Source organism: Streptomyces sp. NPDC047017 (genome assembly GCF_040644175.1).
GTDB lineage: Bacteria > Actinomycetota > Actinomycetes > Streptomycetales > Streptomycetaceae > Streptomyces.
This window is the reverse complement of sequence record NZ_JBEYVW010000002.1, coordinates 113658-229000: the sequence shown is the minus strand read 5'-3', so window position 1 is coordinate 229000 and position 115343 is coordinate 113658. Positions and strand designations below refer to the sequence as shown.

Below are 115343 nucleotides of genomic sequence, written 5' to 3'. Positions count from 1 at the left end.
AGCCATGCGGGCGCAGAGTGGTTGGCCGCTGTCGTCGAGCAGATGGAGTCCTTCCCCGACCTCCTCGAACGGCTGCCCGTGGTCGTCAACAACACCGTGACGAGTCGCGGAGACCGGCTCATCGTGCCGTTTCAATCCGACGCCCAAGACGATCGGACTCACGCGGTGGAGGCGTCCCTGGCCTTGACCGAGCCCGTGCGCGCGGTCCTCGTCGCGACGCGGGCACCGATCCGGTTCGGTGCACTTGCGGACAAGCTCCGGGCGGAGTTCCCCATGGCTGGGCCGGAGAAGGTACGCCGGCTGCTGGTGGAGCTGATCCAGCGGCGCGTGCTGATCACGAGCCTGCACGCACCGAGTACCGAGACCGACGCCCTCGGGCATCTGCTCAACCAGCTCGACGTGATCGAGGCCGATACCCTCCCCACGGTCGGGGAGACGGTGCGCGAGCTGAGGGCGATCAAGACCGGCCTGCAGGAGTGCACTTCGCGCGGCGAGCGGGACAGCGTCGCAGCGCGGATGAGGGTCCTCATGCCGGGCCTGCGCCGCCACCCTGTTGCGCTCGACCTGCGCTTGGACGCGCAGCTCGTACTGCCGGATGCGGTCGCCCGCGAGATCGAGCGCGCCGCGCTGATCCTGACCCGAGTCAGTGCCCGCCCGTACGGCACCGCGGCGTGGTGCGCGTACCACCAGCGGTTCTACGAGCGGTACGGCATCGGCACGATGGTGCCGCTCCAGGAAGTCGTCGCGGACAGCGGCGTCGGCTACCCCGACGGCTACCCGGGCACCGCGCCTGGCGCGCGCCGGCCGCGCCTCTCCGCTCGGGATGACGCCCTTGTACGGCTGGTGCAGACCGCCGCGCTCGACGGCCGCGACGAGGTGGTCGTCACCGACGAGTTGATCGACGCCCTGGACGTAGGGCCCGACGTACCTCGGGTGCCGCCGCACCTGGAGGTGGGGGTGCGGGTTCACGCCGCAAGCGTGCGCGAACTGCAGGGCGGGCGGTTCCTGCTGGAGGTCGTGAGCGTGTCTCGCGGCGTCGGCGTCTCCTCAGGCCGATTCCTCAGCGTCCTGGCCCCCGCCAACCGGGAGGTCCTGGCCGCCGAGCTGACTGACCCTTCAACTGCTGACAACAACACCCTGCCCGCGCAGCTCTCCTTTCCGCCGCTCCTGCCCGAGAGCACGCACGTCACGCGTGCCCCGCGAATCCTGCCCACCGTGATCAGCCTCCAGGAACACCGAGCCCCCTCCGAGGATGTCCTCACACCTGCGGACCTGGCGGTGGGGTGCGACGGCCGCCGCATGTACCTGGCCGCCCCCGAGCGCGGCCAGCGCATCGAGGCCGTCGGGATGCACGCGCTGAACCTCCACACGCACACTCCGCCGCTGGTGCGATTCCTGACCGAGCTGTCCCGCGCGCAATGCGCGCAGGTCACCGTGTTCGACTGGGGTGCCGCAGCGGCGATGCCGTTCCTGCCACGCCTGCGGTACGGGCGCACAGTGCTCGCCCCGGCCCGCTGGCGGCTGGAGGCGTCCGAGCTGCATAGCCGCGTATGCCCTCGGGCGGAATGGGACGCCGCCCTCACCGAATGGCGGGACCGTCGGCGGCTACCTCAGCGGGTCTACCTCGTGGAGGACGACCGGCTCCTCTTCCTCGACCTCGACCAGGCCGGCCACCGCATGCTGCTGCGCCACCACCTCGACCGAGAGGGCCGGGCCGTGCTCGTCGAGGCCGCGGAACCGGAGGCGTACGGCTGGTGCGACGGTCGCGCCCACGAGGTAGTGGTGCCGCTCAAGGCGACCCGCCCGCCGGCGTGGCCCGCATTGCCCGCCCCCACCCCGGCCCGCGCCCTCTCCACAGCCCAGATGCAGACGCCGGCCACTTCGTCCGTGCTCCTGGCCACCCTGTACGGAGACGCTCGCCGCCAGGACACCGTGCTCACCCGCCACCTGCCCGATCTTCTCGAACGGCTCGGCGACCCGCCTTGGTGGTTCATCCGCTTCCGCGACCCCGAGCAGCACCTGCGCCTGCGCATCGCGCTCCCCGCCCCAGAGGCATTCGCCGAGACGGCCCGCACAGTCAGCGTGTGGGCCGACGAACTGCGCGGCGCCGGTCTGCTGGCGGACCTGCGTTACCCCACCTCGTACCGGGAGATGGGCCGCTGGGGCTCCGGCGCCGCATGGGACGCGGCCGAGGACGTGTTCCGGGCGGACTCGCGCGCCATCCTGGCCCAAATCTCCCAGCCACGGCGCCCGCACGAGCGCACGCTGGTGGCCGCCCACACCGTCGCTATCGCCTCCGCGTTCCTCGGCAGCACCCAAGCCGGAATGCGCTGGCTGATCGACCACATCCCGCCCACGGCTCCCGTGCCCGTACCGCGCCCGCAGTTCACCGACGCCGTACGTCTGGCCGACCCGGGCGACGACGGGGCGGCACTGCGCGGCGCCCCGGGAGGAGCGGCCATCGTGTCGGCGTGGGCCGATCGCGACGCGGCGCTGGCCGCCTACCGGCGGCACCTGCCAGGCCCCCAGACGCAGGGCATCGCCCTCGATGACGTCCTGGCCTCGCTGCTGCACGTCCACTTCGTACGGCACATCGCGGTGAACTTCCCCGAAGAAGAGGTCTGCCTCTACCTCGCCCGCGCTGCCGCCCTGGCCTGGACCGCCCGCACCACCGGGAGGACACCGTGACCGCACAGGCCGCGCAAGACCTGGCCGACGCCGTCGCCGAACAGCTTGCCGACCCCAGCACGCTCCTCGGGCCGGCGGCACGTCGGCAGCACCTTGCCCACGGCCTCCCCGGCATCGCTCTCCTGCACATCGAGCGGGCTGCGGCCGGCCTCGGACCGTGGCAGCGCGCCCACGACTGGCTCGCCGCCGCCTCCAGAGAACCGCTCACCAGCGGCCCCGACAGCCACCCCTTCTACGGGGCGCCCGCCTTCGCGCACGCCCTGGCCTGCGCCGCCGACCACCTCCCGGGCGGCTACCAGCGCGCTCTCGACACTCTCGACCGGCAGATGACGGCCGATGTGCATCGCCGCCTCGTCGCCGCTCACCACCGCATGGACGCCGGACGCCTCCCAACGCTCGCCGAGTTCGACACCATCCGAGGTCTGACCGGCTACGGCGCCTACCTCCTGCGCCGCAACCCCGGCGCCCCCGCCCTGCTCGCCGTCCTCGACTACTGCGTACGCCTCACCCAACCGATCACCCATGACGGAGAGACGCTGCCGGGCTGGTGGACGGACACAGGGCCCTCGGGCCGCCCGGACGACCGTTTCCCAGGCGGACACGGCAACAGCGGCATGGCGCACGGCATCGGCGGCGTACTCGCGCTGCTGGCCCTCGCCGCCCGGCACGGCACCTTCGTCGACGGCCACGACGAAGCACTGGGTCGGATCCTGGCATGGCTGGACCACTGGCAAGAGGACACTGGCCGAGGGCCGGCCTGGCCTTACTGGGTCACCCGGGGCGAGCTGCGCACCGGACGCCTCGCCCCGTCCGCGCCACGGCGGCCGTCATGGTGCTACGGCACCGCCGGTCTCGTCCGAGCGCAGCAACTCGCCGCGCTCGCTCTCGGCGACACCCGCCGCCAGGCGGATGCCGAGACCGCGCTCGTGGCCGCCCTCACCGACCCCTCCCAACTCAAGGCCACGACGGACAACGCCCTATGCCACGGCTTCGCCGGCCTCGCCCACGTCACCGCCCGTGCAGCCGACGACGCCCATCCCTCGACCGTCGGACAGCTCCGCGCCACGATCCCGGCACTCCTGGCCGCAGTCCACCCGCCAGGCACCGACCCCGCACACGCCGCCACGACGCTCATGCAGGACGAGGAGCGCGGCCCCGGCCTCCTCGACGGCGCAGCCGGCATCGCCCTGGCCCTCCTCGCGCCAAGCACCGCAGCACTGCCCCGATCCGCCTGGGACGCCTGCCTGCTCATCGCCTGATCCCATCGAACGAAGGACACCGCATGCCCCCGGACCGCTGGCAGCAACACAACATCACCTTCGCTGACCGCGAGAGCGCCCAGCGGGCCATCGCCGAACGCATCGCTCCTGTCCTCCTCGCGGCCGAAGAGGGCGGGCAGCTCACCGGCTGGTGGTTCATGAACAAGCAGCCCTGGCCCCTGCGGTACCGCGCTCACGAGCCTTCACCTGCCGTCGAAGCGCTGCTGAATGACCTCGTCCAGGACGGTACGGCCGTGTCCTGGCTGCCCTGCATCTACGAGCCCGAGACCGATACCTTCGGTGGGACCGAGGCCATGGATGTCGCTCACGAGCTGTTCCACCAGGACAGCCGCCACCTGCTCACCTACCAGCCTGGCCCGGACAACCTTGGGCGCCGGGAAACCGCCGTGCTGCTGACGAGCGCGATGATGCGGGCGGCCAGCTTGGAATGGTTCGAGCAGGGCGATGTGTGGGCGAAGGTCGCCGCGCTCCGACCGGCGACTGGCCATCTGTCCTCCGAGCGGGCCGCCGAACTGGCGCCCGCGATGCGGAAGCTGATGACCGTCGACACCCACGACCTGTGTCGTCCGAGCGGCCCGCTGGCCGGGCATGACGGGTGGGTGGCTGCCTTCGAGCGGGCGGGTGCCGCGCTGGCTTCCCTCGCCAATCGTGGTGCCCTCACGCGCGGTCTGCGCGCCGTCATTGCCCACCACGTGATCTTCCACTCCAACCGCGCCGGTCTCCCACGGGGTGACCAGAGCGCTGTGTCCAACATCGCACGAGAGGTAGTCATGGGAACGAGTGACAACACCGCGCTGACCGGCACATCAGCAGCTGACGCCGATAGCGTCAGCGCGGTGAACACCGACACGATCGCCACACCCACGGCGGACGCCGAGCGTCTCCGCAACGCCCTGGTCGACCAGCTTCGGGCGGACGGGCACGCCCGCACGCCCGCCGTCGAGACCGCCTTGCGCACGGTTCCCCGCCACGTGTTCGTGCCCGATGCGTCGCTCGAAGACGCCTACGCCAACGCCCCGGTGCACATCAAGTACGACACTGACGGCACATCGATCTCCTGCGCCTCCCAGCCGGGCGTCGTCGCCCTCATGCTGGACCAGCTCGACGCCCAGCCCGGTGAGCGCATCCTCGAACTCGGCGCCGGCACTGGCTACAACGCCGCTCTGCTCGCCCACCTGGTCGGGGAGAGCGGACACGTGACCACCCTCGACGTCGACGACGACCTCGTCGAGGGTGCACGCGCGCACCTCGACGCTGCCGGGATCATCAACGCCAAAGCGGTGACCCGCGACGGGGCCCTCGGCTATGCCGAAGGAGCGCCGTACGACCGGATCATCGCCACTGTCGGCGCGCACGGCGTACCGCACGCCTGGTTGGAGCAGCTGGCGCCTGGCGGACGGCTCCTTATCCCTCAGCGCCTCAAGGGCACCGTGTCCCGCTCCATCGCTTACGAACACCGCGACGGCCGATGGGTGTCCCTCAGCAGCGAGATGAACACCTTCATGCCGCTCCGTCGCGGCATCGCCGACGACGACCGCCGCGTCGTCCCGCTCAGCACGGACGGCACCGTACGACTCCAGGCCCCCGCTGGTCAGAATGTCGACGCCGAGGCCCTGGCCGGTGTCCTGGACCAGCCGCGCACCGAGGAGTGGACCGGCATGACGGTCCGCGCCATGGAGTCGCCCGAGTGGATGGAACTGTTCGTCACCTGCTCCCTTCCCTCCGGCCTGATCCGGATGCTGTTCCCCCAGAGCGCCAAGGGCACTCTGCTGTCCGAGGACCCCTACCCGTCCTCGACCGCGGCCGTCGGTAAGGGCGCCGTCACCTACCTGGCCCGGCGCCTGTCAGAGAAGAAGACCCCCAAGGGCGGCAAGCTCTGGGAGTTCGGCGTCATCGGCCACGGCCCCGGCAGCGACGAGCTGGCCGCGAAGGTCGCCGACGCCATCCGCACCTGGGACCGGGACTACCGCGACCGTGAGGCGACGTTCGAGATCCAGCCCCTCGACGCCCCCGCCATCGAGCAGCGCCCCGGCCTCTTCGCCCTCGACACACCGCTGAACCGCATCGTCGTCGACTGGCAGTGACGCCCCACGCGTAGCGGACGGTGCCCGCGGGTCACGGCTGGCGGGCACCGTCGTCTCAGCAGTTCTCACTCTCGCCCGGGGGACTCATGGACCCGCACGGACCCATAGCCCAGCGCTTCCCGCTCGTCGCTCGATTCCGACCCCCTTGCCTGCCCTTGCCCGTGCGCGTGCGCGGTCTCGTCGACCTTGCCGACACGGCGGTGAAGAAGAGCGACCAAGGGCTGGCATCGGCCGTCTACAACCAGGCCGCGCTCATCGCCTCCGATCTCGACCTCCCCGACCTCGCCCGCGAGATGTGCCACCAGCACGCCGCCGCCTACCTCCACGCCTGCCCCCTGTCCGGCATGAGCGCAATCCGGGGACTGGAACCGGTCGTCAACCTCGCCCGCCTCCAGATCCGCGCCGGCCACGCAGACGAGGGACGACAGCGACTGCTTGACCTGTATACGGCGGTCGAGGCAGGCACCGCCGCCCAGTTCGAGGATGTCGCCGTACCGGCGGACCTCACCGCGACCGACAAGGACCAACACGAGGTCCGCGCGTGGCTGTGGCGTGTGCTCCTCGCCGACGGCACACGCACCCTCACCACCACAGGGCGTTGGGCCGAGGCCAAGGCACACATCGAAGCTCACCGCGGCGTAGGCAAACGGATGCTGGACGGGCGTCAAGTCGCCGTACTCGCTGCTCTCGTTGCGGGTGACACTGCGTGGGCCTCTGTCCTCCTTGACGACACGACGCCCGGTGAGCCGTGGGAGCAAGCCGTCACGGCCTGCCTGACGGTCCTGTGCCGACGCGGCGCCGGGCAGCCGGTCGACGGCCATCTGGCGGACCTGGTGACGGCCTACTCCGGGCGCGAGACCAAACCCGGGATGACCGTCTTCGACATCCGGCTCGGACTTACCATCCTGGACTCGATCGGTTCCGCCGAGGCGCCTGCCGCGCACCGCATCGTCGAGGATCTCCACCGCAGGACGACGGACGCCCAAGACGGCTACGCGGCCCGCGAGAACCTGGCACACACTCTGTTCACCGCGATTGCCACAGACCGGCAAACGCAAGACTGCCGCATTCTGGTGCGCGCCTGCGCCCTCGGGGCAGAGGCCATCCCGAACGAGCTGCAAGGAGAACTGGCGGCGGCTTTGCGCGCCAGCGACAGCGTGATCCGGGCGAGTCTCGCCCGGCCATTCGATCTGGGACGTACGTCCCCGATGGAGAGATCCTGACGATAGCGCGGACCTGGGAGCTCGTCGTGCGGCTGCGGGGCGCAGGCGTGCTCCCACATTGCCCGTGCGGTCGTGATCAGCGCCGCCGTGCTTGTGGCGGCTGCGGGACCGGGGTGGCTGCTGCCGTGTGGTCTGGAGCGTCGGGTCGCTGTGTCGCGCTGCCGACTCGTGCTGTGCTGCGGGCCTGGGCTGCGCGGGCTCGTGCGCTGGGTGCCGGCCTTGCGCTGAGGCGTTGGATGCGCCAGGTCAGGACTCGTGCGGGGCGGCGCGCGTCGTCCAGGGCGCGCTGGTCGGCGACCTGTTGGAGGAGCCGCTGCGGGTCGTGTCCGGCTGCTTCTGCCTCGGCGAGGGCGGCGGTGAGAGCCGCGAAAGCGGGGTCTTCGATGACCTGCTCCGCGTGCTCCGGCACAACCTGGCGTAGGCGGCGGATCTGCCGCTCCACGGCCTGCTGGGGCGGCTGGCGCTGCGCGAGAGCGGCCAGCGGTTCGGCAGCTGCTTGGTCGTAGGCGGCCTGGAGGTGGAGCAGGGTCTGCTGGGCGGCGGCGACTTGCTGGTCGTGGTGGCGCAGCTGGTGCCAGCGGGCGGCGGCGATGACGACGAGGATCGCGGCGTCCAGGAACATCGCCAGGATGGCGCCGTCCTTGGGAGCGGGCTCGCGGACCATCGCCCGCACGGCGCCGCGCAGAGCGCGGGCGTGGTGATGTTCGGCCCGGATGCGGGAGCGAGCGGCACGCTCGAACGCGGTTGCTGCCTCACGAAGTTGGGGCCGCAGTGCCTGGGGTGCGAGGAAAGGCAGGGCGTCGAGGGCTTCGCCGAAGGCGGCGAGGTGGGCTTGGGAGGCTTCGTCGTCGGCCTGGTCGAGGTGGTGGGGGATGCGCTCGGCGGCGGCGGTTGCCTGGTGCCAGGGGTTGGGCCTGCGCCGGCCCGGCTGCCCAGCGGGCTGCGGGTCGATATTTTCCAAGCGCGCTCGGATCTTGGGGAAGGACAGGTCGGGGGCGAGTTCGGAGCCGGAGAACCAGACGGGCTCCTTGCCAGCGGTGGTGGTGTCTTCGGCGGCGACCTTGTAGCCGCGCACATCGCCGGAGGGGAAGTACACGACTTCGACGAGCACGCCGTCGATGTGGCTGAGCAGGTGGACGAACTCCTCCATGCTGGAGGCGGCGGCTACGGTGGTGCGCACGGTGGTGCGCAGCCGTTCGCGGGCGGTCTTGTCCTGGCCGGTGCGGAGGGCCTTCTCCTGCTCGGCGCGGGTGGGTCGCTTGGCGGCGGTGCGGTCGCCGCGGACGACTTCGAGCAGGCCGTATTCCTTCTCGATGGCGGCGAGTTCGCGGTCGGCGGTGTGGTAGTCGTTCCAGTGGCGTGCGGTGCGCAGGTCGGCCCGGACCTTGGTGGCGGCGATGTGGATGTGGTCGGGGGCGTGGCGGACGGCGACCCAACGGCAGCCGTCCGGGTTGCCGTTGGGCGCGATGCCGGTGGCCGCCACAACGCGGCGGGCGATGTCGGCCCACTCCTCGTCGCTGAGGGTGCGGTCTTCGGGGGCGGCGCGGATGGAGCAGTGCCATACGTGCTGCTCGGGGGCGCGGCCGAGCCGCCCGGCCTGCTTGACGTGCAAGTTGAGGTCGGCCACGAGGAGCCTCCTGGTGGCGTCGAAGTCGTCACTGCGGCCGGGGTCGGGGGCGAAGCCGTCCCAGGAGGCGACCAGGCGCGGGTCGGTGTGGTCCTTGGCCTTCTTCGTGTCGAACAGGTACCGGATCAATCCGGCGGTGTCTTTGCCGCTGCTGATCTTCGCGATCACCGGGCCGCCTTGTTGGCGACGGCCTGGTTCGCGGCTGCGGCGATGTGGCGGACGGTGGTGCCGACCGCGGTCAGGGTCCGTTCGGCCTGGGCCAGGACAGCGGTATCGCCAGGGTGTGGATGGCCGCCGGAGTTGAGCTTTTTGGCGATCTGGTTGATGTTGTGGCCGATCTTGGCGACCTCGCTGCGCAGCGCGGTCAGCTCGTCGATGTAGTCGTCGAGCGGGGTGCGCTGGCCGGGCAGGGACAGGTCGCCGTGGACGTGGGCCATGACGACGGCGCCGACGTAGTGGGCGCCGGCGATGTTCAGCAACCGGGCCATGCGCAGGATGTCGTCCTTCTCGTCGACGCTGTAGCGGGCGTCGACACGCTCCTTGCGCTGTCCGTTCGGGTCGGGCTTGCGGCGTCGGGCGACGCGGTGCAGCGCGGCGGCTTCGGCGGCACGCGGCAGCGCAACGGCGGCGGTGTCGACGGGCTGTCCCCCCACCTCGGGCGCCCCCTGGTGCCCGAGTGCCTCCGCCACCCCCGGGGCGGAGGCATCCCCGCTGCGGCCGTACTTGGACGGTCCAGCGGGATACCTTGCTGCGCGTGTGACGGGAGTGGTGGCCATCTGTTCCTGGGGCATGGGGTGTTCGGGGTGCGGGTCGCGCATCGGAGTGCTCCGGTGGTGAGGGGGCGGTAGGTGTGTCACGTGCGTCGCATCCGTCCCATGCCTGGTCAGCACAGGTACGGACACTCGGGCAGGTACGGAGAAGTCCGTCCCGGCGAGTACATCCGTCCCCGCGCTGACCTGCGCGGGGACGGATGCGACGCAGTGATACGGACCCAGGGGGAGGCGGGTCAGCGGGCGCGGTTGGGGCCGGCGAGGCCGCCGGGCGGGCCGATGGGCAGCTGGCCCGCCGGGGCGGCGGGCGGCTTGCCCTGGGCCGGGGGCGCGGGCGTGGCGTCGTGCGCGGGGGCGGGCGCGGTCTCGGTGAGGTCGGGGCAGTGCCGGGCCCAGCTGTCGAGGAACCGGTTACGGGCGTAGCCCTTGGCCTGCCTGCCCTTGTCGAACCGGTAGTTGGCCGGGCGGATGTCGAAGTCCCGCAGCAGTCTGCCCAGGTGGTAGACGCTGAGTCCCTTGGTGCCGTGTTCCGCCCAGGGGGCGTCGGGGTCCTGGAGCAGGGTGGTGACCAGATCCAGGGATGACAGGGCCTCGGGGTTGCCGTGTGCCTGGAAGATGCGGTGGATGTCGCGCAGCAGCCGCGTCTTCAGGTTGGTCTGCTCGTCCTGGACGGCTTCGTAGCGGGTCATCGCCACGCAGGCCGCACGGGCATGGGCGGGCCAGTGGCCGCCTGCCAGGTCGGCGATGATGACCAGCGGTTCCCAGGTGTCCGCCGCCCGGTCCTCCACCGGCATGGTCGGCGCCATGCGGCCGGCCGTGGCGCCCAGCGGTTCCAGCCAGGCGGCCAGCTTGTCCCGCAGCGCGTTCAGTTCCGGTGTGGCGTAGCGCGAGCGGAACGGGGTCACCTTCTCGCCCGGCTTGCGCTTTTGCATGCGGAGCACGACCGCCCGGTCCGTGATCGTGTCGGGCAGGTCGCCGATCGAGGCCAGCGCGGCCATGGCGAAGGTCGGATACGGGGTCGGCTTATGCTCAGGACCGGAGATCCGCCAGGCGGGCCGGTTGCGCTGGTGTCCGGCGTTCAGCAAGCCGCGCAGTTCCTCGTTCTCGCCCGCCTTGCTGAATATGGTGTCGGCCTCGTCCACCAGGATCGTGCGCGGGTTCTTGCCGATGACGCGGAAGAGCACCGCCGTGGACATGTTGACCGTCATGATCGGCTGGTGCACGGTCTCGTGGAGCACGTCCAGCACCCGGGACTTGCCGCAGCCCTTCGTCGGGCCGACGACCGCCAGACGCGGCGCGTGCTGCAGAACGGTCTGGATGTGCGTGGCCGCCACCCACAGCGTGACCGCTGTCAGCGCCTCGTCACTGGGCAGCACGACGTACTTGCCGATCGCCGCCCGCAGCTCATCCAGCAGGTCCGCACCCTCACCGGAACCCTGTTCCCCGGGGTCTGCCGGTCCCCGAGGAGGCCGGGGACTGACCTCCTGGTCCGGTCCCCGTGCGTCGACGGGATCGCTTTCCTCCTGCGTGGCGGTTCCCGCCACGGGGTTGTCGGTCCCCGGCGACTGGCGGGGACCGTGCTCACGGTCCCCATTGCGGTCCCCTGGTGCAACTGCAGCCTCTTGGGGACCGGTCCCCATTTCCACGCCGCTGGCCTGCGAGTTTGCACCGGATTTCGATACGGGGACCGGGACGTGTGGGGACCGAGCACCGGGCAGGTCGCGGGGACAGTCCCCAACAGCAGCACCAGCAGACGGCTGGGGACGGTCCCCGTGTGCTTCCGCATCCGCCGGGTGTTCGACGGTCCCCGGCGCGGGGGACGGTGTGTCCGCCTGATCCCGGCGGCGCCAGGGGATGCCTTTGCCGGGGACGGCGGCAGTGGGCCAGTCGGTGGGGGAGGTGTTCGTGGTGCTGGGGGACGTAGAGTCCTCCATAGGCGTTCCTCTCCGGTGAGAGGCAGGATGGGCAAGATCCCGCCCCACACCAGCTCGTTCGTTCAGGGATGGGCAATCGGCAGGGGAGTCTTCGGCCCTCGGCGTTGGCGCGCCGGGGGCCGCTTCGTTGTCCGCGCTGGGCGCGAGGTCAGGCCGTGAGCTCGTACGACGTCTGGGCGTCCAGCCACGCGTCCACCTCCCGCCAGCGGTAGCGCAGGTGACGGCCGACCTTGTGGACGCTGGGGCCGATGCCCCGGTACTTCCACTGGTAGAGGGTCTTCACCGGCACCCCGAGATAGGCGGCCACGTCGGTGGGAGTGGCGAGCTGGTCACGCTCGGCGCCGGCAAGGCGCGGGGAATGGTTCGGCAATGAGGTCTCCATATCGGAATCAGGGTTCTGGATGGCAGGCGTGGACAACACAGCCACGCCATCCGTTGAAGCGTCCGGGCTGGATTCTGAACCCCCGGCTACTTCTCTCGGCGTCGCCGGGGAAGACCAGAACAGTAAGGGCGGATCCCCGGTTGCCGAAATCGCTCCCGCGGAATCGGAAATTTTCTGTGGAGAAGCGACCGTCTGAGGTGCCGGAATTCGATACCTCGGCAGCTCAGAGGTGTCGTCCTACGGTCAGAAGTGACGCGGCCAGCTCGCCGGGCACTGCATCCGATAGCCGCTCAAATCGCCCATAGTTTTGGCGCGAAGGGAAGGTAGCACAACCTCCCTGCTGAAACGGATCGTGATGTATCGGAATTCGGGGTGACGAACACCACTTCGCCCTCGCGTGTCTTTTGGAGAGTTTAAGAACTAACTCTTGCCATGACGGTCGGGCGCGAGTTACAGCTATCTGTCATGCCCAACCGACCTGTCGAAATAGGCCACGCCGGCCTTCACGCCGCCCGCGCCATTGAGCACCTACGCCTCGTGCGCGGCCTGACCCAGCACCAGCTCGCCGCCCGCTGCACCGCGCTGGGCCACCCGATGGCCAACACCGCCCTTAGCCGCACCGAACGCGCCCGCCGCCGCTGCGACATAGACGACCTCGTCGCCCTCGCCACCGCGCTCGGCGTTTCTCCCACGACCCTGCTCCTGCCGCTCCCGTCCGTGTCCGGTGATGACCGGAGGGGGTGCTAGTTGGCGCGGGTCTGGATTGAGGACCGCATAGGGCATGCGGCGTACGTGCGCGCCGTGGCGGAAGCCAAGAGTGCGGGGCGTACGCCACCGGGGCGCTACCGCGTGCGCTGGTACGACCCCGACGGCAAGCCGAAGATGAAGACCTTCGCCCGCAAGGTCGACGCCGAGGCGGAGCGCACCAGGATGGAGTCGCGTCTCAACGACGGCTCCTACCGCGATCCCGCAGCCGCGCGGGTGAAGTTCGCAGAGGTGGCGGAGTCCTGGCTGGCGGCGCAGCTCCACCTTAAGCGCTCAACCCGGGCTCGCTACCGCGGCGTTCTCGACGTCCACGTGATCCCCAAGTGGGGCACCACCCAGTTGGACCGCATCCACTTCGAGGACATCGCGGAGTGGCTCGCGGATCTGCTGTCCGGTGAGGCGACCGGCGGCAGGAAGCTCAGCCCCCGGTCGGTCCGCAAGGCGTACGTCGTCCTCAGCCGCGTTCTCGGCTACGCGGTCAAGGCTCGTCGTCTGGCGGCCAACCCTGCTGTCGGCGTGCCCCTGCCGAAGGCGATGCCCGCTGACCACGTGTACCTCGACGACATGCAGGTCGACGCGCTGGCCAACGCGTCAGGCGCCTACCGGGTGTTCATCCTGCTGCTGGCCTACACCGGCCTGCGCTGGGGCGAGGCGTCCGCGCTGAAGGTGGGCCGCGTCGACCTGGACGCCTGCCGGGCCCACATCGTAGAGGCGTACGCCGAGGACAATGGCAAGCTCTACCTCGATACCCCCAAGAACCACGAGCGCCGGTCGGTACCGATCCCGCGGTTCCTGGCCGAGGAGTTGAACCCGCACGTCCGGGGGCGGGGAGATGAGCAGTTGCTCTTCACAGCCCCGCAGGGTGGACCGCTACGGGCACGCAACTTCCGTCAGCGGTTCTTCGCGCCGGCGGTCGTGAAGGCCGGGCTCGGGCATCTCAAGGTCACCCCGCACAAGCTGAGGCACACGGCAGCCTCGCTCGCCATCGCCAGCGGTGCGGACGTCAACGTCGTACAGACGATGCTGGGCCACAAGTCCGCGACGCTGACCCTGGACACGTACGGGCACCTCTTCCCGGACCGTCTGGACGAGGTCTCGAAGAAGATGCACAAGCGCCGCTCCAAGCAACTCGCCAAGGCGAAGGCCAAGCTGGAGAAGGCGGAGCGGAAGGCCCGTGAGGCCGCCGAGGCAGTGGCCACCCTGGAGGATGATGCCGCGTGATGTGTGCCTGATCCGTGCCGGGGAGCTGTAACCGGGGCGCCGCCCCACCGTGCTGATGCGGTGGGGCGGCGCCTTGCGTTTCCGCCGATCAGGTCAGCCGCGCGGCCGGTGGCTTTCCTGCCGGGCCCGGTCGATCGCGGCAGCGGCTGCATCTCCGGCCAGTCGCTCGATCTCCTCGGGAGCCTTCCGCTCGTCGAGGACGAAGAGCCGGTCACCGACGAGACGGGTGGTCGTCTTCCAGCCGAGACGCCGTCCAGCCTCCCTAGCGGCACGCTGGACGTCCTTGAGCTCGCCCATCTCCGCAAGATCGTCAGCGCCAAGGATCAGCTGCCCGTAGTACCCCTCGTACTCGGGCTTCAGCGCGGCCCGCATCAGCGACTCAAGCCGGTCGACCAGCTTCTCGTACCGTCGCCGGGCCAGCTCGTCCTTCGCGGGCATCTCGCACAGCTCCCCACCTCCGCCCGCAGCCGCATGTGTGCCATATGTGTGCCGCGAGTACGAAGGCCCTCCCGCCCGACGGACGGAAGGGCCTCTGACCAGGTGTTTCCCTGTGCCCCCGGCAGGATTCGAACCTGCGACACCCGCTTTAGGAGAGCGGTGCTCTATCCCCTGAGCTACGAAGGCAAGGCGGCTGAGATCCGGCTCCCGGAGTCCGGCGTTCGCCCGGTGTGCCACCTGGGTGGTGGTGCACCGCGGTCAGTCTAGCGGGTGTGGCGGGGCGGTGAGGGGAGTCGGGGTGGGCGGTTGCAATCGTCTGGTTGACGATAAGTCGGGGGGTGTGCCAGGCTGGCGCGGCGTCGGGGGCGTGGGTGTTCGGTGTTCGGCTTGCGGGAGGGCTCATGGGGCGCGTAGGGGGAGGGCGTCCGCTGCTGGATGCTCGGGGGATCGATCGGGCTGCCGGGGTGTTGCTCGGGGCGGGCGTGGGGGACGCGCTGGGGGTGCCGTACGAGTTCGAGGCGACCCTCGGGGGCGACCGGGTGCCGCGGATGGTTGGTGGTGGGCTCGGGCCTTATGAGCCCGGCGAGTATTCCGATGACACGCAGATGCACGTGTGTGTCGCCGAGGTGGCCGCCACCGGGGTCGATCTGCGGAGTCCTGGGGCTCTGGACGCCGTCGCCGTCAATTTCCGGCGGTGGCTGGACGAGGGGGCCAGTGATGTGGGGGCGCAGACTCGGGCCGTGCTGGGCGCCGCCCGGTGGGCCTCGGGAGGCGCCGGAGGTGCGTTGCGCGCGGCCGCCCGTGCGTATGCCGGGCGGCATCCCCTCAGCGCCGGGAACGGGTCGCTGATGCGTACCGGGATCGTCGCCCTCGCCCACCTCGGCGATCCGGCCGCGATGGCCGAGGCGGCCGTCGCCGTCAGTGCGCTCACCCATCCGGACCCCGACTGCGCCGACGCCTGCGTGCTGTGGTGTTCCGGGGTCCGTACCGCCGTGCTGGAGGGGCACTTCGGCGGTGTACGGGCCGGGATCGAGCTGCTTCCCGTCGAGCGCCGGGCCCTGTGGGCCGAGCGGCTGGACGAAGCGGAGGCCCGACCTCCGCACCACTTCTCGCCCAACGGCTGGGTCGTCACCGCTCTTCAAGCCGCCTGGTCGGCCATCAGCCGTACCCCTGTACCGGAGTTGGACCCCGCCGAGGGGCGTTATCCCGCCCAGCAGCTGCGGCTCGCCCTGGAGGCCGCGGTCCGGGCCGGGAACGACACCGATACCGTCGCCGCGATCGCGGGCGCCCTCCTCGGAGCCCGCTGGGGCTGCTCCGGTGTCCCGCTGGAGTGGCAGCGGGCCGTGCACGGCCGGCCCGGTCTCACCGGGGCGGACCTCGTGCGGCTGGCCGTGCGTACGGTCCGGGGCGGGCAGGACGATCGCGACGGGTGGCCCTCCGGCGCCCGTGTGCCCGTGCCGGCCGGGGCGCCGCCCGGGTTCGCCGTTCCCCATCCGCGCGACCCCGGTCTGCTCCTGGGCAACCTCGCCCTCCTCCACAGCGGTGAGGGTGCGGAAGACGTCGACGCCGTCGTGTCCTTGTGTCGTATGGGGACCGAGGTCGTCCTGCCCGCGGCCGGTGCCGATTCCGCGGTCGGGGCCGGGGCCGGGGCCGGGGCCGGGGTCGAGCATGTTCGGGTCTGGCTGGTCGATCGGGACGGGGACAACGCCAATCTCCACTACGTCCTCGACCAGGCCGCCCGGGAAGTGCTGCGGCTGCGCCGCGCGGGCAAGCGGGTGCTGCTGCACTGCGCCTTCGGGCAGAGTCGTACCCCGGCCGTCGCCGCCGTCTACGGTCATCTGGCCACCGGCGTCGACGGCGAGACCGCCTTGTCCGAGCTGCGGGAGGCGCTCGGGCCGCAGGGGTGGCGGCTGTCCGCGCACGTCGAACTGCGCGATGCGGTGCTGACGTTGACCGGTGGGGCCGCCGATTCGGGGCGAACCGTGCGCACCGTGCGCACCGCGTGTGCGGTACGTGCGGTGCGTACGGCAGCGGGGATGCCTCGGTCGGCCGTAAGCGGTGGCCCGGCGGAGCCGGCGCGGGGTGAGGTGCTGGGGGAGAAGGGGTTCCCCTCCCGGGTGCGCGGGCTGCTGCTCGGGCTGGCCGTGGGGGACACGCTGGGGGCGGCACGGGGGGCGCTGCCGGACGGTGTGGCGTTGCGGGCCGGGGTCAGTACCCAGCTGGCCTGCTTCACCGCCGAAGGCACCATCCGCGCCCTGGTGCGGGGCGACCACAAGGGCATCTGCCATCCGCCGTCCGTGCTGTGGCACGCCTACTGCCGGTGGGCCGCCTTGCAGGGCATCGAGGTGGAGCGGCTGCGGCGGCGCTGGGTGCCGTACGGCGACCGGGCGTGGCCCGACGGCTGGCTCGCCCGGGTGCCGGTGCTGGCCCAGCGGCGCGGGTCGGCGCCGGCGACCGTGGCCGCGCTGTCCAAGGCCGAGCAGGGCACCGTGGAACAGCCGGTCACCGCCAGCCGTGGCTGTCACGCCCTCACCCGTACGCTCCCCGCCGCCGTCGTCCTCGCCGGCGGGAAGCCGGGGAGCGCGGTGCCGGCGGCCCGCGAGATCGCCGCGCTCACCCACGGCGACCCGGCCGCCCAGGCCGCCGCCGCCCACGCGGCCGTGCTGCTGGGGTACTGCCTGACCGCGGGCGAACGGGTCGGTGTGCGGCGGGTGTTGTGGGGCGGCGTCCAGGCGCTCGCCGACGCCGACGCCGAAGCCGATGCTGGCGCTGGCGCCGATCTGACCGACGCGGTACGTGCGCAGCTCCCCGCCGCGCTCCGGCAGGGCGAGGAGCATCCCGCCGACGCCGCCCGCCTCTCCCGTCTCGCACCGGACCCCACCGCGCCCGCCGCGCTGCTCGGCGGCCTGTACGTCGCCGCGTCCTTTCCCGAACGGGGCCAGGTGGAGGCCGCGCTGCGGTTCGCCGCCGGGGCGCCGGACGGGGACTCGGTGGCCTGTGTGGCCGGGGCGCTGCTCGGGGCGGCGCACGGCGCGGAGGCGCTGCCGGCGGATCTGGTGAGCCGGCACGAACTGGCCTGGGTGCTCGACGTGCTGGCCCGCGACCTCGTCGCCCAGCTCACCGACCGGCCCGGCGGCACCGAGTACACGCCCGGCTGGGACGAGCACTGGCGGAACCGTTACCCCGGCTGGTGAGCCGAGAGGGGGCACGTGGGTCGCCGCGCCGGTCAGGTGAGGGCGATCCGGGTGAAGCGGGCCGCCACCCGGAGGTCCGCCTCGATCGCCGCGGCGGTCCGGCGCAGGGCGGGGAGGAGTTCGCTCACGCACTCCTCGCGGGTGTGGCGGGCCGCGTGCGTCGCCACGTTCACCGCGGCGACCGCCCGGCCCGCCCGGTCGTGGACCGGCACCGCGATCGCCCGCAGGCCCTCCTCCAACTCCTCGTCGGCCAGCGCGTATCCGTCGGCCGTCGCGCCCGTGAGCGCCCGGCCCAGGGCCGTCACCCCGGCCGGCAGGCGGGTGCCCACCGTGAAGTCGACGCTCATGACGCGGTACGTGGCGGCGCGCGCCGTGTACTGGATCTCGTCACCGGACGGCGTGAGCACGGCCAGGGACGCCGACTCCTGGACCCGGGCCGCCAGGTCCTCCAGGTGGGGCTGGGCGATCCGGGGGAGCGAGGTGCGGGACAGGGGCGGGAAGCCCAGGGAGAGGACCCGGGGGGTGAGGGTGAAGGCGCGGGCGTCCGGCGCCTGCTCCACCAGGCCCAAATGCTCGTACGTGATCAGTGCCCTGCGGACCGTCGCCCGGGACAGCCCCGTGGCCTTCGCCGCCTCCGTGAGGGTCAGGGCCGGGCGGTCGGCGCCGAAGGCGGTCAGTACGGTCAGGCCGCGCGCCAGGGACTCGATGAACTCCCGGCCCAGTTCCCGCTTGGACGCGGCCGTCCAGGAGGCCAGATCGGTGGGGGACGGGGACGGGGACGGGTGCTGGGACTGGGGCGGGGGTGTGCGGCGGGCCCGGCTCAGGTCGTCCTCCATCGCCGTGACCGTCTCGCGCAGGCGCGGGAGCAGGGCCGTGCGCAGGCTCCGCGCGGAGTGGCGGCTGGTGTGGCTGACCACGCTCGCCACGCAGACGATCCGGCCGTCGGCCGCGTCCCGTACCGGTACGGAGACGGCGACCAGGCCCGGTTCGATCAACTGGTCGTCCACGGACCAGCCTTCCCGGGCCGCCCGGGCGGTGCGCTCCTCGAAGTCGTCCGGCGGCAGCGGCAGCAGCAGCGGTAGCGACGGTAGCGGCGGGTGCGACGCGTGCGACAGGGGCGACGCATGGGGCCGGTCGGGCCGGTCGGGCCGGTCGGGCCGGCCGGGCCGGTCGGGCCGGTCGGGCCGGTGGGGTCGCAGTGGCGGGATCGCCGGGAAGCCCGTGTGCTCCGGGTCGGCGGCACGGCGTTCGCGCCAGCGCCGCCAGTCCTCGTCCGTCCACTCGGTGGCGAACAGCGGCCCCGGGGCGGTGCGTTCGGCCGGGAGCAGGTCACCGATGCGGAAGCTCAGGGACATCGCGCGGCGCCGGGTCGCCTGGTGGATGAACCGGATGCCGTCCCGGTCGCCGACCGCCAGCGACACCGACTCGTCGAGCGCGTCGGCCAGTTCGTCGGCGCGCGCGTCGAGGAGGGCGGGCAGGCCGAGGGCGGCCAGATAGGCGTTGCCCAGTTCCATCAGACGGGGCGTGAGGACGACGTCGCGGCCGTCGAGGCGTACGTATCCCGTCCGGGCGAGGGTCGCGGTGATGCGGTCCACCGTGGACCGGGCGAGCCCCGTGGCCCGCTCCAGCGCGCTCGGGCTCAGCGTGCCGCCCGCCTCCGTCAGCCGCCACAGCACCGCGATGCCCCGCATCAACGGGGTGACCGCCTCGGCGGGGACCTGATGTGCGGACGTCGCGGACGTCGCGGGCCTCGGGGGTGTCGGAGGCGTCGGGGGCATCGGCGGGGCTCTCCCGTACGGGAAGGTGGAAGGTGGTCGTGGCGGGCCTGCCTACGGTAGTCACTCGCGTCCCGTCGCCGCCGGGGCCCCTCGGTGCGGTGCCGTGCGGCGCCCCCTCAGCAGCGCCGCGTCCTCTCAGCCGCGTACCCCGTCAGTCCCGCGTACTCCGTCAGTCCCGTACCCCGTCAGTCCCGCGTACTCCGTCAGTCCCGTACCCCGTCAGTCCCGTACGCCCTCAGCACCGCGCCCCCTCACTGCCGCGTCACCCGCACCCGGTAGTTCCCGTCCAGGTCCGCCGCCGCCACGTCGATGCGGATCTTTGTCTTCGGGTCCTTGAAGGTCTCGCCGGGGGCGAAGGGGGCGTCGGAGAGTTCGGCCTGGACGTTGGGGCTGCGGGTGCAGCCACCGGAGTGGGGGTGGGCGTCGTAGACGGTGATGGGGCCGTTGCCCGTGTCCACGTCCGCGTCGACCCTGTAGATGAGGATGCCGGGACGGCACACGGCCTCGTCGTTGCCCGCGCGGGTGCGCAGTTCGAGGGCGTAACCGGTGCTGCCGCCGAGGGGGACGAAGAGCAGCTTCGGGCCGCCCGCGCGCTCCAGCGGGGTCAGCGTGTACTCGGTCGAGCCGTGTCTGCTCGCGCAGCTCACCTGGCCGGCGTCCAGCCAGCCCAGCTTCCACTTGTGCCAGCCCAGCAGGTCGTTGTCGGCGCCCCAGTCCTCGCTCATGATGTCCCAGTGGCCGACCGCGCCGCCGCCTTCCTGGGTGTAGAGGTCGGGCAGGCCGAAGACGTGGCCGTTCTCGTGCGGGAGGACCCGGTAGCCGGTGCGGTCGTAGGAGCCGGAGCCGTCGTCCTGGCGGGAGTAGACGAACGAGGCGTTCGCGACGGGGACGCCGTCGGCGACGGGGGCGTCGGGGTTGCCGGCGAAGGTCACGGACAGGACCGTGTCCAGGGCGGAGGGCCCGGCGTTCGGCGTCATCAGCACGTTGAGCAGGTCGTAGTCCCGGAAGTTCACCGTCGGGTCGGCCGCCGCCACGATGTCCTGGACGAGCTGCCGGTAGCCGGGGTCGAAGGGCGCGCCGCGCTCGATGCCGTACGCCTTGAAGGTCTTCGGCATGCGCAGCCAGTGCGGTATCGGGGTCTCGGGACGGTAGTCGAGGCGGCCGTAGGAGGCGGTGCGGAACCACTCCTGGGTCTGCGGGAAGAACTCGTGGAAGCGGTCCATCGCCGTGCCCTCGCCGGGCGCGTCCGAGAAGTCGATCATCAAGGTCAGGGCGTGCACGGTGCCGGTGGAGCGGGCGTAACCGGTCGCGGTGGGGACGCCCTCCGTCATCTGCACGGACTGGGCGCCGCTGATCATGCAGGGGGCGAGCGCGGGGGTGCGGGCCGGGGAGAACGCTCCGGCCCCGGTCGCCGAGGCGCCCGCCGTGAGGTGCGCGGCGCCCGCGGTGCTGGCCACGAGGGTCAGTACGGTGACGGACGCGAAGGCGGCCGCGCGGCGCTTGCGTATCCGCAGGGTCCGCAGATTCCGCCGCATGCCGCGTATCCGAGACGCCCGAGGCAGCCGGGGTGTCCGAGGTGCCCGGGGTGCCCGAGGTGTCCGGCGTATCCCGTGTATCTGGGGTATCCGGCATATTCGGCATATTCGGCATATCCGGTCCATCTGGCGGCGGGGCGGCTGCTGCGGCTGCTGCTGCATGCGTGGACCCTTCGCTCCAGGCAGCCCGCCACCGGTTCGCGCCCGCGGTCACCGGTCTCCGACTGCACCCTTTCGATCACCCTGGGTCGCGGGGGTGCGGTACGCGCGCTGGGGCGGTCCGGTCGTGGGACGCGCGGCCCCATCGGGGTGACGGGCCGGCGGCGAGGCGGCGGCGAGGCGGCGGCGAGGCTCACGTCGGTCGACGGCGGGGCGGCCAGGCCGCGACGGTCGGCCCTGTGACCCAGGTCACCGGAAAACTCCCCGGTGCGGGAAATAACCGGGGACCCTTTCCCCGTTTGAACCTGTGTCCGCGCGAAACGGGGAGACCCTCCCCGGATCGCGTCCCGCGCTCACGACCGAAGGAGACCGCCGTGCCGGCCGCGACGACCGCGAACCCCGCAGCGCGCAAGGTGACCAGGCCGCGCGCCGACGCCCTGCGCAACCGCGAGCGGATCGTCACCGCCGCCCGCGAGATGTTCACCGAGCACGGACCCGAGGTCCCGCTCGACGAGATCGCCCGCCGGGCCGGCGTCGGCAACGCCACGCTGTACCGCAACTTCCCGGAGCGCGACGCCCTCGTCCGCGAGGTCGTCTGCTCCGTGATGGACCGCACCGCCGAGGCGGCCGAGCAGGCGCTCGCGGAGACCGGCGACGCCTTCGAGGCGCTGTCCCGCTTCGTGCACGCGGCCGCCGACGAGCGGATCAGCGCGCTGTGCCCGATGGTCGCCGGCACCTTCGACCAGCACCACCCCGATCTGGTGGCCGCGCGCCAGCGGGTCGAACACCTCGTCGAGGAGGTCATGGACCGCGCCAAGGCGGCCGGGCAGCTGCGCACCGACGTGGGTGTCGGCGACCTGATGATCGCCGCGGCCCAGCTCAGCCGTCCGCCGGCCGGTACCGGCTGTCTCAGCCACGACCGCTTCGTCCACCGCCATCTCCAGCTGTTCCTGGACGGGCTGCGGGCCCCGGCCCGCTCCGTCCTGCCGGGTACGGCCACGACCATGGAGGATCTCCGCCAGCCCTGACCTGATCGCCAGTCCTTACCCGATCGCCAGTCCTTATCCGATCACCCGTCCTGACCTGATCGCCCGTCCTGACCTGATGGAGGGGCCCGCCGGTCCGGCCGCTTCCCTCCCTCTCCATCGCCTCACCCGTCACTGATCCAACGGCCGCCCACGGCACCAGGGCGGAGCCGTCACCTCTCGCTGCCCTTTTTCCGTCACGAAGTCCCGAAGTGGGTACCTCCATGTCCAAAACAGCCGCACCGGCCTCCGGCGTCCTGCCCGGGACCGCCGCTGCCGACGCCAACGCCAACCGCTGGAAAGCGCTGGTCTTCATCGCGCTCGCCCAGCTGATGGTCGTCCTCGACGCGACCATCGTGAACATCGCCCTGCCCTCCGCCCAGACGGACCTGGGCATCTCCGACGGCAACCGCCAGTGGGTCGTCACGGCCTACGCCCTCGCCTTCGGCGGACTCCTCCTCTTCGGCGGCCGGATCGCCGACCTGTGGGGCCGCAAGCGCGCCTTCGTGCTCGGCCTGACCGGCTTCGCCGCGGCCTCCGCGCTCGGCGGCGCGGCCACGACCGGCGCGATGATGTTCGGCGCCCGCGCGCTCCAGGGCGCCTTTGGCGCGCTGCTCGCGCCCGCCGCGCTCTCCCTGCTCGCGGTGATGTTCACCGACGCCAAGGAGCGCGCCAAGGCGTTCGGCATCTACGGCGCGATCGCGGGCGGCGGCGGCGCCGTCGGCCTGATCCTGGGCGGTTTCCTCACCGAGTACCTGAACTGGCGCTGGACGTTCTTCGTGAACATCCCGTTCGCCGTGGTCGCCGCGGCCGGCGCCTACTTCGTCATCCGCGAGCCGGCCGGCGCCCGCAACCGCTCGCCGCTGGACATCCCCGGCGTGGTCCTGTCCACCCTCGGCCTGGTCGCCCTGGTGTACGGCTTCACCCGCGCCGAGTCCGCCGGCTGGGGCGACGCCCTGACCGTCTCGATGTTCGTCGCCTCCGCCGTCCTGCTGGTCACGTTCGTGCTGGTGGAGTCGAAGGTCCGGGCCCCGCTGCTGCCGCTGCGCGTGGTCACCGAGCGCAACCGCGGCGGTGTCTACCTCTCGCTGGGCCTGGCCATCATCGGCATGTTCGGCCTGTTCCTCTTCCTGACCTACTACCTGCAGATCGTGAAGGGCTACTCGCCGGTCAAGACCGGTTTCGCCTTCCTCCCGATGATCGCGGGCATGATCACCGGCTCCACCCAGATCGGCACCCGGCTGATGACCCGCGTCCCGGCCCGCCTGCTGATGGGTCCGGGCTTCCTGGCCGCCGCCGCCGGCATGCTGCTGCTGACCCAGCTGGAGGTCGGCACCTCCTACGCCGCCCTGCTGCTGCCCGCGATGCTGCTGCTCGGCCTCGGCATGGGCACGGCGTTCATGCCGGCCATGTCCCTGGCCACCCAGGGCGTCCAGCCCCGGGACGCCGGTGTCGCCTCCGCGATGGTCAACACCTCGCAGCAGGTGGGCGGCGCCATCGGTACGGCCCTGCTGAACACGATCGCCTCCTCCGCGACGGCGTCCTACATCAAGGACCACATCGCCGCCGCCGGCGCCGCGAAGCCCCAGCAGCAGCTGGTCCAGGTCCAGGGCCTGGTGCACGGGTACACCAACGCCATCTGGTTCGCCGTCGGCATCCTGGCGCTGGCCGCCGTGATCGCGCTGACCTTCGTCAACGCCGGGCGGCCGGGCAGCACCACGGTGACCGGGTCCGCCACCGGCGTGGGCGAGGGCGGGAGCGAGAGCGAGAGCATCGAGGACGCGGTGCCGGTACCGGTCATCGCGCACTGACGCGTACGGCGGTAGAGGTGCGGTACGACACGTACAGGCGCGTACAGCCACGTACAAGCGCGTACAGCCACGTACAGCCCGTACTCAGCTAGCTCGGCCGCCCGGCCGCTCAGCGCAGCCAGGGCAGGTCCGCGCCCGCCTCGTCCGGCTGGAGTCCCTCGGCGACGATCTGCATGATCTCGCCGAGGGACTTCTGCTGTTCCGGGCTGAGCCGGTCGAACAGGGCCTGGCGCACGGCGGCCACATGGCCCGGCGCGGTGCGGCGCAGCACCTCGTGGCCCTCGTCGGTGAGGACCGTGAACTGGCCCCGCTTGTCCGAGGGGCAGTCCTCCCGGCGTACCCAGCCGTTCTTCTCCAGGCGGGCGACGGCGTGCGAGAGGCGGGACCGGGTGATCTTGGCGTTCATCGCCAGCTCGGTCATGCGCAGCCGGCGGCGCGGGGCCTCGGCGAGCTGGACGAGGAGCCCGTAGTAGATGTGCGGCATGCCCGCGTCGCGCTGCAACTGCCGGTCGAGGTGGTCCTCCAGGAGGGTGGTGGCCTGGAGGTAGGCGCGCCAGACGCGCTGTTCCCCGGCGGTGAGCCAGCGCGGGTCGTCGGTGTGCGGGTGCGTGTCGGGGGCGGAGGAGGGTGCCGTGTTCATGGGTCCACTGTACGAGGCCACTTATTGAAGGTTGAACAAAAGCGGGCGTAGGCTGGAGGGTGAAGGACGCTTTAAAGTTCAAGTTGTTCGACTCCCGGCTTCGAGTACGGAGAGTCCGAGCCCAGGAAGGGGAGCCGGTCATGTCCGCCACCGCCCAGGAACACGTACCCGCCACCGCCACCGCCCAGGAACACGTACCCGCCACCGCCACCGCCCGCGCCCGCATGCCCGCCCTCTACCTCAGCCACGGCGCCCCGCCGCTCGCCGACGACCCCCTGTGGCCCGGCCAGCTCGCCGCCTGGGCCGCCGGCCTGCCCCGCCCCACGGCGATCCTCGTCGTCTCCGCCCACTGGGAGGAGGCCCCGCTGGCCCTCGGGGCGGTCCGGACGGTCCCGCTGGTCTACGACTTCTGGGGCTTCCCCGAGCACTACTACCGGGTGACGTACGCCGCACCCGGCGCCCCGGCGCTCGCCGAGAGCGTGCGCAAGCTGCTGCGCGCCCCGGGTACGCCGGTGCAGGACGTGCCGGACCGCGGCCTCGACCACGGTGCCTACGTCCCGCTCGTCGAGATGTTCCCCGCCGCCGACATCCCCGTCCTCCAGGTCTCCATGCCGACCCTCGACCCGGTGCGGCTGATGGACATCGGCCGCCGGCTCGCGCCGCTGCGCGAGGAGGGCGTGCTGATCGTCGGCTCCGGCTTCTTCACCCACAACCTGGCCGCGCTGCGGCACACCGGACCGGGCGTGCCGAGCTGGTCCGCCGAGTTCGACGACTGGGGCCGGCGCGCCCTGGAAGGCCGCGACTGGGACGCCCTGCTGGACTTCCTCGACAAGGCCCCGGCCGGGCGGTACGCCCACCCGCGCACCGAGCACTTCGCCCCGCTGTTCGTGACCATGGGCGCGGCGGAGGCCGCCGGCGACCTGGACGCGCAGCGCTCGGTGATCGACGGCTTCTGGAGTGGAATGGCGAAGCGGTCGGTGCAGTTCGGCTGAGACCGGGGTGGGTCCGCCGGGGGGCGGGGGCCCGGGGGCGGCTCGGCTGTCCCGGACGTGTGGAGAGTCTGGGAATCTCCTGAGACTCCGGGTTTGCGGCAACCTTCCGACGGTACCGCCCGTCCATGAAGGTGGGAGGGCGATTCGCCGGTGACGCCCTCCCGTGGCGAGAACTGCGGTATCCGTGTGACAGGCGTCTCACGGACGGGGTGCCGGACCGGACCCATGAGGACCGGCGGAGTGCACGGCTCCCGTCCTGACCTGCACGTCCGTACCGGCCGCCGGGGCGCCGCACGCCTCGCGGCGCGACAGGGTACTGCATGATCAGAAAAATTGGGGGGCGGGTGGGGAATTCTGTCCGGTTTCAAGTCGTTGTTCCCTTCGGATGCGGGGCACCCGAGGAGAGTCCCGAAGACAGTGCCGAGCGTCCTGTGGACCACCCGCTGACACACCATCGCAAGGGAGCACGCATGGCAACCCGTGCCGTCGCCCGTCGACAGTCCGCCACCGGCGAGACGGCCGACGCGGCACGCAGTGTTCGCGCCCATGGCGGCGAGATCGCCGATCGCGACCTGGTCGGCATGTACCTCGACGAGATCGCGCGTACGCCGCTGCTCGACGCCGCCAAGGAAGTCGAGTTGTCCCAGGTCATCGAGGCGGGTGTGTTCGCACGGCAGATCCTCGACGGGTACGAGGAGTCCCCGGCGGACGCGAGCCGCGAGGAGCTGCAGGCCCTGGTCGACGAGAGCGAGCGGGCCAAGGACGTCTTCATCCGCTCCAACCTGCGCCTGGTCGTCGCGGTGGCCCGCCGCTACCCGCGCAGCGGCCTGCCCCTGCTGGACCTGATCCAGGAGGGCAACGCGGGCCTGGTGCGCGCGGTGGAGAAGTTCGACTACCGCAAGGGCTTCAAGTTCTCCACGTACGCCACCTGGTGGATACGCCAGGCGATCACGCGCTCGATCGCGGACCAGTCCCGCACGATCCGGCTGCCCGTCCACCTGGTGGAGGAGCTGGGCCGCATCCGCCGCGTCCAGCGCGAGTTCAACCGGGAGAACGGCCGCGACCCGGAGCCCGCGGAGATCGCGGGCGAGCTGGGCTCGACGCCGGAGCGCGTCTCGGACGTCCTGGACTGGGCCCGTGACCCGGTCTCGCTGAACATGTCGGTGGACGACGAGGGCGAGACCCAGTTCGGCGACCTCCTGGAGGACACCTCCGCGGTGTCGCCCGAGCAGTCGGTCCTCACCCTGCTGCGCAGCGAGGAGCTGGACGACCTGATCGGCCGCCTCGACCAGCGCACGGCCTCCATCATCAAGATGCGGTACGGCATCGACGACGGCCGCGAGCGCACGCTGACCGAGGTCGGCAAGGAGCACGGCCTGACGCGCGAGCGCATCCGCCAGATCGAGAAGCACGCGCTGCTGGAGCTGAAGAAGCTGGCCCGCGACACGGGCTTCGACGCGGCGGCGTGACGCGGTCGGCAGTCGCGGCCGGCCGTTGCGGACGCCTGACGCGGTGCCTTGATCGGGCGCCCTGATCAGACACCTGACCGGGGGCCCGGCGGCCGGCTGTAGGGGATGGCGCGGGCCCCGGTGGCGCCGCGTGCGCCCGGTGGCGGAAGACGGCGCGAACATGGCTGTGTACCGTCGCTTCAAGGGGCGCCGGCCCGGGAACAACCTCCCCGAGCCGGAGCGCCGGGACCCGGCGGACCCGGATCGCACGACGAGCCCGAGCCCCGCGTACCCGGGCGTACCCGGCTGCGCGGCCGATCGCCACCGCCGACGACCCCGACCGTGCGGACCACCGATCTTCTGGACCCCTGACCGACGACACCACGCCGATCGCTCCACAGGGCCGATCGCTCCACAGGCGGGACCCGAACCACGTCCCGGCACACTCCCCCCGGTGCCGGGACCTCCCACGAGCCGGGCTCCGGCACCTCTCCCCCGGGGGCCGGAGCCCGGCTCCACTTCGCGCGTAGGGCGCCGGGCATGCCGAAGAGCGGGCCACCCCGGACCTGAACCCCGGGGTGGCCCGCTCAGGTGGCAGATTCTGTCACACCGGCACAGCCTGCCGCAGTGACGAGCCTCTTCTCCGCCACGAGGAGGAAGCGGTGGCGCCCTGCTACGCGGGCGCCGAACGCCGGACGGAGGCGGTCCCCGCCGCCCCGCCCGCCCGGACCAGCCGCGCCCCCAGGCCCCTTGCACCCGCCACCAGTTCGGCCGGTTCCCGTACCGTGAACTCGCATCCCAGCATCGCCAGGCGCACCGCGAGCCACTCCACGGTGTCGCTGGTCGTGGACCGCAGCACGCAGCCGCCGCCCGGCAGGGGTTCCGGCGTGCCGAGCCAGGCGGGCAGCCGGGCGGCGACCGCCTCGGCGGAGTCCGCGAAGGTCACCGTGAACGCGTACGTCTCCTGCCGCCGGTGCATCGACTGGCGCAGATACTCCGCCGCGCTCCCGGTGGGCAGCTCGCGCGGCGTGAACCGCGCCCCGGTGGCGAACGGTTCGCTGACCCGGTCGACGCGGAAGGTCCGCCAGTCGGCCCGGTCCAGGTCATAGGCCACCAAGTACCAGCGCCGGCCGGTGGACACCAGCCGGTACGGCTCCGTCAGGCGCCGCGTGCCGGTGCCGTCCCCCGCCCGGTAGGCGAACCGCAGCCGCTCGCGCCCCGCCACCGCGGACGCCATCACGGTGAGCGTCTCGGGTGCCACACTCGCACCGTCTCCGCTGGTCAGCGGGGTGGTGGCGGCCTGAAGGGTGGCGACGCGGTGCCGCAGCCGGGCCGGCAGCACCTGCTCCAGCTTGGCCAGCGCCCGCACCGAGGCCTCGTCCACGCCCTCGATCGCGTGCCCGGCCCCGGCCCGCAGCCCGACCGCGATCGCCACCGCCTCCTCGTCGTCCAGCACCAGCGGCGGCATCGCCTTGCCCGCGACCAGCCGGTACCCGCCCTCGGAACCCATGGTCGCCTGCACCGGGTAACCCAGCTCACGCAGCCGGTCGATGTCGCGCCGCACGGTGCGCCGGGAGACCCCCAGCCGCTCGGCCAGCTCGCCGCCGGGCCACTCGCGGGGCGTCTGGAGCAGGGAGAGGAGCTGGAGGAGCCGGGCCGGAGTGTCCGTCGTCATGTCGTCGAGCATGCCGCACCTCTAGGACACGATCTGGCCTACTGGCCGCCTAGCGTGAGGCCCATGACCTCCAGCGAAACCCTCGACAGCAGTAGCAGTAGCAGTAGCAGTAACGGCAGTGGTGGCAGCAGTAACGACAGTGGTGGCGGCTCAGCGCAGGCGGCCGACCGCCGTCGCTGGTTCGCGCTGGCGATCGTGATGACCGCGGCCTTCATGGACCTCGTGGACGTCACGATCGTCAACATCGCCATCCCGTCCATACAGAAGGACGCCGGCGCGTCCTTCAGCCAGATCCAGTGGATCACCGCCGGTTACGCCCTCGCCTTCGCGGCCGGACTGATCACCGGCGGCCGGCTGGGTGACATCCACGGCCGCAAACGGCTGTTCCTGGTCGGCATCGGCGGCTTCACCCTCGCCTCCGCCCTGTGCGGTTTCGCGGTCGGCCCCGAGATGCTGGTCGCCTCCCGCATCCTGCAGGGCGGCATGGCGGCGATGATGGTCCCGCAGGTGCTGTCGATCGTGCACGCCACCTTCCCGGCCCGTGAACGCGGCAAGGTCTTCGGCCTGTTCGGCGCGATCGTCGGCCTGGGCGCGGTCTCCGGCCCGCTGCTGGGCGCGCTGCTGACGCAGTGGAACCTGTTCGGCCTCCAGTGGCGCCCGATCTTCCTCATCAACCTGCCGGTCGGCATCGCGGCCCTCCTCCTCGGCCGCCGCTTCATCACCGAGTCGAAGGCCCCGCGCGCGCTCAAACTGGATCTGGTCGGGGTCGCCCTGGTCACGCTGGGCCTGCTGATGCTGCTCTACCCGCTGACCCGGGGCCGCGAGCTGGGCTGGCCGCTGTGGGGATACGGGTCGATGGCGGGCGCGCTGGTGGTCTTCGCGGCGCTGGTGGCGTACGAACGGCGCAAGGCGGCCCGGGACGGCTCCCCGCTGGTGGAACTCTCGCTGTTCCGGGTCAAGAGCTTCGCCGCGGGCATCGCGGTGCAGACCGTCTTCGGGGTCGCACTGGGCGTGTTCTTCCTGGTCTGGACGCTGTACATGCAGATCGGCCTGGGCTGGAGCCCGCTGCGGGCGGGGCTGACCGGCGTGCCGTTCTCGATCGCGGTGTCCGCCGCGGCCGGGCTGTCGGTGCAGCAGCTCGTCCCGCGCTTCGGCCGCAAGGTGCTCCAGGCGGGCGCGCTGCTGATGGTGGCCGGCGTGCTCCTCTACCTCGCGGCCTCCGACCGGTACGGCCCGCACATCGCTCCCTGGCAGATGGCGCTTCCGCTGGTCGTCATGGGCCTGGGCATGGGCCTGATCGTCGCGCCGCTCACGGACGCGGTGCTCTCCCAGGTGCCGCGCGAGCACGCGGGTTCGGCGTCCGGACTGATCAACACCGTGCAGCAGATGGGCAACGCGCTGGGGCTCGGCCTGGTGTCGGTGGTCTTCTTCGGCACGATCGGCGACCGGCTGACCCCGGCCCAGGTCGGCCCGGCCTTCGTGCACGCCTTCCAGCACGCGCTGCTCTGGGTGGCCGCGGTGCTCGGCGTCATCTTCGTCCTGATGGCCGCGCTGCCCGCACGGCCGGCCCAGCACGTGGAGGGTGCGGAGCAGGAGCAGCCGGAGCCGGGAGCGGGCGCGGGATCGGGAGCGGAGAGCGCGCCGCGGGCGGCGGAGCGGGAGCCCGAGCCGGTGGGCTGACGCTGACCAGACCCGCCATGCGGACACGCGGACACGGGTCATACGGGCCCGGTCCCCGGCACCCCCGCCAGGGACCGGGCCCTTCTCTTCCTTTCCTGTGTCCGTTCCTCTCCTGTGTCCGTTCATGCCCGATTCGCTTCCGAACCCGTTTACATTCCGCGAATCCGAGCGTAGCCTCCGACCTGAAACCACAGGTTCGGGCATCGGTCGGAGGCAAACGGACATGTACGCACCGGAGCGGCAGCAGGAGATCCTCCGGCTCGCCCGTGACGGCGGCCGGGTGGACGTCGTGTCGCTCGCCGAGGAGTTCCAGGTGACCGCGGAGACGATCCGCCGCGACCTGAAGGCCCTGGACCGGGCCGGCCTGCTGCGCCGGGTGCACGGCGGCGCCCTCCCGGCCGGCCGCCTCGACTTCGAGCCCGACCTCACCGAGCGCGAGTCCACGGCCGCCGACGAGAAGGACCGTATCGCCAGGGCGGCCCTCGCCGAACTCCCCGCCGAGGGCACGCTGATCCTCGACGCCGGCACGACCGTGGCCCGCCTGGCCGCCGCCCTGCCCCTGGAGGCGGACCTCACCGTCGTCACGCACTCGCTGCCCATCGCCGCCCGCCTCGCCGACCACCCCGGCCTCCAGCTCCACCTCGTCGGGGGGCGCGTACGGCACCGTACGCGCGCCGCCGTGGACGCCTGGGCGCTGCGGGCCTACGGCGAGATCCGCGCCGACGTGCTGTTCGTCGCCGCCAACGGCTTCTCCGCCGAGCACGGCCTGACCACCCCCGACCTGGCCGAGGCCGCGGTCAAGCGCGCGGCGATCGCCGCCGCCCGCCGGGTGGTGCTGCTGGCCGACTCCGCCAAGCACGGCCAGGAGCACTTCGCCCGCTTCGGCGGCCTGGGCGACGTGGACCTGCTGATCACCGACAGCGGGCTGAGCCCCGAGGACGCCGCCGCCATCGAGCTGGGCGGCACAGAAGTGGTACGCGCATGATCGTCACCGTCACCCCCAACCCGTCCCTGGACCGCACCTACGAGGTCCCCGCCCTCGACCGCGGCGAGGTCGTCCGCGCCACCGGCGAACGGGTGGACCCGGGCGGCAAGGGCGTGAACGTCTCGCGGGCCGTCGCCGCCGCCGGACGGCGCACGGTGGCCGTCCTGCCGCTGGGCGGCGCGCCGGGCGCACTCGTCGCCGACCTGCTCGACGCGCAGGGCATCGAGGTCGCCCCGGTCCCGGTCGCCGGGGCCACCCGCTCCAACATCGCCCTGGCCGAGGCGGACGGCGTCCTGACGAAGATCAACGCACCCGGCCCGGAACTGACCGCCGCCGAACAGGAATCGCTGCTGGAGACCGTGCGGCACCGCTCGCGCGGCGCCGACTGGATCGCCTGCTGCGGCAGCCTGCCGCGCGGCCTCGCACCCTCCTGGTACGCCGCTCTGGTCGCGCGGGCGCACGCCGTCGGCGTACGGATCGCCCTGGACACCTCCGGGCCCGCCCTGCTGGCGGCGCTGCGCGAGGGCCCTGACGTGGTCAAGCCCAACGCCGAGGAACTGTCCGAGGCGGTCGGCCGCCCCCTGCGGACGGTCGGTGACGCGGTGGCGGCGGCCGAGGAGCTGCGCGCCCTGGGCGCCGGCGCCGTGCTGGCGAGCCTGGGCGCGGACGGGCAACTGCTCGTGGACGGCGCGGGCGTCTGGTTCGGCGGGGCGCGCGTGGACGCCGTCCGCAGCAACGTCGGCGCCGGGGACGCCTCGCTGGCCGGCTTCCTCCTCGCGGGCGGCACCGGCCCCGGGGCCCTGGCCTCGGCCGTCGCGCACGGCGCCGCCGCCGTCCGGCTGCCGGGCAGCGTCATGCCCGTACCGGGCGACCTGGAACCGGCCGCGGTGACGGTCACCGCCGACGTACCGGCCGCCCGCGCCCTGACGGAGCCGGTGGAACGCCCCCTGCCGGAACCGGTGTCATGACCGCCCGCGCCCTCGGTCCCGTCCCCGCCCGTGCCTCGGCCCAAGATTCCGTCCCCGTCCCCGCCCTCACCCCCGCCCATGTCGCCGTCCGGGCGATACGCGCGCGAAGGAGCCCGCGATGAGCGAGATGATCACCGCGGATCTGGTCGACCTCGACCTGTCCGCCGACACCAAGGAGGCGGCGGCCCGCGCCCTCGCCGAACGCATGGTGGCCCAGGGCCGGGTGACCGACCTGGAGGGCTTCCTCGCCGACGTGGCCGCCCGCGAGGCGCAGTTGCCCACCGGCCTGGACGGCGGCATCGGCATCCCGCACTGCCGCAGCGCCCATGTCAGCGAGCCGACGCTCGCCTTCGGGCGCAGCGCCGCCGGGATCGACTTCGGCGCCCCGGACGGCCCGGCCGACCTGATCTTCCTGATCGCCGCCCCGGCCGGTGCCGACGACGCCCATCTGACGATCCTGTCCTCGCTGGCCCGGCAGCTGATGAACGCCGAGTTCACCGCGGCGCTGCGGTCGGCGGGCGACACGACGGCGGCGGCCGCGCTGATCCGGGGCGAGCGGGTCCCGGCCGACGAGCCCGAGGCAGCCCCCGCAGGCACCACCACCTCCGAAGACACCGTCGCGGCGCCGGTGGCGGCCTCCGCCGGCGCCGCGGCGGGCAGCGCACCCGCCGAGACCGGCCCCCCGTTCCGTATCGTCGCCGTCACCTCCTGCCCCACCGGCATCGCGCACACCTACATGGCCGCCGAGTCGCTGGAGAACGCGGGCCGTGCGGCGGGCGTCGAGGTGGTCGTGGAGACCCAGGGCTCGGCCGGTTTCACCCGGCTCGACCCGGCCGTGATCGCGGCGGCGGACGGCGTGGTCCTCGCGCACGACGTCCCCGTACGCGACAAGGACCGCTTCGCCGGGAAGCCCACCGTGGACGTCGGCGTCAAGGCGGGCATCAACCGGCCCGCCGAACTGATCGCCGAGGTCCGCCGGAAGGCCGCCCGCGGCGAGGTCACGGCAGCGGGCGGCCCCGGGGACACCAGGGACACCGGGAGCACCGGGGCCGCGCCGGTCGAACGGGCCGGCGCGGCGGGCGACGGCTACGGCACCAAGCTCCGCACCTGGCTGATGTCGGGCGTCAGTTACATGGTCCCGTTCGTCGCCGCGGGCGGCCTGCTGATCGCGCTCGGCTTCGCGATCGGCGGCTATCAGGTCAACAAGGCGCCGTCGGTCATGGACCACTTCGTCTGGACCCGCTCCGATAGCTGGGCGGCGCTCCTGTTCCAGATCGGCGGCGTGGCCTTCGCCTTCCTCGTCCCGGTCCTGGCCGGCTACATCGCGTACGGCATGGCCGACCGCCCGGGCCTGGTCCCCGGGTTCGTCGGCGGCTCGATCGCCCTCACCGTCAACGCGGGCTTCCTCGGCGGCCTGGCGGCCGGACTGATCTCCGGCGCCGTGGTGACGGCGATCCAGCGGGTGCGCGTGCCCGCGGCGCTGCGCGGCATCATGCCGGTGGTGGTGATCCCGCTCCTCTCCTCGGCGGTGGTCGGCTTCCTGATGTTCGTGGTGATCGGCAAGCCCATCGCCACCGCGCAGAAGGCCATGACCGACTGGCTGAGCGGCCTCGGCGGCACCAACGCCGTCCTGCTGGGCGCGCTGCTCGGCCTGATGATGTGCTTCGACCTGGGCGGCCCGGTCAACAAGGTCGCCTACGCCTTCGCCACCTCCGGCATCGCGGTCTCCGACCCGAGCGACTCCGCGATGAAGATCATGGCCGCGGTGATGGCGGCGGGCATGGTGCCCCCGCTCGCGATGGCCCTGGCCACCACCGTGCGCGGCCGGCTCTTCACCCGTACCGAACGCGAGAACGGCAAGGCCGCCTGGGTGCTCGGCGCCTCCTTCATCTCCGAGGGCGCCATCCCGTTCGCGGCGGCCGACCCGCTGCGCGTCATCCCCGCCTCGATGGTCGGCGGCGCGCTGACCGGCGCCCTGTCCATGGCCTTCGGCGCCACGCTGCGCGCCCCGCACGGCGGCGTCTTCGTCGTCCCGCTGATCGGCAACCCGCTGCTGTACCTCGTCGCCCTCGCGGCCGGCGTGTGCGTGGCGACGGCGCTGGTGGTGGTCCTCAAGACGCTGCGCAAGCCGGCGCCGGGCGCGACGGCGGGACCGGGGACGGGGCCGGGGACGGGCGGCACCGCGGACGAGGGCGCGCGGGGCTCGTCCGCGGAACACACCGAGCCGGTGGCCGCCTGACGGACCTGACGGTCCGGAAGGGTCCGGATGCGGACGGCCGGTTTGCGGTGCTGTGAGTAGTTCACGTCACCTGCGAGATACGTCACGGTCCGGGGCCGTCGTCCCGGGCCGTGGTGTTCACTGGAGGACATGCCTGAGCATGTCTCGATCCTGATCTGGTGCGGCGTCATCCTCCCCGCCGCGCTGGTCATCGCCTGCGCCATCGGCCTCGCCGGCTACCGGTTCGGCCTCCGGTTCGAGATCCGCCGCCGGCCGCAGCTGCCGGCTCTGCCGGCCCAGCGCGGCTCCGGCCCCCACCGGGAGTACGTCGAACTCACCCCGGCCGAACGGGCCGCCTTCGCGGGCCTGGTACGCCGCCTCGGCGACACCGGCTGACCCGAGGGACAACGGCGTCCGGCCCGAGGGACGGCGAGGGCTACGACAGCTGCGCCGCCCGCCGTTCCATCGCCTCCCGGGCCGCCTCCTCCGAGGCGTACACCTCGCACATGTGGCGGCCGTCCGGGGTCGCCGTGTGCTCCACCTCCCACAGGGAGGTCTCCGCGCCGTCGTTCAGCAGGAACGCGTGCTCGTAGAGCGAGAAGCCAAGACCGGCCCGCCCCGCCCGGCAGGGACGGCCGAACGCCTGCGTGATCCGGTGCCCCGACGCCTTCTCCAGCAGCGCGGCGACGTCTGCGTCCGGCCGGTCCGTGTTCTCCGCGCGCCGCAGCAGCCGGCGCGCGTGGTCGGCCGCCCCGGCCGTGGCGTACGCGGGCCGTGTCTCGGGGGCGGGGGACAGGTGCACCAGCACCGGCAGTTCGAAGTCCGCGTCCGGGGCCGGGGCGTCCGGCGGGAACGGCAGCCGGCCGGTGGCCGTGCGCACCTCCTCCTCGTCCAGGTACAGCTCGTGCTGCGGCTCGCCGCCCGGCGTGGTGTTGTGCACCAGCTCCCACAGGGTGAGCGCCGAGCCGTCGGCGAGCAGCCAGGTGTGCCGGTACGTCTCGCGGTGCAGCCCGGCGCTGTGGTGCGCGGAGTGCAGCGAGCCGTCATGCGCCAGCGCGCAGTCGAGCCGGCGTATCGTCTCGTCCGGAAGCTCGAAGGAGTTCAGCGCGCGGCCGAGGAGTCGCGCGAGATGCTCCTCCGGAGACTCGGGCGACTCGCGTGGTTCGTACGCTGCCGTCTCGTACGGAACGCTCAAGGTTTCTCCCGGCGTCGCTGCATGTCACCTGGTGGGTGCATACCGTAGCCCCTCGGTGGTGCGTCGTGTCCAGGAACCGGGAAAACGTACGCCGGAAAAACGGCCGGGCCGCGCGAGAAGTTCCCGCACGGCCCGGCGAGGGGTCGAAATCCGCTGCTCAGCGGCGCCTTGGGGGCAAGGCGTCAGCCGGCCGAACCCGCGGTCCACTCGCTCCAGGACATGTTCCAGCCGTTGAGGCCGTTGTCCGGGGAGACGGTCTTGTCGGGGGAGTTCTTGACGATCACGACATCGCCGATGAGCGAGTTGTCGTAGAACCACTTGGCGGTGGTGTCGCCCTGCGCGCCGCGCACGTCCGCCATGCCCACGCACCCGTGGCTGGTGCCCTCCTGGCCGAACGGCGGATTGCCCTGGTTGTACCAGTAGTTGCCGTGGATGAAGGTGCCGGACGTCGTCAGGCGCATGGCGTGCGGCACGTCGGCGATGTCGTACTCGCCGCCCAGGCCGACCGTCTGGCTGTTCATGCGGGTCTGCGTGAACTTCTCCGAGATCACCATCTGCCCGTTGTACGTCGTGTGCTGCGGGCTGCCGGTGGAGACGGGGACCGACTTGAGGGTCCGGCCGTCCCGCACGACCGTCATCTTCTGCGTGTTCACGTCCACCGTGGAGACCTGGGCGCGGCCGATGGTGAAGGTCACGGACTTCTTCTGCACGCCGTACAGGCCGTTCGCGCCCTGCACGCCGTCCAGGTCGATGTTCATCGTGACCTTGGAGCCGGCCTTCCAGTAGTCCTGCGGGCGGAAGTCGAGCCGCTGCGTGCCGAACCAGTGGCCGACCACCTGCTGGCCGCTGCTGGAGGTGACCGAGATGTGCGACTGCACGGCCTTCTTGTCGCTGATCGCCTTGTCGAAGGTGAACGACACCGGCATCCCGACGCCCACCGTCGCGCCGTCGTCCGGCGTGTACGTGCCGATGAAGCTGTTCGTCTTGGAGACGGTGGTGAAGATGGAGTTGGCGGCCGCCGGAAGGCCGCCGGCGTCCTTCGCGGTGGCCGAGATCTGGTACTTCGTGCCCCGGTCCAGCGCCTCCTTCGGCTTCCAGCTGGAACCGTCCGCCGATATGGAACCGGGTACTTCCTTGCCCGAGCCCGCCTCGGTCATCTTCACCTCGGTCAGCTTCCCGTCGCTGACCTGGACGCCGGTGGCGTTGATCGAGGCGCCCGTCGAGCCGTCCTTGGCCGAGATCGCGATCTTGGCGCTGGAGTTCTTGACGGCGTCCTTGCCGCCGCCGCCCTTGCCCGAGTCGCTGGCCTTGGCGTCGCCGCCGCATCCGGTGAGGGTGAGGGTGCCGACCATCAGGACGGCACAGGCCCCCAGTACGCGCCGCGCTGCTATGTCCGGCCTTGTCACGGGCTGCTCCAGGTTCGTGTGAAGTGAGTGATCCACTGCGGTGTGTGGGTGAAGAGGCACGGGGGCCCGCGCGGGGTTCCCGCCGGCCTGCCGAAAGACCGTCACGTGACAGAACCGGGACAATCGCAGCCGCGCCGGTACCGGAGCCGGGTCAGCGGGGGCGCTCGTACAGCTCCCCGTACAGCTCTCCGTACGCCGGCCACGTCCCGCCCGGCCCGTCCACCGACCCGGCGGCGCGCACCGCCCGCACGATCGCCCGCGTCACGACGTCCGCGCCCGCCGCGAGGACGTCGTTGAGCGCGAGCGGGCCGCCGGCGGCGTCGAGCGGCTTGGCCCCGGTGGCCAGCGCGAACACCGTGTCACCGTCGTTGAGCAGATGCACCGGGCGCACCGCGCGGGCGATGCCGTCGTGCGCGGTGCCGGCGAGTTTCTGCGCCTGCGCCTTGGACAGCTCCGCGTCGGTGGCGACCACCGCGAGCGTGGTGTTCAGCGGGGGCGGCGCGTTCCCCGCCGCGGCCCGCGCGAGCCGCTCCCGCGCGTCCGCGTGCACCGGCGGATCGGGATACTCCACCCGTCCCTGGAACAACTCCCCGTACAGCACCCCCGTCTCCGGGTCCACCGCCGACCCCGCCGCGTTGGCCACCACCAGCGCCGCCACCGTGACACCCGAGGCGAGCACCGTGCTCGCCGTGCCCACTCCGCCCTTGACCGGCCCCACGGCCGCCCCGGTCCCGGCGCCCACACAGCCCTGCGCCACCGGGGAGCCCGGCTCGCTCGCGGCGGCGGCCGCCACCGCCTCGCGCCCGGTGGCCGCGTCCGGCCGGGCCCGGAAGTCACCGCCCCGGCCCAGGTCGAACACGCAGGCGGCGGGCACGACCGGCACCACGTGCGCGGGGTCGGGGCCCACGCGCACCCCGCGCCCGCGCTCCTCCAGCCACGCCATCACCCCCGACGCGGCGTCCAGCCCGTAGGCACTGCCCCCGGTCAGCACCACCGCCTCCACCGTCCGCACCAGATTGCGCGGATCGAGGGCGTCGGTCTCCTTGGTGCCGGGTCCGCCGCCGCGCACGTCCACGGCGGCGACGGCGCCGCCCTCGGGGCAGAGCACCACCGTGGTCCCGGTGAGCCATCCCTCGCCCGTGCGGGTGGCGTGCCCCACCCGCACTCCGGCGACATCGGTCAGCGCGTCGACTGTCATGGGAGCCAGTCTCCCCGGGGCCCGCGCCGCCGAGACGTCAGGCCGCCTGCCGCGCCGCCCCGCGCCCGTCGCCGCCCGCCGCCGGGCGCGCGGTCAGGGCGACGCCGGTGGCCACCGCGAGCGCCGAGACCAGGCCCGCCGCGAGGACCGCCCAGTGGCCCAGGAAGGTGCAGCAGATCACCAGCAGCGCGGTGGTGGGCAGCACCAGCTGCTGCGCGATGCCCACCTTGTAGTGGCGTGCGTGCAGCGCCCAGACGCTGATCAGGAACAGCGCCGTCGGGAGGGTCACGGCGGCCGCCGCCGACAGGGCCGACAGCCCGGTCCTGCCGACGGCCTGTTCGACGGCCACCTCCAGGCCCGCGCCGATCGCCGCCGCCGAGGCGAGGATCAGATAGTGGCCGTACCCCCACAGGAACGACTCCCGGTTGGAGCGCAGATGCCCGTGGATGGGCACCACGAAGTAGATCCACCAGGCGGCGAAGACGATCAGCAGCCCGCCCGCCGCGATCGGCAGCAGCTCGCCCAGCGCGTCGTGCTCGGTGGCGGCCGACTTCACCGCGACCGTGGCCGCCGAGATCGTCTCGCCCAGCACGATGATGGTGAACAGCCCGTACCGTTCGGCGATGTGGTGCGGATGCCAGGAGGTCGCGTACGGCCGCTCCGCGAACACCGGCACGCACAGCTCCAGGACCGCCATCACCAGGAACACCCACGGCCGGGCCGGCTCCGGCAGCACCAGCAGGCCCAGCCAGCCGACCTGGCACAGCAGCACACCGCACGCGTACCGCAGCGCCGTCCGCCGCTCGGTGCCCCCGGCCCACCGCGCGGCCCGCAACCACTGCGTGGCCATCGCCAGCCGCATGATCGCGTAGCCGAGCCAGACCAGGAAGAAGTCGTGGCGCTCGAACCCCCGCGAGATCCCGGCCGCCAGCACCAGCACGCCCGCGATCTGCACCAGGGTGACGACCCGGTAGAGCACGTCGTCGTTGTCGTAGGCGGAGGCGAACCAGGTGAAGTTCATCCAGGCCCACCAGATGGCGAAGAACACCATCGCGTAGTTCAGGATGCCGTGGCCCGGCCGGCCCTCCGCCACGGAGTGCACCAGCTCCACGCCCGCCTGCGCCACCGCCACGACGAAGCACAGGTCGAAGAGGAGTTCCAGCGGGGAGGAGACCCGGTGCGTCTCGTGCCGCCCGCGCGCGGTGAGCGGCCGCAGCGGCCGGGGGAACCGGGACGGTGCGTCGGAGCCGGAGCCGGAGCCGGAGCCGGAGCCGGAGCCGGAGCCGGAGCCGGAGGCGGCCCCAGGCTCGGGACCGGAGTCGGGCCCGGGGCCGGAGTGGGGCCCCGGCCCGGGATGGGACTCGGGCTCGGGCTCGGGTGCCGGGTCGGCGGAGTCGGAACTGGACGTCATGGCTCCCAGCACACCAGAAAGCGACCGGGAATTCCCAGGACGGACGCGCCCGCCCGGGACCGTACCCTGGAGGTATGACCACCGCTCCCGAGCCGCGTGACCCGAAGAACGCGCTGATCTTCGACGACCCGCTGAGCCAGCAGTCCACGGACGACACCGACCGGGGCTGGGGCGAGCGCCCGGCCGGCGACTCCGCCGCCGACCTCAAGCGCTTCCTCGACGAGAAGCCGCCCCACCACCTCTGAAAACGGCGGACCGGGCCGGCCGCGGCCGTCAGAGCCTGTCGTACTCGCCGCCGCGCTGCGCGACCAGCTCGTTGCGGATCTCCTGGAGCACCTGCAGCTCGGTCACCTCGACGGCCTGCGGCGTGCCGTCGCCCTCCTTGGCCTTCTTCTTGGCCTCCTGCCGGGCCAGGAACTTCGCCATGGGCAGGACCATCATGAAGTAGACCACCCCGGCGGTGATCAGGAACTGCAGGGTGGCGCCGAGGACCGAGCCCCACATGATCTGGATGCCGTCGTCGCCCTTGCAGGTCGAACTGAGGCACGAGCTGTAGTGGTCGAGGTTCTGGGTGCCGATCGCTCCGACGACCGGGTTGATCACTCCCTTCACCACCGAGCTGACGATATTGCTGAAGGCGGCGCCGACGACCACCGCGACCGCCAGATCGACGACGTTCCCGCGCATGAGGAAGGTCTTGAAGCCCTGCCAGACGCTCGGGTCCTTCTTCGTACTCACTTGGGGGATCTCCTCGGACGTGCAGGTTGTCGAACAAACAGTTCGGCAACCTACGGGTCACCACAGGGTCACCGCCAATCGATCTGTCGCGCCCGCACCCGCGAGACGCGTCGCGGCGGACCGCGGCACGGCCAGCGCGACCAGCGTGTTCCCGGCGTCGCCGGCCCCGGCGGGGTCCTCGCCGGCGGCCATGACCGAACTCATATCCTGCGCGGTCCCGGAGCGGGCGTCACGCCTGTCCGGGGGCCGCGGGACACGCGTCACCCGGGCTCCGCGCGCGACCACCCGGGCCCGGCCGCCCGCCGCCGGGTCCTGCACCGCGATCACGTCCACCCGGTCGCCGGGCCGCAGCAGCCGGACAGTCGCCGCGTCGGCGACCCGCACGGGGACGGTCACCGTGCGGTCCGCCTCGGAGGCGCCGTCCCGGGAGCCGGGCGGCGCGCCCGCCGCCCGCGCCGGATGACCGCGGGGCGGGCCGTCCCGTACGGCGTCAGGCGTCACACGCGCCGCCGCCGACAGGGCCGTCACCGCCAGCGCGGCCGCCGTGACCGCCACGGCGGCCGCCACGGCCCGCCGGCGGTGCCGCAGCAGCCGGCCCAGCCGGTGGCGCCCGCCCGGCGCGCCCAGCGGACCGAAGTGCGGCACTTCGCGAGGCGGCGGGGCCTGTGTACCGGGCGGACCGGAGGACACGGACGGCGAGGAGGGCGAGGCGCGCGGGGACGGAGAAGAGTGCGCGGCCGGGGAAGAGTGCGCGGACGGCGAGGAGTGCGCCGACGGGGAGGCGGCGGACGGACAGGACGGAAGGAACGGGTTCGCGTACGAGTACGGCACGGACATGGGAGCCACCACCTGCGCTGGGGACCGGCACGGAACCGGCTTGCGCTGCCACGATGAGGCATCGCGCCGGACTCCGCCGGAGCCCGTGCGTTACTCACCGGTTGTGGACAACTCCGCCACCCGAACGTGCCGTTCCGCACCGCCCGTCGCCGGGCTTCCCTGGTTTCCCGGGCCTGTCGGGCCTCCCGGGCTCACCGGCCTCGCCCCGGCCGCTATGGCAGCGCGAACCCCGGGTCCATCCCGCCCAGCGCCCCCGCGCACAGGCAGTCGCGTTCCGCGGTGGCGGGCAGCGCGGCCACCGCGTCGAACAGCACGCCCCGCAGCCGCGCCACATTGGCGGCGAACACCCGCAGCACCTCCTCGTGGGAGACGCCCTCGCCGCTCTCCGCGCCCGCGTCGAGGTCGGTGACCAGCGTCAGCGAGGTGTAGCAGAGTTCCAGTTCCCGGGCGAGCGCCGCCTCGGGGTGGCCGGTCATGCCCACCACGGACCAGCCCTGCGCCTGGTGCCACAGCGACTCGGCGCGGGTGGAGAAGCGCGGCCCCTCCACCACCACGAGGGTGCCGCCGTCGACGGGCTCCCAGTCCCGCCCCCGCGCCGCCTTGAGCGCGGCCGCCCGCCCGGTGGGGCAGTAGGGGTCGGCCAGGGACACGTGCACCACGTTGGGCACGGTGCCGTCGGGCAGCGGCAGCCCGTCGAAGTAGGTCTGCTCGCGCGACTTCGTACGGTCGGCGAACTGGTCCGGCACGAGCAGGGTGCCGGGCCCGTACTCGGGGCGCAGCCCGCCCACCGCGCAGGGGCCGAGCACCTGGCGCACCCCCACCGAGCGCAGCGCCCACAGGTTGGCCCGGTAGTTGATGCGGTGCGGCGGCAGATGGTGGCCGCGGCCGTGCCGGGGCAGGAAGGCGACCCGCCGGCCGGCCACCTCGCCGAGGAAGAGCGAGTCGCTGGGCGCCCCGTACGGGGTGTCCACCTGGATCTCGGTGACGTCGTCCAGGAAGGAGTAGAAGCCGGAACCGCCGATGACACCGATCTCTGCGTTCGCCATGACCAGCACCCTAGCCGCCCGCCCCGGCACCGGGGACCGGCCCCCGCACATGCCTGGGACCCCGGCGTCGTACGACGCCGGGGTCCCGGAAAGCCGGAGGTCAGGCGGCGGAGCTGCCCGCCGAGCTGGTGGACGTCGAAGACGTCGAGGACGCGGACGACGTCGAGGACGACGAGCCCGCACCGCTCGCATCCGAGGAGGACGACGAGCCCGCCGGCTTCGACGACGACGCCGGGCTGCTGCTCGACGAGGAGCCGCGGCTGTCGTTGCGGTAGAAGCCCGAGCCCTTGAAGACAATGCCGACGGCCGAGAACACCTTCTTCAGGCGGCCGGAGCAGTTCGGGCACTCCGTGAGCGCGTCGTCGGTGAACTTCTGCACCGCCTCAAGGCCCTCGCCGCACTCGGTGCACTGGTACTGGTAGGTGGGCACTGTCTTCCTCCTGGCACTCTCACTCGATGAGTGCTAACGACGAACCATAGTGACGCATTCCCCGGGATCAGTCCACTGCGACAGGGGAGCGGTGACCGACGCCACGTGCCACCGTGCGGCTCGCGGTCCGCGCGGCGAGCCGCGAGCGCAGGGTGAACAGGGTCAGCAGGGCGAGCACCGTACCGGCCATCGGGACCAGGAAGCCGGCGCCGCCCCACAGGTGGTCCTCCAGCTGGCCGGCCGCGGTGACGGCGGCGGCCTGGCCGAGCGCGACCGCGCCCGTCAGCCAGGTGAACGCCTCGGTGCGGGCGCCCGCCGGGACCAGGCTCTCGACCAGCGTGTAACCGGTGATCAGCGCGGGGGCGATGCACATGCCGACCAGGAGGCCGAGCGCGGCCAGCAGGAGCACCGAGTGCGCGGTCCACAGCGCGGACGCGGCCACCGCGAGCGCGGTGTAGCCGACGAGCAGGCGGCGCTGCGGGGCCACCTTCCAGGCGATGGCGCCGCAGACGATGCCGGAGAGCATGTTGCCGGCGGCGAAGGTCCCGTACAGGACGCCGTTGAGGCCGGGCTCGCCGATCGACTCGGTGAACGCCGCCAGCGAGACCTGCATGCCGCCGAAGACCGAGCCGATGCCCAGGAAGGTCACGATCAGCACCCGCACGCCGGGGACGCGCAGCGCCGAGACGTGCTCCACGCGCGCGTGCCCCTCGCCCGAGACGGACGGCTGGGTGCGCTTCTGCGCGGCGAACAGCAGACCGCCGACCAGGGTCAGCGCGGCCTCGGTGAACAGGCCGGCCGCCGGGGCGACGGCCGTGCACAGGGCGGTGGCCAGCAGCGGGCCGAAGACGAACGTCAGCTCGTCGGTGACCGACTCGAAGGCCGCCGCGGTGGTCATCAGCGGCGAGTCCTTCAGGGTGACGCCCCAGCGGGCCCGCACCATGGGGCCGACCTGCGGCACCGAGGCGCCCGTCGGCACGGCCGCCACGAACAGCGCCCACAGCGGGGCGTGCGCGAGCGCCAGCGCGGTCAGGGTCAGCCCCGCCACGGTGTGCACCAGCACACCGGGGAGCAGGACGGCGCGCTGCCCGTAACGGTCGGCCAGCCGTCCGCTGTACGGCGCGAACAGCGCCATGGAGACGCCGGTGACCGCCGCGGTGGCGCCCGCCGCGCCGTAGGAGCCGGTGGTGTGCTGCACGAGCAGGACGATCGAGATGGTGAGCATCGCGAACGGCTGGCGTGCCGCGAAACCGGGGAGCAGGAACGTCCAGGCGCCGCGGGTGCGCAGCAGCTGCCCGTATCCGGGGCGGGAGGATGCCGTCGAGGTCTTCGCGGGGTCGGTGGTGGTGACCGCGGATCCCACGGCCGTGCCTTTCTGCCGCCTGGTAGCGCGGCCCCGGGTACGGGCGGCGCCGAGAGCTGTCCTCTTGCGCGGACTGCGGTAGATGCCGGCGCCTCAAGGGGCGTCCCGACCGCCATACGGTCGCGCCAGCTCTGCGTCAGGCAGAGTTGGTTCGATCAGGGTGCGCCTTCATCGTACAGGGACGGCGTCCTTGCGGGCCTGTGAAAGTGAGCACCATGGCAGGTGTTCACCTGGGTTCGGGCATCCGGTCATCCGGACGTCACGCGCCGCACGGACCGCTGCCCGTACCCCGCCGACCGCCGCCGCCCCTACCCCTTCCACACGTCCACGTCCCACACGTCCACACGTCCCCTGCCGCGTCCCTCACCGCCGGCCGTCCGCTCCGGTGCCGTTGGTGCCCAGCCAGCCCGCCAGCTTGCCGCCGCGGCCGATCGCGCGCAGGCGACGTTCCGCCGCCTCGCGGACCGGGTCGGTGGCGACCACGAGGAGTTCGTCGCCGCGCCGCAGGACCGTGGTGGGCAGCGGAACGAACGATTCTCCGTCGCGTACGACGAGGGTGACCGCGGCCCCGGCGGGCAGCCGCAGCTCGCCCACCTCCACGCCGTGCATCCGGGACCCCTCCGGGATGGCGACGGACAGCAGATGGCCGCGCAGCCGCTCCAGCGGCGCGGACTCGATGCCGAGGTCGGCGGCCTCCTGGGCGTCGCCCAGCCGCAGCTTGCCGGCCAGCCAGGGCAGGGTGGGCCCCTGGACGAGGGTGTAGACGACGACCAGGACGAAGACGAGGTTGAAGATGCGGCCGCTGGCGTCGACGCCGTTCACCATCGGGATGGTGGCCAGGATGATGGGCACGGCGCCGCGCAGCCCGGCCCAGGACATCAGGGCCTGCTCGGGCCAGGGCACCCGGAAGGGCAGCAGGCTGACCACCACGCTCAGCGGGCGCGCGACCATGGTCAGCACCAGGCCGATGACCAGCGCGGGCAGCACGTCGTCGACCAGCTCGTGCGGGGTGACCAGCAGGCCGAGCAGGACGAACATGCCGATCTGGGCGATCCAGCCGAGTCCCTCGGCGAAGCCGCGGGTGGCCGGCCAGTGCGGCAGCTTGGCGTTGCCGAGCACCATCGAGGCCAGGTAGACGGCGAGGAAGCCGCTGCCGTGCGCGAGCGCCCCGCCGGCGTAGGCGGCGACCGCGATGGCCAGCACGGCGATCGGGTAGAGGCCGGAGGCGGGCAGGGCGACGTGCTTGAGGCCCCAGGAGCCGATCCAGCCCACCGCGAGGCCGATGGCCGCGCCGATGGCCAGCTCCAGCGCTATCTCGCCCACCAGTACGTACCAGTGCTCGACCGGGCCGGCCGTGGAGAAGGCGACGACCAGGATGACGACCGGGGCGTCGTTGAAGCCGGACTCGGCCTCCAGGGTGCCCGTCACGCGCGCGGGCAGCGGGATGCGCCGCAGCACCGAGAAGACGGCCGCCGCGTCCGTGGAGGACACCACCGCGCCGATGATCAGGGACTGGCGCCAGTCCAGGCCGGTCAGCCAGTGGGCGCCGGCCGCGGTGACGGCCACGCTGACCGCGACTCCGGCCAGCGCGAGCACGGAGGCGGACGGCAGGACCGGCCGGATCTCCTTCCACTTCGTGCCGAGGCCGCCCTCGGCGAGGATCACGACGAGGGCCGCGTAACCCATGACCTGGGTCATCTCGGCGTTGCCGAAGTGGATGTGGCCGAGGCCGTCCTGGCCCATGACGATGCCGATCCCCAGGTAGACGAGCAGGCTGGGGAGCCCGCTGCGCGAGGAGATCCGCACCGCTGCGACGGCGACGAGCAGGACGAGGGAGCAGGCGAGCAGGAGCTGGTTGAGGTGCTGAACAGTCAGTGGCGGTTCCTTCCCCGAGTTCTCCGGTTCTCCGGATACTTCGTTACCTTACCTAACTCTTGACGCTTTCTTGACGCTTCAAGGGCTGGGATCGAACGTCCGTGCGCGGCCGGAGCCGACTCCGCGTCAAGTGGCACAGGGCCCTGCGCCTATGGTTGCTCCAGCACTCCAGTACCGCCTGCCGCTCGCGTTAGGACAGCAAGGACAGCGATGCCCCCCAACACCACCGCCTCAACGGGTGCCAGGCCCGTCACGTCCGGCAGGAAGAAGGGGCGAAAAGCCCGGCTGGTCGTGCTTGTCCTGGTACTCGCCATTATCGGAGGCATCTTCTACGGGGCCTACTGGTCCGTCAGCACCGTCCGCGCCTCCTTCCCGCAGACCAAGGGCTCGATCACGCTCCAGGGCCTGTCCGGGCCCGTCGACGTCAAGCGGGACGGCTACGGCATCCCGCAGATCTACGCGGCCTCGCCCGAGGACCTGTTCATGGCGCAGGGCTTCGTCCAGGCGCAGGACCGGTTCTACGAGATGGACGTGCGCCGGCACATGACCGCCGGGCGCCTGTCGGAGATGTTCGGCGCGAGCCAGGTCAAGAACGACGAGTTCCTGCGGACCCTGGGCTGGGACCGGGTGGCGAAGCAGGAGTACGACACCAAGCTGTCGGCCTCCACCAAGAAGTACCTCCAGGCGTACTCCCAGGGGGTCAACGCCTACCTCAAGGGCCGGGACGCCAAGGACATCTCCCTGGAGTACGCGGCCCTGGGCTTCACCAACGACTACACGCCGCAGCCCTGGACGCCGGTCGACTCGGTCTCCTGGCTGAAGGCGATGGCCTGGGACCTGCGCGGCAACATGCAGGACGAGATCGACCGCGCCCTGATGACCAGCCGCCTCGGCCCCAAGCAGATCAAGGACCTGTACCCGGACTACCCGGCCGACCGGAACAAGCCGATCGTGACGCAGGGCCAGTACGACGAGCTGACCGGGGCCTTCGAGGACAGCAGCGGCAGCGGGAGCAGCGGCAGCAGCGGCGGTACGGGCCACTCGTCGGGGACGGGCGGTTCCAGCGGCTCGCCGCTCACCTCCGGCGGTTCCACCGCGTCCGGCGGCTCCACCGGCACGGGCGGCACCGACGCCGCGTCCGGCTCCGGGTCCGGCTCGGGATCGGGCTCCGGGTCCGGCTCGGGCGTGCAGGGCCAGCTGATGGGCCTGGGCGACGTCATGGACAACCTGCCTGCGGCCGTCGGGGTGAACGGCGACGGCATCGGCTCCAACTCCTGGGTGGTGGCCGGGAAGTACACCATCACCGGCAAGCCGCTGCTCGCCAACGACCCGCACCTGGGTGCCTCGCTGCCGTCCGTCTGGTACCAGATGGGCCTGCACTGCCGCAGCGTGTCCGACGCGTGCCCGTACGACGTCACCGGCTACACCTTCGCGGGCATGCCCGGCGTGGTCATCGGCCACAACCAGGACATCGCCTGGGGCATGACCAACTCCGGCGTCGACGTCACCGACCTGTACCTGGAGAAGCTCAGCGGCGACGGCTACCTGCGCGACGACAAGACGGTGCCGTTCAAGACCCGTGAGGAGACCATCAAGGTCGCCGGCGGCGCCTCGAAGAAGATCGTCGTCCGCGAGACCGGCAACGGCCCCTTGCTCTCCGACCGCGACGACGAACTGGCCCAGGTCGGCCGAAGGGCCACCGTCGACACCGCGGCACCCGACCGCGGCGACGGCTACGGCGTCGCCCTGAAGTGGACCGCGCTGGAGCCGGGCACCACCATGGACGCGGTCTTCGCCATCGACAAGGCGAAGGACTGGAGCGGTTTCCGCTCGGCCGCGGCGCTGTTCGACGTGCCCTCGCAGAATCTGGTCTACGCCGACACCCGCAACAACATCGGCTACACGCTGCCCGGCCGCATCCCCAAGCGCGCCAAGGGCGACGACGGGTCCGTCCCGGCGCCCGGCTGGGACTCGAAGTACGACTGGAAGGGCTACCTCAAGCAGTCCCAGCTGCCCTCCGAGTACAACCCCCGCAGGGGCTACATCGTCACCGCGAACCAGGCGGTCGTCGACCCGGGCTCCTACCCGTACACGCTCACCACGGACTGGGGCTACGGCACCCGCAGCCAGCGGATCTCCGACCTGATCCAGTCGAAGATCGACGGCGGCGGCAAGATCTCCACCGACGACATGCGGCAGATGCAGATGGACAACAGCAGCGAGATCGCCAAGCTGCTGGTGCCCATGCTGCTGAAGGTCGACATCAAGGACAAGGACGTCCGCCAGGCGCAGAAGCTGCTCCAGGGCTGGGACTACACCCAGGACGCCGACTCGGCGGCGGCCGCCTACTTCAACGCGGTCTGGCGCAACATCCTCAAGCTGGCCTTCGGCAACAAGCTGCCCAAGGAGCTGCGGGTCAAGGGCCAGTGCCTGTGGGTCGACCCGGCCGGGAACACCGGCCCGGCGGACCAGAACACCAAGGTCCGCGAGTGCGGCGAGCGCGACGCCGACCAGGCGCAGCCGGACGGCGGCGACCGCTGGTTCGAGGTGGTCCGCAACCTCGTGAACCAGCCGGACAGCGACTGGTGGAAGACGCCGGCCTCCGGCACCCGTCCCAAGGCCGACAACCGCGACCAGCTGTTCCAGCGCGCCTTGATCGACGCCCGCTGGGAGCTGACCGCCAAGCTCGGCAAGGACATCGACACCTGGAGCTGGGGCCGGCTGCACCGGCTGTTCCTGAAGAACCAGACCCTGGGCACCGACGGCCCCGGCTTCCTCCAGTACATCCTCAACCGGGGGCCCTGGAAGCTCAGCGGCGGCGAGGCCGCGGTCAACGCCTCCGGGTGGAACGCGGCCGGCGGCTACGGCATCGAGTGGGTGCCGTCCATGCGGATGGTGGTCAACCTCGCCGACCTCGACAAGTCCAAGTGGATCAACCTCACCGGCGCCTCCGGGCACGCCTTCAGCGCCCACTACACCGACCAGACGGACAAGTGGGCCAAGGGCGAGCTGCTGCCCTGGTCGTTCTCGGCGGGCTCGGTCGACAAGAGCACCAGCGACACGCTCGTCCTCAAGCCGTGACCGGCTGACCGGCCGGCTCGGCCGGTTCGTACGACGGAGGCCCTCCACGCGCGCGTGGAGGGCCTCCGCCGCGCATGCGGGCGCCCGTCAGCCGAAGCGGCGCACCCCCGAGGGCGTCACCGCCGCCCGTACCGGCCGGTCGTGCGGCTGGTCGGGGATGCGCTCGACGACCTCGGAGTCGTACAGCAGGACCAGGAGCGCCGGCCGGGCACCGGCCCGCTCCAGGCGCGCCAGGACCCGGTCGTACGATCCGCCGCCGCGCCCCAGCCGCATCCCGCGCGCGTCGACGGCGAGCCCGGGCAGCAGGACGGCGTCGGCGGCCGTCACGGCGTCCGGGCCGAGGCGTCGCCCGGACGGCTCGCACAGTTCCATCCGCCCGCCGTGCCGCACGCGCGCGAGGGAGTCCTCGCCGGTGTAGGCGCCCCAGTCCAGGTCGTTGTCGGGCAGCAGGGCGGGTAGCAGGACGCGTACGCCCCGCGCGCGCAGCGCGTCGAGCAGCGCCAGGGTGCCCGGCTCGGCGCCCATGGAGACGTACGCGGCCACCGTGCGCGCCCGCGCCAGCTCGGGCAGCTCCAGCGCGTGCCGGGCCAGCGCGCGTGCCGCCGCGCGCACCTCGCCGTCGGTCAGCGCGGCGCGCGCCGCGAGCAGCTCGCGCCGCAGCGTCCGCTTGCCGGGCTCCGGTGCGGGCCCGCTGTGTGGTCCGGTCTGGCTCAAGGCCGCCTCCGTGCCGTCGTAGGATCCCGTCGGACCGCGTATGTCAGTGTCTGTCCGTGTACATCCGTCTATGGGGCGGAGTCACGGAATCCCTACGGAGGCAACGGATAAAGTTGCCGCCATGAGTCACGCACACCCCAGGATCAGCAAGGCTGTCATCCCCGCGGCCGGCCTCGGCACCCGGTTCCTGCCGGCCACCAAGGCCACCCCCAAGGAGATGCTCCCGGTCGTGGACAAGCCCGCGATCCAGTACGTGGTCGAGGAGGCCGTCTCGGCCGGCCTGGAGGACGTCCTCATGGTGACGGGCCGCAACAAGCGGCCCCTGGAGGACCACTTCGACCGCAACTACGAGCTGGAGTCCGCGCTCGCCAGCAAGGGCGACGCCGACCGGCTCGCCAAGGTGCAGGAGTCCAGCGACCTGGCGATGATCCACTACGTCCGCCAGGGCGACCCGCGGGGCCTGGGGCACGCCGTGCTGTGCGCGGCGCCGCACGTCGGTGACGAGCCGTTCGCCGTCCTGCTCGGCGACGACCTGATCGACCCGCGCGACCCACTGCTCCAGCGGATGGTCGAGGTCCAGGAGACCTACGGCGGCAGTGTGATCGCCCTCATGGAGGTCGCGCCCGAGCAGATCCACCTCTACGGGTGCGCGGCCGTGGCGCCCACCGGGGACAGCGACGTGGTCCAGGTGACCGGCCTGGTCGAGAAGCCGGACGCGGCGGACGCCCCCTCGAACTACGCGATCATCGGCCGGTACGTCCTGGACCCGCACATCTTCGAGATACTGCGCACCACCCGGCCGGGCCGCGGCAACGAGATCCAGCTCACCGACGCCCTCCAGCAGCTCGTGCAGGCCGACGAGTCGGCCGGGGCCGAGGGCGGCCCGGTGCACGGCGTGGTCTTCAAGGGCCGCCGCTATGACACCGGCGACCGTGGCGACTACCTGCGTGCCATTGTCAGACTCGCGTGCGAACGTGAAGACCTGGGCCCCGACTTCAGGACCTGGCTTCAGAGGTATGTAGCCGAGGAGATGTGACGACGTTGAGCAGCGCCGCGGACCACGCCGCAGACCCCGACCGCCTGTGGTCGGTGGACGAGCACCTGGAGGACGTCCTCACCACCGTCCGCCCGCTGGAACCCATCGAGCTGCAACTGCTCGACGCCCAGGGCTGCGTCCTGGTCGACGACGTCGTGGTGCCGGTCAGCCTGCCGCCGTTCGACAACAGCTCCATGGACGGGTACGCGGTGCGGGTCGCGGACGTCTCCGGCGCGAGCGAGGAGTTCCCCGCCGCCCTGGAGGTCGTCGGGGACGTCGCCGCGGGCGCCGCGGACCCGGTCCGGGTGGGTCCCGGCCAGGCCGCCCGGATCATGACCGGCGCCCCGCTGCCGCCCGGCGCCGAGACGGTCGTCCCGGTGGAGTGGACCGACGGCGGACTCGGCGAGGGCCCGGTCGGCGGGATGCGCGCCCGCAGCCGCTCCCCGCAGGACGCCACCGGGCAGGTGCGCGTGTACCGTCCGGCCGAGGCACGCGCGCACGTGCGCGCCCAGGGCAGCGACGTGCGCGCCGGCGACCTCGCCCTGAAGGCCGGCACGGTCCTCGGGCCGCCGCAGATCGCGCTGCTCGCCGCGATCGGCCGCGGCACGGTCCGGGTGCGCCCGCGCCCGCGCGTGGTGGTGCTCTCCACCGGCAGCGAACTCGTCCAGCCCGGCGAGCAGCTGGCCCGCGGCCAGATCTACGACTCCAACAGCTTCGCCCTGACCGCGGCCGCCCGGGACGCCGGCGCCATCGGCTACCGGGTGGGGGCCGTCGCCGACGACGCCGACACCCTGCGCTCCACCATCGAGGACCAGCTGGTCCGCGCCGACCTCATGGTCACCACCGGCGGGGTGAGCGTCGGCGCGTACGACGTGGTCAAGGAGGCCCTCTCGCACGTCGGCGACGAGGACGAGCCCGGCGGCGGCGTCGAGTTCCGCAAGCTCGCCATGCAGCCCGGCAAGCCCCAGGGCTTCGGCACGATCGGCCCCGACCACACCCCGCTGCTGGCCCTGCCCGGCAACCCGGTCTCCTCCTACGTCTCCTTCGAGCTGTTCGTGCGCCCCGTCATCCGCACCCTGATGGGCCTGCCCGACGTCCACCGCCCGACGACCCGGGCCACCCTGGCGGCGGACAAGGCGCTGACCTCGCCGCGCGGCCGCAGGCAGTTCCTGCGCGGGGTGTACGCCGACGGCGAGGTATCGCCCGTGGGCGGCTCCGGCTCCCATCTGATCGCGGCCCTCGCGCAGGCCGACGCCCTCATCGTCGTCCCCGAGGACACCGAGTCCGTCGAGCCCGGCAGCGAGGTCGAGGTGGTCCTGCTCGGCTGACCGCCCCCGGTTGGCGGTACCGTGTCGCGCACAGCAGGCCCACACGCCGCACCGCGCCGGGCCCGGACCGGGAGCGCCACAGAGCATGACCACACCTTCCCGGGGGCAGACCCCCCAGCCCGTGCAGGACGAGCCCGCGCGGGACCGTCCCCGAGAGCGCGCACAGGACCGGCTGACGCACCTCGACGACGCCGGCGCCGCCCGTATGGTCGACGTCTCCGGCAAGGACGTCACCGTGCGCACCGCCCGCGCCAGCGGCCGCGTCCTCGTCTCGCCCCGCGTCGTCGAGCTGCTGCGCGGCGAGGGGGTGCCCAAGGGAGACGCCCTGGCCACCGCCCGGATCGCCGGGATCATGGGCGCCAAACGCACCCCCGACCTCATCCCGCTGTGCCACCCGTTGTCGGTGTCGGGTGTGAAACTGGACCTGTCGGTCGCGGACGACGCCGTGGAGATCACGGCGACCGTGCGGACGACGGACCGCACGGGCGTCGAGATGGAGGCGCTCACCGCGGTCTCCGTCGCCGCGCTCACCGTGATCGACATGGTCAAGGCGGTCGACAAGGGGGCGGTCATCACGGACGTCAGGGTCGAGGAGAAGACGGGCGGCAAGTCGGGCGAGTGGAGGCGGGCGTGAGCGCCGGCGCCCCGGCCGGGCCGTACCGCGCGCTGGTCGTCACCGCCTCCAACCGGGCCGCCGCCGGGATCTACGAGGACAAGGGCGGCCCGCTGATCGCCGACGGCCTCACCGCCCTCGGCTTCGCCGTCGACGGGCCGCGGGTCGTCCCGGACGGCGACCCGGTGGAGGCCGCCCTGCGCGCGGCCGTCGAGGCCCGTTACGACGTCGTGGTCACCACCGGCGGCACCGGCGTCTCGCCCACCGACCGCACCCCCGAGGCGACCCGGCGGGTGATCGACCACGAGGTGCCGGGCATCGCCGAGGCGATCCGGGCCTTCGGCCGGGAGAAGGTGCCGACCGCGGCGCTCTCCCGGGGCCTGGCCGGGGTGGCCGGACGCACGCTGATCGTCAACCTGCCGGGCTCGACCGGCGGGGTGAAGGACGGCCTCGCCGTCCTGGAGCCGCTGCTGAGGCACGCCGTCGACCAGCTCCGCGGCGGCGACCACCCCAGACCGGGCACCGGCGACGGGGGTGCGAGCTGAACAGCCTGACCTGGCCCGTCGTACTGGCGGAGGGCGATGTCGTCCTCCGGCCGATAAAGCTGCGCGACCAGCGCGCCTGGCGCGAGGTGAACCGGCGCAACCGGGACTGGCTCAGGCCCTGGGAGGCCACCATCCCGCCGCCCACGCCCAGCGGGCCGGTCACCCACCGGCCGACCTACCGGCAGATGGTGCGGCACCTGCGCGCCGAGGCGCGCGCGGGCCGGATGCTGCCGTTCGTCATCGAGTACCAGGGGCGGCTGGTCGGGCAGTTGACGGTCGCCGGGATCACCTGGGGCTCGATGTGCTCGGGCCACATCGGCTACTGGGTCGACGAGGCGGTGGCCGGGCGCGGCGTGATGCCCACGGCCGTGGCGCTCGTCGTCGACCACTGCTTCCGCGCGGTGGGCCTGCACCGCATCGAGGTCTGCATTCGCCCGGAGAACGGCCCGAGCCGCCGGGTCGTGGAGAAACTCGGATTCCGCGAGGAGGGCCTGCGCCCGCGTTATCTGCACATCGACGGGGCCTGGCGCGACCACATGGTCTACGCGCTCACCGCGGAAGAGGTCCCCGAGGGGCTGCTCGCCCGGTGGCGGCGGAGCCGCGCGGAGCGGGCGCGGAAGGGGAATCGGGCCTGAAGTCACCCCTGGCCCAGCCCCGGCCTGCCACCGGTCAAGCCCTGGCCCAGCACCCGAAGGGCCGTCAGAGTCCTTACCAGCCCCGTAAATTGAATAAGTGTTCGAATTAGCGCACCGGATGACCGATCTCCGCTGTGAATTCACGGTCTTGACGGTCCGTTGATCGCATCGGTCGCAAAAAAAGTTCGAAATATCAGCCAGATCGTGCGACACACCGGCCCAATTGGCCGATGGCCTCGCGCAAACCCCTCTACCGTGTGAGATGTGAGCAGCAGCGGCCTCATCTACGCAGTCATCGTCGGGGCCTGGGCCGCCTACTTGGTGCCGATGTGGCTCCGTAGGCAGGACGAGCTGAACGAGGCCCGTCCGACGGAACGCTTCAGCACCGCCATCCGGCTGCTGTCCGGACGGGCGGGCATGGAGCGCCGTTACGCCAGGGACCTCCGGGCGCGCTCCACCGAGGAGGGGGAGACCGGCGCCGTGCAACCGGACGTCGTCACCGACTCGGTGGACGTCCGGTCCTTCGCCGTGCCCCCGAGCCGTGCCCCGGAGCGGGAGCAGGAACGGGAAAGACGGCGGGAGCAGGGACGGGAGCGGGAACGGACCCCGGCGCGGAGGCGGCCGGAGGCGGCCGGGCCCGCGGCCGGCGCGCAGCCCGGCACCGCCACCACCGGCCCTGGCCCTGGCACCGGCACCGGCCGTGGAGCCGGCCCCAGCACCGGCTTCGGTACGGAGTCCTCCGACGAGCGCCCCGCCGCGCCCGCCGGCGCCCCCGAGCGCGCCCGTGTCCCCGCGGCCCGGCGCGCCCCCGGCGCGGAAGCGGCGGCAGCACGCGCCCGGCGCACCCGGGTGCTCGCGCGCCGCCGGCGCACCACTGTGGTGCTCTTCCTCACCTTCACCCTGGGCGCGATCGTCGCGGCCGTCGGCGGCCTCGCCTTCCTGTGGGCACCGGCCGCGCCCGCGGTGCTGCTCAGCGCGTACATCGCGTATCTGCGTGTCCAGGAGCGCCGCCGCTTCGCCTACCAGATGGACCGCCGCCGCGCCGAGGCCGCCGCGCAGCGGCTGCGGGAGAACCGGCGCCAGCCGCGCCGGCGGGCCTCCCTGGAGACGGACGCGGACGAGCCCGACGCCGGACCCGAACCGGAGACCGACCCGGGACTGTCCGCGCTCGCCGCCGACCGGCGCGCCCTGGTCGAGCAGACCGACCACGCCGAGTGGCTGGACCAGCAGCGCGAGCGCCGCAGGCGCCCCGGCCACGGCGACAGCTGGGACCCGGTGCCGGTGCCGCTGCCGACGTACGTGACCGCGCCGGTCGCCCCCCGGGCCACCTCCGACGTGGACCTGGGCGCGCCGGACACCTGGAGTTCGGCGCGGTCCTCCGCCGCCGTGCCGGAGCAGGAGGCGGCCGCCGACGACGAGGAGGCCCCGGCGCCCGCGGAGGACCGGCCCGCCGCCGACGGCCGCAGCGGCGCCCGCCGCGCCGCCTCGGCCCGCCGCTCCCGCGAGCGTGGACGCACCCCGCTCTTCGACCAGTACGAGGACGGCGACCGCCCCCGCGCGGCCAACGAGTAGCCGCGCGGCTGACCAGCCCGGTAACGGATTACCGACCATCCGGATGAGGATGCTAGAGTTTCACTCGTTGCAAGGGCCTGTGGCGCAGTCCGGTAGCGCACCTCGTTCGCATCGAGGGGGCCAGGGGTTCGAATCCCCTCAGGTCCACGCAGCCCGAAGCCCCCGTCAGATCATCTGGCGGGGGCTTCGGCATGTCCGCGAGAGTCCCTACGGGCGCAGCCGCTTGGCGAAGCACATGCTCGACTCGTACTCCCGGTAGTAGCCGAACTTGACGCACGGCTCGTAACCGCTGGACGTGTACAGGGCGATCGCCTCCGGCTGCTGGTCGCCGGTCTCCAGGACCATGCGCACGCGGCCGGCGTCGCGGGCGTCGTCCTCCAGCGCGGCGAGGATCCGGCGGGCCAGGCCCCGGCCGCGCATCGACGCGATCACGAACATCCGCTTCAGCTCGGCGTCGCCGTCCTCGTGGCCCGCGCCGTTCGCGTCCTGCCGGCGCCAGCCGCCGCTGGCGACCGGGGTGCCGTCCTCGTCGTAGGCGATGAGGTACGTGCCGTTCGGCGGCCGGAAGTCGGCGGCGTCCATGGGAGTGGCGTCGCCGTCGTCGCCGTAGCGCACGGCGTACTCGGCCTGGACCTCGTCGTTCAGCTTGACGGCGTCCGGGTGGTCGTAGGCAATCGGGCGGATGAACATGTTAGACACCGTATATCAATGCGGTAGGGGCGGGCGGACAGCGGAACGGTCCCTCGCGGGACCCCGTCCAGTGTGCCGGTAAAGTGCCCGGATGCTCACTGTGACCTCCGCCAACGTCAATGGCCTGCGCGCCGCCGCGAAGAAGGGCTTCGTGGAGTGGCTCGCGGGCACCGGCGCCGACGTGCTGTGCCTCCAGGAGGTGCGCGCCGAGCCGCAGCAACTGCCCGAGCACGTACGCACGCCGGCCGGCTGGTACACGCTGCACGCGCCCGCCGCCGCCAAGGGCCGCGCGGGCGTCTCCCTCTACACCCGCCGCGAGCCGGACAGCGTCCGCACCGGCTTCGGCTCGGCGGAGTTCGACGGCGGCGGACGGTACGTCGAGGCCGACCTGCCGGGCGTGACGGTCGCCTCCCTCTACCTGCCATCCGGCGAGGTCGGCACCGCGCGGCAGGACGAGAAGGTCCGCTTCATGGGCGAGTTCCTCGCCCACCTCAAGGACCTGCGCGAACGCGCCGCCGCCGAGGGCCGCGAGGTCCTGGTCTGCGGCGACTGGAACATCGCCCACCAGCAGGCCGACCTCAAGAACTGGCGCGCCAACCAGAAGAACTCCGGCTTCCTGCCCGAGGAGCGGGACTGGCTGACCCGCGTCCTCGACCCGGCGGACGGCGGCTACGTCGACGTCGTACGCGCCCTGCACCCGGACGTGACGGGACCGTACACGTGGTGGTCGTACCGGGGGCGGGCGTTCGACAATGACTCGGGTTGGAGGATCGACTACCACGTGTCGACGCCCGGGCTGGCGCAGCGGGCCGTCAAGGGATTCGTGGAGCGGGCGGCCACCCACGGCGAGCGCTGGTCGGACCACGCGCCGGTGACGGTCGCGTACGACCTCTGAGCCCGGCCCCGCCGCCCGCCGCCCCGCGTCCCGCCGCCCCGCGACCCGCCGGCCCTCACCCCTCCTTGCGCAGCCGCCGGTCCAGGGCCATCGAGAGTTCCGCGTCGACCACGCTCTTGGCGAGGGGGCGCAGGCGGTGCAGGTCCTCCTCGGGGGCGTGGCGGGTGATCAGGTCGGTGAAGAGGGTGGCGAGGGCCTCGGCGTGGCGGCGGACCTGGTGGCCGGCGTCCAGGACCTCGGCCAGCGGGATGCCCTCGCGGACCAGGGCGGCGGAGACGTCCAGCAGGCGGCGGCTGACGTGGACGATGTCGCCGCCGTCGGTGCCGAGGTAGCCGAGGTCCATGGCGGCGGCCAGGTTCTCGGCGGTGACCTCGCCCGCGAAGTGGTCGGCGAGTTCCTCGGGGGTGAGGCGGACCGGGGTCTCCTCGGTGGGGGCGCCCACCCCGAGCAGGTCCCCGACGTCGCGGCCGTGGTCGAACGCCTCGGCGAGTTCGGCGATGCCGTTGAGCGTGTGGCCGCGTTCCAGGAGTGCCGAGATGGTGCGCAGCCGGGCCAGGTGGTGGTCGTCGTACCAGGCGATGCGGCCCTCGCGGCGCGGGGGCGGGATCAGTTTGCGCTCGCGGTAGAAGCGCAGGGTGCGCACGGTGATGCCGGCCAGGCGGGCCAGTTCCTCCATGCGGTACTCGCGCGGGCCCCCGCCCGGTCCGTCGCGTCGTCCAGCGTCTTCTGCCACACCGGAAGCCTATGTTGTACCGCCGGTAACTTTCCTCGGCCGACCCCTACCGATCGGTACGTCCCTCCTCTACGCTCCCGATTGTGCCAGTGTTCACTGGCGGAATCGCTGGCGAGTCAGGGAGGGGCGCTCAATGGCCGAGCACGAGTCCGAGCACGAGTCCGAGCATGAGTACGAGCACGTACGGGTGGCGGTGATCGGGTCCGGGTTCGGCGGGCTGGGAGCCGCGGTGCGACTGCGCCGGGAGGGGATCACCGACTTCGTCGTCCTGGAACGGGCGGACAGCGTCGGCGGCACCTGGCGCGACAACAGCTACCCCGGGTGCGCCTGCGACGTGCCCTCCCACCTGTACTCCTTCTCCTTCGCGCCCAACCCCGAGTGGCCGCGCACCTTCTCCGGGCAGCAGCACATCCGCGCCTATCTGGAGCACGTCGCCGACGTCTTCCACCTGCGCCGGCACCTGCGCCTCGGCACCGAGGTGCAGCGGATGACCTGGAACGCGGAACTGCTGCGCTGGGACATCGAGACCACCGGCGGGAACTACTCGGCCGACGTCGTGGTCTCCGCCACCGGGCCGCTGTCCGACCCGAAGGTCCCCGACATCCCGGGCCTGGACACCTTCCCCGGCAAGGTGTTCCACTCCGCCCGCTGGGACCACGACGTCGACCTGGCCGGCAAGCGGGTCGCCATGGTCGGCACCGGCGCCTCCGCCATCCAGATCGTGCCGTCCGTCCAGCCCCGGGTCTCCCGCCTCACCCTCTTCCAGCGCACCCCGCCCTGGGTGATGCCCCGCTTCGACCGGGCCATCAGCGGCGTGGAGCGCTCGCTGCACCGGGCCGTGCCGGCCACCACCCAGCTGCGCCGCGGACTGCTGTGGGGCATCCGGGAACTCCAGGTCCAGGCGTTCACCAAGCGCCCCGAGGAACTGGGCTTCGTCGAGCAGATCGCCAAGCGCAACATGGCCCGCGCCATCAAGGACCCGGCGCTGCGCGCCAAGCTCACCCCCGACTACCGCATCGGCTGCAAGCGCATCCTGCTGTCCAGCACGTACTACCCGGCGCTCGCGCAGGACAACGTGGACGTGGTGGCGAGCGGCCTCAGCGAGATCCGCGGCTCGACCCTGGTCGCCGCCGACGGCACCGAGACCGAGGCCGACGCGATCATCTTCGGCACCGGCTTCCACGTCACGGACATGCCGATCGCCGAGCGGGTCGTCGGCGTGGACGGCCGGACGCTCGCGGAGACCTGGAAGGACGGCATGGCCTCGCTGCGCGGCGCCGCCGCGGCCGGCTTCCCGAACTGGATGACGATCATCGGCCCCAACACCGGGCTCGGCAACTCCTCGATGATCCTCATGATCGAGTCCCAGCTGAACTACCTGGCCGACTACCTGCGGCAGCTGAACGTGCTCGGCGGCAGGGTCGCCCTGGACGCCCGGCCGAGCGCGGTGCGCGCCTGGAACCACAAGGTGCAGGAGCGCATGAAGCGCACGGTGTGGAACACCGGCGGCTGCACGAGCTGGTACCTGGACGCCAACGGCCGCAACACCACCGTGTGGCCGGGCACGACCACGGAGTTCCGCCGGGCCACCCGCCGGGTGGACCTCGCGGAGTACGAGGTGGTCCGGGCGCCGGGGCGGGTGACGGCCGGGCAGCCCGAGAACGTCGCCGGGTCCGCCGGGTCCGCCAAGGGTGCCCCCGCCAAGTCCGGCGAGAGCGCCCCCGCCCCGGTCGCGGAGGTGGAGGCGTGAGCCGTACGGCCCTGCGGCCCGCCGGGCCGTACGCCCCGCCCGCCCCCGCCCGGGAACTCACCGTCGTCTCCGCCGACGGCGCCCGGCTCCACGTCGAGGTGCACGGGCCGGACGGCGACGCCGGCGCGCCCGCCGTCGTCCTCGCCCACGGCTGGACCTGCTCCACCGCGTTCTGGGCCGCGCAGATCCGCGAACTGGCCGCCGACCACCGGGTCATCGCCTACGACCAGCGCGGCCACGGGCGCAGCCCGGCGAGCCCGGTGTGCGGCACGGACGCGCTCGCCGACGATCTGGAGGCGGTGCTCGCCGCGACCCTGGCGCCCGGCGAGAAGGCGGTGATCGCGGGTCACTCGATGGGCGGGATGACGGTGATGGCCGCGGCCGGCCGGCCCGGCTTCCAGGAGCACGCGGCGGCCGTCCTGCTGTGCAGCACGGGCAGTTCGCGACTGGTCGCCCGGTCGACCGTGGTCCCGCTGCGGGCCGGCCGGCTGCGCACCGGGCTGACCCGGCGCGTCCTCGGCTCCCGGGCACCGCTGGGACCCGTCACGCCGCTCGCGCTGCGCGTCCTCAAGTACGCCACCATGGGGCGGCGTTCGGCGCCGCACGTGGTCGAGGCGTGCGCCCGGATCGTGCACGCCTGCCCGCGCCGGGTGCGGCACAGCTGGTCGCAGGTGCTCGACCTGCTCGACCTCGACCACGGCGTACGGGAGTTGCGGGTGCCGGCCGCGGTCGTGGCGGGCACCGCCGACCGGCTCACCCCGCCGGTGCACGCGCGCTCGCTGGCCGCCTCGCTCCCGCAGTGCGTCGGGCTGACCGAGCTGCCCGGCATCGGCCACATGACGCCCATGGAGGCGCCCGAGCAGGTCACCGGGAAGATCCGGGAGCTGGTCGCCGCCCACGGGGGCGTACGCGGCAACGGCAAGGACAACGACGACGCACGGATCGGAGAGGGCGCATGAGCAGGTACAGCCTGGAGGGGCAGGTCGCGGTCGTCACGGGGGCCGCGCGGGGCGTCGGTGAGCTGCTGGCGCGCAAACTGTCCGCGCGCGGCGCGCGGATCGCGCTGGTCGGCCTGGAGCCGGACGCGCTCAAGCAGGTCGCGGAGCGGCTGCACGGCGAGAGCGCCCACTGGTACGCCGATGTCACCGACCATGAGGCGATGGCCCGGGTCGCGGCGGAGGCCGAGGAGCGCTTCGGCCGGGTGGACATCGTGGTCGCCAACGCCGGGGTGGCCACCGGCGGTCCGTTCGTCGACTCCGACCCGGAGTCCTGGCGGCGGGTGATCGAGGTCAACCTGCTCGGCTCGGCGGTCACCGGGCGGGCGTTCCTGCCGGCGCTGATCGGGAGCCGGGGCTACCTGCTGCAGATCGCCTCGCTCGCCGCGATCACCCCGGCGCCGATGATGTCGGCGTACTGCGCCTCCAAGTCCGGTGTGGAGGCGTACGCGCACTGCCTGCGCGCCGAAGTCGGCCACCGAGGCGTGCGCGTGGGCGTGGGCTACCTGTCGTGGACGGACACGGACATGGTGCGCGGGGCCGACCAGGACGACGTGATGCGGGAGTTGCGGCAGCGGCTGCCGTGGCCGTCGAACAAGACGTACCCGCTGGGCCCGGCGGTGGACCGGATCGTGGACGGCATCGAGCGGCGGTCGAGCCATGTGTACGGGCAGTGGTGGCTGCGCGGGATGCAGGGCGTGCGCGGGTATCTGCCGGGGGTCATCGGGACCGTGGGGCAGCGGGAGATGCGGCGGTTCGCGGACCGGCTGACAGGCATGCGCACCGGCCTGGTCGGGGCGGGCGGGGCCGCCGACGAGCAGCACCGCACCACGGCGGCCACGCACCGTAGTTGATCGACATGCGCAGGGTGAGCGCCCGTGTGAATCTGGTCGAGGCCGGTCCCCCCACCCACTGGGGGACCGCACTCACCCACACGGGAGAAACACCATGGGCATGAAGGACAAGTTCCAGGACCAGGCCGAGCAGCGGCAGCAGCAGGGCCGGGAGCGCATCCAGGAGGGCCGCCAGAAGGCAGGCCAGGCGGGCCAGGCGGGCCAGGCCGGTCAGGCCGGTCAGCGCCCGTCCCAGGAGCGTGACCGCGGTCGTCAGCACATCGACGACACGCGGGACGAGATGGAGGACCGCCTCAACGAGGACTACGACCGCTAGTCACCGGTCGGCCGGTTCCATCGCCGCTGTGCTCGGCCCAGGCCGGGAACGCGTGGGGTGCCCCGGGTGCCGGGGCACCCCACGTCGCGTGCCCGCGGAGGGCTCACGTCTGCCGCGGCGGCAGCTTCGGGCGGGACAGGTCGGGTACGTCGCTGTGGTCCGGCGGGGTCGCGGGCGGGTGGGACTCCAGCAGGCGCAGGGCGAGTTCGATGGCGGCGTCCATCTCGACGTGCCGGCCCTCGGCCCAGTCCAGCGGGGTGCGCAGGGACTCCACGTCGGGGCTGACGCCGTGGTTCTCCACGGACCAGCCGTAGGCGTCGAACCAGGCCGCGTTCATCGGCACCGTGATGACCGTGCCGTCGCCCAGCCGGTGCCGGCCGGTCATGCCGACCACGCCGCCCCAGGTGCGCTGGCCGACCACGGGCCCCAGGTCCAGCAGCTTGATGGCCGCGGTGATCATGTCACCGTCGGAGGAGGTCGCCTCGTCGGCGAGGGCCACGATGGGACCGCGGGGCGCGTTGGAGGTGTACGACACCGGCTGGGCGTCCCGGGTCAGGTCCCAGCCGAGGATGGTCCGGGTCAGCTTCTCGATGACGAGTTCGCTGATGTGGCCGCCCGCGTTGCCGCGCACGTCGACGATGAGGGCGGGCCGGGACATCTCCATGCGCACGTCCCGGTTGAACTGCGCCCAGCCGGAGCCGCCCAGGTCGGGGATGTGCAGATAGCCGCACTTGCCGTCGCTCAGCTCGCGGGCCACCGCCCGGCGTTTGGCCACCCAGTCCTGGTAGCGCAGCGGCCGGTCGTCGACCAGCGGGACCACGGCGACCCGGCGGGCCGGTCCCCGCGCCCCGGCGGGCCCCGCGGCGGACGCCCCGGCCTCGGCGGACGCCCGGGCTTCGGCGGACGCCCCGGCTTCGGTGGATCCCCCGGCTTCGGCGGACGCCCCGGCTTCGGCGGACGCCCCGGCCTCAGCGGACGCCCCGGCTTCGGCGGACGCCCCGGCTTCGGCAGACCCCCCGGCGGGTCCTGCGGCGGGCCCCTCCGCGGGCGCGGGGGAGAACGTCAGCTCCACGGTCGTACCGCCGGCCCCGGCCAGCAGCGGGTAGGGCCCGGTCACCGGGTCCACCGGGCGGCCGTCGACATGGGTCAGCACGGCGCCCTCGCGGATGCCGGTGCCGGCCAGCGGGGAGCGGGCGCGGGAGTCGGAGGAGTCACCGGGCAGGATCCGCCTCACCACCCAGCCGCACTCCCGGTGCACGAGGTCGGCGCCGAGCAGGCCCTGCCAGCGCTGGTAGTGGGCGGGGCCCTCGTTGCGGCGGGCGGCGGCGACGTAGGCGTGCGAGGTGCCCAGTTCGCCCAGCACCTCGCGCAGCAGGTCGGCGAACTCGTCGGGGGAGGCGACCCGTTCGACCAGCGGGCGGTACTGGGCGAGCACGCCGTCCCAGTCGATCCCGCACATCCGCGGCTCCCAGAAGTAGCCGCGGATCAGCCGCCCCGCCTCCTCGTACGCCTGGCGCCACTCGGCGCCCGGGTCGGCCACGTGCAGGATGCGGCGCAGGTCGATCCAGGTCGTGGAGTCGCTGTCGCCCGGCTCGGTGGCGGGCACCGCGCGCAGGTCACTCTCGTCGACGACGACCAGCCGGGTGCCGTCGCCGCTGACCGCGAACCAGTCGAGGTGGGCGACGAGTTCGGACTTCTTCGCCTTGCCGGGGGTGAAGTACTCCAGTGTCGGGCGGCCGGTGGTGTCGTCCGGGTTGGCGAACGTCTCACCCAGCGCCCCGGAGATCGGCCAGCGCAGCCAGACCAGGCCGCCGCCGGCCACCGGGGCGAGCGCCGAGTACTTGGAGGCGGCCACCGGGAACGGCGTGACCCGGTTCTCCAGCCCCGCCACCTCCACCGTCACCGCGCCGGGCTCGCCGCCCTCCTCGGCCTCCACCGGGTCGAGCCCGCCCGCGGCCGGGCGGCCCTCCGCGCTGAGCGCGAAGGGGGAGGGCGTCGCGGAGGAGAGCGGGACCAGATAGGGCTTGCAGCCCAGTGGGAAGGACAGGTCGCCGGTGTGCACGTCGTACACCGGGTCGAAGCCGCGCCAGGACAGGAAGGCGAGGTAGCGGCCGTCGCGGGTGAAGACGGGGTTCTCGTCCTCGAAGCGGCCGTTGGTGACGTCGACGACCAGGCCGTCCTTGATCCGGGCCAGCTTGATCTGCCGCAGGGTCCGGCCGATCCCGGGGTGGGACCACGTCAGCCAGGCCCCGTCCGGGGAGAAGGCGAGATCGCGCACGGGGCCGTTGCCGGAGCGGACCAGTTCGGTGACGGTGCGGGAAGGCGCGGCCGGGGTGCCGCTTCCGGCGTCCCCGGCGGCTTCGGTTTCACCGGCCCCGGCCTCCCCGCCTTCCTCCGTCCCCTCCTCCGTCCCCTCCTCCGTCCCGTCCTCCGGTACGTCGACCAGCAGCAGCCGGCCGTCGTGCGCGGCGAGGGCGAGGCGTTCGCCGCCGGGGTCGCAGACCATCTCCAGGACGCGGCCCACTTCGCCGGAGGCGAGCCGGCGGGGCGGCCGGGCGCCGCTGGCCCGGGGCAGGAAGGCGATCTCGACGGCGTCCTCGCCGTCGGCGTCGGTGACGTAGGCGATCCGGCCGCTCGCGCCGAGCATCTCCGGCAGCCGCACCCGGACCCCCGGCGGATCGGTGAGGGTGCGGGCGGGGCCGTCGCGGTGGGTGAGCCAGTACAGGGAGCCGCGGACCACGACGGCGCTGGCCCGGCCGGTCTCGTCGACGGAGAGGCCGTCCAGGTTCTGCGCGGCGGGCACCGGGTAGGGGCGGCGCCCGGCCCGCGGTCCGCTGAGCCGGACATCCAGCCGGCGCGGCTCGGAGCCGGGGGACAGGTCGTCCACGATCCACAGGTCGCCCGCGCACTGGTACACCACGCGCTCGCCGTCGCCGGCGGCGTGCCGGGCGTAGAAGGCGTCGTGGTCGGTGTGGCGGCGCAGGTCGGTGCCGTCGCAGGCGCAGGAGTAGAGGTTGCCGACGCCCTCGTGGTCGGAGAGGAAGGCGATCCGGCCGCCGACGAACATGGGGGAGGCCAGGTGGCCGCCGAGGTCGGGGAGCAGCCGCTGCCCGTGCAGCCAGAGCCGTCCGGTGGCGCCGCCCCGGTAGCGCTTCCAGGAGGCGGGTTCGTGCGGCGGGGTGCCGGTCAGCAGCAGGCTCTTGCGCTCGCCGTCGAGCCGGGCGACCTGGAGGTCGGCGACCGGGCCCCAGGGCAGCTTGCGGCCGGGGGAGCCGTCGGTGCCGACCTTGTAGGCCCAGGTGAAGTACGAGAACGGCTCGCCGTGCGAGGTGACGGCGAGGATCTCGCTGTGGCCGTCCTCCTCGGGCGGGCTCCAGCCGCACACCAGGGTGTCGGAGCTGCCCCAGTACGTGAGCTGGCGGCCCGGCCCGCCGTCCACCGGGACGAGGTGGATCTCGGGCGCGAGGCTGCGCCAGCTCGTGTAGGCGAGGTGGCGGCCGTCGGGGGAGAAGCGGGGGCGGCCGGCCTTGGTGCGGTCCACGGTGAGCCGCCAGGCGCGGCCCGCTCCGTCGAGCGGGGCCAGCCAGAGGTCGTCCTCGGCCACGAAGCACAGCAGATCGCCGCTGAGGTGCGGCAGGCGCAGATAGCTCACCTCCTCAATGCTTCGCCCGGGGCGGGACCGGAGCAACTTATGGAAAACCGACAGGAGTGACCCAACCCACGTACGAAACGGTTTCGTTTCGTTGATGGGGTGCGCTAGATTCGTCCCGTACGAACGGAGCGGGAGGTGGGAGTGATGACCGAGACGACGGCCGCGCGCCGGAGCCGGATCACGCCCGAGCGCGAGGCCGAGCTGTACGGGGCCGTGCTCGACCTGCTCCGCGAGGTCGGTTACGACGCCCTCACCATGGACGCCGTCGCCGCCCGTACCCGCTCCAGCAAGGCCACGCTCTACCGCCAGTGGGGCGGCAAGGCCGAACTGGTCGTCCGGGCCGTCCGGCACGGCAAGCCCGGCAAGCTGGAGGGGACGGACACCGGATCACTGCGCGGCGACCTGCGGGCGCTGGTGACCCGGGAGGACGACTGCGCCATGGAGCAGAACTCCGCGCTGATGCGGGGCCTGGCGATGGCGATGCACGCCAACCGGGACCTCAGACACGCCTTCCGGGAACAGCTGATCGAACCGGAGATGCGGGAGTTCCGCAGGCTGTTGCAGCGCGCCGTCGACCGCGGCGAGATCCGCGCGGACTGCCCGGCGCTGGACTTCGTGGTGCACATGCTGGCCGGCGGGTTCGCCGTCCGGGCACTGATCGAGGACCAGCCGCCGACGCAGGAGTTCCTCCGTTCGTACATCGACGCCGTGGTCCTCCCCGCCCTCGGCGTACCCACGCCGTCCTGATTCCCCGTCGGGCCTCCTGACGGGTCCCCACCCCTCGCACCGCCCCCCCCGCATCACCCCAGCACCTGACGCGACCGCTCACGTCGTCGGGCCGATGTTCCCTGCCCAGAACCACCCCACGACCTGACCGGGAGTACGCCCACGTGGCCACGTTCCTGTACAAAATAGGCCGACTCGCCTTCCGGCGACGGCACTTCGTCGCCCTGATATGGGTGGCGCTGCTGACGCTCGCCGGCGTCGGCGCCGCCTCCGCGCCCGCCGCGGGCAACACCTCCTTCTCCATCCCCGGCACCGAGGCGCAGAAGGCCTTCGACCTGCTGGAGCACCGCTTCCCCGGCGCGAGCGCCGACGGGGCGACCGCGCGGATGGTCTTCAAGGCGCCCGGCGGCCACAAGATGACGGACGCCGGCCAGAAGGCGACCGTCGAGAAGACCGTCAAGGAGTTGTCCACCGGCTCCGAGGTCGCCTCCGTCGCCGACCCCTACACCGGCCACGCCGTCAGCAAGGACGGCACCGTCGCCTACGCGTCGGTGAAGTACAAGGTCTCCGGCATGGAGCTGGAGGACGACTCCCGCACCGCCCTGAAGAATGCCGCGCAGCACGCGCGGGACGCCGGGCTGACCGTGGAGATCGGCGGTGACGCCCTCAACGCGGCGCCCGGCTCCGGCTCCACCGAGGTCATCGGCATCGCCATGGCGGCCGTCGTCCTCGTCATCACCTTCGGCTCGCTGCTCGCCGCGGGGCTGCCGCTGCTGACCGCGATCATCGGCGTCGGCATCGGCGTCTCCACGGTCACCGCGCTCGCCCACGCCCTGGACCTGGGCACCACCACCTCCACCCTGGCCTCGATGATCGGCCTCGCGGTCGGCATCGACTACGCGCTGTTCATCGTCTCCCGCTACCGCGGCGAACTGGCCGAGGGCCACTCCCGCGAGGAGGCGGCCGGACGGGCCGTCGGCACCGCGGGCTCCGCGGTGGTCTTCGCCGGCCTCACCGTCGTCATCGCGCTGGTCGGCCTGTCCGTCGTCAACATCCCGATGCTGACGAAGATGGGCATCGCGGCGGCCGGCACGGTCGTCATCGCCGTCCTCATCGCGCTGACCCTGATCCCGGCGCTGCTCGGCTACGCCGGCCGCAAGGTCAGGCCGGCCGGGCAGAAGAGCAGGCTGCTGGGCGGTGGCCGGGCCGCGAAGAAGCCGGCCCGGCCCAACATGGGCACCCGCTGGGCGAGCTTCGTGGTGCGCCGCCCGATCGCCGTGCTGCTGCTCGGCGTGATCGGCCTGGGCGCCGCCGCGGTGCCCGCCGCCTCGCTCGAACTGGGCCTGCCGGACGACGGCTCGCAGCCCGTCTCCACCACCCAGCGCCGCGCCTACGACCTCCTCTCGGAGGGCTTCGGGCCCGGCTTCAACGGCCCGCTGCTGGTCGTCGTCGACGCGAAGGGCAGCCACGACCCCAAGGCCGCCTTCCACGAGGTGACCGACAGGATCAAGGGCCTCAAGGACGTCGTCACGGTCACCCCGCCCGCGCCCAACCAGGCCGGCGACACCGCGACGATCACCGTCATCCCGAACTCCAAGCCGTCCTCCGCCACCACCGAGGACCTCGTGCACGCCATCCGTGACGCGGGCGACGGCATCAAGGCCAAGACCGACGCCGAGGTGCTGGTCACCGGCTCCACGGCGATGAACATCGACGTCTCGCAGAAGCTGAACGACGCCCTGTTCCCGTATCTGGCCCTGGTGGTGGGGCTGGCCTTCCTGCTGCTGATCGTGGTCTTCCGCTCGGTCCTGGTCCCGCTGAAGGCGGCGCTCGGCTTCCTGCTCAGCGTGCTGGCCGCGCTCGGCGCGGTGGTCGCGGTCTTCCAGTGGGGCTGGCTGTCCGGCCTGATGGGCGTGGAGCAGACCGGTCCTGTCATGTCGATGATGCCGATCTTCATGGTGGGCGTGGTCTTCGGCCTGGCGATGGACTACGAGGTCTTCCTCGTGACCCGGATGCGCGAGGCGTACGTGCACGGCGAGCAGCCGAGCCAGGCCGTCGTGACCGGCTTCCGGCACGGCGCCCGGGTGGTGACGGCCGCCGCGGTCATCATGATCGCCGTCTTCTCCGGCTTCATCGGCTCCAGCGAGTCGATGATCAAGATGATCGGCTTCGGCCTGGCGATCGCCGTCTTCTTCGACGCCTTCGTCGTCCGCATGGCCATCGTCCCGGCGGTCCTGGCCCTGCTCGGCCGCCGCGCCTGGTGGCTGCCCAAGTGGCTGGACCGCGCCCTGCCCAACGTGGACGTGGAGGGCGAGGGCCTGCGCGCGCTGTCCTCGACGGACGGCCGGGAGGACGAACGGGAGCTGGTACGCACCTGACGTACCGCTGCTGACCGGAGCCGCCGGTGAGGGTGCCCGTGGGGACGGGGCTGCACCCTCACCGGCTTTCCTTTGTCCTGGTCCTGTCCCGTGCTGTCGCGGCTGCTCCGGACGTTGTACGGGTACGGCTGCCGACGGAGGTGGAGATGCACGAGGACGTGGACGAGGCGGGTTGGGATGTGGAACCCGGGGACGAGATCGAGCCGGTGGTGCAGGCGGTGGGGCGCCTGCTGAGGGTGTGCCGGGAGTCGGCCGGGATGCGGGTCGCGGACCTGGCCGAGCTGACCGGCTACGGCGAGGACATGATCCGCAAGATGGAGAACGGCACGAGGATTCCCCGGCCGGAGTTCCTGGACCGCGCGGACCAGGTCACGCGGGCGCAGGGGCATCTGCGGGCGTTCATGGAGGAGATGCGGAAGGCGCGGTATCCGCGGAAGGTCCGAGAGCTGGCCGACATGGAGGGCCGTGCGGTGGAGATGCTGATGTACAGCACCCACAACATCCATGGTCTGTTGCAGGCACCGGAGTACATGAGGGCGCTGTACGGGGTACGTCATCCGCCGCTGCCTGACGACGTGATCGAGCGTGAGGTGGCCGCACGCACGGGTCGAAAAGTGGTGTTCCAGCGGGACCCCGCCCCGGCGATGAGCTTCATTCAGGAACAGGTGACGCTGGAGCGACCGATCGGAGGGAGAATGGTCCTGCGTCGGCAGCTCGAACACCTCATGGAGGTCGCGCAGCTGAGGCACGTGTCTCTCCAGATCATGCCTACGGACCGGGAGGAGCACGCCGGGATGAGGGGCCGGATTCACGTGCTGAGGTTCGCGGACGGCTCGGGGATCGGACGTTCCGCCGGCGCATTCAACGGCCGCCCGGTCGAGAGCCCCAGAGATCTTCGAGTCCTCGAATCAAGCTATGGCATGATCCGAGCGCAGGCTCTCACGCCGAGGGAGTCACTGGCCTTCATCGAGCAAGCGCTGGGGAGATTATGAGCACGTCGGAACTGCACTGGTTCAAGAGCAGCTTCAGTGACAGCAACGAGCCCGGGGACTGCGTAGAGGTCGCCACCACCTCCACCACCGTCCACATCCGTGACTCCAAGACCCCCGACACCGCCCGGCTGGCGGTCGCCTCCTCCGCCTGGGTGGATTTCCTCGCGCACGCCGTGAAGGGATGATGCTGCACGGCGGTCAGGAAAGGCGCACCCTGGAAGCAGGTGTTCCGGAGGTGATGGTCATGATGAAGACCGCCGTGGGATGGCATGTGGAGCTGGAGTTCGAGGAGGACGGCCAGCACACGCGGGCGGCGGCCCTGGTGCGGCTGCCCGACGGCAGCGAGGTCCACGGGCACGGCCGGGCCTCCCGGCACCGGATCGACTCCGATCAGCCCCGGGTCGGTGAGGAGGTCGCCGGGGCCCGCGCCCTCAACGAGATCGCCATGCGGCTGCTCACCAAGGCGCACGACGAGATCGACACGGCCTCGGGCCGCAGGTCGCAGCCGATCCACGTCTGAGGCCGGGCGGCCGCGGCCCTACGCCGCGAGCGAGGCCCGTACCGCCCGTATCAGTGCCTGCGCCCTCGGGTCCGCCGTGACGCCGGAGCGGAAGCCGTTGGTGACGTAGCCGAAGGCCAGGCCGGTGTCCGGGTCCGCGAAGCCGAGGGCGCCGCCGCGGCCCGGGTGGCCGAAGGAACCGGGGCCGTACAGCGGGGACGCGCTGCCGTGCAGCATGTGGCCGAGCCCGAACCGGGTACCCACCACCAGCACGCGGTCCGGTCCCGCGGACCGCTCGGCACGGGCCAGTTCCCGCGTGCCCGGCGTGAACAGGCGGGTGCCGCCGTCCACTTCACCGATCAGCGCGGCGTAGCAGCGGGCCAGCCCGTCGGCGGTGGCGATGCCGTTGGAGGCGGGCAGCACCGCCGCCCGGTACGCCGGGTCGTTCTCGTCGGGGGCCGGGCTGATCGCGCCGAAGGCCCGGCGGGTCAGCGAGGACGGGTCGGCGTAGGCGCCGGCGACCGCCCGCTTGGGGCGCATCCGCAGCCCGCCGGTCTCGGCGGCCGGGGGTTCGACGGAGCCCACCCGGCCCACCCGCCCGGTCTCGCCCGGCGGCAGCCCCACCCACAGGTCGGCCCCGGCCGGTCCGGTGATCTCCCGCGCGATCCACGCGCCGATCGACTCGCTGGTCACCCGCCGCACCAGTTCCCCGGTCAGCCAGCTGTACGTCTGCGCGTGGTAGCCGTGGTCGGTGCCCGGCTCCCACACCGGGGCCTGCGCGGCCACCGCCTCGGCGGCCCGCACCGGGTCGGCGGCCTCCTGCGGGGTCAGCGGGCGGTCCAGGACCGGTACGCCCGCGCGGTGGGCGAGCAGGTGCCACACGAGCGTCCGCTCCTTGCCGGCCGCCTTGTACTCGGGCCAGTACGCCCCCACCGGCGCGTCCAGGTCCAGCTCACCGCGCTGGTGCAGCAGGAGCAGCGCGGCGGCGGCGACGCCCTTGGTGGCCGAGCGCAGGATCTGCGCGGTGCCGCGCTCCCACGGCGCGTCGCCGGCCGTGCCGTCCACGTCCCGGCGGCCGGCCCACAGGTCGACGACCCGGTGCCCGTCCCGGTACACGGCGAGGGCCGCGCCGCGCTCGCCGCGCAGGGTGAAGTTCTGCCGGAACGCGTCCCGGACCGGCTCGAAGCCCTCGGCCACCGCACCGCTCACGACCACGTCCACGTCCGCGCCTACGTCCGCGCCCACGACCGCACTCCCGTCACTCACCACTCGTACCGGCCCACTGCCTGCGACAGTGAGTGGAACACGGGTGCTGTGCCTGGGATTCCTCGGGTCCTCGGGTCAGGTCCTGGTGGTCACCGAGCGCGGGTCGAAACCGAAGGGCAGCTCCAGGCGGTGGGCGCGCATCAGGGCGTCGTCACCGAGGAGTTCACCGGTCGGGCCGTCGGCGGCGATCACCCCGTCACTGAGGATCAGTGACCGGGAACACAGTTCGAGGGCGTACGGCAGGTCGTGCGTGACCATGAGCACGGTCACGTCCAACGCGCGCAGCACGTCGGCCAGTTCGCGGCGGGCGGCCGGGTCGAGGTTGGAGGACGGCTCGTCCAGGACCAGGATCTCCGGCTCCATGGCGAGCACGGTGGCCACGGCCACCCGGCGGCGCTGGCCGAAGGAGAGGTGGTGCGGGGGGCGGTCGGCGAACTCCGCCATGCCGACCCGCTCCAGCGCCGTACGCACCCGCCGCTCCAGCTCCGGCCCCTTCAGCCCGGCCGCCGCCGGCCCGAACGCGACGTCCTCGCGTACGGTCGGCATGAACAGCTGGTCGTCCGGGTCCTGGAAGACGATCCCCACCTTCTGCCGGACCTCGGCCATGTGCCGCTTGCCGACCGGCAGCCCGGCCACCGTCACCGTGCCGGCGCCGCCGCCGAGGATGCCGTTGAGGTGCAGGACGAGGGTGGTCTTGCCGGCCCCGTTCGGGCCGAGCAGCGCCACCCGCTCCCCGCGCCCGATGCGGAAGTCCACCCCGAACAGGGCCTGGTGTCCGTCGGGGTAGGCGAAGGCGAGGCCGGAGACCTCCAGAGAAGCAGTCACAGCACCCATCCCAGCAGACAGACGGCGAGCGCGGCACAGGGGAGGGCCAGTGCGGACGACCACTGCGCCCGGGAGGCGGTCACCTCGTCGATGACCGGCATCGAACCGGCGTAACCGCGGCTGACCATGGCCAGGTGGACCCGCTCGCCGCGCTCGTAGGAGCGGATGAACAGCGCGCCCGCCGACTTGGCGAGCACCCCCCAGTGCCGCACCCCGCGCGCCTCGAAGCCGCGGGACTCCCGGGCCACGCGCATGCGGCGCATCTCGTCGGTGATCACATCGCCGTAGCGGATCATGAAGGAGGCGATCTGCACGAGCAGCGGCGGCAGCTTGAGGCGTTGCAGGCCCAGCAGCAGTTCCCGCAGCTCGGTGGTGCTCGCGAGGAGCACGGAGGCGGCGACGCCGAGGGTGCCCTTGGCGAGCACGTTCCAGGCGCCCCACAGACCGCCGGCGCTCAGCGACAGGCCGAGGACGTGCACCCGCTCGCCCTCGGCCACGAACGGCATGAGCACCGCGAAGGCGACGAACGGCACCTCGATCAGCAGCCGCTTGAGCAGGAACGCGGCGGGCACCCGGGCCACCGCCGCCACGCCCGCCAGCAGCACGGCGTACAGGGCGAACGCCCACATCGCCGCGCGCGGGGTGGAGACCACGACCACGACGAACGCGAAGGCCGCGGCGAGCTTGGTGTGCGGCGGCAGCGCGTGCACCGGCGAGTGCCCGTGCCGGTAGAGCCGGTGGGCGTGGCCCGCGCCCATCTCAGGCGGCCTGCGAGGAGGGTTCCGCGGCGGCCGTGCGGCGCCTGCGCACGATCCAGAAGACCGAGCTGCCCACGACGACGGTGACGCCGACGCCGATCACGCCCGCGAGCCCGCCGGACAGCCGGGCGTCGGAGACGTCCTTGACGCCGTAGTCGGCGAGCGGCGAGTCCGCCGAGGCGTGCGGCTTCTCCTTCTGGTCGATGCCCTTGTCGTGCGCGACCTTCTCCAGGCCGTCGGGGCTGGCGGAGGCGTAGAAGCTGACGAACCCGGCGAGGACCAGGGAGGTGACCAGGCCGGTGAGCCACAGCTTGCGGTGCGACCGGGCGGCGGCGGGAGCGGCCACCGGCGCGGGCGCGGCGGCGGGCGCGTCGACCAGTTCGCCGTTCACCCGCAGCTTGAGCCGCTGCTCCAGGCCGCGCGCCCCGTACACCAGATCGGGGCGTACGGCGATGACGGCGCCGACGGTGAGCGCGGTGATCGCCGCCTCGCCGGCGCCGATGAGGACGTGCACGCCGATCATGGCGGTGGCGACCTTGCCGATCGACACGTCGGTGGTGCCGCCGGCCGCGTAGATCAGGGTGAAGACGACCGCGGCGGCCGGGACCGAGACGAGCGCGGCGGTGAAGGAGGCGATCGTCACCGAGCGGCGGCGGCGCGGGAGCACCTTCACCAGGCCGCGGAAGACGGCGTACGCCACGACCGTGGTGGTGATCGCCATGTCGGTGATGTTGACGCCGAGCGCGGTCAGCCCGCCGTCGGCGAAGAGGATGCCCTGCATGAGCAGGACGACGGAGACGCACAGGACCCCGGTGTAGGGGCCCACGAGTATCGCGGCCAGGGCTCCGCCCAGCAGGTGGCCGCTGGTGCCGGCCGCGACGGGGAAGTTGAGCATCTGGACCGCGAAGATGAACGCGGCGACCAGGCCGGCCAGCGGCGCGGTCCGCTCGTCCAGCTCCCGGCGGGCGCCGCGCAGGCTGACGGCCAGGGCGCCGGCGGCGACCGCGCCGGCGACGGCGGAGGTGGGGGCGTTGATGAATCCGTCAGGTACATGCACGGCTCGATGATGTGGCCTTTTGCGAATGATTTGCAAGAGCGTGACCGTGCAGGTGCGGGGAGTGGGCGGGATTTATTACCCCAGCAGTGTGTAAATCGGGAAGTATGGGACATTGGTAACGAAAGCGGAAAAATGCTTCGTGTCCAGGTCACCGAGTGTGAGGGGCCGTCCGATGTCCGTGGTCGAACAGCACGCGCGAGCCCGCATCGTCACCGAGGACGACCGCCAGGACGACCCCGGCGCCGTCCCGGTCGTCCTGCGCTACGACCCGCAGGACGACCCGCGCTCGGTGTGTATCGGACTGCCCGGCGCGCACGAGTGGACGTTCTCCCGCGCCCTGCTCGAACAGGGACTGCGCGCGCCCACCGGCACCGGCGAGGTGCGGGTGTGGCCGTGCGGCCGGGTGCAGGCCGTGGTCGAGTTCCACTCCCCGCAGGGTGTCTCGGTGGTGCAGTTCGAGACGAAGACGCTGGCCAGGTTCCTGCGGCGCACCTACTCGGCCACCGCGGCGCCCGCCGTCGCCGGACGGTAGGGCCTTCCACCGGACGGGTTCCGGGACCGGTCAGTCGCCCGCCTTCAGCAGGGACGCCACGATCGGGCCGGCCGTGTCGCCGCCGTGCCCGCCCGCCTGGACGACGCCCGCCGCCGCGAGATCGCCGCGGTAGGCGGTGAACCAGCCGTTGGGCTTCTGCTGCCCGTCGACCTCGGCGGACCCCGTCTTCGCCCCGTAGTCCGGGCCGAGCCCGGCCATCGCCTGGGCGGCCGTACCGGAGGCGGCGGTGTAGCGCATCAGCTCGCGCAGCTGGGCCAGCGTGGCCGCGGACAGCGTGCGCGAGGCGGTGGCCAGCTTGCGGTGGTCGGTGGACGGGGCGACCAGATACGGCTGGCGGAAGCCGCCCGTCCTGACCGTCGAGGCCACCGAGGCCATGTTCAGCGGGTTCATCCGCACCCCGCCCTGGCCGATCAGCGAGGCGGCCTTCTGCGCCGCCGACTGCACCGGCACCGCGCCGTCGAAGGACGGCACCCCGATCGCCCAGTCGTCCCGGGCCAGGCCGAAGACCTCCTGGGCCTGGCGGGTCAGGTCGTCGTCCTTGAGCTTCCCGGCCTGGCTGATGAAGGCCGTGTTGCAGGAGCGGGCGAAGCTCGCCCGGAACGTGCCGTCCTTGATCTCGAAGTCGTCGTCGTTGTGGAAGGTCCACCCGCCGTAGGTGAACGTCTTCGGGCACGGGTGCGGCTTGTCCACCGACGCCAGGCCCTTGTCGATCAGCAGCGAGGAGGTGATGACCTTCATCGTGGAGCCGGGCGCGAGGGACCCTTGCAGCGCGGTGTCGAAGCCGTGGCCGGTGTTGGCCACCGCGAGGATCTCCCCGGTGGAGGGCCGCATCACCACCACCGACGCCTTCTGCTGCTTGGCCACCTGCTGCTCGGCCGCCGACTGGAGGGACGGGCTCAGCGTGGTGCGCACCGTGCCCGGGGTGCCCTTGCTCAGCTCGACGAGGGTCTTGTCCGGCAGCTCGGCCTTCTTCGACGCCGCCCCGCGCACCACGCGCAGCTCCACGCCCGCCCGGCCGCCCGCCTTCTTGCCGTACTTCTCGCGCAGCCCGTCCAGGACGGAGGCCATCGACGGGTACTTCGCGGCGGAGAGCACGCCGCCGTCCCGGTCCAGGGCCTTGACCGGCGGGGTGCCGGACTCGCCGGTGACGAGCCGGTCGCCGTCCTTCAGGTCCGGGTGGACGACCGCCGCGTGCCAGTCGACCACCGGCGCGCCGTCGGCGGCCCGCCGTACGACGGTCAGCGCGCTGTCGTAGGCCAGCGGCCTGCTCAGGCCCTGGTACGACACGGTGGCCGTCACGGAGAAGGGCACCTTGCCGGCCCGGGGCGTGCCCTGGGTGAGCGTGACGTGCGTGAGGTGCGCGTCCTTGGCGTACGCGCCGAGCAGGGCGGCGGCCGCCGCCGCGTCGCTGGTCGCGGCCGCCGCCCGGTCCGGGGCGCCCTGCTGCCAGGCGGTCAGGAACCGCCCGGCGGTGCTCACCACCTCGGTCGCCGTCAGCGGGCCGGTGCGCACCGCCTTGTGCGCGGCCGCGGTGCGGCCCTCGGCCTGGGCGCCGCCGCCGTACAGCGCGTACGCGCCGATCCCGGCGGCGGCCACCGCGATCACCCCGCCGACCACCGCGGGTCCCGTCCTGCGCCGCTCGGCGACGCGTCTTCTGCTGCCCACTGCCCTTCGCCCTCCGCGATCCCGGCCCCCACCGCTGCCCCAACGGGCCCAACGACCGCACTCACCCTAGGGTCCCGAACGGGACGGGTGACGTGCGTCGGCTCTCCGTAGCCAAGCTGCGACATTCCCCCCGGCCGCGCACCCCCGGCGGGGCCGGTCGGCTCAGCCGGCCGCCGCGCAGCCTCCGTTCGGTCGGCCGCTGCCCGCAGTTTCCGCTCGGCCGGCCCCCGGGGTCCCGCTGAGCCGGCCGCCGGCCGCAGTGCCGTCAACCGGCCGCCGCCCGGAGTCCCGTTCGGCCGGCCGCTGCCCGCAGTTTCCGCTCGGCCGGCCGCCGGGGTCCCGCTGAGCCGGCCGCCGGCCGCAGTGCCGTCAACCGGCCGCCGCCTGGAGTCCCGTTCGGTCGGCTGCCGCCCGCAGTTTCCGCTCGGCCGGCCGCCGCCCGCAGTTTCCGCTCGGCCTGCCCCTGGGGTCCCGCTGAGCCGGCCGCCGGCCGCAGTGCCGTCAACCGGCCGCCGCCTGGAGTCCCGTTCGGTCGGCTGCTGCCCGCAGTTTCCGCTCGGTCGGCCCCCGGGGTCCCGCTGAGCCGCCCCCCCCGCGGCACCGGTCAGCCGGCCGCCCGCAGCACCGCCGCCACGATCGGGCCGGCCGCGTCGCCGCCGTGGCCGCCCTCCTGGGTCATGGCGGCCGCCGTCACGTCGTCGCGGTAGCCGGTGAACCAGCTGTTGGACCTGGCCTGCCCGTCGACCTCGGCGGAACCGGTCTTGGCGCCGATGCTGCCGCTCAGCCCGGACATCGCCGCGGCCGCGGTGCCGGTGGTGGCGGTGCGGTGCATCAGCTGCCGCAGCTGGGCGACCGTACCCGCCGACAGGCCCTGCGCCGTGGCCAGTTCGCGGTCGTCCAGGTCCGGCGAGACCAGGAACGGCTGCCGGAAGCGGCCCGTCGTCGCGGTGGCCGTCACCGAGGCCATGTTCAGCGGGCTCAGCTGGACCTGGCCCTGGCCGATCAGGTTGGCCGCCTTGTCCGGGCCGCTGACGGCGGGCACCGAGCCGTCGAAGGACGGGATGCCGGTCTTCCAGTCGTCCCGGCCGAGCCCGAAGCGGTCCTGGGCCTCCCGGGTCAGGGAGTCGTCCTGGAACTTGGGCGTGAACTTGAGGAAGGCCGTGTTGCAGGAGCGGGCGAAACTCTCGGCGAGGGTCGCGTTCTCGTTCGGCCGCATGCCCTGGAGGTTGTGGAAGGTCTGGCCCTCCCACAGCACGCTCGGCGGGCAGGGCGCGGGCCCGCTCGCCGTGGTGACGCCCTTGTCGATGGCGGTGGCCGCGGTGACGATCTTCATCGTGGAGCCGGGGGCGAGCCGCCCGAGGAAGGCCGCGTTGAAGGCGTCGGTACGGTGGTTGGCGACCGCGAGCACCTCGCCGGTGGACGCCTTGACGGCCACGACCGAGGACTCGGCGAACTTCTGCACCGCCTGCTCGGCCGCCGCCTGCGCGCCCGCGCTCAGCGTGGTCCGCAGCTTGCCCGCCCGGCCCTTGGCCAGGGTGACGAGCGGGGTGTCGGCGGCGCCCGCGTCGGCGTGGTGGACGGCCAGCTCGACGGACGGGGTGCCGCCCGCCTTGTCGCCGTACTTCTCCCGCAGCTCGTCCAGGATCGGCCCGAGCGAGGGGTACTTGTCCTTGGTGAGCACCGCGCCGTCGCGGTCCACGGCCTCGATCGGCGGCGCGGCCGACTCGCCGGTGACCAGCGTGTCGTCCTTCTTCAGCCCGGGGTACACCACCGCGGGCTGCCAGTCGACCAGCGGCCGGTGGGTGCTGGCGCCGCGTACGACGCTGAGCCGGCTGCGGTAGGCGAGCGGCGCGCTCTTCCCGCCGAAGGACACGGTGGCCTTGACCGAGAACGGCACGGCGGTGCCGGAGGCCGCCCCCGGCGTGATCTCGACCCCGGTGATGTGCGCGGCCTGCCCGTACGCCGACAGCAGCGAGGACGCCTGCGCGGGGAAGTTCGTGTACGACGCGGCGGTGGTCGCGTCGCCCTTCTCCCAGGCGGCGAAGAACTTCGCCGAGGCGTCCTTCACCTCGTCCCCGTCCGGCGGCCCGGTCTTCGCCGGCGCGGCCCGGTCGCCGGAGACCGTGTTCCCGTCGAGCGCGGAGACGATGGTGTACCCGCCGTACGACGCTCCGCCCACCAGCGCGACGAACACCCCGCCCACGACAGCGGCCCTGGCCCCCTTGCGCATGACAGCGCTCCTCCCCGTTCCCACCCCGGAGCCTTCGCCCGCGCACGTATTGAACGCGTTCAAAGACTGTTCACGTACCGCACTGTATGCGCCCGGGGTGCCCCCTGTGACGGCCGTGTCCAGAAGTTGTCCGAAGAGAGATCAGCCGGTCCGTGTCAGATCCACGTATCCAGCCACATTCGGGCCCGCCACTGGTCCATGGTGATCGTGGTGCCGGTGAACAGCGGCCAGAAGTAGATGAAGTTCCACACGATCAGCAGCACCAGGACGCCCGCGCCGGTCGCCCCGGCCACCCGGCGGGTGTCACTCGCGCCGGGCGGCCCGATGATCGCGCCGACCAGCATCGCCACGGCCAGGCACAGGAACGGCACGAACACGACCGCGTAGAAGAAGAAGATCGTGCGCTCCTGGTACAGGAACCAGGGCAGGTAACCGGCCGCGACACCGCAGGCGATGGCGCCCGCCCGCCAGTCGCGGCGGAAGAACCAGCGCCACAGCACGTACACCAGCGCGGCGCAGGCCGCCCACCACAGCACCGGGGTGCCGATGGCGAGCACCTCGCGGGCGCACTTCTCGCCGGCGCCCGTCGGGCAGCCCGAGGTGCCGGGCGAGGGCGACTCGTAGAAGTACGACACCGGGCGGCCGTCGACGATCCAGCTCCACGGGTTGGACTGGTAGGTGTGCGGCGAGGACAGGCCGACGTGGAACTTGTAGACCTCGTGCTCGTAGTGCCACAGGCTGCGCACCCAGTCCGGCAGCCAGGTCCAGCCGCTGTTGCGGCCGTCGGTGGCCGCCCAGTTGCGGAAGTAGCCGCCGGTGCCGTCGGTGGGGGACAGGATCCAGCCGAGCCAGGAGAGCAGGTACACGGCGAGCGCGACCGGCACCGTGGCCAGGAAGGTGAGGCCGGTGTCGCGCTTGAGGACCGCCGCGTACGGATGGCGGGCGCCGGCCACCTTGCGGGAGCCGATGTCCCAGGCCACGGCCATCACGCAGAACGCGGCCGTGATGTAGAGGCCGTTCCACTTGGTGCCGATCGCCAGGCCCAGCATCAGGCCCGCCGTCCAGCGCCAGGGGCGCCACCCCAGCCGGGTGGTCTCGGCCGTGTGCGCGTCCGGGCGGACCCGGCCGTCGGCGTCGGCGGGCAGCGCGGCGGCCAGTCTCTCCCGGGCCCGGTCGCGGTCGATCAGCAGGCAGCCGAAGGCGGCCACCACGAAGAACATCAGCACGCCGTCGAGCAGCGAGGTGCGGCTCATCACGAAGTGCAGCCCGTCCACCGCCATCAGCGAGCCGGCCAGGCAGCCCAGGAAGGTGGAGCGGAACATCCGGCGGCCGATCCGGCACAGCAGCAGCACGGAGAGCGTGCCGAGCAGCGCGGTCATGAACCGCCAGCCGAACGGATCGAACCCGAACATCAGCTCGCCCAGGCCGATCACGTACTTGCCGACCGGCGGGTGCACCACGTACGAGGCGTCGGTGGGCACCGGCAGGTGGCCGCCGCTGCTCAGGATCAGGTCGTTGGCGTTCTTGTCCCAGTTGACCTCGAAGCCGCGGTGGACGATCGCCCACGCGTCCTTGGCGTAGTACGTCTCGTCGAATATCACCGCCTTCGGGCTGCCCAGGTTCCAGAACCGCAGCACCCCCGCCACCAGCGTGACCAGCAGCGGGCCGCCCCAGCCCGACCAGCGCACCAGGCGCTCGCCGAGCGCGTGCGGGACGCCGAGGGCACCCCACAGCCGCGGCCCCGGCCGCGTGTACGGCGGCACCAGGCGCTCGCGCACATCGCCTGCGGGCTCCGCCCGGGTCGCCGCCGGGTGGCCGAAGCGGCGCAGCCGCTGCTGCCAGGCCGGCCGCTGCTCGTGCGGGGCCAGGTCCTGCCGGGGGTCCGTGGAGGACGCGGTACTGGTCACCGCGCCATCGTAGGGAACGGCGCTGTGGGAGTCCCGTGCCCGGGCGGGATGCGCCCGGTGCGGCGGGTGCTTGAGAGGATGGGGCACGTGACTGGAACCCTTGTCTTGGCTGGCACTCCCATCGGCGACGTCCAGGACGCACCGCCCCGGCTCGCCGGGGAGCTGGCCGGTGCGGACGTGATCGCCGCCGAGGACACCCGGCGGCTGCGCCGGCTCACCCAGGCGCTGGGCGTGACCCCGCGCGGCCGCGTCGTGTCGTACTTCGAGGGCAACGAGTCCGCCCGCACGCCCGAGCTGGTCGAGGAACTGCTCGGCGGGGCGCGGGTGCTGCTGGTGACCGACGCGGGCATGCCCTCGGTCTCCGACCCCGGCTACCGGCTGGTCGCCGCCGCCGTGGAGCGGGACGTGCGGGTGACCGCCGTGCCCGGCCCGTCGGCCGTGCTCACCGCGCTGGCGCTGTCCGGGCTGCCGGTGGACCGGTTCTGCTTCGAGGGGTTCCTGCCGCGCAAGGCGGGCGAGCGGCTGTCCCGGCTGCGCGAGGCGGCCGCCGAGCGGCGCACCCTCGTCTACTTCGAGGCCCCGCACCGCCTCGACGACACGCTCGCCGCGATGGCCGAGGTGTTCGGCGCCGAGCGGCGGGCCGCGGTCTGCCGGGAGCTGACCAAGACCTACGAGGAGGTGCGGCGCGGCGGGCTCGGCGAGCTGGCCGCGTGGGCCGCCGAGGGGGTGCGCGGCGAGATCACGGTGGTGGTCGAGGGCGCCCCCGAGAAGGGGGCCGAGGAGATCGGCGCCGAGGAGCTGGTGCGGCGGGTGCGGGTGCGCGAGGAGGCCGGCGAGCGGCGCAAGGAGGCCATCGCGGCGGTCGCGGCGGAGGCCGGGGTGCCCAAGCGCGAGGTGTTCGACGCGGTGGTGGCCGCCAAGCACGCGGGGTGAGGGCGCGCGAGGGTGAGGGCGCGCGGGTTGAGGCGGGCGGGGTGCCGCGGGACGGGTGAGGCGGGCGGACGCAAGTTGACGCGCGGGGCGCCGGGCAAGCCCTGTGAGACACCGCTCACACCCCCGCTGAGCAGGGCGTATCTCTCATGAGCGCGCGCCCCATGCGGGCGCAAAGCCACGTTTCGGGAAAGCAAAGCAACACCTGCCGTTCAGGGGAGCCTTGGGCAAGCGACGCCCAAATCGACTCCAACACTCGACAGGTCCGCTGCGTTCGCGCTGGTGGAGGCGTCCACTGGGAGCAAGGGACGCACCCGTCCCCGGAGTCCAGCGGACACGAGGAGCTGGCATGAGCGAGATCGCAGGGCAGACGGGCCACCGAGGCCCGGCCACCGCCGTCGTCAACGAGTCGTACTCCTTCGCCTGCATGCGCTGCGGGCACGGTTGGGAGCAGTCCTACGAGATAGAGCACCACACGGACGCCGACGGCGGCGAGTTCGTCCTGTACGTGGCGGACGGCAGCGTCGTGCCGTCGCCGCTGACCAAGCCCAGTTGCAGGAACTGCGACGGGCACCTCGTGCGGATCATGCGGGCCGGCCGGGTGTCGTCCGCGCAGAGCCACCTGCACGACGAGCACCGGCAGCGCCCGGCGGGACCCGTGGCGGCCCCCGGCTCCGCGTCCGCCCCCGGGGAGGAGGCGGCGGCCCGGAAGCACGACGGCCACCACCACTGGCACCTGTCCGACCTGCTGCACCCGTTCCACCACCGCAAGGAGGACGGAGAGGGCTGAGGCCGCGGGGCAGGGCGGCTGCCGCCAGGCGGCCGCACCGGTGAGGGCATGCCCCTTCCGCAGGATCGGGTCCGTAGGATCGGGGCATGCCTTCGAACGCCGACCAGGCCGACAGGAACGCGGCCAAGAACGCGGCGCCCCCGCTGCCGGAGCCGCTCCGGATACCGGTCGCCGACTCCCACACCCACCTCGACATGCAGTCCGGCACGGTCGAGGAGGCGCTGGCCAAGGCCGCGTCGGTGGGGGTGGCCACGGTCGTCCAGGTCGGCTGCGACCTCAAGGGGTCGCGCTGGGCCGCCGAGACGGCCGCCGCGCACGCGAACGTCCACGCGGCGGTCGCCCTCCACCCGAACGAGGCGCCGCGGATCGTGCACGGCGACCCCGATGAGGGGGCGTCGCGAAGCGACTCGGACAAGGGTGGTGGGCGACGAGCGGGACGGTCCCGGCAGGGCGCCCGGGCGGCCGGCGGGGACGCCGCGCTCGACGAGGCGCTCGCCGAGATCGACCGGCTGGCCGCGCTGCCCCAGGTCAGGGGCGTCGGCGAGACCGGGCTCGACTACTTCCGCACCGGCCCGGAGGGCAAGGCGGCCCAGGAGCACTCCTTCCGCGCCCACATCGAGATCGCCAAGCGGCACGGCAAGGCGCTGGTCATCCACGACCGGGACGCCCACGCCGACGTGCTGCGGGTCCTGAAGGAGGAGGGCGCCCCCGAGCGGACGGTGTTCCACTGCTACTCGGGCGACGCGGCGATGGCCGAGGTGTGCGCCCGCGCGGGCTACTTCCTGTCCTTCGCGGGCAACGTCACCTTCAAGAACGCCCAGAACCTGCGGGACGCGCTGGCCGTCGCCCCGCTGGAGCTGGTCCTGGTGGAGACCGACGCGCCCTTTCTGACTCCGGCGCCGTACCGCGGACGGCCCAACGCGCCGTATCTGGTTCCGGTCACGGTGCGCGCGATGGCCGCCGTCCGGGGCATCGGGGAGGACGCGCTGGCCACGGCCCTCGCGGCGAACACCGCACGCGCCTTCGACTACTGACCGCACCTCACGTCACCCCGGGTAGCCGCGCCGCTTTGGAGAGTGACGGGCGCTCCGCTAGGTTCTGGGGGCCCGATCCGGGCCCCCGGTCCTCGGCCCCCAGGAGCGTGTCGGTGTGAGCAGCTCGCCGTACGAGACGACGTACGAGCCCCACGGGACGACATACGAGCCGTACGGGACGGCGTACGAACCGTACGCGACCGTGCACGCGCCCCGTCCGGCGTACGCGGCGGCGCACGAGGAGACCCTGGCGTCCCCGCAGGCCCTGCTGTCCCCGGAGACCCTGCTGTCCCCGGAGGCGCCGGAGGCCCGGCCGTACGCGGACGAGGTGCTCGGGCAGGACGACACCTACCGGCCCGCCTACGAGAGCGCCGTCCGGGCCGCGCTGCCCCGGCAGGCGGATGGGCCCGGGGCCGGAGCCGACGGGCGGCGGGGGGCGCGGCGGCGGCGGACGGTCCGGCCCGGACGGCCGGAGACGGGCCTGCGGCGGCTGGTGCCGCAGGCGCTGGTGGTGGCGTTCCTGGCGGGCGGGACCACCGCGTTCGTCGCCACCGACAAGGCGGTCGAGCTGAACGTCGACGGCCGGCCGCGCACCCTGCACACCTTCGCCGACGACGTCTCCGGGCTGCTCGCCGAGGAGGGCGTGCGGGTGGGCGAGCACGACGTGGTCGCCCCGGCCCCCGGCACCGCGCTCACCAGCGGCGAGGACGTCGCGGTGCGCCACGGCCGCCCGGTACGGCTCACGCTCGACGGGCAGCGGCGCGAGGCGTGGACGACGGCGCGCACGGTGGAGGACGCGCTCCGGGAGTGGGGGGTGCGCGCGGAGGGCGCGTATCTGTCGGCCGCGCCCTCCCAGCGCATCGGACGCGCCGGACTCGCCCTCGACGTCCGCACCGAGCGCTCGGTGACGGTCATGGCGGACGGCCGCGCGCGCACCGTCCGCACCAACGCCGCGACCGTCGGCGAGGCGGTCGGGCAGACCGGGATCGTGCTGCGCGGCCAGGACACCACCTCCGTGCCGCCCGGCAGCTTCCCGCGCGACGGGCAGACCGTCACGGTGCTGCGGATCACCGGCAGCCGCCAGGTGCGCGAGGAGGAGATCCCCTTCACCGAGCGGCGCACCGCCGACCCCACCCTGTTCCAGGGCACCGAGGTCGTCGAGCAGAGCGGGCTGGCCGGGGTCCGCCGGGTCACGTACGTGCTGCGCACCGTCAACGGCGTGCGCCAGCGCCCGCGCCGGGTGCGGGCCGACGTGGTGCGCGCGCCGCGCGCCCAGCTCGTGAAGGTCGGCACCCGCCCGCACCCGCCCTCGGTGCGCGGCGCCGAGCAGCTCAACTGGCGGGGGCTGGCGCAGTGCGAGTCGGGCGGCCGGCCGGACGCGGTGGACTCCTCCGGCACCTACGGCGGCCTGTACCAGTTCGACCAGGGCACCTGGCACAGCCTCGGCGGCGGCGGCCGCCCCCAGGACGCCCCGGCCGAGGAACAGACGTACCGGGCCAAGAAACTGTACGTACGACGCGGCGCCGCCCCCTGGCCGCAGTGCGGCGGAGCACTGCACTCCTGACCCGGCGGCCCGGGTGACCGTCCCGCCCACCGGCTGCCGCGTCCGCCGGGTGTTCCGTCCAGGGCCGTTCCGCTGCTCGGCCGTCCCGCCCACGGCCGCCGCGCCCGCTGGCCGTTCCGCCCCCGGACCTTCCCGCTGCCCGGCCGTCCCGCCCGCTGGCCGTCCTGCTCACGGTCTGCCGCGCCCACCGGCGGCCGACTGCCCGCCCCTGGGCCTTCCCGCTGCCCGGCCGTCCCGCCCGCCGGCCGTCGTGCCCACGGTCTGCCGCGCCCACCGGCGGCCGACTGCCCGCCCCTGGGCCTTCCCGCTGCCCGGCCGTCCCACCCGCCGGCCGTCCTGCTCACGGTCTGCCGCGCCCACCGGCCGCCGACTGCCTGCCCCTGGGCCTTCCCGCTGCCCGGCCGCCCGGCCGCTCCGCCCGCCGGCCGTCCCGCCCGCCGGCCGTCCCGCCCGCCGTCCCGCCGTCGACCGCCCCGCCGTAGGCCGCCCCGCCGGCCGTACGGAAGCCGTCGCCGCGCCCCGTACCCTGGTGCGGTGAGCAGCCCCACCCCCGACACCCCCGACGCCCTGCTGGGCCCCGCCGACGTCCGTGAGCTGGCCGCGGTCCTCGGTGTGCGTCCCACCAAGCAGCGCGGCCAGAACTTCGTGATCGACGCGAACACGGTCCGCCGTATCGTCCGCACCGCCGGTGTCCGGCCCGAGGACGTGGTCGTCGAGGTCGGTCCGGGGCTCGGCTCCCTCACCCTCGCTCTGCTGGAGGCCGCCGACCGGGTCACCGCGGTGGAGATCGACGACGTGCTCGCCGCCGCGCTGCCCGCCACGATCGCCGCCCGCATGCCCGGGCGCGCCGACCGCTTCGCGCTGGTGCACTCCGACGCGATGCACGTGACCGCGCTGCCGGGACCGGCGCCGACCGCGCTGGTGGCCAACCTGCCGTACAACGTCGCCGTGCCCGTGCTGCTGCACATGCTCGACACCTTCCCGAGCATCGAGCGCACCCTGGTCATGGTGCAGGCGGAGGTCGCCGACCGGCTCGCCGCAGGCCCCGGCAACAAGGTGTACGGCGTGCCGTCCGTGAAGGCGAACTGGTACGCCGAGGTGAAGCGGGCCGGTGCCATCGGCCGCAACGTCTTCTGGCCCGCGCCGAACGTCGACAGCGGACTGGTGTCCCTGGTCCGGCGCGCCGAGCCGGTCAAGACCACCGCCACCAGGCGGGAGGTCTTCACCGTCGTCGACGCGGCCTTCGCCCAGCGCCGCAAGACCCTGCGGGCCGCGCTGTCCGGCTGGGCCGGCTCGGCGGTGGCGGCCGAGGCGGCGCTGGTCGCCGCCGGGGTCTCGCCGCAGGCCCGGGGCGAGTCGCTGACCGTGGAAGAGTTCGCGCGTATCGCCGAGCACAAGGAGTCCGGGAACCAGTGAGCGTCACCGTCCGTGTCCCCGCCAAGGTCAACGTCCAGCTCGCGGTGGGCGCCGCCCGCCCCGACGGCTTCCACGACCTCGCCAACGTCTTCCTGGCCGTCGGCCTGTACGACGAGGTCACGGTCACCGAGGCCGACGCGCTGCGGGTGACCTGCGCGGGACCGGACGCGGAGCAGGTCCCCCTGGACGCGACGAACCTCGCCGCCCGGGCGGCGCGCATGCTCGCCGAGCGCCACGGCCGCCGCCCGGACGTGCACCTGCACATCGCCAAGGACATCCCCGTCGCCGGCGGCATGGCGGGCGGCAGCGCGGACGCGGCGGCCGCGCTGGTGGCCTGCGACGCGCTGTGGGGCACGCGCGCCTCCCGCGAGGATCTGCTCGGCAGCTGCGCCGAACTGGGCAGCGACGTGCCGTTCAGCCTGGTCGGCGGGGCGGCGCTGGGCACCGGGCGCGGGGAGCGGCTGACGCCGCTGGAGGTGGGCGGCACCTTCCACTGGGTGTTCGCGGCCGCCGATGGCGGCCTGTCCACCCCGGCGGTCTACCGCGAGTTCGACCGCCTGACGGAAGGGACCGGGATCCCGGCGCCGGTCGCCCGCGACGACCTTCTGACCGCCCTCGCCAAGGGTGACGCCCACGCCCTGGCCGCCGCCCTCACCAACGACCTCCAGCCCGCCGCCCTCTCCCTGCGCCCGTCCCTGGCGGCCACCCTCGCGGCCGGCCGCACGGCCGGCGCCCTGGCCGGCCTCGTCTCGGGCTCGGGCCCCACCACGGCGTTCCTGGTACCGGACGAGGAGACGGGGGAGCGGGTGGCACAGGCGCTGCGCGCCTCGGGCACCTGCCGCACCGCCCGGACGGCGGCGTCTCCGGCGGCCGGGGCGACGGTGGTGTGAAAAGCCTTAAATCCGGTCGAAGGCCGTCAGGTCGATATCGATGTCGTAAGGTTCGGTCAGCTTCATCCGGTCTCGGTGCATGCCGACATGCACGTACGCCTTGGTGATGGGATCGAGTTCATATACGTGGATCACTGGCCCTCCTTCGCGCCCGCCCCCTTCTACGCGCCAGAAGTTCGGGATGCCTGCGGAGGCGTACTTGTACGGCTTGGTCGTGCGGTCACGTGACTCGGACTCCGGAGAGACGACCTCGACAGCGAGGACGACATCCCCAGCCTGGTACCGCGTCTTGTCGGGTCCCACCGCCGCGGCGCGGAGCACGCTGATGTCGGGTTCGGGCGCATTACGGCGGTCCAGCACTACGGTCATCTCGCGCCGGATCCGCAGATCCGCCGGTGCGGTGCGCCGCAGTTCGCTCACCAGCAGGTCCATGACGATCGAAGGAAACTCCCGCTGCGGACTGCTGTCTGCCTCTCCACCGTAGCGGTCCGTTCCCGATCATGTCATCACAAAGAGTGACGACCTTCCCACGCTCTGACCCACCCCGCGCAGGCCCTACGCTTGAAAGCTGATCCATCCCCCCGGGCAGGAGTGAAATGGCCGTCAACCTGGTCAATGTCGAGAACGTCAGCAAGGTGTACGGCACCCGTGCCCTGCTCGACGGTGTGTCGCTCGGCGTGTCCGAAGGGGACCGGGTCGGGGTCGTCGGGCGCAACGGCGACGGCAAGACCACCCTGATCCGGATGCTGGCCAAGGCGGAGGAGGCCGACTCCGGGCGGGTCACGCACGCGGGCGGGCTGCGGCTGGGCGTGCTCACGCAGCACGACTCGCTGGACCCCGCCGCCACCGTGCGGCACGAGGTCATCGGTGACCTGGCCGACCACGAGTGGGCGGGCAACGCCAAGATCCGCGACGTGCTGACCGGGCTGTTCGGCGGGCTGGACCTGCCCGGCTTCCCCAAGGGCCTGGACACCGTGATCGGCCCGCTGTCCGGCGGCGAGCGCCGCCGTATCGCGCTGGCCAAGCTGCTCATCGAGGACCAGGACCTGCTCGTCCTGGACGAGCCCACCAACCACCTCGACGTCGAGGGCATCGCCTGGCTCGCCGGGCACCTGCGCGAGCGCCGCTCCGCGCTGGTGTGCGTCACCCACGACCGGTGGTTCCTCGACCAGGTCTGCACCCGCATGTGGGACGTGCAGCGCGGCACGGTCTACGAGTACGAGGGCGGCTACTCCGACTACGTCTTCGCCCGCGCCGAACGCGAGCGCATCGCCGCCACCGAGGAGACCAAGCGGCAGAACCTGGTCCGCAAGGAGCTGGCCTGGCTGCGCCGCGGCGCCCCCGCCCGTACCTCCAAGCCGCGCTTCCGGGTGGAGGCCGCCAACGAGCTGATCCAGGACGTGCCGCCGCCGCGCGACCGCAGCGAGCTGATGAAGTTCGCCTCCTCCCGGCTCGGCAAGACCGTCTTCGACCTGGAGGACGTGACCGTCCAGGCCGGCCCCAAGGTGCTGCTCCAGCACGTCACCTGGCAGCTCGGCCCCGGCGACCGCATCGGCCTGGTCGGCGTCAACGGCGCCGGCAAGACCTCCCTGCTGCGCGCCCTGGAGCAGGCGGCCCGCACTCAGGGCGAGACGCAGCCCGCGGCCGGCCGGATCGCCGTCGGCCGGACGGTGAAGCTGGCCTACCTCTCCCAGGAGGTCGCCGAACTCGACCCGACGTGGCGGGTCCTGGAGGCCGTGCAGCAGGTGCGCGAGCGCGTGGACCTCGGCAAGGGCCGGGAAATGACCGCCGGGCAGCTGTGCGAGACCTTCGGCTTCGGCAAGGAGAAGCAGTGGACGCCGGTCGGCGACCTGTCCGGCGGTGAGCGGCGGCGGCTGCAACTGCTGCGCCTGCTCATGGACGAGCCCAACGTCCTCTTCCTCGACGAGCCCACCAACGACCTCGACATCGAGACCCTGACCCAGCTGGAGGACCTCCTCGACGGCTGGCCCGGCTCGATGATCGTCATCTCCCACGACCGGTTCTTCATCGAGCGCACCACCGACACGGTGCGGGCCCTGCTGGGCGACGGCGCCCTGCGGATGCTGCCGCGCGGCATCGACGAGTACCTGGAGCGGCGCCACCGCATGGAGCAGCAGGCCGCGACCGCCTCGGCCGCCGCCCCCGCGCCCGCCGCCGGCCAGAGCGCCGCGCCCGAGAAGAGCGCCGCCGAGCTGCGCGCCGCGAAGAAGGAACTCCAGAAGATCGAACGGCAGTTGGACCGCGTCTCCGACAAGGAGAAGGCCCTGCACACCCGGATCGCGGAGCACGCCACCGACTTCGCGAAGGTGGCCGAACTCGACGCCGAACTGCGCGACCTGGCGGGCGAGCGCGAGGAACTGGAACTGCGCTGGCTGGAACTGGCCGAGGACGCCTAGCCGTTGCCGCCCCGGGACGGGGCGGGGCGGAGCGGGTGTGAAGACGGGGGCACATGCCGCGTGAAGCTGCCGTGAAGGAGCGTAACGGAGGCATCACAGGCCGGTTCTCCCTTGGGAACAGGGGTGGACGCGGCCCGGTGGGGTGTCGTCGCCGGGTGATAAGAAAGAGCGGCCGGAGAACCGTTCCGGCCGTGTGCGTACGACTCTGGGGGCCTTCGTGAATCTCAGGGCGTGGCTAAAAATCAGTCGATGAGGGGGAAACGCGCTGATGACTCAGCCGCCCAACCAGCCGCCGCCCGGCGGCTTCGGAGCACCGGAACCACAGGACCCGCGGCAGACTCCGCCGCCCCCGGCCCAGCCGCCCCAGGGCGCCCCGCAGACTCCGCCGCCCCCGGCCCCGCCGTCCGGCCCGCCGCAGCCCCAGCCCGGCTACGGCTACCCGCAGACGCCCCCGCCCGCGGGACCCCCGCAGCCCCAGCCGGGCTACGGCTACCCGCAGCAGCCCGGCCCCTACGGCTCCCCGGCCCCCGGCCCCTACGGCGCGCCCGCCGCGCCCGCGCCGCCCGGCACTCCGCCCCCCGGCCCGTACGCCGGCGCGCCCGGCACGCCCGCGCCCGGCCCGTACGGTCAGCCCGGCCAGCAGCCCGGCCCCTACGGCCAGCCCGGCCCCTACGGCCAGCAGCCCGGTTACGGCTATCCGCAGCAGCAGTTCCCGGGCGCGCCCGGCACCCCGCCGCCCGGCGGCGGCTCCCGCAACCCCTTCAAGGGCAGACCCGCGCTGGTGATCGCCGCCGCGGTGGCCGCGGCGCTCGTCATCGGCGGCACCGTGTGGGCGGTCGGCGGCGGCGACGACGGCAAGAAGCCGGTCGCGCAGCCCAGCGGCGACGCCAAGCCCTCCGGTTCCGCCTCCGCCCTGCCGGTCAACCCCGGTGACGGCAGCGGCGACGGGGGCAAGGACTCCGACGACCTCAACGCGGACCGCAAGCCGGGCGAGGCCAAGGTGCTCTGGTACAAGGAGGCGCCGGACGCCCCGGGTTCGGGCGCGGACGCCCCCGGCATGTGGATCACGGACAAGACGGCGGTGAAGGCCGCGTACAAGCAGGTCTTCGCCTACAACGTCGGGGACGGCAACCCGACCTGGGCCCCGGTCTCCTTCCCGCAGAAGATCTGCGCGGTCACCCCGCAGAAGACGGCGGACGACAAGATCGTCGTGGCGTACATGAGCGGCGTCAGCGACCGCGCCAAGTGCAACCAGCTCCAGCAGCTCGACCTGGCCACCGGCAAGAAGGGGTGGACCGCCCAGGTCCCCGACGGGCAGCTCTTCGACAGCGCGGTGGACATCCAGCTGTCCGTCACCGGCAAGACGCTGATGGTGGCCCGCTCGCAGTCGGGCATCGCGTACAACGCCGACACCGGCGCCAAGATGTACGAGAAGACGAAGTACGGCCAGGCGTGCTTCCCGTCGGCGTTCGCGGGCGGCGCCCGGCTGATCACGGTCGCCTCCTGCGGGGCCGGCGGCAGCAACGCGCACGACGAGGTGCAGGAACTCGACCCGGCCACCGGCCGCGCCAAGTGGACCAAGCCGATTCCCAAGGGCTGGTCGGTGCAGCGGACGTACTCCGTCGACCCGGTGATCCTGTACTCGACCGACGAGGACAAGAAGCACTGGAACATCTCGACCCTGAACAACGACGGGTCCGTCCGCTCCCAGGCCGACGTCAAGGGCTCCTTCGCCCCCCAGTGCGGCTGGGCCATCCTCGACCGTGACCTGCAGGGCTGCCAGGGCGTGGCGGCCGACGCCGACACCCTCTACCTGCCCACGCAGGTCACCACCGGACCCAACGAGATCGTCGCGGTCGACCTGGCCACCGGCAAGGAGAAATGGCGCGTCAAGTCCCCCGCGGACACCTCGATGATGCCGATGAAGGTGGAGAACGGGCAGCTCGTCGCGTACGTCCAGCCGTCGTACGACGCGGGCGGCCAGGTCGTCTCGATCGCGACGGCCGGGTCGGGCCACACCCCGGCCAAGCTGCTGCAGAACCCGCAGGGCACCGCGGAGATCGAGAACGGCTTCTTCTCCCGGGACGTCGACTGGGTCGACGGCCGCTTCTACATCTCCACCACCCGGCTGAGCAGCGACAGCAAGTCGAAGGAGAAGCTGATGCTCGCCTTCGGCAAGTAAGGCGCCTTCGGCCCGTCCGTCTTTCTCGTCCCGTACCCGTCGTCGTCTCCGCCGCCCAGAGGTGTACCGCTCATGACCCAGCCGCCGCCCCCGCCGCCCCACCAGCCGCCGCAGCAGGGCGGGTTCGGCCCGCCGTCGGCGCAGCCGCCCCAGGACCAGCCGCCCGCTCAGACCCCGCCGCCCGGCCCGGACCTGGCCAAGCCGGCCCAGCCGACCCCGGGTTACGGCTACCCGCAGGCACCCCAGCCGCCCGCGGGCACCCCGCAGACCCCGCCTCCGGCAGGCGCGCCGCAGACCCCGCCGCCCTCGGCCGCCCCGCAGCCGCCCGCTCCCGCGGGCCCGCCGCAGGCCCCGCCCGGTTACGGCTACCCGCAGGCACCCCCGCCCCCCGCGGGCGCCCCGCAGCCCCCGCAGACCCCGCCGCCCGTAGGCCCGCCGCAGGCCCCGCCCGGCTACGGCTACCCGCAGACGCCCCCGCCCGCCGGCTACGGCTACCCCGGGCCGCCGGCCGCCGCGGACACCTACCCCCAGCAGCCCGGCGCGTACGGCGCCCAGCAGCCCGGTTACGGCTATCCGGGCCAGCCGCCGACCGTGCCGGTGCCGCAGCAGGCCGGACGGCCGGACCACAGCGCGCGGAACAAGCAGCTGATGATCATCGTGGCGGCGGTCGTCGCGATCGCCCTGATCGTCGGCGGCGGCGTGCTGTACGCGAACTCCTCGGACGGTGGCAAGAGCAAGAAGGACACCGCGTCCACCGGCGGCACCACCGGCGGCGGCGCCAAGGGCGGCGGCGGCCTGGCGGGCGGCAAGGAGAAGGTGCCCGCGGACACCGCGGGCAAGGTCCTCTTCCAGGTCCCGATGCCAGTCGTCGCCGACACCATGGCCGTCCACGGCTCCTGGCTCACCGACAAGGTGTACGCCAAGACCGGCGCGGCCGAGATCGACGGCTACGACCCGGTCAAGGGCGCCAAGCTGTGGACGCTCAAGCTGCCCGGCCCGATCTGCGAGGGCAGCCACCAGAGCACCGAGGACGGCAGGGCGGCGATCGTGTACGAGCCCGCGATGCCCACCAAGGACAAGCCCTCGCACGGCTGCAAGGAGCTCTCGGTGATCGATCTCGGCGCCGGGAAGCTGCTGTGGACGAAGGAGGTCAAGTCGGGCGACGACGCGACCAGCCTGGACAACGTCACCATCAGCCAGGGCACCGTGGCCGTGGGCGGCACCAACGGCGGAGCCGCCTTCGACCTGGCCTCCGGCCGGGCGCTGTGGGCCCCGAAGCCGGACGACACCTGCTACGACGCCGGGTACGGCGGCGGCGCCAAGCTGGTCGCGGTGCGCAAGTGCGGCCAGTACGAGCAGCGCAAGCTGCACATCCAGACCATCGACCCGAAGTCCGGGAAGGTGCTCTCGGACTACACGCTGACCCAGGGCATCGAGTACGCGGCGGTCGTCTCCACCGACCCGCTCGTCGTCGCGGCCGACCTCGGCGGTGACAACGGCATCTCGGACTACTTCGCCATCGACAACAAGACCGGCGCGCTGCGCTCCCACATCACGGCGCCCGGCGACAAGTACGCGAGCAAGTGCGACGCCATCGACGAACTCGACGGCTGCGTGGGCGCCGTGGTCGGCAACGACAAGCTCTACCTGCCGACCGCGCAGCACGACGACAACGGTGAGTACGGCCAGACCAACGAGATCGTCGCCTTCGACCTGGGCACCGGCCGGCAGACCGGCCAGCGCGGGGACGCCGGCGACGGCTACACGAGCTACCCGCTGCGCATGGACGGCGCCAATCTCATCGTCTACAAGCGCCCGCCCTACGACAAGGGCGGCCAGGTCGTGAGCATCGACGGGAGCAGCTTCAAGGAGACCAAGCTGCTGGAGGACCCGGCCACCAGATCGGTGCGGGCCGCGGAGACCGCGATGTCCCCGGAGTACGGGGAAATGATCTACGCGCAGGGCCGCCTCTACCTGTCCGCGAACTACGCCCACAAGACCATGGCGGCCTTCGGCACGCAGTATCTGGTGCTGGCCCTCGGCGCGGGCGGCTGACCCGCACGCCCCCTGGTGCCCCGGATCGCCGAAATCTGCGCTGATCCGGGGCACTTCTCATCGGTAGGGGCAGCGCGAGGGGGCACCAGCGTGTAGCTTCCGGGGGCATGAAGGGCGGGTGTGCCGGGGGGCCGCTCGCCCGAGGGGGCTGTCCGCGGGTGCCGGTGCGCTCCGGTGGGCAGCCATGGGGCATCCGTTGGGTCTGGGGGCTGGGGGGTTGCCGATGGGAGTGCGGCTGATGGTGGTCGACGACCACCGACTGCTCGCCGAGGCGCTGGCCTCGGCGCTGAAGCTGCGGGGGCACCGGGTGCTGGCCGCGGCGGCGCCGGCCGCGGGCGCGGCGGAGCTGGTGATCAGCCGCGCCCCGGAGGTGTGCCTGCTGGGCACGGCGGCGCCGGCCGAGCCGGGGGCGTTCGAACCGGTGGCGCGGATCAGACGGGAGCGCCCGCAGGTCGCCGTGGTCGTGCTGGGCCCGGTCCCCTCCCCGCGCGGGATCGCGGCCGCCTTCGCGGCGGGCGCCTGCGGATACGTACGCCATGACGAGCGCATCGAGGGCGTGGAGCGGGCGATCGCCAAGGCGCGGGCCGGGGAGGCGGCGGTGGCGCCGCAGCTGCTCCAGGGCGCCTTCGGCGAGCTGCTGAACCCGGCCGCCGAACCGGACGACGAGGGCCGCCGGCTGCTGCGGATGCTCACGCCCCGGGAGGTGGAGGTGCTGGTCCGGGTCGCCGAGGGGGAGGACACCCGGGTGATCGCGGCCGGCATGGGCATCGCCCCGAGCACCGCCCGCACCCATGTCCAGCGGGTCCTGATGAAGCTGGGCGTCGGCTCCCGCCTGGAGGCGGCGGCGCTGGCGGCCCGCACGGGGCTGCTGGACCGTGCGGGCCGTGCCTGACGCTCAGAGCACGCGGGTCACTCGGACTCGGACTCGGGCGCCGGCGGGGCGGCCGGGCGCAGCTTCAGCCACACCAGGAAGAACACGCCGAGGGCCAGCATCCCGATGCCGGTCCACAGGTTGATGTTGACGCCCTGCGCCTTGTCGATCGCGGCCTGCGAGTCGGTGATCCCGGTGATCGTGACGATGACGCCGTAGAGCACGAACAGGCCGCCGATGATCCGCCGCAGGTCGAAGATGCGCGCGGCGGTCGCGGACTTGCCCTCCAGCTCGGTGACCTCGCGGTGGACGTCCTGCTCGGAGTAGCCGGGTCCCTCGGGCCGCCCGGGGTTCTCAGACTGTGACATGGTCTCTCAATCCTCCCGCGATCAGAACGAGAACGGGATGTAGCAGAGGGCGGCGAGGACGACGGCGCCCCAGCCGAGCAGCGCGGGCCTGCGGTACCAGCTCTCGTCGCCGGGCGCGGGCGCCTCGGCCATGCCGGGGCTCCTGGTGCCGTAGACGAGGCCGCGCAGCTCCTGCTCCGGCTTCGGCTCGGTGAACAGCGACACGGCCACCATGACCACCGCGCCGGCGACGAACCCGGCGATCGCGGAGACGAAGTTGGCGCCCTGGTCGGTGGGCAGGTGGAGGATGTCCTTCTTGTAGAGGACGAAGTAGTTCACCATCGCCGCGGTGGTGCCCGCGAGCAGCCCCCAGAAGCCGGACTTCCTGGACGCACGCTTCCAGAACATGCCGACGATGAACACCACGAACATCGGCACGTTGAAGAAGGAGAACAGCGTCTGCAGGTAGCTCATGATGTTCGAGAACGACGACGCGAGGAAGGCCGTGCCGACCGAGGCGAGCACGCCGATCGCGGTGATGAGCCGCCCGAAGCGCACGTAGTAGGCGTCCTCGCGGTCCTTGACGACGTACTTGGCCCAGATGTCCGTGGTGAACACGGTGTTGAACGAGGACACGTTGGCCGCCATGCCGGCCATGAAGGCGGCGAGCAGGCCGGTGACCGCGATGCCGAGCACACCGTTGGGCAGCAGCTCCTGCATCAGGTACGGGATCGCGTCGTTGTACTGGAGCCCGGAGCCGGCCGTGCCGATCTTCGGGACCAGGGCGGCGGCGACCAGGCCGGGGATCATCACCAGGAAGACGATGAAGATCTTCGGGAACGCGGCGATCAGCGGGGTGCGCTGCGCGGCGGAGAGGTTCTTCGCGGACAGCGCGCGCTGCACCTCGGCGAAGTTCGTCGTCCAGTAGCCGAAGGACAGCACGAAGCCGAGGCCGAGGACGATGGTCAGCCAGTTGGCGCCGAGCGGGTTGGCGTGGCCGATGCCGGTGCCGCCCCAGGCGGTGGTGAAGTCGCCGCCGTGGGTGGCGGTCAGCTTGTGGGTCAGGCCGTCCCAGCCGCCGACCTTCTTCAGGCTGAGCACCACGAGCGGGATGAGGGCCGCGAGGATCACGAAGAACTGCAGCACCTCGTTGTAGATCGCGGAGGACAGCCCGCCCAGGGTGATGTAGGCCAGCACGAAGAAGCCGGCGACCACGATCGCCACCCACTGCGGCCAGCCGAGCAGCGCCTCGACGACGATCGCGAGGGCGTACAGGTTGACACCGGCGATCAGGATGGCCGCGAAGGCGAACAGGATCGAACTGAGCAGGTGCGCGCCTCTGTCGAAGCGCAGCAGCAGGAACTCGGGGACCGAGCGGACCTTGGAGCCGTAGTAGAAGGGCATCATCACCAGGCCGAGGAAGACCATGGCGGGGATGGCGCCGATCCAGTACCAGTGCACGGTGTAGGCGCCGTACTGGGCGCTGTTGGCGGCCATGCCGAGGATCTCGGTGGCGGCCAGGTTGGCGGAGATGAACGCCAGGCCGGTGATCCAGGCGGGCAGGGAACGGCCGGAGAGGAAGAAGTCGAGGCTGGTCTTCACCGAGCGCCGGGCGGCGAAGCCGATGCCGAGGACCACGACGAAGTAGATCGCGAGGATCGTGTAGTCGAGGGCGTTGGTCGGCAACCGCAGCTCCGCCGCCAGGTACGCGGGCGCGTAGGGAGGGGACGTGGGGGTCTGCATAAGAACTCGCTTCGTTGCGCGAACGGATCCAGCGGGGAACCTACGCCTTCGCGTTCAGTATTTGAACACTTTTGTTGGTTGTCTTTGTTTGATTGTGATGTGCACCCGGTGGTGCCCGCTGGCGTCCTGGGGCTAACCTCCGTGGTGGGTTGTGACGTGTTATGTTCGATTGTGTTGAGTGCTGGAGTGGCGGAGCTTGAGTGCGCGGGTGCCGCCCGGGCGTGGACGAGCAGGGAGTCATGACCGTGAAGAAGACCTCGACCCGGCTGGCCGACGGTCGTGAGCTGATCTACTACGACCTGCGGGACGACACCGTGCGCGACGCCGTCGACCGGCGCCCGCTGGAGCCGACCGTCACCACCTCCGAGATCCGCCCGGACGTGCTGCTCGGGGACGCGGTGGCCGTCGCCTCGCACCGGCAGGGCCGCACCTACCACCCGCCGGCCGACGAGTGCCCGCTGTGCCCGACCCAGGGCGGGCGGCTCACCGAGATCCCGGACTCCTCCTACGACGTGGCGGTCTTCGAGAACCGCTTCCCCTCGCTGGCCGGCGACTCCGGCCGCTGCGAGGTCGTCTGCTTCACCTCCGACCACGACGCCTCCTTCGCGGCCCTCACCGAGGACCAGGCGCGCCTGGTCCTCGACGCGTGGACCGACCGCACCGCGGAGCTGTCCCACCTGCCCTCGGTGGAGCAGGTGTTCTGCTTCGAGAACCGCGGCGCCGAGATCGGCGTGACGCTCGGCCACCCGCACGGCCAGATCTACGCCTATCCCTTCACCACCCCGCGCACCGCGCAGATGCTGCGCTCGCTGGCCGCCCACCAGGACGCCTCCGGCGGCGAGAACCTCTTCGACGCCGTCCTGGAGCGCGAACTCGCCGGCGAGCGGGTGGTCCTGGAGAGCGAGCACTGGGCGGCGTTCGTCCCCTACGCCGCGCACTGGCCCTACGAGGTCCACCTCTACCCGCGCCGCCGCGTCCCCGACCTGCTCGCCCTCGACGAGGCCGCGCGCGCCGAGTTCCCCCGCGTCTACCTGGAACTGCTGCGCCGCTTCGACCGGATCTTCGGCGACGCCGAGCCGCCCACGCCGTACATCGCCGCCTGGCACCAGGCGCCCTTCGGCACGCTGGCCGGGTTCGACGGTGTCCGCCGCGAGGACTTCGCCCTCCACCTGGAGCTTTTCACTATCCGCCGTACTTCCGGCAAGCTGAAGTTCCTCGCGGGCTCCGAGTCCGGCATGGACGTGTTCATCAACGACGTGCCCCCGGAGCACGCGGCCCGGCGATTGCGAGAGGTAGCGAGTTCATGAGCGGGAAGTACCTGGTGACGGGTGGCGCGGGTTACGTCGGGAGCGTGGTCGCCCAGCATCTGCTGGAGGCCGGCCACGAGGTCGTCGTGCTCGACAACCTGACGACGGGCTTCCGCGAGGGCGTCCCGGCGGGCGCGTCCTTCAGAGAAGGCGACATCCGCGACGCCGGCAAGTGGCTCGACGCCTCCTTCGACGCGGTGCTGCACTTCGCCGCGTACTCGCAGGTCGGGGAGTCGGTGGTGAAGCCGGAGAAGTACTGGGAGAACAACGTCGGCGGCACCATGGCGCTGCTCGCCGCGATGCGCGAGGCCGGCGTGCGCACGCTGGTCTTCTCCTCCACCGCGGCGACCTACGGCGAGCCCGAGCGCACTCCCATCGCCGAGACCGCACCGACGCGGCCGACCAACCCCTACGGCGCCACCAAGCTCGCCGTGGACCACATGATCACCGGCGAGGCGGCGGCCCACGGCCTGGGCGCGGTCTCCCTGCGCTACTTCAACGTGGCCGGCGCCTACGGCACCTGCGGCGAGCGCCACGACCCGGAGTCGCACCTGATCCCGCTGGTCCTCCAGGTCGCCCAGGGCCGCCGCGACGCCATCTCCGTCTACGGCGACGACTACCCGACGCCGGACGGCACCTGCGTACGCGACTACATCCACGTCGCGGACCTCGCCGAGGCCCATCTGCTCGCGCTGCGGGCGGCCGCGCCCGGCGAGCACCTGATCTGCAACCTCGGCAACGGCAGCGGCTTCTCCGTGCGCGAGGTCGTCGAGACGGTCCGGCAGGTCACCGGCCACCCGATCCCGGAGATCGTGGCCCCGCGTCGCGGCGGCGACCCGGCCGTCCTGGTCGCCTCGGCCGACGCCGCCCGCGAGAAGCTCGGCTGGAACCCGTCCCGCGCGGATCTCGCGGGCATCGTCGCGGACGCCTGGGAATTCGCCCAGCACATCGCCAAGGAGCAGTAGTGGGGACAGCAGTGGGGGCAGGGGCAGGGGCAGAGGCGGCCCGGCAGGTCCGGGACACCTTCGCCGAGCTGTACGGCGGCGCGCCGCAGGGCGTGTGGGCGGCGCCGGGCCGGGTCAACCTGATCGGCGAGCACACCGACTACAACGACGGCTTCGTGATGCCCTTCGCGCTGCCGCACGTCACCACCGCCGCCCTCGCCCGCCGCGACGACGGTGTGCTGCGGCTGCACTCGGCGGACGTGCCGGGCGGCCCCGTCGAGCTGCGCGTCGAGGACCTCGCCCCCCAGTCCGACACCAACTGGACGGCGTACCCGGCGGGCGTGGTCTGGGCGCTGCGCGAGGCAGGCCACCCGGTGACCGGCGCCGACGTGCACCTGACGTCGACCGTCCCCTCCGGCGCGGGCCTGTCCTCCTCGGCGGCCCTCGAAGTGGTGGTGGCCCTCGCCCTCAACGACCTCTTCGGCCTGGGCATCGAGGGCCGGCAGCTGGCCCGCCTGTGCCAGCGCGCCGAGAACGTCTACGTGGGCGCCCCCACCGGGATCATGGACCAGACGGCCTCGGCCTGCTGCACGGACGGCCACGCCCTCTTCCTCGACACCCGCGACCTCGCCCAGCGCCAGATCCCCTTCGACCTCGCGCGCGAGGGCCTGCGCCTGCTGGTGGTGGACACCCGGGTGCAGCACGCCCACAGCGACGGCGAGTACGGCAAGCGCCGGGCCGGCTGCGAGAAGGGCGCGGCGCTGCTCGGCGTGGACGCGCTGCGCGACGTGGCGTACGCCGGCCTGGACGCGGCGCTGGCCCGGCTGGGCGACGAGGCGGAGGTACGCCGCCTGGTCCGCCACATCGTGACCGAGAACGAGCGGGTGGAACGCGTCGTCTCGCTCCTGGAGTCGGCCGGCCCCCGGGCCATCGGCCCCGTGCTGACCGAGGGCCACGCCTCCCTGCGCGACGACTTCCGCATCTCCTGCCCGGAACTGGACCTCGCCGTCGACACGGCCCTGTCCTCCGGCGCCCTGGGCGCGCGGATGACCGGCGGCGGCTTCGGCGGCTCCGCGATCGTGCTGGCCGAGGAGTCCGACGTCCCCTCGCTCACCGAGGCGATCGAGGCGGCCTTCGCCACGGCGGGCCACACGGCCCCGCGCGTCTTCGAGGCGGTGCCTTCGGCGGGGGCACGGCGCATCGCCTGACGTCGACCGTCGCCGGCGCGGTGGCGGTGGCGGTGGCGGTGCGGTGGCGGTGCGGTGGTGCCGGGTGGGCCGGGTGGTCCGCAGCCCCCGGCACCCCCCGGCACCCCCGGCCCCCGGAGGCCGCCCGGCCGGTCCGCTCAGCGCAGCCGCTTCACCAGCGTGTACTCCGTGAGACCCGGCGGATAGTCGGGGATCACGCCGACCACCTCGTAGCCGTGCCCGCGGTAGAACTCGGGGGCCTGGAAGTCCCAGGTCTCCAGGCGGACGGCGGCGCAGTCGCGGCGGTCGCGGGCGGTGCGTTCGGCCCGGCGCAGCAGGCGGGAGCCGAGGCCCGCGCCGCGATGGCGGGCGTCCACCCAGAGATAGGTGACGTGCAGCCAGGAGGTCCAGGTGTGCCCCACCAGACCGCCGGCCAGGTCACCCGACTCGTCCAGCGCCCAGACGTGCAGCGGGACTTCGTGCGCGGCGGGGCTCCCGCGCAGCGCGGCCAGCACGGGGGAGGCCGCCGTGTTGGTGTCGCGGAGGCGGGAACGGAGCAGATCACGGCGCTCTCTGTCGACTCCTGCCTCGATACGGAACATGCGGCACACCCTAGACGCGTCGGCCGGTCAGTTCTGCGAATTGCCTTCCCCTCCCGGCCCCCGCCCGTACTCTGAGGAACGGTGCCGGTGGGGGCCGGTGCCGAGCAGGGGGCGGGACGCCCGGGTACGACGCCTGAAGCGGGGGTAGCTGTTCCGCATGGCGTCGGCCGTGCGGTCCCGCGGCCCGGAGGGAATCCCCTGCTCCCGAGCGGAGCCTGGGGTAGGGGGTTTCAGTGGTTCGTGTCCGAGTCCTGGTCGTCGACGACCACCGCATCTTCGCCGAGTCGCTCGCCGCCGCCCTGGCCGCCGAGCCGGACGTCGACGTCTCCGCGGCCGGGTCGGGTCCCGCCGCGCTGCGCTGCCTGGAGCGGGCCGCCGCCGACGGCCGCCGCTTCGACGTCCTGCTCGTCGACGCCGACCTGGGCGGCACCGTGCCCGTGGGGCGCGCCGCCGTGCCCGTGCGCGACGGCGACGCCGACGGGCTGGTGGACGGCATCTCCCTGGTGGCCGGGGTGCGCTCCGCCCAGCCTGCGGTACGGACCGTGGTCCTCGCCGAGAAGGACGACCCGCGCCGGGCCGCGCTCGCCCTGCAGGCCGGGGCCTGCGGCTGGGTGGCGAAGGACTGCTCGCTGTCCCGGCTGCTCACCGTCATCCGCGGGGTGCTGCGCGACGAGACCCATCTGCCGCCCGCCCTGCTCACCGGCGTCCTGCGCGAGCTGACCGCCGCCCGCAGGCACCGCACCGAGAGCGAGCAGCTCGTGGAGTCGCTGACCCCGCGCGAGCGGGAGGTGCTGCGCTGCATGGTGGCGGGCCTGGGCCGCAAGGCCGTCGCCGAGCGGCTGTACCTGTCCCCGCACACCGTCCGCACCCATATGCAGAACGTGCTGGGCAAGCTGGGCGTCCACTCCACCCTGGCCGCCGTGGCGCTGGCCCGCCGGGCGGGGGTCGGCCCGGCCGAGCTATCCGGGGACGTTGTCGAACGGGGCGGTCAGCTGGCGTAGCAGCCCGGCCAGTTCGGCGCGCTGCGCCGAGGACAGCTCTCCGAGGATCGCCCGCTCCTGGTCCAGCAGGCCCGCCAGGGACTGGTCCGCGCGGTCGCGGCCCTCGTCGGTGAGCCGGACCAGCACACCGCGCCGGTCACTCGGGTCGGGCAGCCGCTCCACCAGGCCCTTCTTCGCCAGCCGGTCGATGCGGTTGGTCATCGTGCCCGAGGTGACCAGGGTCTGGGTCAGCAGCTGGCCGGGGGAGAGCTGGTAGGGCGAGCCCGCGCGCCGCAGCGCGGTCAGCACGTCGAACTCCCACGGCTCCAGGCTGTGCTCCGAGAAGGCCAGCCGCCGGGCGCGGTCCAGGTGCCGGGCCAGCCGGCTCACGCGGCTGAGCACCTCCAGCGGCTCCACGTCGAGGTCCGGGCGCTCCCGGCGCCACGCCGCGACCAGCCGATCGACCTCGTCCTCCATGCGATCAGTGTAGTGGTTGTGTCGACGTGAAGTCTCTTGATATCAACTATCTCGGTATCGAGATATTCCGCAGACCCGGTGCCGCGGCACTCCGCGGCGCTCCGAGGAGGCAGCCGTGCCCGCCGACCAGCCCCACAGCCCCACCTGGGACCCCGCCCAGTACCTGCGCCACGCCGGCCACCGCGCCCGCCCCTTCACCGACCTGCTCGCCCGGGTCCCCGCGCTGCCCGCCGGCACACCCCGCATCGCCGACCTCGGCTGCGGCCCCGGCAACGTCACCGCGCTGCTCGCCGGCCGCTGGCCCACCGCGCGCATCACCGGGTACGACAACTCGCCCGAGATGCTCGACCGGGCCGCCGTCGAGCAGGAGGGCCGCACACCCGGCGGGGGACGGCTCGACTTCGCGCCCGCCGACGCCCGCACCTGGACGCCCGCCGAGCCGTGCGACCTGATCGTCAGCAACGCCACCCTGCAGTGGGTGCCCGGCCACACCGGCCGGTTCGCGGACTGGATCGCGGCCCTCACGCCGGGCGGCACCTTCGCCTTCCAGGTCCCCGGCAACTTCTCCGCGCCCAGTCACCGGCTGATGCGCGCCCTCGCCCACTCCGCCCGCTGGCGCGGCCGCCTCGGAGACGTCCTGCGGCACGAGGACGCCGTCGGCACGCCCGGCGCCTACCTGGAGCGGCTGACCGGGCTCGGCTGCGCGGCGGACGTGTGGGAGACGACGTACCTGCACCTGCTGACCGGCGAGGACCCCGTCCTGGACTGGGTGAAGGGGACCGGGCTGCGGCCCGTGCTGACCGCGCTCGCGGACGACCCGCAGGCGTGCGAGGACTTCCTCGCCGAGTACCGGGCGGCCCTGCGCACCGCCTACCCGGCGGGCCCGCACGGCACCCCGTTCCCGTTCCGCCGCGTCTTCGCGGTGGCCACCAAGGAGGCGTAGCCGGTGCTCACGTCCGTAGACCACGTGGAGTTCCTGGAGCCGGCCGGTCGATCTCAGGAGGGGGTGCGGCCCAGGTGGGTGACGAGGATCTGGACGACGGCGGACTCGATGACATACAGAACCCGGTAGTCACCGACGCGCAGGCGGCGCAGATCGGGCGACCCGTAGGGCGTCGACCCCGCCGGGCGGGGATCGTCCGCCAGCTTGTCGATGGTGTCCAGGAGCACGGTGAGGCCACCGGGGTCCTCTTCCAGGAACCGCGCCGCGGCGTCGAGGGCGTGCGGTTCGAAGACGATCTCGTAGGTCACTTCTGTTCGAGCCCCAGCCGCTTGCGCACTTCCGCCATCGGGATGCCCGGTCCGAGCGTCCCCTCGGCCTTGCGCCGCTGGTAGTCGGCAACGGCGAGGGCGTCCTCCAGATCCTCTATCACCTGCGGGGACACCAGCAGCGCGGCCACATGCCCGTGGTCGGTCAGGGCGATGGTCTCGCGGCTGTGGGCGGCCCGGCGGACCAGGTCGCCGAGCTGGGAACGGGCAGCGCTGATCGCGATCTCAGTCATGCCGAGAGGATGCCACAAGATGCACCTTGCGGTCGATTGATGTCACTCTTTCGAGTGCACTCAGCTCTTCCGATGCCCTATCAGCCGAGGCTTCGCCTCCAGCCCGTCCAGGCCGTGCCACGCCAGATTCACCAGATGCGCCGCCACTTCCGCCTTCTTCGGGCGGCGGACGTCCAGCCACCACTGGCCGGTCAGGGCGACCATGCCGACCAGGGCCTGCGCGTACAGCGGGGCCAGCTTCGGGTCGAAGCCGCGGGACTTGAACTCGCGGCCGAGGATGTCCTCCACCTGGGTGGCGATGTCCGAGATGAGGGACGCGAAGGAGCCCGTGGACTGCGGGATGGGGGAGTCGCGGACCAGGATGCGGAAGCCGTCCGTGTACTCCTCGATGTAGTCCAGGAGCGCGAAGGCCGCCTGCTCGCACAGCTCCCGGGGATGGCCGGCGGTCAGCGAGCCGGTCACCATGTCCAGCAGGCACCGCATCTCGCGGTCCACCACCACCGCGTACAGGCCCTCCTTGCCGCCGAAGTGCTCGTACACCACCGGCTTGGACACCCCGGCCTTCGCCGCGATCTCCTCCACCGACGTGCCCTCGAAGCCCTTCGCCGCGAACAGGGTGCGACCGATCTCCAGCAGCTGCTGGCGGCGCTCGGCACCGGTCATACGGGTGCGGCGCGCGCGCCGCGGCTTGTCGTTGCTGGGGGTGCTGGAGTCGGTCGCCACGGCGTCAATCATGCCGCCTCGGCGGTCTCCTTCCGGCGCCGGGAGCCGCGATCACCGGTGTTGCGCCGGGAATCGATACGCGAGCGTGACGGCCAGCGCACGTCGTACGCCCAGCCGAGCTGTTCGAACCAGCGGATGATCCGCGCCGAGGAGTCCAGCTGGCCGCGCTCCACCCCGTGCCGGGCGGAGGTCGGGTCGGCGTGGTGCAGGTTGTGCCAGGACTCGCCGCAGGACAGCACCGCCAGCCACCACACGTTGCCCGAGCGGTCCCGCGACTTGAACGGCCGCTTGCCGACCGCGTGGCAGATCGAGTTGATCGACCACGTCACGTGGTGCAGCAGCGCCACCCGGACGAGTGAACCCCAGAAGAAGCCGGTGAACGCGCCCCACCACGACATCGTCGCCAGCCCGCCGATCAGCGGCGGCAGCGCCAGCGACACCACCGTCCACAGCACGAACTGCCGCGAGACCGCCCGCAGCGCCGGGTCCTTGATCAGGTCCGGCGCGTACTTCTCCTGCGGGGTCTGCTCCTCGTCGAACATCCACCCCACATGGGCCCACCACAGGCCCTTCATCAGCGCCGGTACGGTCTCGCCGTAGCGCCACGGCGAGTGCGGGTCGCCCTCGTGGTCGGAGAACTTGTGGTGCCTGCGGTGATCGGCCACCCACCGCACCAGCGGGCCCTCCACCGCCATCGAGCCCGCGACGGCCAGCGCGATCTTCAGCGGCCGCCTGGCCTTGAACGAGCCGTGTGTGAAGTGCCGGTGGAAACCGATGGTGATGCCGTGGCAGCCGAGGTAGTAGAAGAAGACCAGCAGACCGAGGTCCAGCCAGCTCACCCCCCACCCCCACGCCAGCGGCACCGCCGCGACCAGCGCCAGGAACGGAACGGTGATGAACAGCAGCAGCGTGATCTGCTCGATCGAACGCTTCTGCTCACCCCCCAGCGTGGCGGAGGGCAGCGCGCCGGCGGCCGCCTCCTGGGCGTCGTCGATCACGTCGGAGGAGCTTGTGGTCATGGGCGTCCCCTGTGGGGTCGAGGGTCGGGACAGGGCGCCGGGGGCTCCGAAACCTTCAGCTCCCTACGGTTCCGTAACCTACGGCGACGTAAGTATGGCAGTGCGTCGCCGCGCGGCAAGAGCCCCTGGCCTGCGCGTCCCACCCGCCACCTAGACTTGGTGTCGGTCGGACAGCGCGGTCCGCTGAAGAAGATTCCTTCCCGGATGCCCGGCCCGTATGCGGCTCCCGCCGCGCGGCACCCGTCCGGGTACCTCCCAGACGACCCCACCCGTCGCCCACCACCGCCCTTTCAGGGAGTCGCTGGCGCGACACACCTTCTGAACACTGCAAGGAGCCGCACCTGTGAGCAGTGCCGACGATCAGACGACGTCCAGCAGCGAGCTGCGCGCCGACATCCGCCGACTGGGTGACCTCCTGGGGGAGACCCTGGTGAGGCAGGAGGGTCCCGAGCTTCTCGACCTGGTCGAGAGGGTCCGCCGCCTCACCCGGGAGGACGGCGAAGCCGCCGCCGAGCTGCTGCGCGGCACCGAACTGGAGACCGCGGCCAAGCTGGTCCGCGCCTTCTCCACCTACTTCCACCTGGCCAACGTCACCGAGCAGGTGCACCGCGGCAAGGAACTGCGCGCCCGCCGCGCCGCCGAGGGCGGCCTGCTCGCCCGCACCGCGGACCGGCTCAAGGACGCCGACCCCGAGCACCTGCGCGAGAGCGTGCAGAACCTCAATGTGCGCCCCGTGTTCACCGCGCACCCCACCGAGGCCGCCCGCCGCTCCGTCCTCAACAAGCTCCGGCGCATCGCCACCCTCCTGGAGACCCCGGTCATCGAGTCCGACCGCCGCCGCCTGGACATCCGGCTCGCCGAGAACATCGACCTCGTCTGGCAGACCGACGAACTGCGCGTCGTCCGCCCCGAGCCCACCGACGAGGCCCGCAACGCCATCTACTACCTCGACGAACTGCACGCCGGCGCCGTCGGCGACGTCCTGGAGGACCTCACCGCCGAACTGGAGCGCGTCGGCGTCACCCTCCCCGACGACACCCGCCCCCTCACCTTCGGCACCTGGATCGGCGGCGACCGCGACGGCAACCCCAACGTCACCCCGCAGGTCACCTGGGACGTGCTGATCCTCCAGCACGAGCACGGCATCAACGACGCCCTCGACATGGTCGACGAGCTGCGCGGCTTCCTGTCCAACTCGATCCGCTACGCCGGCGCCACCGAGGAACTGCTCGCCTCCCTCCAGGCCGACCTGGAGAACCTGCCCGAGATCAGCCCCCGCTACAAGCGCCTCAACGCCGAGGAGCCCTACCGGCTCAAGGCCACCTGCGTGCGCCAGAAGCTCGTCAACACCAAGCGCCGCCTGGCCCGCTCCACCGGCCACGAGGACGGCCGCGACTACCTCGGCACCGCCGAACTCCTCGCCGACCTGCGCCTGCTCCAGGACTCGCTGCGCCGGCACCGCGGCGGCCTGTTCGCCGACGGCCGCCTGGCCCGCACCATCCGCACCCTGGCCGCCTTCGGCCTCCAGCTCGCCACCCTGGACGTCCGCGAGCACGCCGACGCCCACCACCACGCCCTCGGCCAGCTCTTCGACCGGCTCGGCGAGGAGTCCTGGCGCTACGCCGACATGCCCCGCGAGTACCGCGCCAAGCTGCTCGCCAAGGAACTGCGCTCGCGGCGGCCGCTGGCCCCGACCCCCGCCCCGGTCGACGCCGCCGGCGCCAAGACCCTCGGCGTCTTCAGCACCGTCAGGCGCGCCCTGGAGGTCTTCGGGCCCGAGGTCATCGAGTCGTACATCATCTCCATGTGCCAGGGCGCCGACGACGTCTTCGCCGCCGCCGTCCTCGCCCGCGAGGCCGGGCTGCTCGACCTGCACGCCGGCTGGGCGAAGATCGGCATCGTGCCGCTCCTGGAGACCACCGACGAGCTGAAGGCCGCCGACACCATCCTGGAGGACATGCTCTCCGACCCGTCCTACCGGCGCCTGGTCGCGCTGCGCGGGGACGTGCAGGAGGTCATGCTCGGCTACTCCGACTCCTCCAAGTTCGGCGGCATCACCACCTCCCAGTGGGAGATCCACCGCGCCCAGCGCCGGCTGCGCGACGTCGCCCACCGCTACGGCGTGCGGCTGCGCCTCTTCCACGGCCGCGGCGGCACCGTCGGCCGCGGCGGCGGCCCCACCCACGACGCCATCCTCGCCCAGCCCTGGGGCACCCTGGAGGGCGAGATCAAGGTGACCGAGCAGGGCGAGGTCATCTCCGACAAGTACCTCATCCCCTCCCTGGCCCGGGAGAACCTGGAACTGACCGTCGCCGCCACCCTCCAGGCGTCCGCCCTGCACACCGCCCCCCGCCAGTCCGGCGAGGCGCTGGCCCGCTGGGACGCGGCGATGGACGTCGTCTCCGACGCCGCCCACGCCGCCTACCGCAGGCTCGTGGAGGACCCGGACCTGCCGGCGTACTTCTTCGCCTCCACCCCCGTGGACCAGCTCGCCGACCTGCACCTCGGCTCCCGGCCCTCGCGCCGGCCCGACTCCGGCGCCGGACTGGACGGCCTGCGCGCCATCCCGTGGGTGTTCGGCTGGACCCAGTCCCGGCAGATCGTCCCCGGCTGGTTCGGCGTCGGCTCCGGGCTCAAGGCGCTGCGCGAGGCGGGCCTGGACACCGTGCTCGACGAGATGCGCGAGCAGTGGCACTTCTTCCGCAACTTCGTCTCCAACGTCGAGATGACCCTGGCCAAGACCGACCTGCGCATCGCCCAGCACTACGTCGACACGCTCGTGCCCGACGAGCTGAAGCACGTCTTCGACACCATCAGGGCCGAGCACGAACTCACCCTCGGCGAGATCCTCAGGATCACCGGCGAGGGCGAACTCCTCGAAGCCCACCCGGACCTCAAGCAGACCTTCGCCATCCGCGACGCCTACCTGGACCCGATCTCCTACCTCCAGGTCGCCCTGCTCAAGCGGCAGCGCGACGCGGCGGCGGCGAGCCAGGAGGCCGACCCGCTGCTCGCCCGCGCCCTGCTGCTCACCGTCAACGGCGTGGCGGCCGGCCTGCGCAACACCGGCTGACCGCGCACGCGGACACGACGGCGGCCCCGGGTTCGTACGGCACGAACCCGGGGCCGCCGTCGTCACGCCACGTACGCGCGCCGTGCTCCCGTACGCCTCACAGCGCCAGGAACGCCGCCGTCAGCAGGGCGCCGCCCAGAGGGGCCCAGGCGTACGGCACTCCGGCCGGACCCGACCGCGGCACCTCGCCGGTGCCGGGCTTCACCACCACGCCGTACGTGTGACCCCTGGGCACCGCCACCGCGTCGATCTCCACCCGGGCGCGGGCCGCCGAGCCCGCCGAGCGGGGCGTGTACGGCCCGCCCCACACGTCGTCACCGCACCGCGTCACCGCGACCGTCCCGCGCCGCCGAGGGGCGGGCCGTCACGAGTTGTACGTGCTCTGTGTCCGTTCCAGGCCCTCGGCGAGCAGGCACTCCACCGCGTCCGCCGTCCGGTCCACGAAGTAGTCCAGCTCCTTGCGCTCCGCCGACGAGAAGTCCTTCAGCACGAAGTCCGCCACCTGCATCCGGCCCGGCGGGCGTCCGATCCCGAACCGCACCCGGTGGTAGTCCGCGCCCATCGCCTTGGTCATCGACTTCAGGCCGTTGTGCCCGTTGTCCCCGCCGCCCAGCTTGAGCCGCAGCGTGCCGTAGTCGATGTCCAGTTCGTCATGGACGGCCACGATGTTGCCGAGCGGCACCTTGTAGAACTCGCGCAGCGCGTTCACCGGGCCGCCGGACAGGTTCATGAACGACATCGGCTTCACCAGCACCACCCGGCGGCTGCCCGGGCCCGGCGGGCCGATCCGCCCCTCCACGACCTGCGCCTGCGCCTTGCCCGCCCGCTTGAACCGGCCCCCGATGCGGCCGGCCAGCAGATCCACCGTCATGAACCCCACGTTGTGCCGGTTCATGGCGTACTCCGGTCCGGGATTGCCGAGGCCCACGATCAGCCAGGGGGCGTTCGCGGAAGTCGCCGGGGTGGTCACGTCCATCTCTCCTTGATACGCGCCGGCCGCCGCCCCCCGCACTCGACGTGCGGGCAGCGGCGGCCGGCGGAAACGAACGACAGGCCGAGGATCAGGCCTCGGCGGCCTCTTCGCCCTCGGCGGCCTCGTCCTCCGGGGCCTCCTCGGCCTGCGCGGCCAGCACCTGCAGGACGACGGCGTCCTCCTCGACGGCCAGCGTCACGCCGTTGGGCAGCGTGATGTCCTTGGCGTGGACGGAGGCACCGGCCTCCAGGCCCTCGACGGAGACCGTGACGGCCTCGGGGATGTGGGTGGCCTCGGCCTCGACCGGCAGCGCGGCCAGGACGTGCTCCAGCAGGTTGCCGCCGGGGGCCAGCTCGCCCTCGGTGTGCACCGGGATCTCGACGTTGACCTTCTCGCCGCGCTTGACCAGCAGCAGGTCGACGTGCTCAAGGAAGCCCTTCAGCGGGTCGCGCTGCACGGCCTTCGGGATGGCCAGCTCGTTGGACTTGCCGTCGATGTCCAGGGAGATCAGGACGTTCGGCGTACGCAGGGCGAGCAGCAGCTCGTGGCCCGGCAGCGTCAGGTGCAGCGGCTCGGTGCCGTGGCCGTAGAGCACACCGGGAACCTTGTTCTCACGGCGGACCCGGCGGGCGGCACCCTTGCCGAACTCGGTACGCGTCTCGGCGGACAGCTTCACCTCGGACATGCTCTTCACTCCTCGTAGAAAAATCAGGGGGTCTGTGGTCACCCGGCCATACGAACGGCCTGCTACGAAGAGCGCGTCGATAACGGACCGCCGCACCCGTTCGGAAACGGACACGGCCTCCCTCGCCGAGCAACTGCAGCAGTCTACTCGGCAGGGGAGGCCCGAACCAAAACGATCGTTACCGAGTGATCGTTACTGCTCGTCGAAGAGGCTCGTCACCGAACCGTCCTGGAACACCTCGCGCACCGCGCTCGCGATGGTCGGCGCGATCGACAGCACCGTGATCTTGTCCAGCTCCAGCTCGCCCGGCGTCGGCAGCGTGTCCGTGAACACGAACTCGCTCACCTTCGAGTTCTTCAGCCGGTCCGCCGCCGGACCCGACAGCACACCGTGCGTCGCCGTCACGATGACGTCCTCCGCGCCGTGCGCGAACAGCGCGTCCGCCGCCGCGCAGATCGTGCCGCCGGTGTCGATCATGTCGTCCACCAGGACGCAGATCCGGCCCTCGACATCACCGACGACCTCGTGCACCGTGACCTGGTTCGCCACGTCCTTGTCCCGGCGCTTGTGCACGATCGCCAGCGGCGCGCCCAGCCGGTCGCACCACCGGTCCGCCACCCGCACCCGGCCCGCGTCCGGGGACACGACCGTCAGCTTGGCGCGGTCCACCTTGCTGCCCACGTAGTCCGCGAGCAGCGGCAGCGCGAACAGGTGGTCCACCGGGCCGTCGAAGAAGCCCTGGATCTGGTCCGTGTGCAGGTCCACCGCGAGGATCCGGTCCGCGCCGGCCGTCTTCATCAGGTCCGCCACCAGACGCGCCGAGATCGGTTCACGTCCGCGGTGCTTCTTGTCCTGCCGCGCGTAACCGTAGAACGGCACGATCACCGTGATCGACCGGGCCGACGCGCGCTTCAGCGCGTCGATCATGATCAGCTGCTCCATGATCCACTTGTTGATCGGAGCGGTGTGGCTCTGGATCAGGAAGCAGTCGGCGCCACGGGCCGACTCCTGATACCGCACATAGATCTCACCATTGGCGAAATCGAACGCCTTGGTCGGGACGACCCCGATCCCCAGCTGGTGGGCGATTTGCTCGGCAAGCTCGGGGTGGGCGCGGCCGGAGAAGAACATCATCTTCTTCTCGCCGGTCGTCTTGATCCCGGTCACAGCACTGTCTCCTCAGAGGGTGTACGCAGCTGGATGTCGAGCAGACCTCGTCAACCGTGTCAACCGTGCGCGAGAGGCCGTCTCAGCTGGTGGGGTGCGGATGTGCACTTATCACGGTACGCCGTGTTCGACGCACCTGTTTCCGGTCAGTCCTCGCCCTGCCCCTTCGGGGCCACCGCCTCGGCCGCCTTCGCGGCCGCGCTCCCGGGGCGCTTGCGCGCCACCCAGCCCTCGATATTCCGCTGCTGGCCGCGGGCCACGGCCAGCGAACCGGGCGGCACGTTCTTCGTGATCACGGACCCGGCGGCGGTGTAGGCGCCGTCCCCGATCGTGACAGGAGCCACAAACATGTTGTCCGAACCCGTCTTGCAGTGCGAGCCGACGGTCGTGTGGTGCTTGCTCTCCCCGTCGTAGTTCACGAACACGCTCGCCGCGCCGATGTTCGTGTACTCACCGATCGTCGCGTCCCCCACGTACGACAGGTGCGGCACCTTCGTGCCCTCGCCGATCCGCGCGTTCTTCGTCTCCACGTACGTGCCCACCTTGGACCCCGGCCCCAGCCGGGTGCCCGGCCGCAGATACGCGTACGGCCCCACGGACGCCTCCGGGCCCACCACGGCGCCGTCCGAGACCGTGTTGTCCACCCGCGCCCCGGCGCCCACCCGGGTGTCGGTCAGCCGGCTGTTGGGGCCCACCGTGCTGCCCTCGGCCAGGTGCGTCGCGCCGTGCAGCTGCGTGCCCGGCAGCACGGTGACGTCCTGCTCGAACGTCACCGTCACGTCCACCCAGGTCGTCGCCGGGTCGACCACGCTCACCCCGGCCAGCATCGCGGCCGTCAGCAGCCGCTCGTTCAGCGCCCGCCGGGCCTCGGCGAGCTGCACCCGGTTGTTGATCCCGGCGATCTCCCGGTGGTCGCCGGCCACGCACGCCCCGACCCGGTGGCCCGCCGCACGCAGGATGCCGAGGACGTCGGTGAGGTACTCCTCGCCCTGGCTGTTGTCCGTCCGCACCTGCCCCAGCGCCTGGGCCAGCAGCCGCCCGTCGAACGCGAACACCCCGGAGTTGATCTCCCGGATCGCCCGCTGCGCCTCGGTCGCGTCCTTGTGCTCCACGATCGCGGTCACCGCGCCGCGCTCGCCCTCGCGCACGATCCGGCCGTACCCGGTGGCGTCCGGCACCTCGGCGCTCAGCACGGTCACCGCGTTGCCGTCCTCGTGGTGGACCGCGGCCAGCCGCCGCAGCGTCCCGCCGGTCAGCAGCGGGGTGTCGCCGCAGACCACGATCACGGTGCCCTCGACAGCGCCGCCCAGCTCCGCCAGGGCGGTGCGGACGGCGTGCCCGGTGCCCTTCTGCTTCTCCTGCACGGCGGTACGCGCCCCCGGGTCCGCCTCGGCCAGGTGCGCGGTCACCTTCTCGCGCGCGTGCCCGACCACCACGACCAGGTTCTCGGGCTCCAACTCGCGCGAGGCGGCCAGCACATGACCGACCAGGGAGCGGCCGCACAGCTCGTGCAGGACCTTGGGTGTGGCCGACTTCATACGGGTGCCCTCACCCGCTGCGAGAACGACGACGGCTGCCGGGCGGATGGCGCTCACGGGATGCCCTTCGGCTGTGGGTGAGGTGGACATCCGCAGGATACCGGGGCGGTTGGCGGGTCAGGGCGGCGGAGCGGAGAGCGGGTCCCGACCCGGAAGGATCAGGACCCGTGACGGCGCCGTGGACGGCGTGGCTCCCGGAGAAGGATTCGAACCCTCATTCAACGGACCAAAACCGTTTGTCCTGCCCTTAGACGATCCGGGATGGGCGGCGCGGCAGGTCCGATCCGGTGATCGGTCCGGCACGCGACACCACTATGCCGTACCCGGCGCCCCCGACGCGACGGTGTGCGGTGATGCGCCCGCGCGCGGTGCGCGAAACTCACCGGAGACGCCCCGGCGCGCGCCCGTAGGGTGGAGGTATGACCACGACGGGGGAAGAGCGCGCCGCGGCCGGGACCGGGCCGTGGTGGTGGGCGCGGTGGCGCAGTGCGCTGTTCGACGGGGCGCTGGCGCTGGCGTCGGCGGCGGAGTGCGCGGCGGAAGGGGTGCCGTTCGCGCGGGACGCGGGCGTGCCGGTGGCCGCCGGAGTGGTGTTCGGGCTGCTGGCCGGGTCGGTGCTGCTGATCCGGCGGCGGTGGCCGATCGCCGTGGTGCTGGTGGCGATCGCCGTCACACCGGCCCAGATGGGTTTCCTGATGGGGATCGTCGGGCTGTACACGCTGGCCGCCTGCGAGCTGCCGCGGCGGATCATCGGGGCGCTGGCCGGGATGTCGCTGCTGGGCACGATGATCGTGACGTTCGTGCGGGTGCGGCAGGACATGGCCCGGGGCGATTTCACGCTGGGCGACTGGTTCGTGCCGTTCGCGGCGGTCACCACGTCGCTCGGGCTGACCGCCCCGCCGGTGCTGCTCGGCCTGTACGTCGGCGCCCGGCGGCGGCTGATGGAGTCGCTGCGGGAGCGGGCGGACAGCCTGGAGCGGGAGTTGCAGCTGCTCGCGGAGCGGGCCGAGGAGCGGGCCGAGTGGGCGCGCGGCGAGGAGCGCACCCGCATCGCCCGGGAGATGCACGACGTGGTCGCCCACCGGGTGAGCCTGATGGTGGTGCACGCGGCGGCGCTGCAGGCGGTGGCGCGCAAGGACCCCGAGAAGGCGGTGCGCAACGCCGCGCTGGTCGGGGACATGGGGCGGCAGGCGCTGACCGAGCTGCGGGAGATGCTCGGGGTGCTGCGCAGCGGCGAGGTGCCCGAGCGGCGGATCGAGCGGCGGGCCGCCGCGTCCGTGCCGCTGGTGGCGGTGGGCGTCGCCGCGGCCGCCGCGGCCTCGCGGGCCGCCGACGGGGCGCCGGGCGCCGAGGGTCCGTGCCTGGCGGAGCTGGAGGAGCTGGTCGGGCAGTCGGCGGCCGCGGGCATGGTGGTGGACCTGTCCGTGCAGGGCGAGGTCCGCTCGTACGGGTCCGAGATCGAGCAGACGGCGTACCGGGTGGTGCAGGAGGCGCTGACCAACGTCCACAAGCACGCGGCCGGCGCCAAGACGTACGTACGCCTGGCGCACCGGGGCGCGGAGATCGCGATGCAGGTGGAGAACGAGGCGCCGCCGGAGCCGTCGTCGGCGTCGGCGGCACGGCTGCCGTCCGGCGGCAACGGCCTGCTCGGCATGAAGGAGCGGGTCGTGGCGCTGGGCGGCGTGTTCGTGTCGGGACCCACGGACGCGGGCGGTTTCCGGGTGTCGGCGGTGATCCCGGCGGCGTAGGGCCACCGGCTGCCGCGCGCGGGCGTCCAGGCCGGTCGGCGCGCGGGTGTTCCGGCCGGGGTCAGCCCGCGGTCAGGCGGACCGGCGCTATGCCGGAGACGAGGGCGGTCAGGGCCTGGTCGATACCGGGGCCGAGGTACCAGTCGCCGGTGTGGTCGAGGGCGTGGACCCGGCCCTCGGCGTCGATGGCCAGCAGGGCCTGGGTGTCGGTCTCGGAGCCCAGCGGGCAGACGTCGGAGCCGAGGGCGCGGCCGAGGTCGCCCAGGGTGCGGGCCATGTGGAGGCCGTGCAGCGGGTCGAGGTCCAGCGCGGCGGGCGCGATCTGGCGGCCGGGCCCGGTGGGGGCCAGACGCAGGCCGCCGAACTCGGCCCAGGCCTCGACGGCCGCCGGGAAGACGGTGTGCCGGTGGCCGGCCGGGGAGCGGTGCTCGCGCAGGGTGTCGGCCCAGACCTCGGCCTGCTTTATGTCCCAGCGCCCCGGCTGCCAGCCGGCGGCGCGCAGCACGGCGTCCACGGGCGCGGGGAAGCGGGCCGGGGCGCCGCCCTGTTCGAGGGGGGCCGGGGGCCTGGGCGAGGGGTGTCTGTCGGCGTGCATCTGCTCTTCAGCTCGGCTCTTGGGTGTCTTCTGCTCTTCGTCGGCGTTCGCCGGTGTCCGTCGCGGCGGTGGTGGTGGTGCGGGCCGTGCCGCGGGCCCGGTACGCGGGCCGTCAGGCTCTGCCGTCCGCGGGGTCGACGATGTAGACGCCGAAGTGGGCGCTGAGCGCGGTGCAGGCGCGGCAGGGGGCGGCGAAGCCGCCGTGCAGCGGGTCGCCGTCCTCGCGGATGCGGCGGGCGGTGAGCTTGGCCTGCTTGAGGGCCTTGCGGGCCTCGCCGTTGGTCATGGGTCTGCGCGAGG

At 72.8% G+C, this 115343-nt stretch carries 97 protein-coding genes, 3 tRNA genes and 1 pseudogene (2 of these 101 cut by a window edge); 53 read left to right on the top strand and 48 right to left on the bottom strand.

Features of this window, described 5'->3' with window-relative positions; genetic code table 11:
- The 4 genes from ABZ858_RS04325 to ABZ858_RS04310 all read left to right on the top strand — a co-directional run.
- A protein-coding gene (locus tag ABZ858_RS04325) for a lantibiotic dehydratase (protein ID WP_361372948.1) crosses the window boundary here: on the top strand, positions 1-2688 show its 3' portion. 267 nt of this gene lie to the left of the window's left edge; 2688 of the gene's 2955 nt are visible here — the last part of the coding sequence; its start codon lies beyond the left edge, outside the window; its stop codon occupies positions 2686-2688.
- A complete protein-coding gene (locus tag ABZ858_RS04320; protein ID WP_361372467.1) occupies positions 2685-3947 on the top strand; it encodes a lanthionine synthetase C family protein in 1263 nt (420 codons plus the stop codon). Before ABZ858_RS04325 ends, ABZ858_RS04320 begins: the two co-directional genes overlap by 4 nt.
- Before the next feature lie 23 nt (positions 3948-3970).
- Positions 3971-6052 carry a methyltransferase, FxLD system gene (gene fxlM / locus ABZ858_RS04315; RefSeq protein WP_361372465.1) on the top strand — a complete coding sequence of 694 codons (2082 nt, stop codon included), beginning with the start codon at positions 3971-3973 and terminating at the stop codon, positions 6050-6052.
- An 86-nt stretch (positions 6053-6138) separates the two neighbouring features.
- Positions 6139-7275 (top strand): hypothetical protein, encoded by a 1137-nt coding sequence (locus ABZ858_RS04310; protein ID WP_361372463.1) that lies wholly within the window; start codon positions 6139-6141, stop codon positions 7273-7275.
- A gap of 76 nt (positions 7276-7351) precedes the next feature.
- On the opposite strand, the gene ABZ858_RS04305 is transcribed toward ABZ858_RS04310, so the two are convergent.
- From ABZ858_RS04305 to ABZ858_RS04290, 4 genes are all read right to left on the bottom strand, one after another.
- Positions 7352-9070 carry a mobilization protein gene (locus ABZ858_RS04305; RefSeq protein ID WP_361372461.1) on the bottom strand — a complete coding sequence of 573 codons (1719 nt, stop codon included), beginning with the start codon at positions 9068-9070 and terminating at the stop codon, positions 7352-7354.
- Entirely contained in the window at positions 9067-9720 is a 654-nt protein-coding gene (locus tag ABZ858_RS04300; protein WP_361372459.1) for a MobC family plasmid mobilization relaxosome protein, read from the bottom strand. Before ABZ858_RS04300 ends, ABZ858_RS04305 begins: the two co-directional genes overlap by 4 nt.
- A gap of 188 nt (positions 9721-9908) precedes the next feature.
- Positions 9909-11216 (bottom strand): DUF3631 domain-containing protein, encoded by a 1308-nt coding sequence (locus ABZ858_RS04295; RefSeq protein WP_361372457.1) that lies wholly within the window; start codon positions 11214-11216, stop codon positions 9909-9911.
- 538 nt (positions 11217-11754) lie between these two features.
- Positions 11755-11988 carry a helix-turn-helix domain-containing protein gene (locus ABZ858_RS04290; RefSeq protein ID WP_234385856.1) on the bottom strand — a complete coding sequence of 78 codons (234 nt, stop codon included), beginning with the start codon at positions 11986-11988 and terminating at the stop codon, positions 11755-11757.
- A 465-nt stretch (positions 11989-12453) separates the two neighbouring features.
- Between ABZ858_RS04290 and ABZ858_RS04285 the strand changes: the two genes are divergently transcribed.
- Both ABZ858_RS04285 and ABZ858_RS04280 read left to right on the top strand, forming a co-directional pair.
- Positions 12454-12735, top strand: a complete 282-nt coding sequence (locus tag ABZ858_RS04285; RefSeq protein ID WP_361372455.1) for a helix-turn-helix transcriptional regulator — start codon at positions 12454-12456, stop codon at positions 12733-12735.
- A 54-nt stretch (positions 12736-12789) separates the two neighbouring features.
- Complete coding sequence (locus ABZ858_RS04280) at positions 12790-13974, top strand: tyrosine-type recombinase/integrase (RefSeq protein WP_361372453.1); 1185 nt, start codon at positions 12790-12792, stop codon at positions 13972-13974.
- 93 nt (positions 13975-14067) lie between these two features.
- Here ABZ858_RS04280 and ABZ858_RS04275 read toward each other — a convergent pair whose 3' ends face one another.
- Positions 14068-14412 carry a hypothetical protein gene (locus ABZ858_RS04275; RefSeq protein WP_361372451.1) on the bottom strand — a complete coding sequence of 115 codons (345 nt, stop codon included), beginning with the start codon at positions 14410-14412 and terminating at the stop codon, positions 14068-14070.
- Positions 14413-14525: 113 nt separating this feature from the next.
- Positions 14526-14598: transfer RNA gene (locus tag ABZ858_RS04270), tRNA-Arg, on the bottom strand.
- Between the two features lie 215 nt (positions 14599-14813).
- Between ABZ858_RS04270 and ABZ858_RS04265 the strand changes: the two genes are divergently transcribed.
- Positions 14814-17606, top strand: a complete 2793-nt coding sequence (locus tag ABZ858_RS04265; RefSeq protein ID WP_361372449.1) for an ADP-ribosylglycohydrolase family protein — start codon at positions 14814-14816, stop codon at positions 17604-17606.
- 32 nt (positions 17607-17638) lie between these two features.
- Here ABZ858_RS04265 and ABZ858_RS04260 read toward each other — a convergent pair whose 3' ends face one another.
- Both ABZ858_RS04260 and ABZ858_RS04255 read right to left on the bottom strand, forming a co-directional pair.
- Entirely contained in the window at positions 17639-19384 is a 1746-nt protein-coding gene (locus ABZ858_RS04260) for an IclR family transcriptional regulator C-terminal domain-containing protein (protein ID WP_361372447.1), read from the bottom strand.
- Positions 19385-19635: 251 nt separating this feature from the next.
- The gene (locus ABZ858_RS04255; RefSeq protein WP_361372445.1) at positions 19636-20919 is read right to left on the bottom strand and encodes a M6 family metalloprotease domain-containing protein; all 1284 of its coding nucleotides are present in this window, start codon (positions 20917-20919) and stop codon (positions 19636-19638) included.
- A 533-nt stretch (positions 20920-21452) separates the two neighbouring features.
- On the opposite strand from ABZ858_RS04255, the gene ABZ858_RS04250 reads away from it, so the two are divergent.
- Positions 21453-22106 (top strand): helix-turn-helix domain-containing protein, encoded by a 654-nt coding sequence (locus ABZ858_RS04250; protein WP_361372443.1) that lies wholly within the window; start codon positions 21453-21455, stop codon positions 22104-22106.
- A gap of 221 nt (positions 22107-22327) precedes the next feature.
- On the top strand, positions 22328-23914 hold the full coding sequence (locus tag ABZ858_RS04245) for an MFS transporter (protein WP_361372441.1): 1587 nt from the start codon (positions 22328-22330) through the stop codon (positions 23912-23914).
- A 109-nt stretch (positions 23915-24023) separates the two neighbouring features.
- On the opposite strand, the gene ABZ858_RS04240 is transcribed toward ABZ858_RS04245, so the two are convergent.
- Positions 24024-24554, bottom strand: coding sequence for a MarR family transcriptional regulator (locus ABZ858_RS04240; RefSeq protein WP_361372439.1), 531 nt, complete (start codon positions 24552-24554; stop codon positions 24024-24026).
- 224 nt (positions 24555-24778) lie between these two features.
- Here ABZ858_RS04240 and ABZ858_RS04235 point away from each other — a divergent pair, with 224 nt between their 5' ends.
- Complete coding sequence (locus tag ABZ858_RS04235) at positions 24779-25546, top strand: class III extradiol ring-cleavage dioxygenase (protein WP_361372946.1); 768 nt, start codon at positions 24779-24781, stop codon at positions 25544-25546.
- Positions 25547-26016: 470 nt separating this feature from the next.
- Positions 26017-27015: a sigma-70 family RNA polymerase sigma factor gene (locus ABZ858_RS04230; RefSeq protein ID WP_361372437.1), complete on the top strand. Its 999-nt coding sequence runs from the start codon at positions 26017-26019 to the stop codon at positions 27013-27015.
- A 652-nt stretch (positions 27016-27667) separates the two neighbouring features.
- Here the strand turns inward: ABZ858_RS04230 and ABZ858_RS04225 are convergent.
- The gene (locus ABZ858_RS04225) at positions 27668-28669 is read right to left on the bottom strand and encodes a YafY family protein (RefSeq protein WP_361372944.1); all 1002 of its coding nucleotides are present in this window, start codon (positions 28667-28669) and stop codon (positions 27668-27670) included.
- Between the two features lie 198 nt (positions 28670-28867).
- Here ABZ858_RS04225 and ABZ858_RS04220 point away from each other — a divergent pair, with 198 nt between their 5' ends.
- The 5 genes from ABZ858_RS04220 (at position 28868) to ABZ858_RS04200 (ending at position 34916) form a co-directional block, all read left to right on the top strand.
- On the top strand, positions 28868-30349 hold the full coding sequence (locus ABZ858_RS04220) for an MFS transporter (RefSeq protein WP_361372942.1): 1482 nt from the start codon (positions 28868-28870) through the stop codon (positions 30347-30349).
- A 223-nt stretch (positions 30350-30572) separates the two neighbouring features.
- A complete protein-coding gene (locus tag ABZ858_RS04215; RefSeq protein ID WP_361372435.1) occupies positions 30573-31334 on the top strand; it encodes a DeoR/GlpR family DNA-binding transcription regulator in 762 nt (253 codons plus the stop codon).
- On the top strand, positions 31331-32302 hold the full coding sequence (pfkB, locus tag ABZ858_RS04210) for a 1-phosphofructokinase (protein WP_361372433.1): 972 nt from the start codon (positions 31331-31333) through the stop codon (positions 32300-32302). The genes ABZ858_RS04215 and pfkB overlap by 4 nt, the downstream gene beginning before the upstream one ends.
- A gap of 118 nt (positions 32303-32420) precedes the next feature.
- Positions 32421-34541, top strand: coding sequence for a fructose-specific PTS transporter subunit EIIC (locus tag ABZ858_RS04205; protein WP_361372431.1), 2121 nt, complete (start codon positions 32421-32423; stop codon positions 34539-34541).
- Positions 34542-34670: 129 nt separating this feature from the next.
- Entirely contained in the window at positions 34671-34916 is a 246-nt protein-coding gene (locus ABZ858_RS04200) for a hypothetical protein (protein ID WP_361372429.1), read from the top strand.
- A 40-nt stretch (positions 34917-34956) separates the two neighbouring features.
- On the opposite strand, the gene ABZ858_RS04195 is transcribed toward ABZ858_RS04200, so the two are convergent.
- The 4 genes from ABZ858_RS04195 to ABZ858_RS04180 all read right to left on the bottom strand — a co-directional run bounded on the left by ABZ858_RS04195 (position 34957) and on the right by ABZ858_RS04180 (position 39730).
- Entirely contained in the window at positions 34957-35715 is a 759-nt protein-coding gene (locus tag ABZ858_RS04195; RefSeq protein WP_361372427.1) for a DUF6227 family protein, read from the bottom strand.
- A gap of 182 nt (positions 35716-35897) precedes the next feature.
- A complete protein-coding gene (locus tag ABZ858_RS04190) occupies positions 35898-37121 on the bottom strand; it encodes an Ig-like domain-containing protein (protein WP_361372425.1) in 1224 nt (407 codons plus the stop codon).
- 151 nt (positions 37122-37272) lie between these two features.
- Positions 37273-38319: a P1 family peptidase gene (locus ABZ858_RS04185; RefSeq protein WP_361372423.1), complete on the bottom strand. Its 1047-nt coding sequence runs from the start codon at positions 38317-38319 to the stop codon at positions 37273-37275.
- Between the two features lie 37 nt (positions 38320-38356).
- On the bottom strand, positions 38357-39730 hold the full coding sequence (locus tag ABZ858_RS04180) for a low temperature requirement protein A (protein WP_361372421.1): 1374 nt from the start codon (positions 39728-39730) through the stop codon (positions 38357-38359).
- A 74-nt stretch (positions 39731-39804) separates the two neighbouring features.
- Between ABZ858_RS04180 and ABZ858_RS04175 the strand changes: the two genes are divergently transcribed.
- Positions 39805-39975, top strand: coding sequence for a hypothetical protein (locus ABZ858_RS04175; RefSeq protein ID WP_361372419.1), 171 nt, complete (start codon positions 39805-39807; stop codon positions 39973-39975).
- A 28-nt stretch (positions 39976-40003) separates the two neighbouring features.
- Here the strand turns inward: ABZ858_RS04175 and mscL are convergent, their stop codons facing one another.
- The 6 genes from mscL to ABZ858_RS04145 all read right to left on the bottom strand — a co-directional run bounded on the left by mscL (position 40004) and on the right by ABZ858_RS04145 (position 46019).
- Positions 40004-40468, bottom strand: coding sequence for a large conductance mechanosensitive channel protein MscL (mscL, locus tag ABZ858_RS04170; protein ID WP_361372417.1), 465 nt, complete (start codon positions 40466-40468; stop codon positions 40004-40006).
- 57 nt (positions 40469-40525) lie between these two features.
- The gene (locus tag ABZ858_RS04165) at positions 40526-41113 is read right to left on the bottom strand and encodes an RcpC/CpaB family pilus assembly protein (RefSeq protein WP_361372415.1); all 588 of its coding nucleotides are present in this window, start codon (positions 41111-41113) and stop codon (positions 40526-40528) included.
- 404 nt (positions 41114-41517) lie between these two features.
- Positions 41518-42351: an S-methyl-5'-thioadenosine phosphorylase gene (locus ABZ858_RS04160; protein ID WP_361372413.1), complete on the bottom strand. Its 834-nt coding sequence runs from the start codon at positions 42349-42351 to the stop codon at positions 41518-41520.
- 100 nt (positions 42352-42451) lie between these two features.
- Positions 42452-42781 carry an FmdB family zinc ribbon protein gene (locus ABZ858_RS04155; RefSeq protein ID WP_361372411.1) on the bottom strand — a complete coding sequence of 110 codons (330 nt, stop codon included), beginning with the start codon at positions 42779-42781 and terminating at the stop codon, positions 42452-42454.
- A 67-nt stretch (positions 42782-42848) separates the two neighbouring features.
- The gene (locus ABZ858_RS04150) at positions 42849-44144 is read right to left on the bottom strand and encodes an MFS transporter (RefSeq protein ID WP_361372409.1); all 1296 of its coding nucleotides are present in this window, start codon (positions 44142-44144) and stop codon (positions 42849-42851) included.
- 363 nt (positions 44145-44507) lie between these two features.
- Positions 44508-46019, bottom strand: a complete 1512-nt coding sequence (locus ABZ858_RS04145; RefSeq protein WP_361372940.1) for a potassium/proton antiporter — start codon at positions 46017-46019, stop codon at positions 44508-44510.
- Between the two features lie 210 nt (positions 46020-46229).
- On the opposite strand from ABZ858_RS04145, the gene ABZ858_RS04140 reads away from it, so the two are divergent.
- Positions 46230-49100, top strand: coding sequence for a penicillin acylase family protein (locus ABZ858_RS04140; RefSeq protein WP_361372407.1), 2871 nt, complete (start codon positions 46230-46232; stop codon positions 49098-49100).
- A gap of 87 nt (positions 49101-49187) precedes the next feature.
- Here ABZ858_RS04140 and ABZ858_RS04135 read toward each other — a convergent pair whose 3' ends face one another.
- On the bottom strand, positions 49188-49814 hold the full coding sequence (locus ABZ858_RS04135) for a 5-formyltetrahydrofolate cyclo-ligase (RefSeq protein WP_361372405.1): 627 nt from the start codon (positions 49812-49814) through the stop codon (positions 49188-49190).
- A gap of 121 nt (positions 49815-49935) precedes the next feature.
- On the opposite strand from ABZ858_RS04135, the gene galU reads away from it, so the two are divergent.
- From galU to ABZ858_RS04100, 7 genes are all read left to right on the top strand, one after another.
- Entirely contained in the window at positions 49936-50850 is a 915-nt protein-coding gene (galU, locus tag ABZ858_RS04130) for a UTP--glucose-1-phosphate uridylyltransferase GalU (RefSeq protein ID WP_361372403.1), read from the top strand.
- A gap of 5 nt (positions 50851-50855) precedes the next feature.
- Positions 50856-52178, top strand: a complete 1323-nt coding sequence (glp, locus tag ABZ858_RS04125) for a gephyrin-like molybdotransferase Glp (RefSeq protein ID WP_361372401.1) — start codon at positions 50856-50858, stop codon at positions 52176-52178.
- A gap of 85 nt (positions 52179-52263) precedes the next feature.
- Positions 52264-52812 carry a cyclic pyranopterin monophosphate synthase MoaC gene (moaC, locus tag ABZ858_RS04120; RefSeq protein WP_361372399.1) on the top strand — a complete coding sequence of 183 codons (549 nt, stop codon included), beginning with the start codon at positions 52264-52266 and terminating at the stop codon, positions 52810-52812.
- A complete protein-coding gene (locus ABZ858_RS04115; protein WP_361372397.1) occupies positions 52809-53336 on the top strand; it encodes a MogA/MoaB family molybdenum cofactor biosynthesis protein in 528 nt (175 codons plus the stop codon). Before moaC ends, ABZ858_RS04115 begins: the two co-directional genes overlap by 4 nt.
- Positions 53333-53971 carry a GNAT family protein gene (locus ABZ858_RS04110; protein WP_361372938.1) on the top strand — a complete coding sequence of 213 codons (639 nt, stop codon included), beginning with the start codon at positions 53333-53335 and terminating at the stop codon, positions 53969-53971. The genes ABZ858_RS04115 and ABZ858_RS04110 overlap by 4 nt, the downstream gene beginning before the upstream one ends.
- 264 nt (positions 53972-54235) lie before the next feature.
- Positions 54236-55543, top strand: a complete 1308-nt coding sequence (glpR, locus tag ABZ858_RS04105) for a gephyrin-like molybdotransferase receptor GlpR (protein WP_361372393.1) — start codon at positions 54236-54238, stop codon at positions 55541-55543.
- A gap of 73 nt (positions 55544-55616) precedes the next feature.
- A tRNA-Ala gene (locus tag ABZ858_RS04100) sits at positions 55617-55690 on the top strand.
- A gap of 60 nt (positions 55691-55750) precedes the next feature.
- On the opposite strand, the gene ABZ858_RS04095 is transcribed toward ABZ858_RS04100, so the two are convergent.
- The gene (locus ABZ858_RS04095) at positions 55751-56233 is read right to left on the bottom strand and encodes a GNAT family N-acetyltransferase (protein WP_361372390.1); all 483 of its coding nucleotides are present in this window, start codon (positions 56231-56233) and stop codon (positions 55751-55753) included.
- 91 nt (positions 56234-56324) lie between these two features.
- Here ABZ858_RS04095 and ABZ858_RS04090 point away from each other — a divergent pair, with 91 nt between their 5' ends.
- A complete protein-coding gene (locus tag ABZ858_RS04090) occupies positions 56325-57128 on the top strand; it encodes an exodeoxyribonuclease III (RefSeq protein WP_361372387.1) in 804 nt (267 codons plus the stop codon).
- A 55-nt stretch (positions 57129-57183) separates the two neighbouring features.
- Here ABZ858_RS04090 and ABZ858_RS04085 read toward each other — a convergent pair whose 3' ends face one another.
- On the bottom strand, positions 57184-57804 hold the full coding sequence (locus ABZ858_RS04085; protein WP_361372936.1) for a MerR family transcriptional regulator: 621 nt from the start codon (positions 57802-57804) through the stop codon (positions 57184-57186).
- 190 nt (positions 57805-57994) lie between these two features.
- Here ABZ858_RS04085 and ABZ858_RS04080 point away from each other — a divergent pair, with 190 nt between their 5' ends.
- From ABZ858_RS04080 to ABZ858_RS04065, 4 genes are all read left to right on the top strand, one after another.
- A complete protein-coding gene (locus tag ABZ858_RS04080; RefSeq protein WP_361372385.1) occupies positions 57995-59611 on the top strand; it encodes an NAD(P)/FAD-dependent oxidoreductase in 1617 nt (538 codons plus the stop codon).
- Positions 59608-60570, top strand: a complete 963-nt coding sequence (locus ABZ858_RS04075) for an alpha/beta hydrolase (RefSeq protein ID WP_361372382.1) — start codon at positions 59608-59610, stop codon at positions 60568-60570. The genes ABZ858_RS04080 and ABZ858_RS04075 overlap by 4 nt, the downstream gene beginning before the upstream one ends.
- Positions 60567-61460 carry an SDR family oxidoreductase gene (locus ABZ858_RS04070; protein ID WP_361372379.1) on the top strand — a complete coding sequence of 298 codons (894 nt, stop codon included), beginning with the start codon at positions 60567-60569 and terminating at the stop codon, positions 61458-61460. The genes ABZ858_RS04075 and ABZ858_RS04070 overlap by 4 nt, the downstream gene beginning before the upstream one ends.
- A gap of 94 nt (positions 61461-61554) precedes the next feature.
- Positions 61555-61776, top strand: a complete 222-nt coding sequence (locus ABZ858_RS04065) for a hypothetical protein (protein WP_361372376.1) — start codon at positions 61555-61557, stop codon at positions 61774-61776.
- A 103-nt stretch (positions 61777-61879) separates the two neighbouring features.
- Here ABZ858_RS04065 and ABZ858_RS04060 read toward each other — a convergent pair whose 3' ends face one another.
- Complete coding sequence (locus ABZ858_RS04060) at positions 61880-65428, bottom strand: S41 family peptidase (RefSeq protein WP_361372373.1); 3549 nt, start codon at positions 65426-65428, stop codon at positions 61880-61882.
- Positions 65429-65572: 144 nt separating this feature from the next.
- On the opposite strand from ABZ858_RS04060, the gene ABZ858_RS04055 reads away from it, so the two are divergent.
- From ABZ858_RS04055 to ABZ858_RS04035, 5 genes are all read left to right on the top strand, one after another.
- Complete coding sequence (locus ABZ858_RS04055; protein WP_361372370.1) at positions 65573-66175, top strand: TetR/AcrR family transcriptional regulator; 603 nt, start codon at positions 65573-65575, stop codon at positions 66173-66175.
- Positions 66176-66318: 143 nt separating this feature from the next.
- Positions 66319-68532 (top strand): MMPL family transporter, encoded by a 2214-nt coding sequence (locus ABZ858_RS04050; protein WP_361372368.1) that lies wholly within the window; start codon positions 66319-66321, stop codon positions 68530-68532.
- 146 nt (positions 68533-68678) lie between these two features.
- Positions 68679-69524: a helix-turn-helix transcriptional regulator gene (locus ABZ858_RS04045; protein ID WP_361372365.1), complete on the top strand. Its 846-nt coding sequence runs from the start codon at positions 68679-68681 to the stop codon at positions 69522-69524.
- On the top strand, positions 69521-69709 hold the full coding sequence (locus ABZ858_RS04040; protein WP_361372362.1) for a DUF397 domain-containing protein: 189 nt from the start codon (positions 69521-69523) through the stop codon (positions 69707-69709). The genes ABZ858_RS04045 and ABZ858_RS04040 overlap by 4 nt, the downstream gene beginning before the upstream one ends.
- Before the next feature lie 59 nt (positions 69710-69768).
- Positions 69769-70044 (top strand): DUF1876 domain-containing protein, encoded by a 276-nt coding sequence (locus ABZ858_RS04035; RefSeq protein ID WP_361372360.1) that lies wholly within the window; start codon positions 69769-69771, stop codon positions 70042-70044.
- A gap of 18 nt (positions 70045-70062) precedes the next feature.
- Here the strand turns inward: ABZ858_RS04035 and ABZ858_RS04030 are convergent, their stop codons facing one another.
- The 4 genes from ABZ858_RS04030 to ABZ858_RS04015 form a co-directional block, all read right to left on the bottom strand.
- Positions 70063-71238: a serine hydrolase domain-containing protein gene (locus ABZ858_RS04030; protein ID WP_361372934.1), complete on the bottom strand. Its 1176-nt coding sequence runs from the start codon at positions 71236-71238 to the stop codon at positions 70063-70065.
- 126 nt (positions 71239-71364) lie between these two features.
- Positions 71365-72123, bottom strand: a complete 759-nt coding sequence (locus ABZ858_RS04025; protein WP_361372357.1) for an ABC transporter ATP-binding protein — start codon at positions 72121-72123, stop codon at positions 71365-71367.
- The gene (gene cbiQ, locus ABZ858_RS04020; RefSeq protein WP_361372354.1) at positions 72111-72872 is read right to left on the bottom strand and encodes a cobalt ECF transporter T component CbiQ; all 762 of its coding nucleotides are present in this window, start codon (positions 72870-72872) and stop codon (positions 72111-72113) included. Before cbiQ ends, ABZ858_RS04025 begins: the two co-directional genes overlap by 13 nt.
- A 1-nt stretch (position 72873) precedes the next feature.
- Positions 72874-73929 (bottom strand): energy-coupling factor ABC transporter permease, encoded by a 1056-nt coding sequence (locus tag ABZ858_RS04015; protein WP_361372350.1) that lies wholly within the window; start codon positions 73927-73929, stop codon positions 72874-72876.
- Positions 73930-74101: 172 nt separating this feature from the next.
- Here ABZ858_RS04015 and ABZ858_RS04010 point away from each other — a divergent pair, with 172 nt between their 5' ends.
- On the top strand, positions 74102-74461 hold the full coding sequence (locus ABZ858_RS04010; protein ID WP_361372347.1) for an SsgA family sporulation/cell division regulator: 360 nt from the start codon (positions 74102-74104) through the stop codon (positions 74459-74461).
- 30 nt (positions 74462-74491) lie between these two features.
- Here ABZ858_RS04010 and ABZ858_RS04005 read toward each other — a convergent pair whose 3' ends face one another.
- The 3 genes from ABZ858_RS04005 to ABZ858_RS03995 form a co-directional block, all read right to left on the bottom strand.
- Positions 74492-76147, bottom strand: a complete 1656-nt coding sequence (locus tag ABZ858_RS04005) for a penicillin-binding transpeptidase domain-containing protein (protein ID WP_361372344.1) — start codon at positions 76145-76147, stop codon at positions 74492-74494.
- A 604-nt stretch (positions 76148-76751) separates the two neighbouring features.
- Complete coding sequence (locus ABZ858_RS04000; RefSeq protein ID WP_361372341.1) at positions 76752-78377, bottom strand: penicillin-binding transpeptidase domain-containing protein; 1626 nt, start codon at positions 78375-78377, stop codon at positions 76752-76754.
- 155 nt (positions 78378-78532) lie between these two features.
- Positions 78533-80284: a phospholipid carrier-dependent glycosyltransferase gene (locus ABZ858_RS03995; protein ID WP_361372339.1), complete on the bottom strand. Its 1752-nt coding sequence runs from the start codon at positions 80282-80284 to the stop codon at positions 78533-78535.
- Between the two features lie 87 nt (positions 80285-80371).
- Here ABZ858_RS03995 and rsmI point away from each other — a divergent pair, with 87 nt between their 5' ends.
- The 6 genes from rsmI to ABZ858_RS03965 all read left to right on the top strand — a co-directional run bounded on the left by rsmI (position 80372) and on the right by ABZ858_RS03965 (position 86908).
- Entirely contained in the window at positions 80372-81217 is an 846-nt protein-coding gene (gene rsmI, locus ABZ858_RS03990; protein WP_361372336.1) for a 16S rRNA (cytidine(1402)-2'-O)-methyltransferase, read from the top strand.
- A gap of 346 nt (positions 81218-81563) precedes the next feature.
- On the top strand, positions 81564-82004 hold the full coding sequence (locus ABZ858_RS03985; RefSeq protein ID WP_361372333.1) for a hypothetical protein: 441 nt from the start codon (positions 81564-81566) through the stop codon (positions 82002-82004).
- An 86-nt stretch (positions 82005-82090) separates the two neighbouring features.
- On the top strand, positions 82091-83038 hold the full coding sequence (locus ABZ858_RS03980; RefSeq protein ID WP_361372330.1) for a TatD family hydrolase: 948 nt from the start codon (positions 82091-82093) through the stop codon (positions 83036-83038).
- A 115-nt stretch (positions 83039-83153) separates the two neighbouring features.
- Positions 83154-84602, top strand: coding sequence for a ubiquitin-like domain-containing protein (locus tag ABZ858_RS03975; RefSeq protein WP_361372327.1), 1449 nt, complete (start codon positions 83154-83156; stop codon positions 84600-84602).
- A gap of 534 nt (positions 84603-85136) precedes the next feature.
- Positions 85137-86018, top strand: coding sequence for a 16S rRNA (adenine(1518)-N(6)/adenine(1519)-N(6))-dimethyltransferase RsmA (gene rsmA, locus ABZ858_RS03970; protein ID WP_361372325.1), 882 nt, complete (start codon positions 85137-85139; stop codon positions 86016-86018).
- Entirely contained in the window at positions 86015-86908 is an 894-nt protein-coding gene (locus ABZ858_RS03965; protein ID WP_361372322.1) for a 4-(cytidine 5'-diphospho)-2-C-methyl-D-erythritol kinase, read from the top strand. The genes rsmA and ABZ858_RS03965 overlap by 4 nt, the downstream gene beginning before the upstream one ends.
- 6 nt (positions 86909-86914) lie before the next feature.
- On the opposite strand, the pseudogene ABZ858_RS03960 reads toward ABZ858_RS03965, so the two are convergent.
- Positions 86915-87379 (bottom strand): annotated as a pseudogene (locus ABZ858_RS03960) (Uma2 family endonuclease); the annotation flags it as partial.
- A gap of 125 nt (positions 87380-87504) precedes the next feature.
- On the opposite strand from ABZ858_RS03960, the gene ABZ858_RS03955 reads away from it, so the two are divergent.
- The 4 genes from ABZ858_RS03955 to ABZ858_RS03940 all read left to right on the top strand — a co-directional run bounded on the left by ABZ858_RS03955 (position 87505) and on the right by ABZ858_RS03940 (position 94454).
- Positions 87505-89325, top strand: a complete 1821-nt coding sequence (locus tag ABZ858_RS03955; RefSeq protein ID WP_361372319.1) for an ABC-F family ATP-binding cassette domain-containing protein — start codon at positions 87505-87507, stop codon at positions 89323-89325.
- Positions 89326-89593: 268 nt separating this feature from the next.
- A complete protein-coding gene (locus ABZ858_RS03950) occupies positions 89594-91507 on the top strand; it encodes a PQQ-binding-like beta-propeller repeat protein (RefSeq protein WP_361372316.1) in 1914 nt (637 codons plus the stop codon).
- A gap of 72 nt (positions 91508-91579) precedes the next feature.
- A complete protein-coding gene (locus ABZ858_RS03945) occupies positions 91580-93562 on the top strand; it encodes a PQQ-binding-like beta-propeller repeat protein (protein WP_361372313.1) in 1983 nt (660 codons plus the stop codon).
- A 223-nt stretch (positions 93563-93785) separates the two neighbouring features.
- On the top strand, positions 93786-94454 hold the full coding sequence (locus tag ABZ858_RS03940; RefSeq protein WP_361372310.1) for a response regulator transcription factor: 669 nt from the start codon (positions 93786-93788) through the stop codon (positions 94452-94454).
- A 17-nt stretch (positions 94455-94471) separates the two neighbouring features.
- On the opposite strand, the gene ABZ858_RS03935 is transcribed toward ABZ858_RS03940, so the two are convergent.
- Positions 94472-94801 carry a hypothetical protein gene (locus tag ABZ858_RS03935; protein ID WP_361372307.1) on the bottom strand — a complete coding sequence of 110 codons (330 nt, stop codon included), beginning with the start codon at positions 94799-94801 and terminating at the stop codon, positions 94472-94474.
- A 21-nt stretch (positions 94802-94822) separates the two neighbouring features.
- The gene (locus ABZ858_RS03930) at positions 94823-96523 is read right to left on the bottom strand and encodes a sodium:solute symporter family protein (RefSeq protein WP_361372304.1); all 1701 of its coding nucleotides are present in this window, start codon (positions 96521-96523) and stop codon (positions 94823-94825) included.
- Between the two features lie 245 nt (positions 96524-96768).
- Between ABZ858_RS03930 and galT the strand changes: the two genes are divergently transcribed.
- Genes galT through galK form a run of 3 tightly spaced genes read left to right on the top strand, consistent with a single transcriptional unit; the run spans position 96769 to position 99982 of the window.
- Positions 96769-97830: a galactose-1-phosphate uridylyltransferase gene (gene galT, locus ABZ858_RS03925; RefSeq protein WP_361372932.1), complete on the top strand. Its 1062-nt coding sequence runs from the start codon at positions 96769-96771 to the stop codon at positions 97828-97830.
- Complete coding sequence (galE, locus tag ABZ858_RS03920) at positions 97827-98795, top strand: UDP-glucose 4-epimerase GalE (RefSeq protein ID WP_361372301.1); 969 nt, start codon at positions 97827-97829, stop codon at positions 98793-98795. The genes galT and galE overlap by 4 nt, the downstream gene beginning before the upstream one ends.
- A gap of 11 nt (positions 98796-98806) precedes the next feature.
- The gene (galK, locus tag ABZ858_RS03915) at positions 98807-99982 is read left to right on the top strand and encodes a galactokinase (RefSeq protein WP_361372930.1); all 1176 of its coding nucleotides are present in this window, start codon (positions 98807-98809) and stop codon (positions 99980-99982) included.
- 137 nt (positions 99983-100119) lie between these two features.
- Here the strand turns inward: galK and ABZ858_RS03910 are convergent, their stop codons facing one another.
- Positions 100120-100563 carry an N-acetyltransferase gene (locus ABZ858_RS03910; protein WP_361372298.1) on the bottom strand — a complete coding sequence of 148 codons (444 nt, stop codon included), beginning with the start codon at positions 100561-100563 and terminating at the stop codon, positions 100120-100122.
- A gap of 233 nt (positions 100564-100796) precedes the next feature.
- Between ABZ858_RS03910 and ABZ858_RS03905 the strand changes: the two genes are divergently transcribed.
- Entirely contained in the window at positions 100797-101564 is a 768-nt protein-coding gene (locus tag ABZ858_RS03905) for a response regulator transcription factor (RefSeq protein WP_361372295.1), read from the top strand.
- On the opposite strand, the gene tamR is transcribed toward ABZ858_RS03905, so the two are convergent.
- On the bottom strand, positions 101523-102020 hold the full coding sequence (gene tamR / locus ABZ858_RS03900) for a MarR family transcriptional regulator TamR (RefSeq protein WP_361372292.1): 498 nt from the start codon (positions 102018-102020) through the stop codon (positions 101523-101525). The two genes, ABZ858_RS03905 and tamR, sit on opposite strands and share 42 nt — an antisense overlap.
- Before the next feature lie 115 nt (positions 102021-102135).
- On the opposite strand from tamR, the gene ABZ858_RS03895 reads away from it, so the two are divergent.
- Positions 102136-102963, top strand: a complete 828-nt coding sequence (locus ABZ858_RS03895; RefSeq protein ID WP_361372289.1) for a trans-aconitate 2-methyltransferase — start codon at positions 102136-102138, stop codon at positions 102961-102963.
- Positions 102964-103016: 53 nt separating this feature from the next.
- On the opposite strand, the gene ABZ858_RS03890 is transcribed toward ABZ858_RS03895, so the two are convergent.
- The 4 genes from ABZ858_RS03890 to ABZ858_RS03875 are packed head-to-tail and all read right to left on the bottom strand — an operon-like array spanning position 103017 to position 105264.
- Positions 103017-103271, bottom strand: a complete 255-nt coding sequence (locus tag ABZ858_RS03890) for a type II toxin-antitoxin system RelE/ParE family toxin (RefSeq protein WP_361372286.1) — start codon at positions 103269-103271, stop codon at positions 103017-103019.
- Entirely contained in the window at positions 103268-103522 is a 255-nt protein-coding gene (locus ABZ858_RS03885) for a type II toxin-antitoxin system Phd/YefM family antitoxin (protein WP_360978048.1), read from the bottom strand. The genes ABZ858_RS03890 and ABZ858_RS03885 overlap by 4 nt, the downstream gene beginning before the upstream one ends.
- A 60-nt stretch (positions 103523-103582) precedes the next feature.
- Positions 103583-104257 (bottom strand): TetR/AcrR family transcriptional regulator, encoded by a 675-nt coding sequence (locus ABZ858_RS03880; RefSeq protein WP_361372282.1) that lies wholly within the window; start codon positions 104255-104257, stop codon positions 103583-103585.
- Positions 104254-105264: a fatty acid desaturase gene (locus ABZ858_RS03875; RefSeq protein WP_361372279.1), complete on the bottom strand. Its 1011-nt coding sequence runs from the start codon at positions 105262-105264 to the stop codon at positions 104254-104256. Before ABZ858_RS03875 ends, ABZ858_RS03880 begins: the two co-directional genes overlap by 4 nt.
- Positions 105265-105607: 343 nt before the next feature.
- Here ABZ858_RS03875 and ppc point away from each other — a divergent pair, with 343 nt between their 5' ends.
- Positions 105608-108337, top strand: coding sequence for a phosphoenolpyruvate carboxylase (ppc, locus tag ABZ858_RS03870; RefSeq protein ID WP_361372276.1), 2730 nt, complete (start codon positions 105608-105610; stop codon positions 108335-108337).
- Between the two features lie 97 nt (positions 108338-108434).
- Here the strand turns inward: ppc and ABZ858_RS03865 are convergent, their stop codons facing one another.
- The 6 genes from ABZ858_RS03865 to ABZ858_RS03840 form a co-directional block, all read right to left on the bottom strand.
- Positions 108435-108668: a hypothetical protein gene (locus ABZ858_RS03865; RefSeq protein WP_361372273.1), complete on the bottom strand. Its 234-nt coding sequence runs from the start codon at positions 108666-108668 to the stop codon at positions 108435-108437.
- Positions 108669-108701: 33 nt separating this feature from the next.
- A complete protein-coding gene (gene pth / locus ABZ858_RS03860) occupies positions 108702-109313 on the bottom strand; it encodes an aminoacyl-tRNA hydrolase (RefSeq protein ID WP_361372270.1) in 612 nt (203 codons plus the stop codon).
- Positions 109314-109398: 85 nt separating this feature from the next.
- Complete coding sequence (locus tag ABZ858_RS03855; protein ID WP_361372266.1) at positions 109399-109995, bottom strand: 50S ribosomal protein L25/general stress protein Ctc; 597 nt, start codon at positions 109993-109995, stop codon at positions 109399-109401.
- A 192-nt stretch (positions 109996-110187) separates the two neighbouring features.
- Positions 110188-111162 (bottom strand): ribose-phosphate diphosphokinase, encoded by a 975-nt coding sequence (locus ABZ858_RS03850; protein WP_361372263.1) that lies wholly within the window; start codon positions 111160-111162, stop codon positions 110188-110190.
- 146 nt (positions 111163-111308) lie between these two features.
- Positions 111309-112757, bottom strand: coding sequence for a bifunctional UDP-N-acetylglucosamine diphosphorylase/glucosamine-1-phosphate N-acetyltransferase GlmU (gene glmU / locus ABZ858_RS03845; RefSeq protein ID WP_361372260.1), 1449 nt, complete (start codon positions 112755-112757; stop codon positions 111309-111311).
- 131 nt (positions 112758-112888) lie between these two features.
- Positions 112889-112962: transfer RNA gene (locus tag ABZ858_RS03840), tRNA-Gln, on the bottom strand.
- 157 nt (positions 112963-113119) lie between these two features.
- On the opposite strand from ABZ858_RS03840, the gene ABZ858_RS03835 reads away from it, so the two are divergent.
- Positions 113120-114448 (top strand): histidine kinase, encoded by a 1329-nt coding sequence (locus ABZ858_RS03835; protein WP_361372257.1) that lies wholly within the window; start codon positions 113120-113122, stop codon positions 114446-114448.
- A gap of 61 nt (positions 114449-114509) precedes the next feature.
- On the opposite strand, the gene ABZ858_RS03830 is transcribed toward ABZ858_RS03835, so the two are convergent.
- Both ABZ858_RS03830 and ABZ858_RS03825 read right to left on the bottom strand, forming a co-directional pair.
- On the bottom strand, positions 114510-115043 hold the full coding sequence (locus ABZ858_RS03830) for an SUKH-3 domain-containing protein (RefSeq protein WP_361372255.1): 534 nt from the start codon (positions 115041-115043) through the stop codon (positions 114510-114512).
- Between the two features lie 112 nt (positions 115044-115155).
- Positions 115156-115343, bottom strand: the end of a protein-coding gene (locus ABZ858_RS03825; protein ID WP_361372253.1) for a YwqJ-related putative deaminase. It continues 328 nt past the right edge of the window; only the last 188 of its 516 coding nucleotides appear in the window; the start codon falls outside the window, past its right edge — the gene reads right to left on this strand; the stop codon is at positions 115156-115158.

What these genes read in the sequence shown, in the direction of transcription:
- fxlM (WP_361372465.1), top strand. Translation starts at nt 3,971, where the DNA reads ATGCCCCCGGACCGCTGGCAGCAACACAACATCACCTTCGCTGACCGC.
- ABZ858_RS04310 (WP_361372463.1), top strand. Translation starts at nt 6,139, where the DNA reads ATGGACCCGCACGGACCCATAGCCCAGCGCTTCCCGCTCGTCGCTCGA.
- ABZ858_RS04300 (WP_361372459.1), bottom strand. Translation starts at nt 9,720, where the DNA reads ATGCGCGACCCGCACCCCGAACACCCCATGCCCCAGGAACAGATGGCC.
- ABZ858_RS04290 (WP_234385856.1), bottom strand. Translation starts at nt 11,988, where the DNA reads ATGGAGACCTCATTGCCGAACCATTCCCCGCGCCTTGCCGGCGCCGAG.
- ABZ858_RS04285 (WP_361372455.1), top strand. Translation starts at nt 12,454, where the DNA reads ATGCCCAACCGACCTGTCGAAATAGGCCACGCCGGCCTTCACGCCGCC.
- ABZ858_RS04275 (WP_361372451.1), bottom strand. Translation starts at nt 14,412, where the DNA reads ATGCCCGCGAAGGACGAGCTGGCCCGGCGACGGTACGAGAAGCTGGTC.
- ABZ858_RS04265 (WP_361372449.1), top strand. Translation starts at nt 14,814, where the DNA reads ATGGGGCGCGTAGGGGGAGGGCGTCCGCTGCTGGATGCTCGGGGGATC.
- ABZ858_RS04260 (WP_361372447.1), bottom strand. Translation starts at nt 19,384, where the DNA reads ATGCCCCCGACGCCTCCGACACCCCCGAGGCCCGCGACGTCCGCGACG.
- ABZ858_RS04255 (WP_361372445.1), bottom strand. Translation starts at nt 20,919, where the DNA reads ATGCGGCGGAATCTGCGGACCCTGCGGATACGCAAGCGCCGCGCGGCC.
- ABZ858_RS04245 (WP_361372441.1), top strand. Translation starts at nt 22,328, where the DNA reads ATGTCCAAAACAGCCGCACCGGCCTCCGGCGTCCTGCCCGGGACCGCC.
- ABZ858_RS04240 (WP_361372439.1), bottom strand. Translation starts at nt 24,554, where the DNA reads ATGAACACGGCACCCTCCTCCGCCCCCGACACGCACCCGCACACCGAC.
- ABZ858_RS04235 (WP_361372946.1), top strand. Translation starts at nt 24,779, where the DNA reads ATGCCCGCCCTCTACCTCAGCCACGGCGCCCCGCCGCTCGCCGACGAC.
- ABZ858_RS04230 (WP_361372437.1), top strand. Translation starts at nt 26,017, where the DNA reads ATGGCAACCCGTGCCGTCGCCCGTCGACAGTCCGCCACCGGCGAGACG.
- ABZ858_RS04225 (WP_361372944.1), bottom strand. Translation starts at nt 28,669, where the DNA reads ATGACGACGGACACTCCGGCCCGGCTCCTCCAGCTCCTCTCCCTGCTC.
- ABZ858_RS04220 (WP_361372942.1), top strand. Translation starts at nt 28,868, where the DNA reads ATGACCGCGGCCTTCATGGACCTCGTGGACGTCACGATCGTCAACATC.
- ABZ858_RS04215 (WP_361372435.1), top strand. Translation starts at nt 30,573, where the DNA reads ATGTACGCACCGGAGCGGCAGCAGGAGATCCTCCGGCTCGCCCGTGAC.
- pfkB (WP_361372433.1), top strand. Translation starts at nt 31,331, where the DNA reads ATGATCGTCACCGTCACCCCCAACCCGTCCCTGGACCGCACCTACGAG.
- ABZ858_RS04205 (WP_361372431.1), top strand. Translation starts at nt 32,421, where the DNA reads ATGAGCGAGATGATCACCGCGGATCTGGTCGACCTCGACCTGTCCGCC.
- ABZ858_RS04200 (WP_361372429.1), top strand. Translation starts at nt 34,671, where the DNA reads ATGCCTGAGCATGTCTCGATCCTGATCTGGTGCGGCGTCATCCTCCCC.
- ABZ858_RS04185 (WP_361372423.1), bottom strand. Translation starts at nt 38,319, where the DNA reads ATGACAGTCGACGCGCTGACCGATGTCGCCGGAGTGCGGGTGGGGCAC.
- ABZ858_RS04180 (WP_361372421.1), bottom strand. Translation starts at nt 39,730, where the DNA reads ATGACGTCCAGTTCCGACTCCGCCGACCCGGCACCCGAGCCCGAGCCC.
- ABZ858_RS04175 (WP_361372419.1), top strand. Translation starts at nt 39,805, where the DNA reads ATGACCACCGCTCCCGAGCCGCGTGACCCGAAGAACGCGCTGATCTTC.
- ABZ858_RS04160 (WP_361372413.1), bottom strand. Translation starts at nt 42,351, where the DNA reads ATGGCGAACGCAGAGATCGGTGTCATCGGCGGTTCCGGCTTCTACTCC.
- ABZ858_RS04140 (WP_361372407.1), top strand. Translation starts at nt 46,230, where the DNA reads ATGCCCCCCAACACCACCGCCTCAACGGGTGCCAGGCCCGTCACGTCC.
- galU (WP_361372403.1), top strand. Translation starts at nt 49,936, where the DNA reads ATGAGTCACGCACACCCCAGGATCAGCAAGGCTGTCATCCCCGCGGCC.
- moaC (WP_361372399.1), top strand. Translation starts at nt 52,264, where the DNA reads ATGACCACACCTTCCCGGGGGCAGACCCCCCAGCCCGTGCAGGACGAG.
- ABZ858_RS04095 (WP_361372390.1), bottom strand. Translation starts at nt 56,233, where the DNA reads ATGTTCATCCGCCCGATTGCCTACGACCACCCGGACGCCGTCAAGCTG.
- ABZ858_RS04090 (WP_361372387.1), top strand. Translation starts at nt 56,325, where the DNA reads ATGCTCACTGTGACCTCCGCCAACGTCAATGGCCTGCGCGCCGCCGCG.
- ABZ858_RS04085 (WP_361372936.1), bottom strand. Translation starts at nt 57,804, where the DNA reads ATGGAGGAACTGGCCCGCCTGGCCGGCATCACCGTGCGCACCCTGCGC.
- ABZ858_RS04080 (WP_361372385.1), top strand. Translation starts at nt 57,995, where the DNA reads ATGGCCGAGCACGAGTCCGAGCACGAGTCCGAGCATGAGTACGAGCAC.
- ABZ858_RS04070 (WP_361372379.1), top strand. Translation starts at nt 60,567, where the DNA reads ATGAGCAGGTACAGCCTGGAGGGGCAGGTCGCGGTCGTCACGGGGGCC.
- ABZ858_RS04065 (WP_361372376.1), top strand. Translation starts at nt 61,555, where the DNA reads ATGGGCATGAAGGACAAGTTCCAGGACCAGGCCGAGCAGCGGCAGCAG.
- ABZ858_RS04055 (WP_361372370.1), top strand. Translation starts at nt 65,573, where the DNA reads ATGACCGAGACGACGGCCGCGCGCCGGAGCCGGATCACGCCCGAGCGC.
- ABZ858_RS04045 (WP_361372365.1), top strand. Translation starts at nt 68,679, where the DNA reads ATGCACGAGGACGTGGACGAGGCGGGTTGGGATGTGGAACCCGGGGAC.
- ABZ858_RS04040 (WP_361372362.1), top strand. Translation starts at nt 69,521, where the DNA reads ATGAGCACGTCGGAACTGCACTGGTTCAAGAGCAGCTTCAGTGACAGC.
- ABZ858_RS04035 (WP_361372360.1), top strand. Translation starts at nt 69,769, where the DNA reads ATGATGAAGACCGCCGTGGGATGGCATGTGGAGCTGGAGTTCGAGGAG.
- ABZ858_RS04025 (WP_361372357.1), bottom strand. Translation starts at nt 72,123, where the DNA reads ATGGGTGCTGTGACTGCTTCTCTGGAGGTCTCCGGCCTCGCCTTCGCC.
- cbiQ (WP_361372354.1), bottom strand. Translation starts at nt 72,872, where the DNA reads ATGGGCGCGGGCCACGCCCACCGGCTCTACCGGCACGGGCACTCGCCG.
- ABZ858_RS04010 (WP_361372347.1), top strand. Translation starts at nt 74,102, where the DNA reads ATGTCCGTGGTCGAACAGCACGCGCGAGCCCGCATCGTCACCGAGGAC.
- ABZ858_RS04000 (WP_361372341.1), bottom strand. Translation starts at nt 78,377, where the DNA reads ATGCGCAAGGGGGCCAGGGCCGCTGTCGTGGGCGGGGTGTTCGTCGCG.
- ABZ858_RS03985 (WP_361372333.1), top strand. Translation starts at nt 81,564, where the DNA reads ATGAGCGAGATCGCAGGGCAGACGGGCCACCGAGGCCCGGCCACCGCC.
- ABZ858_RS03980 (WP_361372330.1), top strand. Translation starts at nt 82,091, where the DNA reads ATGCCTTCGAACGCCGACCAGGCCGACAGGAACGCGGCCAAGAACGCG.
- ABZ858_RS03955 (WP_361372319.1), top strand. Translation starts at nt 87,505, where the DNA reads ATGGCCGTCAACCTGGTCAATGTCGAGAACGTCAGCAAGGTGTACGGC.
- ABZ858_RS03950 (WP_361372316.1), top strand. Translation starts at nt 89,594, where the DNA reads ATGACTCAGCCGCCCAACCAGCCGCCGCCCGGCGGCTTCGGAGCACCG.
- ABZ858_RS03945 (WP_361372313.1), top strand. Translation starts at nt 91,580, where the DNA reads ATGACCCAGCCGCCGCCCCCGCCGCCCCACCAGCCGCCGCAGCAGGGC.
- ABZ858_RS03940 (WP_361372310.1), top strand. Translation starts at nt 93,786, where the DNA reads ATGGGAGTGCGGCTGATGGTGGTCGACGACCACCGACTGCTCGCCGAG.
- ABZ858_RS03935 (WP_361372307.1), bottom strand. Translation starts at nt 94,801, where the DNA reads ATGTCACAGTCTGAGAACCCCGGGCGGCCCGAGGGACCCGGCTACTCC.
- ABZ858_RS03930 (WP_361372304.1), bottom strand. Translation starts at nt 96,523, where the DNA reads ATGCAGACCCCCACGTCCCCTCCCTACGCGCCCGCGTACCTGGCGGCG.
- galE (WP_361372301.1), top strand. Translation starts at nt 97,827, where the DNA reads ATGAGCGGGAAGTACCTGGTGACGGGTGGCGCGGGTTACGTCGGGAGC.
- ABZ858_RS03910 (WP_361372298.1), bottom strand. Translation starts at nt 100,563, where the DNA reads ATGTTCCGTATCGAGGCAGGAGTCGACAGAGAGCGCCGTGATCTGCTC.
- tamR (WP_361372292.1), bottom strand. Translation starts at nt 102,020, where the DNA reads ATGGAGGACGAGGTCGATCGGCTGGTCGCGGCGTGGCGCCGGGAGCGC.
- ABZ858_RS03885 (WP_360978048.1), bottom strand. Translation starts at nt 103,522, where the DNA reads ATGACTGAGATCGCGATCAGCGCTGCCCGTTCCCAGCTCGGCGACCTG.
- ABZ858_RS03880 (WP_361372282.1), bottom strand. Translation starts at nt 104,257, where the DNA reads ATGATTGACGCCGTGGCGACCGACTCCAGCACCCCCAGCAACGACAAG.
- ABZ858_RS03875 (WP_361372279.1), bottom strand. Translation starts at nt 105,264, where the DNA reads ATGACCACAAGCTCCTCCGACGTGATCGACGACGCCCAGGAGGCGGCC.
- pth (WP_361372270.1), bottom strand. Translation starts at nt 109,313, where the DNA reads ATGGACGTGACCACCCCGGCGACTTCCGCGAACGCCCCCTGGCTGATC.
- ABZ858_RS03855 (WP_361372266.1), bottom strand. Translation starts at nt 109,995, where the DNA reads ATGTCCGAGGTGAAGCTGTCCGCCGAGACGCGTACCGAGTTCGGCAAG.
- ABZ858_RS03835 (WP_361372257.1), top strand. Translation starts at nt 113,120, where the DNA reads ATGACCACGACGGGGGAAGAGCGCGCCGCGGCCGGGACCGGGCCGTGG.
- ABZ858_RS03830 (WP_361372255.1), bottom strand. Translation starts at nt 115,043, where the DNA reads ATGCACGCCGACAGACACCCCTCGCCCAGGCCCCCGGCCCCCCTCGAA.